At 57.1% G+C, this 115,343-nt stretch carries 99 protein-coding genes and 1 tRNA gene (2 of these 100 cut by a window edge); 43 read left to right on the top strand and 57 right to left on the bottom strand.

The features are described 5' to 3' along the window. The 9 genes from GTP23_RS13140 to GTP23_RS13100 all read right to left on the bottom strand — a co-directional run. On the bottom strand, positions 1 to 3,113 hold the 5' portion of the coding sequence (locus GTP23_RS13140) for a DEAD/DEAH box helicase (RefSeq protein ID WP_161035529.1). 10 nt of this gene lie to the left of the window's left edge; the window shows 3,113 of its 3,123 coding nt (coding positions 1-3,113); it begins with the start codon at positions 3,111 to 3,113; its stop codon lies beyond the left edge, outside the window. Beyond that, positions 3,103 to 3,921 (bottom strand): Hachiman antiphage defense system protein HamA, encoded by an 819-nt coding sequence (locus GTP23_RS13135; protein WP_161035528.1) that lies wholly within the window; start codon positions 3,919 to 3,921, stop codon positions 3,103 to 3,105. Before GTP23_RS13135 ends, GTP23_RS13140 begins: the two co-directional genes overlap by 11 nt. Before the next feature lie 604 nt (positions 3,922 to 4,525). After that, a complete protein-coding gene (locus GTP23_RS13130) occupies positions 4,526 to 5,077 on the bottom strand; it encodes an HAD domain-containing protein (RefSeq protein WP_161035527.1) in 552 nt (183 codons plus the stop codon). A 16-nt stretch (positions 5,078 to 5,093) separates the two neighbouring features. Continuing rightward, positions 5,094 to 5,540, bottom strand: coding sequence for an HAD domain-containing protein (locus GTP23_RS13125; RefSeq protein WP_161035526.1), 447 nt, complete (start codon positions 5,538 to 5,540; stop codon positions 5,094 to 5,096). 15 nt (positions 5,541 to 5,555) lie between these two features. Beyond that, a complete protein-coding gene (locus tag GTP23_RS13120; RefSeq protein WP_161035525.1) occupies positions 5,556 to 5,921 on the bottom strand; it encodes a hypothetical protein in 366 nt (121 codons plus the stop codon). 15 nt (positions 5,922 to 5,936) lie between these two features. Then, entirely contained in the window at positions 5,937 to 6,791 is an 855-nt protein-coding gene (locus GTP23_RS13115) for a flagellin N-terminal helical domain-containing protein (RefSeq protein ID WP_161035524.1), read from the bottom strand. A gap of 15 nt (positions 6,792 to 6,806) precedes the next feature. After that, positions 6,807 to 7,271 carry a hypothetical protein gene (locus GTP23_RS13110; RefSeq protein WP_161035523.1) on the bottom strand — a complete coding sequence of 155 codons (465 nt, stop codon included), beginning with the start codon at positions 7,269 to 7,271 and terminating at the stop codon, positions 6,807 to 6,809. 18 nt (positions 7,272 to 7,289) lie between these two features. After that, complete coding sequence (locus GTP23_RS13105; RefSeq protein ID WP_161035522.1) at positions 7,290 to 8,015, bottom strand: hypothetical protein; 726 nt, start codon at positions 8,013 to 8,015, stop codon at positions 7,290 to 7,292. Positions 8,016 to 8,063: 48 nt separating this feature from the next. After that, the gene (locus GTP23_RS13100; RefSeq protein WP_161035521.1) at positions 8,064 to 8,768 is read right to left on the bottom strand and encodes a hypothetical protein; all 705 of its coding nucleotides are present in this window, start codon (positions 8,766 to 8,768) and stop codon (positions 8,064 to 8,066) included. Positions 8,769 to 9,007: 239 nt separating this feature from the next. Between GTP23_RS13100 and GTP23_RS13095 the strand changes: the two genes are divergently transcribed. The 6 genes from GTP23_RS13095 to GTP23_RS13070 all read left to right on the top strand — a co-directional run bounded on the left by GTP23_RS13095 (position 9,008) and on the right by GTP23_RS13070 (position 14,306). Then, positions 9,008 to 9,421 (top strand): helix-turn-helix domain-containing protein, encoded by a 414-nt coding sequence (locus GTP23_RS13095; RefSeq protein ID WP_161035520.1) that lies wholly within the window; start codon positions 9,008 to 9,010, stop codon positions 9,419 to 9,421. Between the two features lie 405 nt (positions 9,422 to 9,826). Next, positions 9,827 to 11,548 carry a DNA internalization-related competence protein ComEC/Rec2 gene (locus GTP23_RS13090; RefSeq protein ID WP_229256064.1) on the top strand — a complete coding sequence of 574 codons (1,722 nt, stop codon included), beginning with the start codon at positions 9,827 to 9,829 and terminating at the stop codon, positions 11,546 to 11,548. Positions 11,549 to 11,663: 115 nt separating this feature from the next. After that, complete coding sequence (locus tag GTP23_RS13085) at positions 11,664 to 12,236, top strand: PEP-CTERM sorting domain-containing protein (RefSeq protein ID WP_229256063.1); 573 nt, start codon at positions 11,664 to 11,666, stop codon at positions 12,234 to 12,236. A 154-nt stretch (positions 12,237 to 12,390) separates the two neighbouring features. Next, positions 12,391 to 13,236 (top strand): alpha/beta hydrolase, encoded by an 846-nt coding sequence (locus tag GTP23_RS13080; protein WP_161035517.1) that lies wholly within the window; start codon positions 12,391 to 12,393, stop codon positions 13,234 to 13,236. Between the two features lie 55 nt (positions 13,237 to 13,291). Continuing rightward, the gene (dcd, locus tag GTP23_RS13075) at positions 13,292 to 13,858 is read left to right on the top strand and encodes a dCTP deaminase (RefSeq protein ID WP_155434009.1); all 567 of its coding nucleotides are present in this window, start codon (positions 13,292 to 13,294) and stop codon (positions 13,856 to 13,858) included. Positions 13,859 to 13,952: 94 nt separating this feature from the next. After that, a complete protein-coding gene (locus GTP23_RS13070) occupies positions 13,953 to 14,306 on the top strand; it encodes a FlxA-like family protein (protein ID WP_161035516.1) in 354 nt (117 codons plus the stop codon). Positions 14,307 to 14,345: 39 nt separating this feature from the next. On the opposite strand, the gene GTP23_RS13065 is transcribed toward GTP23_RS13070, so the two are convergent. Further along, positions 14,346 to 15,842 (bottom strand): sensor histidine kinase, encoded by a 1,497-nt coding sequence (locus GTP23_RS13065; protein WP_161035515.1) that lies wholly within the window; start codon positions 15,840 to 15,842, stop codon positions 14,346 to 14,348. Positions 15,843 to 15,846: 4 nt separating this feature from the next. Continuing rightward, complete coding sequence (locus GTP23_RS13060) at positions 15,847 to 16,539, bottom strand: response regulator transcription factor (RefSeq protein ID WP_155434011.1); 693 nt, start codon at positions 16,537 to 16,539, stop codon at positions 15,847 to 15,849. 195 nt (positions 16,540 to 16,734) lie between these two features. Between GTP23_RS13060 and GTP23_RS13055 the strand changes: the two genes are divergently transcribed. The 3 genes from GTP23_RS13055 to GTP23_RS13045 are packed head-to-tail and all read left to right on the top strand — an operon-like array spanning position 16,735 to position 18,987. Then, entirely contained in the window at positions 16,735 to 17,355 is a 621-nt protein-coding gene (locus GTP23_RS13055; RefSeq protein WP_161035514.1) for a Spy/CpxP family protein refolding chaperone, read from the top strand. Between the two features lie 28 nt (positions 17,356 to 17,383). Then, the gene (locus GTP23_RS13050; RefSeq protein ID WP_161035513.1) at positions 17,384 to 18,100 is read left to right on the top strand and encodes a hypothetical protein; all 717 of its coding nucleotides are present in this window, start codon (positions 17,384 to 17,386) and stop codon (positions 18,098 to 18,100) included. A gap of 11 nt (positions 18,101 to 18,111) precedes the next feature. Further along, positions 18,112 to 18,987: an intradiol ring-cleavage dioxygenase gene (locus GTP23_RS13045; protein ID WP_161035512.1), complete on the top strand. Its 876-nt coding sequence runs from the start codon at positions 18,112 to 18,114 to the stop codon at positions 18,985 to 18,987. A gap of 61 nt (positions 18,988 to 19,048) precedes the next feature. Here GTP23_RS13045 and GTP23_RS13040 read toward each other — a convergent pair whose 3' ends face one another. From GTP23_RS13040 to wrbA, 15 genes are all read right to left on the bottom strand, one after another. After that, positions 19,049 to 19,870, bottom strand: coding sequence for a hypothetical protein (locus GTP23_RS13040; protein ID WP_161035511.1), 822 nt, complete (start codon positions 19,868 to 19,870; stop codon positions 19,049 to 19,051). Between the two features lie 179 nt (positions 19,871 to 20,049). Further along, positions 20,050 to 22,302: an arginine/lysine/ornithine decarboxylase gene (locus GTP23_RS13035; RefSeq protein WP_155434016.1), complete on the bottom strand. Its 2,253-nt coding sequence runs from the start codon at positions 22,300 to 22,302 to the stop codon at positions 20,050 to 20,052. Positions 22,303 to 22,515: 213 nt separating this feature from the next. After that, positions 22,516 to 23,136 (bottom strand): DUF4337 domain-containing protein, encoded by a 621-nt coding sequence (locus GTP23_RS13030; RefSeq protein ID WP_161035510.1) that lies wholly within the window; start codon positions 23,134 to 23,136, stop codon positions 22,516 to 22,518. 17 nt (positions 23,137 to 23,153) lie between these two features. Continuing rightward, complete coding sequence (locus GTP23_RS13025) at positions 23,154 to 23,657, bottom strand: dihydrofolate reductase (RefSeq protein WP_161035509.1); 504 nt, start codon at positions 23,655 to 23,657, stop codon at positions 23,154 to 23,156. A gap of 41 nt (positions 23,658 to 23,698) precedes the next feature. Then, a complete protein-coding gene (locus tag GTP23_RS13020; RefSeq protein WP_161035508.1) occupies positions 23,699 to 24,418 on the bottom strand; it encodes an alpha/beta fold hydrolase in 720 nt (239 codons plus the stop codon). Then, positions 24,415 to 25,386 (bottom strand): thymidylate synthase, encoded by a 972-nt coding sequence (locus GTP23_RS13015; RefSeq protein ID WP_161035507.1) that lies wholly within the window; start codon positions 25,384 to 25,386, stop codon positions 24,415 to 24,417. Before GTP23_RS13015 ends, GTP23_RS13020 begins: the two co-directional genes overlap by 4 nt. Positions 25,387 to 25,464: 78 nt before the next feature. Then, positions 25,465 to 26,982 carry a DEAD/DEAH box helicase gene (locus GTP23_RS13010; RefSeq protein WP_161035506.1) on the bottom strand — a complete coding sequence of 506 codons (1,518 nt, stop codon included), beginning with the start codon at positions 26,980 to 26,982 and terminating at the stop codon, positions 25,465 to 25,467. A 59-nt stretch (positions 26,983 to 27,041) separates the two neighbouring features. Continuing rightward, positions 27,042 to 28,145 (bottom strand): threonine aldolase family protein, encoded by a 1,104-nt coding sequence (locus GTP23_RS13005; RefSeq protein ID WP_161035505.1) that lies wholly within the window; start codon positions 28,143 to 28,145, stop codon positions 27,042 to 27,044. A 34-nt stretch (positions 28,146 to 28,179) separates the two neighbouring features. Beyond that, positions 28,180 to 30,018, bottom strand: a complete 1,839-nt coding sequence (locus GTP23_RS13000; RefSeq protein WP_161035504.1) for an ABC transporter transmembrane domain-containing protein — start codon at positions 30,016 to 30,018, stop codon at positions 28,180 to 28,182. 142 nt (positions 30,019 to 30,160) lie between these two features. Beyond that, on the bottom strand, positions 30,161 to 31,282 hold the full coding sequence (locus GTP23_RS12995) for a lipocalin-like domain-containing protein (protein ID WP_161035503.1): 1,122 nt from the start codon (positions 31,280 to 31,282) through the stop codon (positions 30,161 to 30,163). After that, a complete protein-coding gene (locus GTP23_RS12990) occupies positions 31,282 to 33,891 on the bottom strand; it encodes an FtsX-like permease family protein (RefSeq protein WP_371866910.1) in 2,610 nt (869 codons plus the stop codon). The genes GTP23_RS12995 and GTP23_RS12990 overlap by 1 nt, the downstream gene beginning before the upstream one ends. Next, positions 33,891 to 34,355: a DUF4124 domain-containing protein gene (locus GTP23_RS12985; protein WP_161035502.1), complete on the bottom strand. Its 465-nt coding sequence runs from the start codon at positions 34,353 to 34,355 to the stop codon at positions 33,891 to 33,893. The genes GTP23_RS12990 and GTP23_RS12985 overlap by 1 nt, the downstream gene beginning before the upstream one ends. Continuing rightward, a complete protein-coding gene (locus GTP23_RS12980) occupies positions 34,352 to 35,758 on the bottom strand; it encodes an FAD-binding oxidoreductase (RefSeq protein ID WP_161035501.1) in 1,407 nt (468 codons plus the stop codon). Before GTP23_RS12980 ends, GTP23_RS12985 begins: the two co-directional genes overlap by 4 nt. After that, a complete protein-coding gene (locus tag GTP23_RS12975) occupies positions 35,755 to 36,162 on the bottom strand; it encodes a DUF2069 domain-containing protein (protein WP_161035500.1) in 408 nt (135 codons plus the stop codon). Before GTP23_RS12975 ends, GTP23_RS12980 begins: the two co-directional genes overlap by 4 nt. Before the next feature lie 11 nt (positions 36,163 to 36,173). Further along, positions 36,174 to 36,785: an NAD(P)H:quinone oxidoreductase gene (gene wrbA / locus GTP23_RS12970; protein ID WP_155434025.1), complete on the bottom strand. Its 612-nt coding sequence runs from the start codon at positions 36,783 to 36,785 to the stop codon at positions 36,174 to 36,176. A 66-nt stretch (positions 36,786 to 36,851) separates the two neighbouring features. On the opposite strand from wrbA, the gene GTP23_RS12965 reads away from it, so the two are divergent. Beyond that, positions 36,852 to 38,216, top strand: coding sequence for a YihY family inner membrane protein (locus GTP23_RS12965; protein ID WP_161035499.1), 1,365 nt, complete (start codon positions 36,852 to 36,854; stop codon positions 38,214 to 38,216). Positions 38,217 to 38,476: 260 nt separating this feature from the next. Next, complete coding sequence (locus tag GTP23_RS12960; protein WP_161035498.1) at positions 38,477 to 39,214, top strand: hypothetical protein; 738 nt, start codon at positions 38,477 to 38,479, stop codon at positions 39,212 to 39,214. On the opposite strand, the gene GTP23_RS12955 is transcribed toward GTP23_RS12960, so the two are convergent. Both GTP23_RS12955 and GTP23_RS12950 read right to left on the bottom strand, forming a co-directional pair. Next, the gene (locus GTP23_RS12955; protein ID WP_161035497.1) at positions 39,179 to 40,000 is read right to left on the bottom strand and encodes an alpha/beta fold hydrolase; all 822 of its coding nucleotides are present in this window, start codon (positions 39,998 to 40,000) and stop codon (positions 39,179 to 39,181) included. The two genes, GTP23_RS12960 and GTP23_RS12955, sit on opposite strands and share 36 nt — an antisense overlap. Position 40,001: 1 nt before the next feature. Continuing rightward, complete coding sequence (locus GTP23_RS12950; protein WP_161035496.1) at positions 40,002 to 41,312, bottom strand: O-acetylhomoserine aminocarboxypropyltransferase; 1,311 nt, start codon at positions 41,310 to 41,312, stop codon at positions 40,002 to 40,004. Between the two features lie 189 nt (positions 41,313 to 41,501). Between GTP23_RS12950 and GTP23_RS12945 the strand changes: the two genes are divergently transcribed. After that, entirely contained in the window at positions 41,502 to 41,960 is a 459-nt protein-coding gene (locus tag GTP23_RS12945) for a CBS domain-containing protein (RefSeq protein ID WP_161035495.1), read from the top strand. Between the two features lie 106 nt (positions 41,961 to 42,066). Here the strand turns inward: GTP23_RS12945 and GTP23_RS12940 are convergent, their stop codons facing one another. Next, on the bottom strand, positions 42,067 to 44,328 hold the full coding sequence (locus tag GTP23_RS12940) for a GGDEF/EAL domain-containing response regulator (protein ID WP_161035494.1): 2,262 nt from the start codon (positions 44,326 to 44,328) through the stop codon (positions 42,067 to 42,069). A gap of 251 nt (positions 44,329 to 44,579) precedes the next feature. On the opposite strand from GTP23_RS12940, the gene aroC reads away from it, so the two are divergent. Continuing rightward, positions 44,580 to 45,677 (top strand): chorismate synthase, encoded by a 1,098-nt coding sequence (aroC, locus tag GTP23_RS12935; RefSeq protein ID WP_161035493.1) that lies wholly within the window; start codon positions 44,580 to 44,582, stop codon positions 45,675 to 45,677. Positions 45,678 to 45,680: 3 nt separating this feature from the next. After that, positions 45,681 to 46,832 carry an MFS transporter gene (locus GTP23_RS12930; RefSeq protein WP_161035492.1) on the top strand — a complete coding sequence of 384 codons (1,152 nt, stop codon included), beginning with the start codon at positions 45,681 to 45,683 and terminating at the stop codon, positions 46,830 to 46,832. Positions 46,833 to 46,870: 38 nt separating this feature from the next. On the opposite strand, the gene GTP23_RS12925 is transcribed toward GTP23_RS12930, so the two are convergent. The 4 genes from GTP23_RS12925 to GTP23_RS12910 form a co-directional block, all read right to left on the bottom strand. Further along, positions 46,871 to 48,358, bottom strand: coding sequence for an HDOD domain-containing protein (locus tag GTP23_RS12925; RefSeq protein ID WP_161035491.1), 1,488 nt, complete (start codon positions 48,356 to 48,358; stop codon positions 46,871 to 46,873). Next, positions 48,355 to 50,028, bottom strand: coding sequence for a sensor domain-containing protein (locus GTP23_RS12920; RefSeq protein ID WP_161035490.1), 1,674 nt, complete (start codon positions 50,026 to 50,028; stop codon positions 48,355 to 48,357). Before GTP23_RS12920 ends, GTP23_RS12925 begins: the two co-directional genes overlap by 4 nt. Positions 50,029 to 50,353: 325 nt before the next feature. Next, positions 50,354 to 51,193, bottom strand: a complete 840-nt coding sequence (locus GTP23_RS12915) for an enoyl-CoA hydratase/isomerase family protein (protein WP_161035489.1) — start codon at positions 51,191 to 51,193, stop codon at positions 50,354 to 50,356. Between the two features lie 11 nt (positions 51,194 to 51,204). Beyond that, positions 51,205 to 52,407, bottom strand: coding sequence for an acetyl-CoA C-acetyltransferase (locus tag GTP23_RS12910; RefSeq protein WP_161035488.1), 1,203 nt, complete (start codon positions 52,405 to 52,407; stop codon positions 51,205 to 51,207). A gap of 173 nt (positions 52,408 to 52,580) precedes the next feature. Between GTP23_RS12910 and GTP23_RS12905 the strand changes: the two genes are divergently transcribed. The 5 genes from GTP23_RS12905 to GTP23_RS12885 all read left to right on the top strand — a co-directional run bounded on the left by GTP23_RS12905 (position 52,581) and on the right by GTP23_RS12885 (position 56,362). Continuing rightward, the gene (locus tag GTP23_RS12905) at positions 52,581 to 54,257 is read left to right on the top strand and encodes an isovaleryl-CoA dehydrogenase (RefSeq protein ID WP_161035487.1); all 1,677 of its coding nucleotides are present in this window, start codon (positions 52,581 to 52,583) and stop codon (positions 54,255 to 54,257) included. Between the two features lie 12 nt (positions 54,258 to 54,269). Then, positions 54,270 to 54,851: a TetR/AcrR family transcriptional regulator gene (locus GTP23_RS12900; RefSeq protein ID WP_161035486.1), complete on the top strand. Its 582-nt coding sequence runs from the start codon at positions 54,270 to 54,272 to the stop codon at positions 54,849 to 54,851. A 33-nt stretch (positions 54,852 to 54,884) separates the two neighbouring features. Further along, positions 54,885 to 55,535 (top strand): uracil phosphoribosyltransferase, encoded by a 651-nt coding sequence (gene upp / locus GTP23_RS12895; protein WP_161035485.1) that lies wholly within the window; start codon positions 54,885 to 54,887, stop codon positions 55,533 to 55,535. After that, entirely contained in the window at positions 55,535 to 55,894 is a 360-nt protein-coding gene (locus GTP23_RS12890; RefSeq protein WP_161035484.1) for an Hpt domain-containing protein, read from the top strand. The genes upp and GTP23_RS12890 overlap by 1 nt, the downstream gene beginning before the upstream one ends. A gap of 264 nt (positions 55,895 to 56,158) precedes the next feature. Continuing rightward, the gene (locus tag GTP23_RS12885) at positions 56,159 to 56,362 is read left to right on the top strand and encodes a cold-shock protein (RefSeq protein ID WP_093555047.1); all 204 of its coding nucleotides are present in this window, start codon (positions 56,159 to 56,161) and stop codon (positions 56,360 to 56,362) included. Positions 56,363 to 56,440: 78 nt separating this feature from the next. Here GTP23_RS12885 and GTP23_RS12880 read toward each other — a convergent pair whose 3' ends face one another. Continuing rightward, positions 56,441 to 57,352: a LysR family transcriptional regulator gene (locus GTP23_RS12880; RefSeq protein WP_161035483.1), complete on the bottom strand. Its 912-nt coding sequence runs from the start codon at positions 57,350 to 57,352 to the stop codon at positions 56,441 to 56,443. A gap of 200 nt (positions 57,353 to 57,552) precedes the next feature. On the opposite strand from GTP23_RS12880, the gene aceB reads away from it, so the two are divergent. Then, positions 57,553 to 59,151: a malate synthase A gene (gene aceB, locus GTP23_RS12875; protein WP_161035482.1), complete on the top strand. Its 1,599-nt coding sequence runs from the start codon at positions 57,553 to 57,555 to the stop codon at positions 59,149 to 59,151. A 64-nt stretch (positions 59,152 to 59,215) separates the two neighbouring features. Here aceB and gloB read toward each other — a convergent pair whose 3' ends face one another. Next, the gene (gene gloB, locus GTP23_RS12870) at positions 59,216 to 60,022 is read right to left on the bottom strand and encodes a hydroxyacylglutathione hydrolase (RefSeq protein ID WP_161035481.1); all 807 of its coding nucleotides are present in this window, start codon (positions 60,020 to 60,022) and stop codon (positions 59,216 to 59,218) included. Between the two features lie 19 nt (positions 60,023 to 60,041). On the opposite strand from gloB, the gene GTP23_RS12865 reads away from it, so the two are divergent. The 4 genes from GTP23_RS12865 (at position 60,042) to GTP23_RS12850 (ending at position 62,160) form a co-directional block, all read left to right on the top strand. After that, positions 60,042 to 60,806: a class I SAM-dependent methyltransferase gene (locus GTP23_RS12865; RefSeq protein ID WP_161035480.1), complete on the top strand. Its 765-nt coding sequence runs from the start codon at positions 60,042 to 60,044 to the stop codon at positions 60,804 to 60,806. Positions 60,807 to 60,821: 15 nt separating this feature from the next. Next, the gene (rnhA, locus tag GTP23_RS12860) at positions 60,822 to 61,262 is read left to right on the top strand and encodes a ribonuclease HI (RefSeq protein WP_155436135.1); all 441 of its coding nucleotides are present in this window, start codon (positions 60,822 to 60,824) and stop codon (positions 61,260 to 61,262) included. A gap of 47 nt (positions 61,263 to 61,309) precedes the next feature. Continuing rightward, positions 61,310 to 62,029 carry a DNA polymerase III subunit epsilon gene (gene dnaQ, locus GTP23_RS12855; RefSeq protein WP_161035479.1) on the top strand — a complete coding sequence of 240 codons (720 nt, stop codon included), beginning with the start codon at positions 61,310 to 61,312 and terminating at the stop codon, positions 62,027 to 62,029. Positions 62,030 to 62,085: 56 nt separating this feature from the next. Beyond that, a tRNA-Val gene (locus tag GTP23_RS12850) sits at positions 62,086 to 62,160 on the top strand. 178 nt (positions 62,161 to 62,338) lie between these two features. Here GTP23_RS12850 and GTP23_RS12845 read toward each other — a convergent pair. Then, complete coding sequence (locus GTP23_RS12845) at positions 62,339 to 62,905, bottom strand: recombinase family protein (protein ID WP_161035478.1); 567 nt, start codon at positions 62,903 to 62,905, stop codon at positions 62,339 to 62,341. An 855-nt stretch (positions 62,906 to 63,760) separates the two neighbouring features. On the opposite strand from GTP23_RS12845, the gene GTP23_RS12840 reads away from it, so the two are divergent. Further along, entirely contained in the window at positions 63,761 to 65,290 is a 1,530-nt protein-coding gene (locus GTP23_RS12840; protein ID WP_161035477.1) for a recombinase family protein, read from the top strand. Between the two features lie 1,052 nt (positions 65,291 to 66,342). Here the strand turns inward: GTP23_RS12840 and GTP23_RS12835 are convergent. The 5 genes from GTP23_RS12835 to GTP23_RS12815 form a co-directional block, all read right to left on the bottom strand. Further along, on the bottom strand, positions 66,343 to 66,531 hold the full coding sequence (locus tag GTP23_RS12835) for a hypothetical protein (RefSeq protein ID WP_161035476.1): 189 nt from the start codon (positions 66,529 to 66,531) through the stop codon (positions 66,343 to 66,345). Next, on the bottom strand, positions 66,524 to 66,760 hold the full coding sequence (locus GTP23_RS12830; protein ID WP_161035475.1) for a hypothetical protein: 237 nt from the start codon (positions 66,758 to 66,760) through the stop codon (positions 66,524 to 66,526). The genes GTP23_RS12835 and GTP23_RS12830 overlap by 8 nt, the downstream gene beginning before the upstream one ends. A 175-nt stretch (positions 66,761 to 66,935) precedes the next feature. Next, complete coding sequence (locus GTP23_RS12825; protein ID WP_161035474.1) at positions 66,936 to 67,118, bottom strand: hypothetical protein; 183 nt, start codon at positions 67,116 to 67,118, stop codon at positions 66,936 to 66,938. Next, complete coding sequence (locus GTP23_RS12820) at positions 67,115 to 67,522, bottom strand: hypothetical protein (protein WP_161035473.1); 408 nt, start codon at positions 67,520 to 67,522, stop codon at positions 67,115 to 67,117. Before GTP23_RS12820 ends, GTP23_RS12825 begins: the two co-directional genes overlap by 4 nt. Next, positions 67,519 to 67,722 (bottom strand): hypothetical protein, encoded by a 204-nt coding sequence (locus tag GTP23_RS12815; protein WP_161035472.1) that lies wholly within the window; start codon positions 67,720 to 67,722, stop codon positions 67,519 to 67,521. The genes GTP23_RS12820 and GTP23_RS12815 overlap by 4 nt, the downstream gene beginning before the upstream one ends. Positions 67,723 to 68,081: 359 nt before the next feature. On the opposite strand from GTP23_RS12815, the gene GTP23_RS12810 reads away from it, so the two are divergent. Then, a complete protein-coding gene (locus GTP23_RS12810; RefSeq protein ID WP_161035471.1) occupies positions 68,082 to 69,284 on the top strand; it encodes a hypothetical protein in 1,203 nt (400 codons plus the stop codon). Positions 69,285 to 70,208: 924 nt separating this feature from the next. Here the strand turns inward: GTP23_RS12810 and GTP23_RS12805 are convergent. From GTP23_RS12805 to GTP23_RS12755, 11 genes are all read right to left on the bottom strand, one after another. Beyond that, entirely contained in the window at positions 70,209 to 70,427 is a 219-nt protein-coding gene (locus tag GTP23_RS12805) for a hypothetical protein (RefSeq protein WP_161035470.1), read from the bottom strand. A gap of 450 nt (positions 70,428 to 70,877) precedes the next feature. Next, positions 70,878 to 72,995, bottom strand: coding sequence for a hypothetical protein (locus tag GTP23_RS12800; RefSeq protein WP_161035469.1), 2,118 nt, complete (start codon positions 72,993 to 72,995; stop codon positions 70,878 to 70,880). Then, complete coding sequence (locus GTP23_RS12795; RefSeq protein WP_161035468.1) at positions 72,992 to 74,572, bottom strand: hypothetical protein; 1,581 nt, start codon at positions 74,570 to 74,572, stop codon at positions 72,992 to 72,994. The genes GTP23_RS12800 and GTP23_RS12795 overlap by 4 nt, the downstream gene beginning before the upstream one ends. 1 nt (position 74,573) lies before the next feature. Continuing rightward, positions 74,574 to 74,954 (bottom strand): hypothetical protein, encoded by a 381-nt coding sequence (locus GTP23_RS12790; RefSeq protein WP_161035467.1) that lies wholly within the window; start codon positions 74,952 to 74,954, stop codon positions 74,574 to 74,576. Between the two features lie 335 nt (positions 74,955 to 75,289). Continuing rightward, positions 75,290 to 75,613 carry a hypothetical protein gene (locus tag GTP23_RS12785; RefSeq protein ID WP_161035466.1) on the bottom strand — a complete coding sequence of 108 codons (324 nt, stop codon included), beginning with the start codon at positions 75,611 to 75,613 and terminating at the stop codon, positions 75,290 to 75,292. Positions 75,614 to 75,626: 13 nt separating this feature from the next. Next, complete coding sequence (locus tag GTP23_RS12780; RefSeq protein WP_229256062.1) at positions 75,627 to 76,535, bottom strand: AAA family ATPase; 909 nt, start codon at positions 76,533 to 76,535, stop codon at positions 75,627 to 75,629. After that, positions 76,526 to 76,921, bottom strand: coding sequence for a hypothetical protein (locus tag GTP23_RS12775; RefSeq protein ID WP_161035465.1), 396 nt, complete (start codon positions 76,919 to 76,921; stop codon positions 76,526 to 76,528). Before GTP23_RS12775 ends, GTP23_RS12780 begins: the two co-directional genes overlap by 10 nt. Continuing rightward, entirely contained in the window at positions 76,918 to 77,658 is a 741-nt protein-coding gene (locus GTP23_RS12770) for a conserved phage C-terminal domain-containing protein (protein ID WP_161035464.1), read from the bottom strand. The genes GTP23_RS12775 and GTP23_RS12770 overlap by 4 nt, the downstream gene beginning before the upstream one ends. Positions 77,659 to 77,851: 193 nt before the next feature. Continuing rightward, entirely contained in the window at positions 77,852 to 78,298 is a 447-nt protein-coding gene (locus GTP23_RS12765; RefSeq protein WP_161035463.1) for a helix-turn-helix domain-containing protein, read from the bottom strand. Between the two features lie 428 nt (positions 78,299 to 78,726). Then, on the bottom strand, positions 78,727 to 79,737 hold the full coding sequence (locus tag GTP23_RS12760; protein ID WP_161035462.1) for a hypothetical protein: 1,011 nt from the start codon (positions 79,735 to 79,737) through the stop codon (positions 78,727 to 78,729). A gap of 105 nt (positions 79,738 to 79,842) precedes the next feature. Next, positions 79,843 to 81,009, bottom strand: coding sequence for a tyrosine-type recombinase/integrase (locus GTP23_RS12755; RefSeq protein ID WP_161035461.1), 1,167 nt, complete (start codon positions 81,007 to 81,009; stop codon positions 79,843 to 79,845). A gap of 960 nt (positions 81,010 to 81,969) precedes the next feature. Here GTP23_RS12755 and GTP23_RS12750 point away from each other — a divergent pair. From GTP23_RS12750 to GTP23_RS12725, 6 genes are all read left to right on the top strand, one after another. Continuing rightward, positions 81,970 to 82,596 (top strand): hypothetical protein, encoded by a 627-nt coding sequence (locus GTP23_RS12750; protein WP_161035460.1) that lies wholly within the window; start codon positions 81,970 to 81,972, stop codon positions 82,594 to 82,596. A 648-nt stretch (positions 82,597 to 83,244) separates the two neighbouring features. Beyond that, on the top strand, positions 83,245 to 84,921 hold the full coding sequence (locus tag GTP23_RS12745; RefSeq protein WP_161035459.1) for a DEAD/DEAH box helicase: 1,677 nt from the start codon (positions 83,245 to 83,247) through the stop codon (positions 84,919 to 84,921). Between the two features lie 5 nt (positions 84,922 to 84,926). Continuing rightward, complete coding sequence (locus GTP23_RS12740) at positions 84,927 to 86,561, top strand: ATP-binding protein (protein ID WP_161035458.1); 1,635 nt, start codon at positions 84,927 to 84,929, stop codon at positions 86,559 to 86,561. 36 nt (positions 86,562 to 86,597) lie between these two features. After that, the gene (locus tag GTP23_RS12735) at positions 86,598 to 87,524 is read left to right on the top strand and encodes a hypothetical protein (protein ID WP_161035457.1); all 927 of its coding nucleotides are present in this window, start codon (positions 86,598 to 86,600) and stop codon (positions 87,522 to 87,524) included. Positions 87,525 to 87,565: 41 nt separating this feature from the next. Continuing rightward, positions 87,566 to 89,212 (top strand): AAA family ATPase, encoded by a 1,647-nt coding sequence (locus tag GTP23_RS12730; protein WP_161035456.1) that lies wholly within the window; start codon positions 87,566 to 87,568, stop codon positions 89,210 to 89,212. Continuing rightward, on the top strand, positions 89,202 to 90,521 hold the full coding sequence (locus tag GTP23_RS12725) for an LlaJI family restriction endonuclease (RefSeq protein WP_161035455.1): 1,320 nt from the start codon (positions 89,202 to 89,204) through the stop codon (positions 90,519 to 90,521). Before GTP23_RS12730 ends, GTP23_RS12725 begins: the two co-directional genes overlap by 11 nt. A gap of 118 nt (positions 90,522 to 90,639) precedes the next feature. Here the strand turns inward: GTP23_RS12725 and GTP23_RS12720 are convergent, their stop codons facing one another. Continuing rightward, positions 90,640 to 91,902 carry a DNA cytosine methyltransferase gene (locus tag GTP23_RS12720; protein ID WP_202412165.1) on the bottom strand — a complete coding sequence of 421 codons (1,263 nt, stop codon included), beginning with the start codon at positions 91,900 to 91,902 and terminating at the stop codon, positions 90,640 to 90,642. A gap of 65 nt (positions 91,903 to 91,967) precedes the next feature. Beyond that, positions 91,968 to 92,435, bottom strand: a complete 468-nt coding sequence (locus tag GTP23_RS12715) for a very short patch repair endonuclease (protein ID WP_161035454.1) — start codon at positions 92,433 to 92,435, stop codon at positions 91,968 to 91,970. A gap of 334 nt (positions 92,436 to 92,769) precedes the next feature. Here GTP23_RS12715 and GTP23_RS12710 point away from each other — a divergent pair, with 334 nt between their 5' ends. Further along, complete coding sequence (locus GTP23_RS12710) at positions 92,770 to 93,660, top strand: HNH endonuclease (RefSeq protein ID WP_161035453.1); 891 nt, start codon at positions 92,770 to 92,772, stop codon at positions 93,658 to 93,660. Between the two features lie 415 nt (positions 93,661 to 94,075). Here GTP23_RS12710 and GTP23_RS12705 read toward each other — a convergent pair whose 3' ends face one another. Both GTP23_RS12705 and GTP23_RS12700 read right to left on the bottom strand, forming a co-directional pair. Then, positions 94,076 to 95,449, bottom strand: a complete 1,374-nt coding sequence (locus GTP23_RS12705; protein WP_161035452.1) for a PD-(D/E)XK nuclease family protein — start codon at positions 95,447 to 95,449, stop codon at positions 94,076 to 94,078. Positions 95,450 to 95,791: 342 nt separating this feature from the next. Then, positions 95,792 to 97,876 (bottom strand): ATP-binding protein, encoded by a 2,085-nt coding sequence (locus GTP23_RS12700; RefSeq protein ID WP_229256061.1) that lies wholly within the window; start codon positions 97,874 to 97,876, stop codon positions 95,792 to 95,794. A gap of 135 nt (positions 97,877 to 98,011) precedes the next feature. On the opposite strand from GTP23_RS12700, the gene GTP23_RS12695 reads away from it, so the two are divergent. Further along, positions 98,012 to 98,497 carry a putative molybdenum carrier protein gene (locus GTP23_RS12695; RefSeq protein WP_161035451.1) on the top strand — a complete coding sequence of 162 codons (486 nt, stop codon included), beginning with the start codon at positions 98,012 to 98,014 and terminating at the stop codon, positions 98,495 to 98,497. A 223-nt stretch (positions 98,498 to 98,720) separates the two neighbouring features. Continuing rightward, positions 98,721 to 99,728: a helix-turn-helix transcriptional regulator gene (locus GTP23_RS12690; RefSeq protein WP_161035450.1), complete on the top strand. Its 1,008-nt coding sequence runs from the start codon at positions 98,721 to 98,723 to the stop codon at positions 99,726 to 99,728. Between the two features lie 88 nt (positions 99,729 to 99,816). Here GTP23_RS12690 and GTP23_RS12685 read toward each other — a convergent pair whose 3' ends face one another. After that, positions 99,817 to 100,071, bottom strand: coding sequence for a hypothetical protein (locus GTP23_RS12685; protein ID WP_161035449.1), 255 nt, complete (start codon positions 100,069 to 100,071; stop codon positions 99,817 to 99,819). 427 nt (positions 100,072 to 100,498) lie between these two features. Between GTP23_RS12685 and GTP23_RS12680 the strand changes: the two genes are divergently transcribed. The 8 genes from GTP23_RS12680 to mzaB form a co-directional block, all read left to right on the top strand. Further along, positions 100,499 to 100,768 carry a hypothetical protein gene (locus tag GTP23_RS12680; protein ID WP_161035448.1) on the top strand — a complete coding sequence of 90 codons (270 nt, stop codon included), beginning with the start codon at positions 100,499 to 100,501 and terminating at the stop codon, positions 100,766 to 100,768. A 710-nt stretch (positions 100,769 to 101,478) separates the two neighbouring features. Continuing rightward, positions 101,479 to 102,051: a hypothetical protein gene (locus GTP23_RS12675; protein WP_161035447.1), complete on the top strand. Its 573-nt coding sequence runs from the start codon at positions 101,479 to 101,481 to the stop codon at positions 102,049 to 102,051. Between the two features lie 196 nt (positions 102,052 to 102,247). Then, the gene (locus tag GTP23_RS12670) at positions 102,248 to 104,704 is read left to right on the top strand and encodes a PD-(D/E)XK nuclease family protein (RefSeq protein WP_161035446.1); all 2,457 of its coding nucleotides are present in this window, start codon (positions 102,248 to 102,250) and stop codon (positions 104,702 to 104,704) included. Continuing rightward, positions 104,704 to 107,991 (top strand): UvrD-helicase domain-containing protein, encoded by a 3,288-nt coding sequence (locus tag GTP23_RS12665; RefSeq protein ID WP_161035445.1) that lies wholly within the window; start codon positions 104,704 to 104,706, stop codon positions 107,989 to 107,991. The genes GTP23_RS12670 and GTP23_RS12665 overlap by 1 nt, the downstream gene beginning before the upstream one ends. Positions 107,992 to 108,338: 347 nt before the next feature. Then, complete coding sequence (locus GTP23_RS12660; protein ID WP_161035444.1) at positions 108,339 to 108,887, top strand: hypothetical protein; 549 nt, start codon at positions 108,339 to 108,341, stop codon at positions 108,885 to 108,887. A 1,318-nt stretch (positions 108,888 to 110,205) separates the two neighbouring features. Further along, on the top strand, positions 110,206 to 111,171 hold the full coding sequence (locus GTP23_RS12655; protein ID WP_161035443.1) for a helix-turn-helix transcriptional regulator: 966 nt from the start codon (positions 110,206 to 110,208) through the stop codon (positions 111,169 to 111,171). Between the two features lie 281 nt (positions 111,172 to 111,452). Next, positions 111,453 to 113,831 carry an MZA anti-phage system associated sigma-70 family RNA polymerase sigma factor MzaA gene (gene mzaA, locus GTP23_RS12650; RefSeq protein ID WP_161035442.1) on the top strand — a complete coding sequence of 793 codons (2,379 nt, stop codon included), beginning with the start codon at positions 111,453 to 111,455 and terminating at the stop codon, positions 113,829 to 113,831. A 65-nt stretch (positions 113,832 to 113,896) separates the two neighbouring features. After that, on the top strand, positions 113,897 to 115,343 hold the 5' portion of the coding sequence (gene mzaB / locus GTP23_RS12645; RefSeq protein WP_161035441.1) for an MZA anti-phage system associated ATPase MzaB. The gene runs 2 nt beyond the window's last position; the window shows 1,447 of its 1,449 coding nt (coding positions 1-1,447); its start codon is at positions 113,897 to 113,899; only part of the stop codon is in view: it crosses the right edge, with 1 base visible at position 115,343.

Here is a 115,343-nt window from a genome sequence, read left to right as displayed (position 1 = left end):
TTTTCCAGGATACTTTTAAAATAGGCAGGATACTGCGCAATGGATGCAGCAATGACGGGGCGATGCGTTTTAAAAGCGGTTGACGCATATTGTTCGCTGTAACCAGACCCACGTAATGCTTCGGCTACATCAATTGCAATTACCCTATCTGCTAATCCTGCATCGAAAACAGATATCGACAGGCGGTCTTTAAGGCCATACTTAAGTGACTTTTGGAAAAACTGCAAAACAGTGGCTTCTTCGCTTGCTAGATTACTTCCAAAAAGAAATTGTGAAACAGCGGATACAATCAAGGAGCACTCAAAGCATAACTGCTTTTCTAAAAACTCCATAACATCTTGTTCGGTCAGCTTTCTCGTTCCCTCACCCCATGGACGAGTACCTCCCATTAGCTTGGCATTCTCTAGAATTGCGGAATATGGTGAAGAATTAATCCATAACTTTGCGAGTAAATAGGGAACATCAGGAGGAAGAACAGAATGGAAAAACATACTGTCCAAGATTGCCTGGAAGAGAGGCCAGATAGCCTTCAGCCATTCGTCGTTAGTCTGGATGCCAAGCAAAGACTCCCTATTCAGTTCAACCCATTCTTCAACAGTGCGCGCGTCAGCCACGCCTAGCAAGGTCTTTGCATAGATGTGCTGCTTGTCCTGTCGTGGTGCTACCCCATCAACGTAAATTGCTACAGTTCGGAACAATATTTGTAACTGCTCCTTCTGTTCGTCCGTCGCTATTGAGAAGGCCAATGTGGATTCTGCCAAGGATGCAGCGTGGCTCTGAAACTCATCCTGAGTGTCAAACCCGCGATTTGACATCAAATAACTTTCGAGAGCTTTCTGAAGTTGACGTTTTCTCTTAATCTGTTTAATTAACCACTCCGCCGTAAATCCTCGAACCTCACGTACCTTTTGATGGGCCCAATGACTAATTTGCTCATCCGTAGCAACAAGTAACTGCGCCAAATCAGAGAACGACATCGGAAGGATAAGCTTCTTAGTCTCATCGGGAATCGGGGCGATTATGCTCAGTAAAGAGCTTGATGTGTCCTCAGACTTCTCCGGAGCTAGAAGATTGGCTGACATATCAAATTGCCATTTTTTGGATGTCGTATCATCAATGACCGACGAATCCGCAAAAATTACCAAGCCCTCGGTATGCATCCCTGCGCGGCCTGCGCGACCGATAAGATTGAGAAAATCTCGAGTTTTAATTTGTTCTCCCGCCTGATAAATACTTGAGACAATTAAGTATCTAATCGGCAAGTTGACTCCTTGAGCAAGGGTGGAGGTGCAAATCACGAATTTCAGCAAGCTCTTCTGCATGCCATATTCAACTGCTAAACGAACTCCATGTGGCGTATTGCCATGATGAACGAAGCAGCCCAATTCTGCGGCCTTAAACAGGTAAGACGTTTCGCCAAAATGCTTGCCAAGCAATGATGTCATGGCCAAAATTTCATTTTGGTCAGAAAAGGTATTTGGGGCGGCCTTCTGGTACTGTCGCGAGTAAACCTCAACTATTCGTTTGGCCATGCCTTCCGCAGTATCTTTTTTTCCGCAAAAAACTGCTACAGCACCCTGCGGGACTAGTGAGATTCCCAAGTACAAGGAGACATCCTTAGCTGCGTCTTTCCCCTTTTCAGGAAATTTCCGCTCTTTTTCTCTCGGTTTTTTAAGCAAGACCTGCTGCTCAATGACCCTCGGCACAAAATAGTCATACTTGTCTCGGCGTACTGGCCTTTCATCAAAGAAGCGGAGCTGGCCTGCACTTTCTAACCAGGACGCGAATGCTATAGACCTGGCCGTTGGGAAAAGCGTAGTGCCATCCACCACCACAGCACCATCCCCAATCAGCCAATTTGCCACAGGAGCAGCATTTTTAATCACGGCAGAGATGAGAATGGTTTGCACATTGCTTGGAAGGATAGCTTTAAGTTCAGTCAGCAGTAGTTCATACACGATGCCGCGAGAGCCAGAGTCAAACTGGTGGCCCTCGTCGTAGGCCACCAAGCCAATTTGCTGGGAAAGAGCAGGCTGCTGCCTCAGCACGTATAGCAATTTTTCCGGCGTGAGAACCAGGATGTATTTTGTGGAAGGTGCCGTACCCCCAAATATTTCAGCTATCTCCGCCATGAAGTCCATTTGCAGGGCATCGCTAAGTTCATCGACTTTCACGTCATCAGATGCAAATGATTCGCGCAACGAGCCGCCTACTTCATGGCATAAAGCTCGAAAGGGGACGACAACAACCGCCAGCTTTGCACGACCAGACAGAAAGGCACTCCGCAAAATGATTTCCAGAGAGCGGGTTTTGCCTGCGCTGGTCGGCATTTGTACCAAGCCTGAGACACCGTTATAGATGCCGTTTATGCCTAGCAAAACCTGAGACGGCCAAAGCTCTTTTGGAAAGTGCGGATGTTGCAATGCCGTGGCCCATAGCGGCGCGGGTAAGCCCGTGTAACGAGGAAGCAATTCCCAGGAAGAGGCCTCTACGCGCATTGCCGCGACAGCCACGACCAGGTCAGTGAACAGTAGATTTCTTGGTGTTCCCCATTGGTAGACGGTTTTCCGAAGCGATGAGAACGACTTGTGCAAAGTACGAGCGTCTGGAAGTCCAAAAATAAAATGATTCGAAATCTCCGAAGCAAGGGCGTTAATCTTCTCAGAAAATGCACCGACGCCTGTTAAGGGCTCCGTCCACTTCGCATTCAACAACCAGCGCAGAAAATTTTCAACGCTATCATCTTCCGCAGTACTCACAAGTCTTTTTGCAAGAACAAAACTGCTGCCGGGGCGCTCCGCAAGATAGTAGGCAGCGGAGGCAAGTAAAAGAACATCCTGTGAAGGAGCGTCATCAAACCTAGACGCGAGATAGGCGTCAAAGAATTTTGCGGAGAACTGAAGCTCCTCGCCTGGAGAAATCTCGGCGTCAGGGGAATTTGCTATCTCGGCTGCGTAGTCGCCAAGGATGCCCACAGTCAGCAAAAATAACGAAGCCGGTTCGACTCCATCGGGGATTGCGATATGGTGAGATTCGTCAATCCCAAACTCATACATCTTCCCCTTTGAGCGCGTTATCTTCAAAACATTTTGGCTTCGATACTCAGGCTTCATCAGCAGCTCGCTTGTAAATAGCGTTAGCCAAGGCCATCAGGCCCGAGCCTTTAATGACAATCAACTGAAGGTCTTTTCGGTTTATGTGATTTGCCACAGTTGAAGACTTTAATTTTTTCTCGTCGAACGCAGTGGTTGAAAGCATTGCTGCTGCTCCGGATTTATATATAAACGGCCGGTCATCCTTGTTTTGAAAGCGAGCAATTAAATCAATTTTCTCGTCGTCGTTACCTTTGATGAATCGACGTTTCGCGGCATTTAATGAAATGGCTGTGCGCAAATAGTCCTTATGGGAATGGTCAATTGCTTCTTGAAGCTTTGAGTTATATGCAGTTTCCGATAGCTGAGCTTTTACCTCAAAAGTTAATAACTCATCATTTTTGTCTGCTTCGCCTGGATTTAAAACTTTAAACCCAAGAATATCCACTCCTTTTGCTGACTCGTTTCGGCTTTCTTTTTCGCTGTACTTACCACGAGGAACCCAATAACCAAGTACGTACTCGACGTAGTCGGAGATGAGTAGTTCCGCGAAATCGCCTGCGCGAATAGAGGGGCCAGGCTTGACCTTCTCATCTGGAAAGGCAAAGTCTAAAAGGTACTGGGAACGACTAAGCCCTGTGCCATCTCTTAAAGCATCTATATCGGAATCAAGGCAGTAGTTTTGCCGAAACTGCGCGGCCCACTCTTTGAGACACGGGTCGTCACTAGGAGGAACCGTAAGCTCCCAGATTGGGACAGACTGCCCTTCATCGGTTTGGACAACTTTGCCCGTATTTGTAAGAAGTTTTAAGTACGTTGGGGGGCTCATCTTTGAACGCGCTATAGGCGGGCTGACATATCTACCGTGCTATTCTACAAGTGTCGTTACCAAAACGGAAAAATTTGTTTACTTGCAAAATGATATTAAATTTGTTTAGACCGTGGAGTTGAGGAATTTACAAATTGGAATATTTGACTGAGAAACTAGACGTCAATAGTTCAGTCCGTTGGAAGGGAAACCAACATCACAAAAAGTTTTTTGCTTGTTCTTGGGGAGCCCGAGACCGCAGGTTCATAAATACGACCAGCGTAAACGTAGGGCAGCCATAGTTGGCGGCATAGCTTGCCTTCCTATAGGCTATCTTGAGCGTAAGTCACTAGCGCGGTCGAATTCCGCGATGTCAGAAAATCTGCCAGGCGTTGTGGGCAATGTCCCATCGTCGTCTCGGCCGATACGACGACGGTCGTACCTGATGTTCAAGGATGTTAGGTACACCTCGAGCTCATCGCTGTCTGCAATAAACGCATCAAGGAGCCAGGAAAAGCGGCGCGGCCAAACAAGTACGGGGCGCTGGAAAATCCAGCACAAGAGCGCATAGCCGAGAGCGTAATCGTAGAGGGAATCGATGAGTCGCTTCATGTATCAATATCCACTATGAGATGGCAAGCTGCTTCTTCAGTACCTCCCGAGCATGGCGCAGTTGGACTAACAAAAATCCTGCCCCGGCTTCGCAGAGAACCGTATTTTCCTCAAGATGCGAGTCGCGCAAAGACTGGCCGCTCACCAAATCGTCGATGACCAAAAACGGTACTGGCGACAGCAGCGCATGGGTATCGAGCCACGCGTCAATTTCGACCAGGCGGTAGCTGTCATCGTCACGCGGCGTACACCAATGTTCGTGCAATGCGTCCGCCAAAAAGCTGAGCCCTGTATGTCGGAACACCTCGCAAAGCTGCGCCTGGGTCAAATCCTGCGTCCAGCTTGAACTAATCACGTAGGCTGGTTCGAATTCTTGGTGCAGCTGGCGCAGGCTTTCGACAGCTGTAGAGTGAAAAATCTGCTGCCACACCTGGTTTGCCTCGACGGTAGAGTCGCCCGCTAGTGCCGCCGACACTTCACGGGTGTTGAAAGTTCGATGCACGCACAGCACATCGTCTATGTCGAGAAATACCACTGGCTGTTGATGGTTTAAGGAGTTGAGCATTTCATTTCTCCAGGGCTTATGGGGCTCCAAGTCGCAACTCCAGAACCTTGGCATCGGCTTCCGTCAGTCCTGTAGCCGGATTAATGGCGAGCAGGTTTTTGCAGAACGGACGGAACAGATGAGGCTGGTCGTCAATCGCAACCCACGACTCCCATACGCGGCCTGTAGTCCGGAGCCAAGACTCAATTTCAGCTTGTCGCACGTAAGCCCCGAAGTCTTCATCGCTTTGCACTTCGCGCCATGCGGGCGTCAAATCGATAATGCGCGGCGCGATGTCTGCACTGAAGAGCGACTGGAGCTCGAGTAACGAGCGCTTTTCGCGCCAGGTTGAACTGACCACAACCTGCACGGCCGGTCTGCGGCGGAGCACGTCTTCGAGAACAGGTAGCTTGCAAAGCAGCGCGCTATCACCGTACGTAATGTCCGGATGGAGAACGCCATCAAAATCGAGAAATAAAATCATCGACTCACTTTTCCGCTATAAGTTACAGAGGTTACGCAGCCGGTTCATAATCCATGCTTGCTCCGCTGGCGTGAAGGGCCAATGTCCACTCTCAGCTTTGCTGGCCAGGCCCTGGCGAATGCGTTCCAGGTTCTGCTCAGCCGTCCAGTCGGGATTTTCAACTTGCTTACGAAGGAAGTAGGCCCGGAGCTGGCCAACAATGTCATCTGCCGCTTCAAACCGTGCCTGCAACTCTTCTTCACTGACCCTGAGTGGTCCGTAAGTACCGTCGGCACTTTTTTTCAGTAGGAGTTTGGGCTGTGTACCGCCAATAGAACCCAGCACTTCTTCGCGTGGGAAATCGGCTGGAATTTCATTGCGACGCAGCGAATCAGTCTGCATGGTCACTCCTTTGGGTTAGGGGCTAACTAGCGGAAGCGTTAAGCTGGCTGTACTGTTCGACTGCTTCAGCATTGCAGTAGACGCTTGCTCAAGCATCTGCGCGGAGGTCGCGCTAGCAGTTTCACTGGCGTAGTCAGTGTCCAAAATTCGCCCCGTCGCGTTCTGGGTATTCGCGGATTCGTTGGCAAGGTTGGCGTACACGTGCTCAAGACGATTCGAGATGGCACCTAACGCGCTCCCCACAGCGCTCCAAATGTCTATAGCTTGCGCGGTGTCGTCGATAGTTTGACTCGCGTTTTGCGTTAAGACGGTCTGGAGTTCGGTGGTTCCCCATTTAAGACCCAGAGGGGTTTGCCCCACGACAGGGCGCAAGTCCACCGTCATCGTATCGCTCGACGATTCACCAATCTGAAGGTTGAACGGAGACCAAAGCTTCGCGTTGTACTGAGGAGCCCTTGTAATGAACAAGTCCTCTCCAGCCCATTGAAGTCCCAGCTGGTTCCAGACCTCATCGTACTGCGCGGCGAACTCGCTTTGTAACGCCGCTTTATCTTCCTGGGTTGAGGAACCATCGGCGGCTTGAATCGCGAGGTCATGCATTCTACTGTACAGCGAGATGATATTCTGAACAGTCCCCTCGACCGTCTGCATCATCGAAATGCCGTTCTGCGTGTTTCGCATCGCGACTGCTATACCACTGGATTGGGCCTTAAGCCGCGTGGCGATTTGAAGGCCTGCCGCGTCATCCATCGCCGAATTGACGCGATAGCCGGTGGAAAGCCGAGCCTGCGCCAAAGCAGCTGCACGACCGGCGCGGTCAGCAGCGCTAATAGCAGACATCGCAGCAGAGTTTGTGCGCAAGCTCAGCATACGTAGTCTCCTGCGTCAGATTGCTTTCACCGGCACGCCATCAACGACACTCGGCAGACGGCCAGGGCCTGGGTACGTGCAGTTGACGATGGTGTTATCGCCATCATCGACGGGCGTGTTGACGACAGGCTTAGATAGGTCACAGACGAGCGCAATAAGATGGGCATTGAAGCTGGGCGAGGCACGGCGGAGCGTCATGGGGCTGCCGACAGCGCATGTGTAATACTGATTCGAATTGTTGTGGCCAGCGGTGACGAGCAATGCGTCACGCGATGGTGACAGCTCAGTGCGGCACTGGTTGAGCGTACCCGCAGATGCCAACGAAACAGGCGGGGCTGCCGGGACACTTGGTTTTGGCGTTACCTGTGGTGTCGCAGGTGCGTTGGTCTGCATTGCGCGAGCGAATTGTCCGACTTGCTCCGTTGTGCATGCCGTCAATGCCGCCGACGCGATAGCGATGCTGAGAATTGCTTTTTTCATGTGAGTGTTCCTGTGTGCTTAGATTTTCGGAACGGCCTTGAAGGTCGTTACATCGATGCGATTGCCATCGACTTTCTGCGACAGGTCGTTTTCGAGCTCTACACCAGTGTTCGCATCGAAGTTCCCGCGAGTGAACTGCTCCGAGCACGCTTTGTAATCAGTGGCGCTCTCCTTGCAAAGCACACTGGTGACGAAAAACAAACCGTCAGGATTCGAGCGGGCAGCAACGAGGTCGCCGGTCGTGCCCCAGAAGCTTGCGGAAAACTTTCCGGGGAAGTCGATGAGTGGCACATCCGTTTTCAGCACAACAGCGGTCGTACGCCGCGCAATAAATCCGGGAATATTCCAGGTAGTGATGCCGGTGTAGCCCGCGATGGAACTCGTGAACTCCGATTCGGACATTGCGGGTGCGGCTCCCAGGTGCCATTTTTCCGCACTTGCTAAATATGATTTCTTGTAGAAGTCAGACATAGCAGCTGGGTCTACTTCACGCAGGCTTCCGACGTGGCCGATAGTGATGACTCCCGGCTTTACATCGCTTGCCACTGCTTTTTCAGCAGTGGCCTTGGCAGTTGACGAACGAGCGTTTTGCTCGAGATGCCCCTTCATTTTTTCAAACTCTTCATTCGATGCGGGGCCAGCGCCAGGCAGCCTGTAGCCATCTTCGCCAGGTCCCCTGGTGGTAGAGCAAGCCGAGAGAGCCAGCGCGGCAGTAGCGATTACGACAGCAGTAGTGATACGCACAAAAAAGACCTTTCTGTTGTTAGGAAAATTGGAGAGCTGGCTCGGCGGTCAGGCAGCGACGAATTGTTCCCAGTCGCGGGCATGGACAAGCGCTTTGCTTTTAATTGAGCCGCACGACGCCAGACGGAAGCGGCGGCTAAATGCGTCAAAGGCTTCTAGGGCATATGATGGAATTTGCTCGCGAAGTACGTAGCGAATGCCTGATGTGTCAATAACTACATCGACAGGCTGGGTGGCGGGCATGGTCCGCATGTCGATGTTGACAGGTTGAATTGCACGAACTGCTTTAAATGCTGCGGCAAGGGCGTTCCCATTAAAGAAATCCAAATCGAAGCGCGTGGCGGAAAGGGTGGGGGTGTACTGCCTCAGCACAAATCGGTTCCACTGGTCCCGTCGGATAAGGTCGAGGGATACAAGCTCGACCCCCGTTTCTCCTCGGGCGTCGAAGCCCGCGACGGACAATTTGATTTGCTGGACGGACCCTTTGAGCAGCGCGCAGGGCATCTTTGAAGCTTGTTCGACCTGGAGCACGTGCATGGCGCGTAATAACAAGGCTTCGGGACTCTCACTCCACGGCTTGTAGCCCTCCAGCCACGCTACGCACACGGGCGATAGGCTGTTGTCCTTGTCACCGACGCGGTAGGTCACGCGCATGCGACCGGCATTGCCCACGGCGAGTGCTTCAACTTCAAGACGTACCGACTGCTGTAGCAATACTTCTGGAAATGAAAATAAGAAATCTGCAATAAACATAGCCAAATGTCCCAGTCGAAATAAGTACTCGTAACGTAATGAACGGGCAAAGCGGGGCCCTGAGGTGCAAAATCCTCAATCAACAATGTTCGGTGTCGTTCATGCGCCAGATGCAAGGCGTTTCGCCTTGGAAATGGATTGTAATTATTAGTCTATGAAATGTAAACAATGGAGTCGCAAAACGTGGAGCTTTATATCGTCTGGAAAATGCATTAAGGTTGCGGCACCCTCAACGGGACATGAGACCGTTGCCACAAAACCTGAGAATCGAATTTTCTGCCTACATTCGGTCAGCGCGTCAGGCTCAAGGTCTAACTATTCAAGAAATGGCGGCTCAAATGGGGATTCACCGGGCCCGGTTGGGGCAGCTAGAGCGCGCTGTGCACAACGTGACTTTTGAGACAATGGATGTCTTGGTCGCGCACTCGGTTTTTTCGGCGGGGCCGTTGCCGCCTTATTCACAGACCATTGCAGAGCGAGTCAGTCAAGCAAGAGCTGGTCGCTTCAGCCAAGAGCGCCTTTCTGAGCGTGCGGGTTTGTCGGTGAATTTCGTGAACACCCTGGAGAGAGGTCAGGCAAACTCATCCATCGACCAAATAGAAGCCCTTGCCGTGGCGCTTGGAATTGACGGACTGGACCTTATCGCTGTTTAAGTGATGGGACGCCCGTCCTGATACGCTTCGGTTTAGGGAAGGCTGAGCTTCCAAAATCGATGAATTGGCTTATTTTTGCTGCCAATGTCTCCAGGGCAGGACTTTAATGTCGAGGCCCACCCCCAGGGCAGAACTATGTGTTCAAGGCAGGCCTTTTTGTATCCCTTTCGGGCTTTCGACCTATCTTCTTAAAGCTTTGCTATTCAACGGGGCGAAGGTGCTTCGCTTCCTCCGCTCGTAAAGACACAATTGTCGTGGTGGTGTCGATGCTTGAAAAATCAAACACTTAACGTCCCAGGCGTATCGGTTTTTGGGTTGAGTGCAGGTGGGAACGTAGTTCTTAGGGCAGAACTATGTGTTCTAAAAGAGCCAGGGCAGAACTATATGTCCGAGGGCAGAACTTTAATGTACACCACCACCCGGTCGGACTGGCAGACTTATGCACGTAGCGGCATCAGTCACCTGATTTCCATCTCGGGCTTGCATATCACCATGGTGGCAGGCCTGTGTGCCACGCTGGCCCAGCTTCTGTGGCGCCGTTCCTGCTACACGACAGCACAGCTGCCGTTGTGCTGCCCTGCGCAGAAGGTGGGGGCGCTAGCGGGAGCACTGGCGGCTCTGTGCTATGTGCTGTTGGCCGGCTGGGGCGTGCCGGCTCAGCGCACATTGTATATGTTGCTGGTCGTGGCACTGGCGCGCTGGTGCGGCCGGCTGGCCAGCGCCAGCCATATTCTGGCCTGCGCCCTGCTGGTGGTAGTGGTGCTCGATCCATGGGCCGTGTTGTGGCCGGGTTTCTGGCTGTCTTTCGGCGCCGTTGCACTGCTGCTGTATGGCGGTAGCGGCACTGTTGGGCAGCGGTGCGACGACACCACGGCGGGCGTGGCGGGCTGGAGCAAGCTTGTCGCACGCCTGCGCCCAGTAATCGGTGCGGCGATGCACAGCCAGTATGTGATCACGCTGGGATTGCTGCCACTGAGCGTACTGCTGTTTGCCCAGGTGTCACTTTTGAGTCCACTCGCCAATGCGCTGGCGATCCCGTTGATCAGCCTGGTGGTGACGCCACTCGCCCTGCTGGGCAGTGTTTGTCCGCAACCTGTGTGCAGTGCCTTGCTGCTGGTGGCGCACACCGTCGTCGCGGCGCTCAGCCGTGGCCTGGACGGGGCTGCAGCCCTGCCGGTGGCAGTCTGGCATGCGCCGGTGGCGCCGTCGTGGTTGGTTGCCTGGGGCGTGCTGGGAACGGCCTGGCTGCTGGCGCCGCGCGGCTGGCCGATGCGCTGGCTGGGCCTGGCAAGCTGGATACCTTTGCTCGCGGCCCAGCCGGCCTCGCCCCGTCCCGGCCATTTGCAGCTGATTGCCTTCGATGTAGGGCAGGGCATGGCGGTGCTGATCGAAACGGCACAGCATCGCCTGCTCTACGATACAGGCGGCGTGTTTTCCGGTAGCAGTAATGCGGGTGAGCGGATCATTCTGCCTTATCTGCAGGCGCGCGCCATAGGCCGTCTCGATAGTCTGGTGCTCAGCCATGGGGATTACGACCATATCGGCGGCGCAGCTGCCATCGTGCGCGGGCTGGAGGTGGCTGAGTTGCGCTCGTCGCTGCCTGAACAGCACGTGCTGCGCCGGATGCTGCGGCCTGACTTTTCCTGTGCGGCAGGTCAAAACTGGCGCTGGGATGGCGTGCTGTTCGAAATCCTGCACCCGCCTGCGGCTGCAGCTGGCAGGGCGGATGCACGCCCCAATGCGCGCAGCTGCGTGCTGAAGATTTCGGTGGGTGCTAGCGCCATCTTGCTGACCGGGGATATCGAGGCAGCCCAGGAACGGGCGCTGGTGCAGCAATACGGCGTACGTTTGCAGGCACAGGTGTTGCTGGTGCCACATCATGGCAGCGGCACTTCTTCGACCGAGCAATTCCTGCAGATGGTCCAGCCCGAGCTGGCCATCTTTCAGGTGGGCTATCGCAACCGCTACCACCACCCCAAGCCGGAAATCTTTGCACGCTACCTGGCACGTGGTATCGGCTGCTTTAGGACAGATGATGCCGGCGCTGTTACTGTGTATTTCGACGGTCAGCACATACACACGAGTAGCTATCGCCGCCGCCATGCGCGCTACTGGCACACTTCCTGAGTAGACGGTTGGCGACCGGTAGTGGTATGAATGATTACTTTTTTTGTCATCAAGTATCATTATTTTAATATTTTACGTTATGATGGGTACACAGATTAGAACTGGAGAAATTCTGATGAAACTGCTTCGTCATGCATTGGTTTGGGTTGCGCTCACTGTTCCCGCAGCAGCAACGTTTGCGACCACGATAAACTTTGATGATCTGAAAACTGATAGCAACGGTTCGGTGATCGACAATGGCTATTCCGGATTTAGCTGGGATAACTATTACGTGATCAAAGGCGAACAGACTAGTTTTGACCCCGGTTACGGCGGTACGGTGATCAGCTCGCCCAATAGCGCATTCAATGGCCATGGCGGGCCGGCGACGTTTTCCAACGCTGCAAAATTTAGTCTGGCTTCCCTGTATCTGACTAAAGTCTGGCAGGACGGCGGCACCCTGTTCGAAGGTTACCGGGGCAATCAGCTGGTCTTTTCCAAGACCGTGTATTCCTACTCGGGTTTGCCGGTGCTGGTCAGTTTTAACGGCTGGACGGATCTGACCAGTGTGGTCATGTCGGATGATAACTTTTCGGGACAGTCGGCGATCGATAACTTGAGCGTACAGGTCGTGCCGGAACCGGCGACCTATGCCATGCTGCTGGGTGGCCTGGTCCTGCTCGCAGCCGTCGCACGCCGCCGCACCTGAGCGCCAGTGTGCGCCTTGTATTGCCTGAATTAAAGGACGCCGGGGCCTCTGATTAGAGTCTCCTCTCCACGAACGGTCGCCTGAGTGCCGGTACAATAGTTGTAAAACAACGTTGGAACACAACGGTTGAAAAACAACGATAGGGAGACCGCTTGTGAGTAAGCCCAAGCTGCATTTTGCGCATGCCAATAGCTATCCGGCGGGCGTGTACCGCCAGTTCTTTGCTGCGCTGGAACAGGATTTCGACATCCAGGCGCTGGATATGCATGGCCACAGCACCCACTACCCCGTCAGCGACGGCTGGCCCAAACTGGTGGAAGAATATATCAGCGAGCTGAGCGCCCGTTACAGCGAACCGGTGATACTGGTGGGGCATTCGCTGGGCGGCATGCTGAGCCTGATGGTAGCGCGTGCGCGGCCCGATCTGGTGCGCTGCGTGGTCATGCTAGATGCCCCTGTGGTGGCTGGCTGGCGGGCGCTGTTCTGGCGCCTGATCAAGCTGAGCGGCAATGCCTTCCGTGTGCCCCCGGCCAAGAACTCTATCCGCCGCCGCAATGTGTGGCCGGATGCCGAGGCGGCCTACCAGCATTTTGCCGGCAAGGATATCTTCGCTGCGTGGGCGCCCGGCGTGTTGCACGACTACATCAGCAGCGGCCTCAAACCCCATCCCGAAGGCGTGCAGCTGCGTTTTACGCGCGAAGTCGAAACCAGCATCTATGCCAGCCTGCCGCACCATCTGTCGCGTCTGGTGAAGCGGCCTTTCCCCACGCCGATAGGCTTTATCGGCGGCACCGATTCGTGGGAAACCAGTCAGTCCGGCCACACCCACACGCAGGCGCTGGTGGGGCCGCATTTCCGCATCATACCGGGTGGCCATTTGTTCCCTATGGAGTCGCCCGAGCTGGCGGCGCAGGAAACCCGTGCCATGATCGTCAATCTGCTGGCCGAGGCGGGGAAAGAAAGCGGGAAAAAGCTGCCTCAGCGCAGGTCTTTCGCGTAAAATCTCGGGCATCCGGCGCGCCTGCGCCGCCCTTGAACTTAAGGATAGCCTTGCGATGACGATTAAAAGCGATAAATGGATACGCCGGATGGCGGAGCAGCACGGGATGATCGAGCCTTTCTTCCCCGATCAGGTACGTCAGGAAGAGGGCCGCAAGGTGATTTCCTACGGCACTTCGTCGTATGGCTACGATATCCGCTGCGCCGATGAATTCAAGGTCTTCACCAACATCAACAGCACCATCGTCGACCCGAAGAACTTCGATTCGAATTCTTTCGTGGACGTGAAAAGCGATGTCTGCATCATTCCGCCGAACTCGTTCGCCCTGGCCCGCACCATGGAGTACTTCCGTATTCCGCGCGGCGTGCTGACCGTCTGCCTGGGCAAATCGACCTATGCCCGCTGCGGCATCATCGTCAACGTGACACCGTTCGAACCCGAGTGGGAAGGCTATGTCACGCTGGAGTTTTCGAATACCACCCCGCTGCCTGCCAAGATCTATGCCGGCGAAGGCTGTGCCCAGGTGCTGTTCTTCGAGAGCGACGAGATCTGCGAAGTGTCCTACAAAGACCGCAACGGCAAGTATCAGGGCCAGCACGGCGTGACGCTGCCCAAGGCTTAAGGACAGGCTTTACCCATCTTTACACTGTGCAGGCTATGTCCTGCACAGACGTGACCGTTAACTACATTAATGGTAACGTTTTAGGGAGGTAAAGATGGTTAGCGCAGTAGGTTCCAGTACATCGGCAAGTGCCGCCAGCAGCAGTTCGGATAGCAGCAGCGCGATCGCTGCGCTGCAGAAGCAACTGCAGAGCTTGCAGAAAGATCTGGTCGAGGCCAACAAGGACACGTCCGAATCCGGCAAGCAGAAAGCCCAGCTGATCGAAGCGCAGGTGCAGGCCATACAGGCCCAGATCGCCGCGCTGCAGGCCGCAGCAGCGCAGAAAGCTGCCCAGCAGGCGTCACAGCAGAGCAGCTCGCAGCAGACTTCATCGAGCAGCAGCACGGCTGCCAGCAGCAGCGACAAGCGCTATGACACGGTCGGTAGTATGATCGATACCTCGGCCTGATTAGGCGCGCAGGGCAGGGGCTGATTCAGCCCCGGTCCCTCAGCGCTTGAGCGGCAAACGCAGTTCCACACATAAGCCACCCCCTTCGCGGTTGGTGGCTTTTATTTTGCCGCCATGGGCTTCCACCACATGGCGGGCAATCGCCAGCCCCAGCCCATGACCTTCCACCCCAGCGTTACTGGAGCGGAAGAAGGGCTGGAAGATGGTATCGAGGTCCTGTTCTGCCACCCCGGGGCCGCGGTCCAGTACGCGCAAGGTCAGCCAGCGTCCGCCCTGCGTGGTTTCGGCCTGCAGCTCGACCAGACCATGTTCGGGGCTGTGCTTGATGGCATTGCGCACCACGTTTTCGATCGCGCGCGCCAGCAGTTCGGCCTGGCCCGTCACCACCACGTCGGTCTCGCCCTGCAGCTGCACTTCGCGCTGCAGGCTGCGCGCCTCGAACGCCGCATCGTCGGTAATCTGTTCCAGCAGTTCGGCCATGCCGACTTCTTCCTGACTGGTGCGGATGGCGCCGGCTTCTAGCCGCGACAGGGTCAGCAGCTCGCCCACCAGTTTATCCATGCGTACGCTTTCCAGTTCGATGCGCTGCATCGACGCGGCCATCTTTTCCGGCTGCTGGTGGGCCAGTCCGATGGCGGCCTGCAGCCGCGCCAGCGGCGAGCGCAGCTCATGCGACACATCATGCAGCAGACGGGTCTGGCCATCGATCAGGGTGCGCAAACGCTCCGTCATGCGGTCGAAGTCGCGCCCCAGATCGTTGAGTTCGGCGCTACCCGTGCCGCGGCCGAAACGCGGTGCCAGATCGCCCTCGGCGGCCGCATCGAAGGCCTGACGCAGCGCGCGGATAGGGCGCGAGAAATACCACGCAAGGATGACCGAGAACAGCAGGCTGGCCAGTGTGGCAGCGGCTAGCGGTATCCATGGTGTCATGGGCCCGCGGTGCATGCCGCCCCGGCCGTCGAAGCCTTCGCGTGGTGGCGGCGGGCGCGAATGGTCAGGCTGCGCGGCACCTGCTGCGTCCATTTCGCGTGGTGCACCACCCATGCTGCGCGGATCCGGCCCGTGGCGCTGGCCCGGCAGCTCGAGCAGTTTGGGCTCGGTCAGGCTTTTGAGGAGAGGGCGGTCCAGATTGAAGCCATGGGCCGGCAGATACAGCAGGTAGAGTTTGCCATCGACACCGCGCTGCTGGCGCAGGCCGCGCTGGCGCTCATCCCGCTTGAGCATGGCACGGGCTTCGCTGACGGTGGCAGCGTTGAATTCGCGTCCCAGCAGCTCGTGGTTCTGTTCATCGATGGCATACACCTGATAACGCCCGCCCGCTTCCAGCATGCGGTGCAGGGCGGCACTACCGCCGAATTCCAGCGTGCTGGCGGCTGCATTGATGGCCATTTCGGCTGGCGGGCTGGTGTCGACACTGCGCAGCTGGTTTTCCGATTGGGCACGGCTGCGCAGCCAGACTGCGCCGCCGATGCCTATGGTGGCTGTCAGCTGGGCCAGCAAGATGCAGACAAAGAATTTCCAGAACAGGCGGCCCACAGGCTTATTCCTTGATCAGCTGATAGCCGAGCCGGTACACCGTCTGCAGACAGGAACGGCCATCGGCGATGGTGCCCAGTTTGTGGCGCAGGCTGCTCAGATGCACGTCGATATTGCGGTCGAAGCGGGCCAGCGGGCGGCCCAGTCCCTGTTCCGATAAGGTGTTCTTGCTGACCGGCTTGCCGGCATTGCGTGCCAGCACTTCCAGCAGATTGAATTCGGTGCTGGTCAGTTCCAGCTTGTTGCCAGCCCAGGCAGCGCGGCGCTGTTCCGGCCACATGGTCAGCTGGCCTACGGTCAGGGTGGCCGGCATGCCGTTGTCGAGCGGGGCGCTCTGGGCGCGGCGCAGTATCGCGCGTATGCGTGCTGTCAGCTCGCGCGGGGTGCAGGGCTTGGTCACATAATCGTCGGCGCCCAGCTCCAGCCCCACGATGCGGTCGGTATCGTCGCCGCGCGCCGTCAGCATCAGGATGGGCAACTGGCTGTGGGTGCGGATGCGGCGCAGCGTCTCCAGCCCGTTCATACGCGGCATCATCACGTCGAGCACGGCAATGGCATAGCTGCCGGTGCCTGCCTCGGCCGTTCCCGCTTCGCCATCGTGCACCGTTTTCACTTCGAAGCCTTCCTGTTCCAGATATTCCTGAAACATGCTTACCAGTTCGACGTCGTCGTCGATCAGCAGAACCTTGCTCTTCATTGCAACCCAACATGATGTGTGAATAGACCGATGATAGCAGTACGCGTGGGCGTAGCGGCGGGCTTTTACCCGCTTTTACAAAGTGTTTCCACAAATCAATTGATTGGCTTTACACCGATTTACCTATGGCTAACGTTGCTTAACAAACAGCGCGCCGACAATGGCAATTCTTACTACCAGACGAGGATTGCAACGATGAAAATGAAGAATGCCAGCGCAACTCAACTCCTGCTGGCGGGACTGCTGGCCTTGCCGCTACTGCCCGGCCATGGTCTGGCCAGCGCCACGGAACTGGACGTGGATGGCGCACCCGGCCATCCGCCTATGCTGCAAGGTGGCCCCGGTGCGAAGCCGGCACCGGCCCGTGCCGAAGGCGGCGAAGCGCGTCAGGGCGGGGCGCCGCATGGCGGTGACTGCCATGCCGAAGGTCCGGGACCGCAAGGCGGCATGGGGCCTGAACATGGCCATCCGCCTATGGGCGAAATGGGCCCGGGCCACCGCCCCCCCTTCCTGCATGGCATAGATTTGACGGAAGCACAGCAGGACAAGGTGTTCGCGATTCTGCATGCGCAAGCACCCTATCTGCGCGAGCAGGGCAAGCTTGCTGCCAAGGCCAGCGAAGCGCTGCGTGCGCTGGGCCGTGCCGAGCAGTACGACGATGCCAAAGCAGTGGCACTGGCCAGGGAGGCCGCGACGGCCATGAGCAATCTCGCCTTGCAGCAGGTGCGTACCGAACAGAAATTGCTGGCGGTCCTCAGCGCAGAACAGCGTAAGAAGCTGGCCGAACGCGCAATGCCACCTCAATCGCGTCCTTGAATCGCTGTCCCAACATTAGGAGTGAACCATGTCCATCAGTGCCCTGAGTAGCAGCACCAGCCAGTTAAGTTTCCTCAGCCGTGTAGGCAGCAGTGCCAGCAGCAGCACCGAAGCCAGCCGTGGCGCACCGCCGCCGAAGCCGCCAGAAGGGGGCGGCTTTGCTTCCGCTATTGCCGATGCCCTGAAGTCTATCGGCATCGACGATTCGAGTTTTTCCGGTAGCAGCAGTAGCACTAGCGGCACCAGCAGTACCAGCAGTACCAGCAGTGATAGCACCACCAGCAGCAGTAGCGACAGCGTGTCCGATGCACTGGGCAGCTTCCTGCAAAGTCTGATGGGGGCGCTGCATGCGCAGAGCAGCGGCAGCAGCGGTAGTGGCGAAGCACCGCCCTATGGTGGCGAAGGCCAGGGCGGTGGTCCCGGCGCTGGTGGTCCCGGCCGCATGGAATCGGACCTGCAAAGCCTGCTTACCAAACTAAGCTCCGGCTCGAGCGACAGCAGCGCGCGCAGTGACAGCAGCGATGCGGTGAGCGAGCTCGAAAGCAGCTTCGCCAATCTGCTCGACAAGCTGGGCGTCAGCGCCAGCACCACCAGCGTCAGCAGCGATAGCAGCGACGGTACCGACAGCACCAGCAGCACCAGCAGCTCGGATACCAGCAGCAAGCTGACCGCCTTCCTGCAGGCGCTGGCGAGCAAAGTGGAGAACCGCGGCAGCAGCGGTAATCTCGTCAATACAACGGTTTGAACAGGATGCCCATGAAGCATAACGACAATGCCCATGGCCATAGTCTGGCCGAAGACCTAGGCACCATGCTGCAGCTAGGCAGCGACCGGCGCCAGACCTTGCGCTGGCTGCTGGCCGGCGCCACCGCGCTACCGCTGACGGGCTGCGGTGGTGGCAGTAGTACGACGACCACCAGCGCTATTTCACCCACCGGCACCAGCACGACCACGCCGGGCACCAGCACCACGCCGACCAACGGCGCCTGCAGCGTGATACCGGAAGAGACGGGTGGCCCTTATCCCGGCGATGGCACCAACAGCAATAGCAGCGGCGTGGTAAATGTACTGACCCAGCTGGGTGTCGTGCGTAGCGACATCCGCAGCAGCTTCAATGGCATGACGGGGACGGCAGCAGGCGTACCGCTGACGATCAGGCTACAGGTGGTCAATGCCAACGGCAGTTGCGCCGCGCTGGCCGACTGCGCCGTCTATCTGTGGCACTGCGATCGCGACGGCAACTATTCGCTGTATTCGAGCGGTGTGACCTCGCAGAACTATCTGCGCGGCGTACAGGCGGCCGATAGCAATGGCAGCCTGACTTTCCAGACTATCTTCCCCGGTTGTTATTCGGGCCGCATGCCGCACGTACATTTCGAGGTCTATCCCTCGCTAGCCAAGAGCACCAGTGCGGCCAATCGTCTGAAGACGTCGCAATTCACCTTCCCGATGGCGACCCTGAACGAGGTCTATGCAACGACGGGCTACAGCACCAGCGTGCGCAATCTGGCCCAGATCAGCTACGCGACCGACAACATCTTCAGCGATGGCTATTCCCTGCAGATGGCCACGGTGACGGGCAATCCCACCGATGGCTATGTGGCGACGCTGACGCTGGCAGTGGCGGGGTAAATAGAGCGGGGCAGGCGGCCGGCGGATGCCGGCGGCCTGCCCCGTTGGGAACGCTGCGACCTTACAGCAAGCCGTCGATGGTGGCGTTCAGCTGTGCCTTGAGGCCGACCAGATCAACCGTGCTGCCGCTGCCATGGGCCACTTCCGTGTAGACGCCATCGCCATTGCCATCGTGGTAGAGCTCGTAGCTGGTGTGGCTACCGCGCGTCTGCACTTCCAGCACATAGCCTGCTTCCAGCTGCTTGTAGGTGGTGTTGCTGCCTACCGTCAGCGTGCTGGTGCTGCCATCGAAGCGCACCTGCTGCACCTGCGTTACCGCGCCGCTGGCATCGATGGTGAATTTGGCGCGGTCGCAGCCTTCCACATCGAGCAGGGTGGTGGCGCTGCCGGCCTGCACAAACGTTTTCGCATCCGATGCAATCACATACTGGCCAGCCGTGCTGCCGGCCACATAAGTAATGGTCTCGACCACGTTGTCATGCACGCTGGTTTCGACGATCTTGCCGTCAGCAGTCAGCGCATATTTGCTGGTTGGTGCCATAGGTTCGGCGTGCGTGCTGCTGCCATGCACGTGCTGTACCCCCGTCACAGCACCGTTGGCGATGGTGAAGGTGTAGGCGCCACCATTGTTGCTGGCCGTAGTGTTGAAGACAGTCAGATCGGACGCCACATGGTACAGGCTGCTGTCGCTGGCATCCTGCACGAACTGTATGGTTTCGGTGGCTTTGGTGGCGGTGCGGGTTTCGGTGATGCTGCCGCTGGCGATGGTAAAGGTGGCGTCGGTCGGCAGGCGCATGGTGGCAGTGTGCGTGCCGTCAACGCGTGACATGCCGGTGACTGCGCCATTGGTGATGACGAATTTGAAACCTTCGGGTGTGCTCATGGCGTAACTCCTCTTGTGGTGGACAAAACACTAGGCTAGAGGAGGGGCGCTCGGCTGTCTATTCGGGGGGATGTAAAGGTTGGGGGTGAAATTATTTCAAACTGTAACGGCCAGTTTTCGGCCCGCAAAAATAAGCATGCCGCCCGGCTTGCGCGGGGCGGCATGGCCTAGACGTGTGACTACTGTTTGACGCAGTCGACGAAGTAGCCGCGTTTGCCGTCCACTTCGCGCTTGACCAGACCGTGCACGTCCGTCTCGAAGCCGGGGAAGCGCTCGTTGAAGTCACGTGCAAAGCGCAGGTAGTCGACGATGGTCTTGTTGAAACGCTCGCCTGGAATCAGCAGCGGAATGCCCGGCGGGTAAGGCGTCAGCAGGATGGACGTGATACGGCCTTCCAGTTCGTCGATGGCCACGCGTTCGATTTCGCGGTGCGCCATCTTGGCGAAGGCTTCCGAAGGCTTCATGGCCGGAATCATGTCCGACAGATACATCTCGGTGGTCAGACGGGCCACATCGTAGGCCTTGTAGAAATCGTGGATCTGCTGGCACAGGTCGCGCAGGCCCATTTTTTCGTAGGTCGGATTGGCCGCCGCGAATTCCGGCAGGATGCGCCACATCGGCTGGTTCTTGTCGTAATCGTCCTTGAACTGCTGCAGAGCGGTCAGCAGGGTGTTCCAGCGGCCTTTGGTAATACCGATGGTGAACATGATGAAGAACGAGTACAGGCCGCACTTCTCGATGATCACGCCGTGCTCGGCCAGATACTTGGTGACGATGGACGCAGGGATGCCCGTTTCGTCGAACTGGCCGTCCAGCGACAGGCCAGGATTGACGATGGTGGCCTTGATCGGGTCCAGCATATTGAAGCCCGGTGCCAGCTTGCCGAAACCGTGCCAGTCGTCCTCGGCGCGGATGATCCAGTCTTCGCGCGAGCCGATGCCGTCTTCCGAGAATTCGTCCGGACCCCAGACCTTGAACCACCAGTCCTTGCCCCATTCCTGATCGATCTTCTTCATGGCGCGGCGGAAGTCCAGCGCTTCGAGGATGGATTCTTCCACCAGCGAAGTGCCGCCCGGCGCTTCCATCATGGCCGCTGCCACGTCGCACGAAGCAATAATCGAATATTGCGGCGAGGTGGAGGTGTGCATCAGATAGGCTTCGTTGAAGGCGTCACGATCGAGTTTGACGGATTCCGACTCGCGCACCAGCACCTGCGAAGCCTGCGACAGGCCGGCCAGCAGTTTGTGGGTGGACTGGGTCGAGAAGATCATCGATTCCTTGGCGCGCGGACGGTCTTTGCCGATGGCGTGCATGTCTTTGTAGAAATCGTGGAAGGTGGCGTGCGGCAGCCAGGCTTCGTCGAAGTGCAGGGTGTCGATCTTGCCGTCCAGCAGTTCGCGCAGGGTTTCCACGTTGTACAGCACGCCGTCGTAGGTGGACTGGGTGATGGTCAGGATGCGCGGCTTCTTGTTCAGCGCTTCGCGGGCGAACGGATTGGCTTCGATCTTGCGCTGGATGCTCTCCATCGAGAACTCTTCCAGCGGGATAGGACCGATGATGCCCAGATGGTTACGGGTAGGCATCAGGAACACAGGAATCGCGCCGCACATAATGATCGAGTGCAGGATGGATTTGTGGCAGTTACGGTCTACCACGACGATGTCGCCCGGCGCTACCGTCGAGTGCCATACCATCTTGTTCGAGGTGGAGGTACCGTTGGTGACGAAATAGCAGTGGTCGGCGTTGAAGATGCGCGCCGCATTGCGTTCGGACTTGGCGACCGGACCCGTGTGGTCGAGCAGCTGGCCCAGTTCTTCCACGGCGTTGCAGACGTCGGCGCGCAGCATGTTCTCGCCAAAGAACTGATGGAACATCTGGCCGATAGGCGATTTCAGGAACGCCACGCCGCCCGAGTGGCCGGGGCAGTGCCACGAGTAGGAACCGTCGTTGGCGTAGTCCACCAGCGCGCTGAAGAACGGTGGTGCCAGACCGTCCAGATAGGACTTGGCTTCACGGATGATGTGGCGCGCGACGAATTCCGGCGTATCTTCGAACATGTGGATAAAGCCATGCAGTTCGCGCAGGATATCGTTAGGGATGTGGCGCGAGGTGCGGGTTTCACCGTACAGGTAGATAGGGATGTCGGCGTTCTTGTAGCGGATCTCTTCGACGAAGGCGCGCAGCGATTTCAGTGCGTGATCGGTCTCTTCGGCCGAGCCGGACCCGAATTCTTCATCGTCGATGGACAGCACGAAGGCCGAGGCGCGCGACTGCTGCTGGGCGAACTGGGACAGATCGCCATAGCTGGTAACGCCCACCACTTCCATGCCTTCTTTTTCCATCGCATCGGCGAGGGCGCGTATGCCTAGGCCGGACGTGTTCTCGGAACGGAAATCCTCGTCAATGATGACGATGGGGAAACGAAATTTCATACATGTCTCCAAAAAAGCAAGCCGCCCCTGACGCAAAAGTTGAGGGGCGGACTAGGGTGCGACAGCGGGTGGGCGGTCGCGCAAAAAAAGAAGAACGGGATTCTCGCAGAAATGGGGCCGCTGCGGGAAAAAACATCACGTAAATCCGCAAAAAATAGCGGGACTGCTCTAAAACCGGTGGCCAGCAGCCACCGTCCAGCGTTCTGATCAGACTTAGTGGCCTGCAGCAGCGCCACCGAGCTTGGCCAGCAGCTGGCCGATCGGGTCCACATGCAGCCATGCGAAGGCGCCCAGCGCAATGCCCACGCCCGCCACGCCGTAGGCCAGACCCATCATCCACTTCTTGCGGGTCAGCAGGGTGATCGCAGCCAGCGAAATGGCGATCTGCTCGGCCGTCGTGGCCAGCGCCCACTGGTGGTGCTGGTGCATGGATTCATCCGACTTGTGGTTCCACTCTTTCGACGACTCTTCCCACTTTTCCGCTTCCTTCTTGATGTCTTCCTTCTCGTGCTTGTAGCGCGCTACTTCGGCTTCGTATTTTTTCGGGTCGACGCCGGGCAGGGTCATGGCCAGTTCGGCCAGATTCTGCTTGCTCGACTTGGCCTGATAGTAGTTCCAGCTATTGGCCGCCTGGGTCTTGTCGATGGCCGCATTGTTCTTGAACAGGGCTGCATCGTTCTGGGTGGCGCCGCCGAGGTAGCCGAACAGCGCGCCCACCGTGGCCAGTATCGCCGTCATGACGGCAATGTTGTTAGAAAAGTCATCGCTGCCGTGGGCAGCGTGTTCTACCGCGTGGTCGTGCGGGCCGTGAACGTGAAAACCGTGACCGGACATATCGTGTTGCCTTTAGATTAATTTGAGTTGGTAATGTCTGCCTTGCGGCGCAGTGTAACAAAAGCGTATGACAGTTTCGTGTTTTCGGAAACGTGATTTTCCCGTTCCGTCTCTTGCCACACATTGGCGTCCGGTTCGGGGAAGAAAGCGTCGCAATCGAAGGTGGCGGCGATTTCCGTGATAATCAAGCGGCTGGCTAGTGGCAGGGTCTGGCGATAGATTTCTGCACCGCCGATCACAAAGCCTTCCGCACCGTCCAGCAGGGCGATAGCCTGTTCCACCGAAGTCACCACCTCCACGCCTTCATGCCGCCACGCGCTATTGCGCGTGATGACGATGTTGCGGCGGTTGGGCAGAGGGCGGCCGATGGAATCGAAGGTCTTGCGGCCCATGATGATGGGGTGGCCGCTGGTGGTGCGCTTGAAGTGCGCCAGATCTTCCGGCAGCTTCCACGGCAGGGTGTTGTTGATGCCGATGCCGCGCTGGGCGTCGGTGGCGACGATGATGGTTAATTTGCTCATGGTGTGCAGTGCAAAGGTGAGGCGATATTATCGTCGAAATTTCAGGCTGCGGACATGGTTGTTGCGGCCAGTCCCATGTGAAATTGATGCAGATCGTGGCTGACGGCGTGTGCCAGTTCCAGCGGCAGCATGTGGCCCGAACCTTCATGCAGCGACAGCTGCGCGGCAGGGAGATTTCTCTGCATTTCGATCAGATCGGCAGGGTTGACCAGCTGATCCTGCATGGCGCCTATCAGCAGCACAGGGCAGCGGATTTCGGCCAGCCGCTCCATCAGGTCGGGCCGTTCCATCGAAGCGGTGAACTGGGCCAGCAGCACATCCTTGCCCAGATCGAGCGCCATCTGCTGGATGATGGCCACCGTATCGGCATCATCGAGATGATCGGGATGCAGAATCTCGCGCAGGCGGATGCGGCTGATGCCCATGTAGGGCGTACGCTCCAGCATGGGGATGATGCGCTGGCGGGTCTGGATTTCACCGGCACTCAGGCCGCGCGCGGAATTGGCGATCAGTACCAGCGACTGTACGCGCTCCGGATTCTGTAGCGCATACTCCATGGCCAGATAGGCGCCTAGTGAAAAGCCGACCAGATGGGCGCACGCTGCGCTGTGCCGGGCGATCAGCGCATGCATCTGCTGGCGTGTGCTGGCCTCGTATAGCGGTATATGGTGACAGTCGTACTGCCCATCCAGTTGTGGCAGTACGCGGGACCACATTCTGGCATCGCATAGCGTGCCGGGAATGAAGTCCAGTCGCGTCATACCGCCATCGGCGCCGTGATCGGCGCGTGGTGCTGGTAGCCTTCCAGTGTGAAGTCGCCGGGTTCCACCAGTTCCAGCCACTCGGGCTGGTACTTGCCGGTGACGGCGAAGTCGGGCACGCGGTCGCTGATGCGCAGTTGCGGCGCAGGGTAAGGCGTACGGGTGAGCTGTTCCGTCACCATTTCCATGTGGTTTTCGTAAATGTGGGCGTCGCCAATGAAGTAGCTGAACCAGCGCGGCGTGTAGCCCGTCAGACGGCCGACCAGATGCATCAGCGCTGCGCCTTCGGCCAGATTGAAGGGCGTGCCTAGGCCGAGGTCATTGCTGCGCACGTACAAACACATATTCAGTTCGCGCGTGGTGGGATTCGGGATGAACTGGTACAGCAGGTGGCAGGCCGGCAGCGCAACAGAGTCCAGCACGGCCGGATTCCAGCCGTGGAACAGGATGCGGCGGCTGGACGGATTGTTGACGATGGTGTCCAGGCATTCGCGCAACTGGTCGATGGATTTATGCAGCAGCACTTTGGTCACGCCGCCATCATCGAACTGGGAAATCAGGCGGAAGCCCTTGTTCTGGGCGTCGGCGATCTGCGCTGGCTGGTCCAGAGCTATCAGCTTGAAGCCGGGCCACTGGCGCCACTGCACGCCGTAGACGGGGCCGAGATCGTCCTCGCCCAGACGGTAGGGATTGGCCAGCCACTGCCGGTTTTCATTGGCATTCTGATCCCATACTTTGCAGCCCAGCGCGCGGAAATCCGCCGCACTGCGCGAAGCGCGCATGAAGGCGCACAGTTCGCCCACTACGGACTTGAAGGCCAGCTTTTTGGTGGTCACGGCGGGGAAGCCCTGCTGCAGGTCGAAGCGCATCATGGCGCCCGGTACGCTCAGGGTACGGATGCCGGTGCGGTTGTCTTGCCAGCTCCCCGTGTCGATCACGGTCTGGATCAGTTCCTGATATTGCTGCATACAATGCTCCAAAAAAACACGCGGCTTGCCCGAGCCGGAAAACCTGCTATTTTAGCAGCGCTGGTAGCGCGCTGCTGGTCAGCGAGCGCCACCTTTGGCGCGGCGCGGATTGCCTTGCGCCTGTGCCTTGCCGGCAGAACGCGCCAGCGACTTGGCGCCGCGGCCACCCGTGACGATGATGGTGCCGGCACTGGCGGCACGGCCTGCGGTGGATCTAGCAGCGGATTTGGCAACGGCAGCTGCGCCGGTCTTCGCGCCAGCTACGCCTTTCGCGCCCACACCGGCGCCGGCTTTACCGGCGCTGCCGGGTTTAGCCGCCGCGGTGGCGCCAGCTTGCGCCTGCTTGGCCGCTGCGCGTCCGCCCGGTGGCCCCGTGAACGGTCGTTTCTTGCGTGGCGCTTCGGCAGCGGCCTTTTTGGCTGCGGCGAGGGCCGCGCCTTTAGACCCCGTTTCCGGCACGCGGTGGTCGGCTTCGAAACCGGCTTCCTCAACTCGATGCAGCACCTGACCGATCAGGCCCTCGATATCTTTGAGCAGCTCCACTTCATCGGCACAGACCAGCGAAACGGCTTCGCCTTCCATGCCCGCGCGGCCAGTACGGCCGATACGGTGCACGTAGTCTTCCGCCACGGTGGGCAGATCAAAATTCACCACCTGCGGCAGCGCTTCGATATCGAGGCCGCGTGCCGCCACATCGGTGGCTACCAGCAGCTGGACTTCGCGCTGCTTGAAGCGGTCGAGTGCGCGCAGGCGCATGGGCTGGGTCTTGTCGCCATGGATGGCATCGGCCGTGTAGCCATGCTCCTGCAGGGTTTTGATCAGCGCTTCCACGCCTTTGCGCGTCTTCACGAAGATCAGCACCTGTCCCCAGCGGTGTTTCTTCAGCAGGTGCAGCAGCAGTTCCGGCTTGCTGCGCTTGTCCGTCGGGATCAGCCACTGGCGCACCGTCTTGGTGGTGGTGTTACTGGCGCTGACCTGTATCGTCACCGGGTCGCGCAGCATGCCGCTGGCCAGCTGGCGGATCGCGTCGGAGAAAGTGGCCGAGAACAGCAGCGTCTGGCGCTGCTTGGGCATGGCGGCCAGCAGGATGTCGAGATCACGTTCGAAACCCAGATCGAGCATGCGGTCGGCTTCATCCAGCACCAGTGTGGTCAGCAGCTCGAAGCTGATGGCTGCCTGATCGTGCAGGTCCAGCAAACGGCCCGGTGTGGCCACCAGCACGTCCAGCCCCTTGCGCAGCTTGCTGATCTGGCCTTCGATGGGCACGCCACCATAGGCCACGGCGCACTTGAGCGGCAGATTGCCGCCATAGCTGCGGAAGCTCTGGTACACCTGTTCGGCCAGTTCGCGCGTAGGCACCAGTACCAGCGTGCGCACGGCTTTGGGCGCCGTCACGCCTTCCAGCAGCAGTTTCTGCAACTGGGGCAGGGCGAAGGCGGCCGTCTTGCCGGTGCCGGTCTGCGCTGCTGCCATCAGGTCGCGCCCAGCCAGCACGGCCGGTATGGCCTGTTTCTGCACGGGCGTGGGCTGGCGGTAGCCCAGTGATTCCAGTGTGCGCTGCAAGGGTTCGATCAGGCCTAGGGCTTGGAAGGTCATGGTGGTGTCGTTCAATCAGAAAGGCGGGCAGTGTAACAGCACTGCGCCGGAGCGGCCGATTATTCTGCGCGGGCGGTGGCCAGCGTCAGCTCGGCGGACCATAACGCGAGGATATCGCGCACGCGCTGGTCCGGCAGTGCCAGCAGATTATCGCCGATATACAGTTCGACGTAGCTGTGCTCAGGTAGCGGTGCATGGTTGGCCGCATTGAACAGCCAGATGCCATGCTCGCTGGCGATGCGGTTGCGGATCTCGGTAGCCTGCTCGCGGCTGACGGGCAGGTGCAGATGCAGCATGCTGGCCTGCGGCCAGGCGGGATTCGGCACCAGCAGCGGGAAGTCGCGCAAGGTCTCGTACAGCCATACGGTGCGGGCGTAATAGTCCGGCATGGCAGCCAGCCGCCGATCGAACTGCATGGCAGCAGCAACCACATAAGGCGTGCGCTGATAGACGTTGCCACCCTGACGGCGGAACCATTCCTGCGCCTTGGCGACGAAGCCGGCCTTGCCCAGCAGGACTGCGCCACCCATGCCGCCTATGCCCTTGTACAGCGATACATACACGGAATCGAAGCCCTGCGCGATTTCTGCAGCGCTGCGGCCATAGGCACTCGCACATTCCCACAGGCGCGCACCATCCAGATGCAGGTGGATATTGTGTGCGTGGCAGTGGTCCTTGATGGCTTGCAGCTCTTCCCAGCTCTGGCACTGGCCGCCGATTTCGCGCATCGGCAATTCCAGTGTGGCGGCGCCCAGCCGGTCCGGTATGGCCTGCAGTTCGCCCACGCTCCACGGACGGTGCGGGTCACCTACCTGTAGCGCCTTGAAGTGGTCAAACAGGCTATGGTTGCTACGCTCATGGCGCAGGATGTGGGAGGTGGGATGCAGGGCCACCAGCGGGCTGCCCCGTTCCTCGCAGGCGATGCGCAGTGCAGTGGCCTGCGTCATGGTGCCGGTAATGCAGAACAGGGCTGCTTCGAAACCCAGCAGGGTCGCCAGTTTCTGTTCCAGTTCCTGTATCAGCGTGCCGCTGCCATACACATCATGGGCCACGCCGTTGGCGGCGCTCCACTCGGCCATGGCGGCAAACAGTTGTGCCGGCGTAGGCTGGCGGTGACCGGGCAGGTGAGTGGTGCAGCTGGCACGCAGTTCGGCATCGGTCACGGCTATCCCCTTTGGTCTGGTGGCTGCCGGCCGGTCAGTGGCCAGCGTGTACGTGGTGGAACTGCAGCGCTGCCAGATTGGCGTAGATGCCGCCCAGTTCTACCAGCGATTTGTGGGTGCCCGTTTCGACGATGCGGCCGTCTTCCATCACGATGATGCGGTCGGCCCGCTGCACCGTGGCCAGACGGTGCGCGATGATGACGGTGGTCCGGCCTACCATGGCCGCTTCCAGCGCTGATTGCACCAGACGTTCGGATTCGGCGTCCAGCGCGCTGGTGGCTTCGTCCAGCAGCAGCAACGGCGGGTTCTTGAGCAGAGCCCGGGCGATGGCGATGCGCTGACGCTGGCCACCGGACAGGCGCACACCGCGCTCGCCGAGGAAGGACTGGTAGCCCTGTGGCAGACGTTCGATGAATTCGTGCGCTGCGGCCAGCTTGGCCACGGCGATTACTTCTTCATCAGTGGCATCGGCACGGCCGTAACGGATATTTTCCATCGCGTCGGCCGAGAAGATCACCGTATCCTGCGGCACGATACCGATGGCGCCGCGCAGTGTGTGCAGATCGAGACGGGTGATGTCGACGCCATCGAGCTTGATGCTGCCCGACTGCGGATCGTAGAAACGCAGGAACAGCTGGAACAGGGTGGTCTTGCCGGCGCCGGAAGGGCCGACTACAGCTACCGTTTCCCCCGGCTTGATATCGAGCGTCAGATGCTGCAGCGCCGCCGTATCGGGGCGCGAGGGATAGCTGAAGCCGACATCCTGCAGGCTCAGGGCAGCGCCGGAAGCGGCACGCGGCGGCAGTGCCAGCGGCTGGGCCGGCGATTCGATCTTGGACTTCACGGATATCAGTTCCAGCAGGCGCTCGGTAGCGCCGGCGGCACGCTGGGCTTCGCCCATCACTTCGGACAGCGCGCCGATGGCACCGGCCACGATGGAAGCGTACAGAATGAACTGGCCCAGATCACCGCCCGTCATGCTACCGGCCAGCACGGCGTGTGCGCCCAGCCACAGCACGAACACGATGGTGCCGAATACCAGCACGATGGCCAGCATGGTCAGGAAAGCACGTGCGCGGATGCGGCGCATGGCTGTACCGAACGCGCTTTCTACCGATGCGCCGAAGCGGCCCGATTCGATTTTTTCGTGGGTGAAGGCTTGCACGGTGGGCATGGCATTCAGGATTTCACCGGCCATGGCGGAAGCGTCGGCGATGCGGTCCTGCGAATCGCGCGACAGTTTGCGCACGCGCCGGCCAAAGATCACGATAGGCAGCACGGTCAGTACCAGCAGGCCGATGATGATGGCCGACAGTTTGACGCTGGTGACGAACAGCATGATCAGACCGCCGATGAACAGCAGCACATTACGCAGCGCCATCGAGATGCTGGTGCCTACCACGGCCTGTATCAGCGTGGTGTCGGTGGTGATACGCGACAGGACTTCGCCAGTCTGGGTGGTTTCGAAGAATTCGGGACTTTGCGTCACCACATGCTGGTAGACGGCGCTGCGGATATCGGCCGTGACGCGTTCGCCCAGCCACGAAACCGTGTAGAAACGCGCTGCCGTGGCCAGCGCCAGCAGGGTGGCAAGGCCGAACAGCGCGAGGAACACCAGATCGACGTGCTGGATGCTCTTGGCACCGGCGCCGCCGAAACCCAGATCGATCATCTGCTTGAAGGCGGCGGGTATGGCCAGCGTGGAACCGGCGGCAACGACCAGCGCGACCCCGGCCATGGCGAACTGGCGCTTGTAGGGGGCCAGAAACGGGGCCAGACCACGCAGGGTGGCGAGGCTGCCTTTCCTGGCTTCGCGGGCGGTGGAGGGTGCGGCGGCGGGGGCGGTGCTGGCTGCGGTGGTGCTAGTGGTCATCGTTTGCTAGTTCTTGATAGTGTTACGGTGTAGACGTTGCTACGGTCTCGATATTGTTACGATTTGGTGTTGCCTGCATTTGTTGCCAGTAATTGCTCGGCCAGTGTCGCTTATTTGTGACACCGGTCTATTCCTGATCTTGTCAGAATTTTATCGCCTGTGTATAGCCCGTCATCTCCAGATAGGCATGTCCGGCCGGTTTGCCGTCGCGTTCCAGCGTCACGGCACCCTCCCAGTAGACTGCGCCCGTCGAGCGGCGCGAATCCAGTTCCTGATCGTCCATCAGTGGCGTAATCTGCCACACGCTGCTGCCGGTGGTGAGGCGCGTCGCGACCGGATAGCTCGCTCCCGTCCGGGGCGAACGCCAGTGCCGCAGGGGCGCAAAACTGACCTGCTCAGGCAAAAACTGTGTGATCTTACCGGATGCGTCGCGCCATGTCGCGTGCGACCATAGTTTAGCACCGGCCTTGTTGCGAATCTGGAAAGCCATCAGGGCCCCGCCATCGGCCAGATTGGCGCCTATCCAGTCCCAGCCCGCTGCATCGGCACTGAGCACCTGACTGGACCACTCGTGGTCTAGCCAGCTGGCGCCGCTGACGGCCACGCGCTGGCCGGCGCGGGTGAGGTAGCCGGTGGTGCGCAATTGCGGCTCGCTGTAGTAGTAGCTGGCCGCCAGCGGCTCCTTGCCCTTGCGCGAGTAGCCCGCCTCGCCCTGCAGCAGGCGTGGCTGGGTGGGCGCCAGCGTCAGATCGAGCTGGAAGCTGGCGGCGTTGAGCAGCACGCGGTAACTGCCGTCGGACTGGCGCTGCATGCTCCAGTCATCCAGTTTGATATCCGTATTGCCCGCTTTGACGTAGGACAGCCCGAAACCTTCGCGGCCGTTGCGCTGGTCGTGCAGGAGCTGGCCGCGCGCGGGATCGGCAATCGCGGCATGGCCGATGATGATCTGTTTGGGCGCGAACTGGCTAGGGTTGGCGCGATCGTGGCTGGTGGCGCTGCGGAAGAAAGTCACCTGAAAGCCTAGCGGCTTGCCATCTGGCGTCTTGAGCCAGCCGGTGGCGTACCACCATTCCGTCTTGTAGTCGGGGTGAGCGCCGGTATCGGCGGGGAAGCTCAGGGCCCTGCCTGCGGTGAGGGGCAGCACGGGCAGGAATTCCGGTGCGGCTGCCGTCGCCGTGGTGCAGAGGCTGGCACCGATCAGCAGCGCGCAGTATGCGAGCGTGCGTGTCAGTCGGGCCGCCAGTAGGTTAAGCAAGCTGGCCATCACCAGTCCTCTCTTACGGCGCGTATCGGCCCGCCGGACAGGGCTTGCCGGCCTGCGAACAGGGCAGTCAGCGCGGCGGCAGTCAGCAGCAGGCCGGCGACGCTGGCTATCAGCGGCCATGGCAGGTGCAGCTGCATGGTCCAGTGGAACGATTGCGGATTGACGACGAACACCAGTATCAGGCTGATGAACCAGCCCAGCACGAAACCGGTCAGTATGCCCAGCGCCGTCAGCGATCCGCCTTCGATGGCGAGTATGGCCAGTATCTGGCGCCGGGTCAGGCCCACATGGCGCAGCATGCCGAATTCACGCGCGCGTGCCAGCGTCTGGGCGGAGAAGGTGGCTGCCACGCCGAACAGGCCGATGACGATGGCAATGGCTTCCAGCAGATAGGTGATGGCAAAGCTGCGATCGAAGACGGTCATGCTCATGGCGCGGATGTCCGAAGGCAGGCTGACGTCGAGGGCGGCCGCAAACGGCAGGCGCTTCAGCGCCGCTTCCGTGTCGGCAGTTCTGGCGCCCGCGTGCAGCCAGATGGCGGCATTGCTGGCGTCCTGATCGCCGGTCAGCTTGCGGTAGTCGGATAAACGCATCTGGATCGTGCCGGTAGGGTGGGCATAGTCGCGCCAGATGCCGCCCACAGTGAAGGGGTGGCGCTGGCCATTCAGCGGCAGTTCGATGCGCTGGCCCAGCTGCATGCCATACAAGTCCACCATGGCTTCGGAGATCCACACGGGCGGCGGTGCATCCGCAGCCGGAACGACGGTGCTGCCGATGATGGCCAGCGAGCGCTCCGGCTGTGCCGCATCCACATGGCGCGCCATCAGCGCCACGGCTGGGCGGGCCGGATCTAGCGAGACGGCGGTCACACGCAGGAAGTCCACGGTTTCCACGCCGGGCAGGGCCGTCAGGGCCGCCTGTTCCGGCGGCCGCAAGCCGGCCGTATTGCCGGCGCTGGTGCTGCTGATGTACAGGTCTGCCGGCAGTACATGGCGTAGCCAGTCATCGAGCGATACACGGAAGCTGGCTACCATGATGGCCATGGCGACCATCAGACTGAAGCTCGATAGCACGCCGCCCAGTGCGATACCGGCCTGGCTGGATGCGTTGGCCAGTCTTGCCAGCGTCAGCGTGAGGATGGCCGGTGCGCCTGCGCGGCCGGCTATGGAGCGTTCCCAGCGCTGATGGGCGTAGCGGAAAGTCAGGGCGGCCAATCGGGGCATCAGGGCGATGGTGCCTATCAGTAGCAGGGCAATCGACAAGTAGCCGAACAGTGGCAGCTCGAACACGGGCGGCGCCTGCGACAGAGCGGCCGCCAGCGCGATGCAGGCTAGTGCCGGCCAAGGCCGCGATAGCTGGGCCAGAGCCGCTTCTTCCGTTCCCGCCTTGAGGGCAACGGCAGGCTTGGCGCGGGCCGCATCGAAAGCAGGGGCCGCACAGCCCAGGATCGCAACGGCGACACCGAGCGCGAAGTAGATGGTGGCGGCCAGCGGGGCAAAGTGTATCTGAGGCTGTACGCCCGAGAAGAGTCCGGCCCCGAGGTCGCCGCCCATGAAATGCAGGGCAGCGGCAGCCAGACCGTAGCCGCCGGCCACGCCGCAGGCAGCACCGATTACACCGAGGCTTAACCCTTCCAGCAGTATCTGGGCGATCAGATGGCGCCGCTCCATACCCAGTACGCGCAGCAGGGCAAACTGGCTGCGCCGCCGGATGACGGCCAGCGCCTGGGTGGAAAACACCAGAAACGCGCCAGTGAACAGGGCCACCAGTGCCAGCACCGTCAGGTTGACCCGATAGGCGCGGCTCATGCCTTCGTTGCGGCTGTTCTGGTCGGCGTCGTTAGGCTGGCTGACGCGGAAGCGGCCCGGCTGGCTGTGTTCCAGTTCCTGCTGTAGTTGCGCCTTGAAGGCAGCGCTATCGACACCCGAGCGTAGCTTCAGGTCTATGCGCGATAGCTTGCCCAGCCGGTTGAAGCGCCACTGCGCTGCACCGATATCCATCACGCCGATGCGCTGGCCGGCCCGTGCTTGTGGCAGGCTGCCCGCGACCCGCAGGGAGAGCTGGTCCACGCCGAGTTGCAGAGTCAGTGGCTGGCCCACGGTCGACTTCAGCCACATTTCGGCGGCCGGAGATAGAAAAATCGCATCGTCGGCCAGCGCTTCTGTCATGCCGCCATCGGCCGCTATGCCGATCAGGTCGGGCGTGAGAAAGCCGGCCCGCAGCGCATCGTTGGCGATGATTTTCAGCGCGCTGTGGTGGCCGGGAACGGAGGCTTCGATTTCCAGTATCGGTGAAGCGATCGCCACACCCTCGTGCTGGGCGATGTGCGGATAAATGGCTTCGTCGAACAGGGGTTCGGTAGCCCGCACCTGTATGTCGGCGACGCCGGACAGGCCTTTGATGGCGGACGAGAACTCGTTAAAGGCCGCCGCATTCATCAGGTGAATGGCGAAGCCGAGCGCGATGCCGACCGCGATGGCCGCTACGGCCACCAGTGCGCGCAGCGGGTGGGCGCGCCACTCGCCCAGCAGCAGGGCAAACGACAGGCGCCAGCGCATGCCGCTGTCCGCCTCCGCTCTGGTCGTATGTGGCGTGGCGTGCGCAGACATTAACGGGAACACTCCTGTGCCAGCGCCTGCGCGGCACGCTTAGCCTTGAGCTGGGCCGCCTCGCGCTGCGCTACCGGGGCATGGCTGGCATACTCCGCTGCCCAGCGCTGGGCTCTTTGCAGGCGCGCGCACTTTTCCCTGTACTGGCGGGCGGCATGGCTGGCGCGCTGGTCTTCGCGCTCTTCCCGTGCTGCGCGCTTTTCACGCTGCTGGCGTAGCTGTTCGGCCAGTGCTGCCTGCCGTGCCAGATCTGCGGCGCTGGCCGGGTCCGCAGGCGGTGCTGGCGGAACGGCCAGCGTGGTAGTTTGCGCCCCTTGCGGGCAGGGCTGGTCGGTGTAGCTGATTTTGCCATCCTGTGCGCAGCGGTGCACGGCTGGTGATTCCGTTTGAGCGTAGGCCGCACAGGCCGACAGGCAGCCTAGCAAAGCCACTAGATGGGGCAGATACATGATGATCCCGTTCACAGAATTTTTCCGGGATTCATAATGCCCTGTGGGTCCAGGGCTGCTTTGATGGAGCGCATCAGGGCCAGTTCCACCGGCGATTTGTAGTGGGCCAGATCGTCTCTTTTGAGTGCGCCTATGCCATGTTCGGCCGAGATGGAGCCACCGAAACGCTGCACGCTATCGTGCACCAGACGGTTGACGGCAGCCTGATTGGCCAGAAACGCGTCATGGCCCACGCCTTCGGGCGGCGCCACATTGAAGTGCAGATTACCGTCACCCAGATGGCCGAAGCAGACCAGCTGGCAGGCGGGGAAAGCCTGCTCCAGCAGGGGCGCCGTAGTAGCGATAAATTCCGGGATGCGCGAAACGGGCAGGGAAATATCGTGCTTGATGTTCTTGCCAGCCTTGGCTTGCGCCAGCGGTATGTGTTCGCGCAGCTGCCACAGCGACTGCGACTGTGCCACGGAAGTAGCCACCACGGCATCGCTGATGATGGCACCATCGAGTGCGGCGCCGATGGCCCGTTCCAGCAGGGCCACTGCATGCTGTTCCGATTCGTTGCTGGACAGTTCCAGCAGCACATACTGGCCATGGCCAGCGGCGAACGGTTGCGGCAAGGCAGGGAACTGCTGCGCGACCAGCGCCAGGCAGATGCGCGACATCAGCTCGAAGCCGGTCAGGCTGGCGCCGCAATAGTCCTGCATCAGCTTGAGCAGCTTGAGTGCCTGTTCGGGCGAGTCCATGGCCGCCAGCGCCGTGATGCTGGCCTGCGGCTGCGGATATAGCTTGAGTACGGCGCCCGTGATGATGCCCAGCGTGCCTTCCGCGCCGATGTAGAGATCGCGCAGATCGTAGCCCGTGTTATCTTTGCGCAGACCGCGCAGGCCATCCCAGATGTCGCCCTGTGGCGTCACCACTTCCAGCCCCAGACACAGTTCGCGTGTGTTGCCATAGCGTAGAACGGCCGTGCCGCCTGCATTGCTGGACAGGTTGCCGCCTATGGTGCAACTGCCTTCCGACGCTAGCGAAAGGGGAAACAAACAGCCTTCGGCCGCAGCGGCCTGCTGTATCTCTGCCAGTATGCAGCCCGCATCCACGGTCATGGTGCGGTTGGCGACATCGATCTTGCGGATGCGCTTGAGCCGCCCCAGCGACAGCACCACAGCCCGTCCCGAACTATCGGGCACGCTGCCCAGTACCAGCCCCGTGTTGCCACCCTGTGGCACGATGGGTACCGCATGTTCTGCGCAGGCCCGCACCAGTGCTGCTACCTGTTCCACGCTGGCCGGTCGCAGCACTGCCAGTGCACTGCCCGTATGCCGGCCACGCCAGTCGTTCAGGTAGGGCGCCATATCCTGCGCCGTTTCCAGCACATGGTCCGAACCTAGCAGGTGACGGCACTGCTGCAGAAAAGCGCTCATGGAACGGTGTTTTCCTTGACCTTGTCCAGCAGTTCCCTGGCCATCTTCTTGGCCGCCTTTTTGTAAGGGCGCACATACATGATGGCGCAGACGAAGTAGATCACCACGATGATGGCTTCGCCCCAGCCCAGCCATGCGGAGAGCAGGCCGCGATCGCTCCAGCCGCGCACCACGCCCTCGGTGAAATACAGCAGGATCATCATCGAAGTCCACTGCAACGTGTACACGTCACGCTTCCATACGCCGACCAGTGGCAGCAGCAGCGGTGCCGCCTTCAGGGCCAGCCAGGAGCCGCCCGGTTTGAGGGGCGCCAGTGCTAACTCCCACGCCAGACACCAGATGATCAGCGTGATCAGGCTGCCGATGGCACCCAGATGGAAGAATTTCTGCAGTCGGCTTTCCATGATCGGCTTCCTTATTGCGGCGCGCGCAGCTTGACGGCGGTTTCTGCCAGCCGCCGCCCCAGCGCTATCGCCAGTTTCTTTTCGTCGTCGGTAAAGGACTTCTTGCCATCGAGACCGGCCCAGTGGCTGGCACCGTACGGCGTACCGCCGCTGGCAGTGGTCATCAGTTCCGGATTCGTATAGGGCAGGCCCAGTACCATCAGACCGTGATGGAACAGCGGGATCATCATCGACAGCAGGGTGGATTCCTGTCCGCCGTGCAGGCTGCCCGTGGAAGTGAACACGCAGGCCGGTTTGCCGGCCAGCGCGCCGGACAGCCACTGGGTGGCCGTGCCATCCCAGAAATACTTCATGGCCGCGGCCATATTGCCGAAGCGGGTAGGCGAGCCGACGGCGATGCCGGCGCATTCCTGCAGGTCTTCCTGTTCTACATAGGGCGCGCCCTCGGCCGGTACGTCGGCCTCGGTGGCTTCGGCCACGGTGGAAACGGCAGGAACCGTGCGCAGGCGGGCATCGCAGCCCGGCACACTTTCGATTCCCTGCGCGATCAGTTCGGCCAGTTTGCGGGTTGCACCGTGGCGTGAGTAAAACAATACGAGAATAATCAGATTAGCTTGGTTCATCGGCGGTATTATAGGGCGCTTTAGCAGATAGGAACGCGTGTTCCCCGTGGATTTTGGTTTTTATACATGTCAGAAAAAATAATACGTCCGGTTTTCCAGTATTTGTCGCGTAGTTGCCAATCCGGCATAGAGACGGTGCGCTCGCTGTCGTGGGCGGAAGTACGCGATCTGGTGATGTTCGCGCGTCGCCGCCTGCGCGAAGAAAGCGTGCCGCAGGTGGCCGGCAGCCTGACGTTCACCACCGTGTTTGCGCTGGTGCCGCTGCTGACCATCGCGCTGGCGATCTTCACTACTTTCCCGATGTTCAATACCTTCCGCGCCTCGCTGGAAGCGTATTTCGTCCAGAGCGTGATGCCGAAGACGATATCGAGCACCATCCTCAACTACCTGACCATGTTCGCCTCCAAGGCCACGCGCCTGTCGGCCGTGGGTGCGGTGGCGCTGATTCTGACTTCGGTAGCCATGATGGGCCAGATCGAACGGGTGTTCAACCGCATCTGGCGCGTGCGTGCCGAGCGGCGCTGGGCCAAGCGCATACTGGTGTACTGGGCGCTGATTACGCTGGGGCCTTTGCTGATCGGCGTGTCGCTGACGCTGTCGTCCCATGTGTTCATGGCCACCAGTGACCTGATCGGCGACATCCCCGTGATCGGTGCGCTGATCTATGCCTTGCTGTCGCTGGCGCTGACCACCGTCACCTTCACGCTGCTGTACGTGGCCGTGCCGAATCGCGACGTGGACTGGCAGGACGCCGCCTGGGGCGGACTGGTGGCCGGTGTGGCGTTCGAGGTGGCCAAGCGCGGCTTTGCCATCTTCATTACCCAGTTTCCGGCTTACTCCAAGATCTACGGCGCGCTGGCGGCCATGCCGCTGTTCCTGCTGTGGGTCTATGTATCGTGGATGATTACCCTGTTCGGAGCGCTGCTGGTGGCCGCGCTGCCTGTGGTGAAATACGAGCGCTGGTGGCACGAAGCCCAGCCGGGCGGCGAGTTTGTCGATGCCATGGCCATCCTGCGCGTGCTGTTCGTCGCTTCCGTGTGCGGTGACACGGCGCTGGTCAGTGCCGGCGCGATCCGCGCGCGTACGCGCCTCGGCTTCGATGAAGTCGACAACCTGCTGGAGAAAATGGTGGGTGAAGGCTGGGTAGGCCGCGTCAAGGTCGACGCGCCGGCCCGTGTACAGTGGGGCAAGCGGGTGACGGATGGCGGCGACCACTGGGTGCTGCTGGCCAACGTCAACAAGCTCACGCTGGCCGAGGTCTACCGCCTGTTCGTATTTGCCGGCATGTCCATCAATGCCGGCGTGGTCAGCGATAGCGAGGACGAGCGCGACATCCAGGCCGCGCGCGATGCCGCCGCGCTGGCGCGCGAAGTGGAAACGGCCGTCGAGGCTGGGCTCGGGATGTCGCTTGCACAACACTTCGGCAAATAGTTGAGCCTCTAACGGCCATCAGGAATATACTCGAACGGACTTGTCTTCTTAATATTCTTTTGCGCGGAGGAATGATGCAGATAGCTCGTGGAGTGATATTGCTGGTCTTGAGTGCTAGCGGAGCCCTGGCTCAGGCTACTGACATATCGAACGGGGCATATTCCGGGGTATTTGTACGTGATTGTCGCTCCGCCAGCGTGAAGCAGGCCGGCGGTACGACGCCCGATATGTGCGAAGTTGGCAGTGATTTCAGCGATACTATGCAGCATCAGGTATGGCAGAATACCCTGGGCGGACTCAGTGCGACGGCGCTGGCTAGTTCGGCGCTGGCCCGTGACGGCGATCATCATTCCAGTGCCCAGACCATTGTAGCGGCCGACCTGGGGAATCTGACCATCAAGCTGGGGGCGTTCACGGGCACCTCGTACGCGCGCGTTTCCGCGCAAAGTTATGCGTTGCAAAGCTATAGCTGGGATGGCAGCGGTTCGGCTTCGCGCACTCTGAGTGGCAGTCTGGACTTCGATATCGTCAGCGTCGTGCCATTTTCCAGCACCTCCGTCTCGGCCTCTGCCGAAGTGGAGGGCGCGGTCACCGTGTTTTCTCTGGCAAGTAATAGCTTTAACTTCGATGTCAGTCAGGCCAGACTGGGCAATTTTGAAGCGTTCGCGCAGAACCGTGCCGATTACCGTAGCGAAGCGCAATCGAGTGTGCATAGTGTGGACGGTTCACCTTATCAGTTTAATGTCAGCTTCAGCATGGAAGCGGGACGAACATATTTTCTGCAAAGCTGGCTGGGCGCTTACGCGCGCTTTGGCGGCGCGCTCGATGCTACCCATACCTTCATTGTCCACCTCGATGATGTGCAGGGTCTGAGCGCGTCTGAGGCGCTGGCGGATCCGCAGGTGATAACTTCCGTCCCCGAGCCGGAAGGTATCTGGTTATGGTCGGCCGGGCTGGCCATGTTAGGCCTGCTGCGTCGGCGCTACCGTTCGGTCTAGCCAGTCGCGCAGCGCGTCCAGCACGGCGGCAGGTTGTTCGTTCATGAGCGAGTGGCCACTGTCGATCATCGTGGTCTGCGCATGGGGAATGCGCGCTACAAGCGGACGGGCCGACCTGATGGGCGTCATCATGTCGCGGGTGCCGCAGACAAACAGGGTCGGGCATTGCACGGCGCCCGCAGCTTGCTCGCCGTTGGCGTATTCGTTACAGGCGGTGAAGTCCGTGTAGAAAAGCTGGGCAGGATTACCTTGTGATAGACGCTGCATCAGCTTTTGCGCCACCCCGGGTGTGTACATGCCGGGTATGGCGGACCGCCCCGTCAGACTGGCGTGCGAGTAGATGTTGACCATGTCGATGGCGCTGGCTTCATCCTTGCGTGCCATGTCCAGCAGCGCTGGCGAAACCTTCATCGGATAGGTGCTGCCCAGCAGGGCCAGACGGCTGACCCGGGCCGGCGCCTGATGGCTGGCTTCCAGCGCGATCAGCGATCCCATGCTGTGGCCGCACAGGGCGGCCTGCTGTATGCCTGCGGCATCGAGCAGGGCCAGCAGCCATTGCGCCATGGCGGGCACGGAAGCCAGCGCCGGCCCGCTGCTGCGGCCATGGCCGGGCAGATCGACTGCCAGCACGGCATAGCCATGGTGGGCAAAATAGCGGCTCTGCAGCGCCCATACACTGTGATCGTTCTGGGCCCCGTGGATGAATACGATGGCCGGCAGGCTGGTATCGAGCAGCTTGCCGCCCGTGTAGCAGTAGGCGCTCTGGCCTTGTACGTCGAACAGCATCTCAGCCTCCTTTCTGCGACAGTTTGAGAGCGCGGCCCAGATCTTCCAGCAGATCGTCGGCGTCTTCCAGCCCCACCGACAGGCGCATGCTGCCTTCGCTGATACCGGCTGACGCCAGTTGCCCGGCCGGCACGCGGAAATGCGTGGTCGAGGCGGGATGGATGGCCAGCGATTTGGCATCGCCCACATTGGCCAGATGGGAGAACAGTTGCAGGCTATCGATGAAGCGCTTGCCTGCAGCCCGCCCGCCCTTGAGATCGAAGGTCAGCACGGCGCCGCAGCCCTTGGGTAGCAGGCGCTGCGCCAGCGCGTAGTCGGGATGATGGGGCAGCTCGGGATACACCACTTGTTCCACCGCGTCGTGCGTCAGCAGGAAGTCGGCTACCTTGCGGGTATTTGCCACATGCCGGTCCATGCGCAGGCCCAGCGTTTCTATGCCCTGCAGGATGGCGAAAGCATTGTGCGGGCTCATCGCCGCGCCGAAGTCGCGCAAGCCTTCGCGCCGCGCACGCAGGGAAAACGCTGCCACCGTGGACTCCTCGGCAAATACCATGCCGTGGAAGCCTTCGTACGGTTCGCACAGTTCGGGGAAGCGGCCGCTGGCCTGATGGGCGGCATGCCAGTCGAAGCTGCCACCATCGACCAGCAGGCCACCGATGGCCGTGCCGTGGCCGCAGAGGAATTTGGTGGCGGAATGGAAGACCAGATCGGCGCCGTGATCGAATGGTCTGAGCAGATACGGCGTGGTGAACGTGGCGTCCACCATTAGCGGCAGATGGTGCTCGTGGGCCAGTTCCGCGATGGCGGGAAGGTTGAGTACATCAAGTCCGGGATTGCCCAGCGTTTCGCCGAACAGCACGCGGGTGTTGGGGCGGATGGCGGCGCGCCAGGCGTCGAGGTCGCGCGGATCGACGAAGCTGGTTTCTATGCCGAAGCGTTTCAGCGTATAGGCCAGCAGGTTGTGCGAGCCGCCATACAGGGCGCGCGAAGCGACAATGTGCGAGCCCGCGCCGGCGATGGTGGCCAGCCCCAGATGCATGGCGGCCTGACCGCTGGCCGTGGCGATGCCGGCCACGCCGCCTTCCAGCGCGGCGATGCGCTCTTCCAGTACCGCATTGGTGGGGTTGGAAATACGGCTGTACACATGGCCGGCCCGTTCCATATTGAACAGCGCGGCTGCATGGTCGGCATCCTTGAAGGCGAAGGAAGATGTGAAGTACAGCGGAGTGGCGCGGGCGCCGGTGGCGGGGTCGGGTGCTGCGCCGGCATGCAGGGCCAGCGTGTCAAAGCCGGGGTAGTGAGGGCCGCTCATAATGTCTCGTGTGAGTTGTTAGTATGGACGGCATGCTACCGCGAATTCCGCTATGGCGACAGCACTGCAACAATGTTGGGAATTGATTATCGAGAGCGCTGGATTTTTTGCTGGGCATAGGCTACATTCCCAATACGGCGCTCATAACCATAACGCTTAACTTAGCCCACAGTCGATAGGACGGCCCCCATGAAAGTCTCGGAAATTCTTCAGGTTAAAGGCAGTATTCTCTACACCATCAACCCTGACCAGCAACTGTCCGAAGCAGCCAGCATCATGGCGGAGAAAGACATCGGTTCGCTGGTGGTTATGGAGTTTGGCGATCTGGCCGGCATGCTGACCTTCCGCGAGGTGCTGCGTGCCCTGCACGACAATGGCGGCACTGTCGGTGGCGGCACCGTGCGCAAGCATATGGATGACCACCCGATCACCGTCACGCCCGATACGGAAGTCAATGAAGTGCGCCGTATCATGCTGGAAAAACACGCGCGCTATCTGCCCGTGATGAACGCCAAGACCATCCTCGGCGTGATCTCCTTCTACGACGTGGCGCGTGCCGTGCTGGAAGCGCAGAGCTTCGAAAACCGCATGCTGAAAGCCTATATCCGCGACTGGCCCGGTGAAACTGCCGAGCAGGCTGCCGAGTAAGGGCCCTTCACCGGCAGTACGCCGGCACCGGTCGCAGGATCGGTGAGCAAATGAAAAAGCCATGCATCGCATGGCTTTTTTGCTGTCTGGCGCCTGCTGATCTGCGTCAGGCTGCGCCCTGCAGGGCTTCGTTGCTGAGCCAGCCATTCAGCGCATCGGCCGTCATCGGACGGGCAAACAGGAAGCCTTGCGCCAGCGGGCAGCCCAGCGCGTGCAGTATCTGCGCCTGGCGTTCGTCTTCCACCCCTTCGGCGATCACCGACAGGCCCAGATTGCGGCCCAGTTGCACCACCATTTCGGCAATGCTGCTGCCACGGGCGGAGCCGGTGATTTCCGTGACGAAGGCGCGGTCGATCTTGAGCCGGTCGATCTGCAGACGCTGCAGATAGGACAGCGAGGAGAAGCCCGTGCCGAAGTCGTCGATGGCGATGCTGACGCCCGTCTGCTTGATCTGCGCCAGCATCTTGATGAGCAGGTCAGGCTCTTCCATGGCCATCGATTCGGTAATCTCCAGCTCGACGAATTCCGGCGGCGCTCCCGTATCTTCCAGCGCCTTGCGCAGCATTTCGAGGAAGTAGGGGTGGCGGAACTGCACTTGCGACACGTTGATCGACATCATGAAGTCGCTGTGGCCCGCTTTATGCAGCGTTACCAGTTCGCGGCAGGCCGTGCGCAGCACCCATTCGCCCAGATCGATGATCAGGCCCGAGTATTCGGCAATGGGGATGAAACGGTCAGGCGAGACAAACTTGCCGTCCGGGGTCTGCCAGCGCAGCAGCGCTTCGGCCCCCTTGGGGCGGCGCGTCTCCAGATCGATCTGCGGCTGGTACACCACGAACAGCTCGTTCTGGCCGAAGGCCTTGCGCAGCGCGTGCATCATGCGCACACGTTCGCGGATTTCTACCCCCATCGAGCGGGAGAAGTAGTAGTGGCCGGAGCGCTGCTGGGTTTTGGCGCGTTTCAGTGCGATGTCGGCGTCTTTCAGCACATCGACACCGCTGCCTTCGTGTTCGGCCAGCCGCACCAGTCCCAGCGTGGCCGACAGTTGCACGTCCTGGCCGTCGATGCTGAAGGGGCGCTGGAATAGCGTCAGGATATTGGCCGGATTCACTTGCGAGGAGTCGCCCAGCACGCAGAAGATGTCGCCGCCCAGGCGTGCCACGGTGAGCGCATCGCCCAGCTCCGTCTGCAACCGGCCTGCTACGGCCAGCAGCAGGGCGTCGCCGAAGCGGTGGCCCAGCGCATCGTTGGTTTCGGCGAAGTGATCGAGGTCAACTAGCGACAGGGTGGTTTCGTCGCGGATGGGGCTGGTCAGCGTGGCGTCGAGGATTTCGATCAGGCGGGTACGGTTGGGCAGTTTGGAGAGCTGGTCGTAGAAAGCCGCCGTGTGCAGGTGGCTGACCAGTTCCACGTTGTCCAGACCGACGGCAACGTTGGCGCAGAACACTTCCAGCAGGCGTTCGTCGATTTCCGTCGGCGCGGTCTTGACGTCGAGGAAGGCGACGAAATCACGGCTGGCTTTGCCGGCAAAATACAGCGTGATGTAATCGGGTCCATATACATTGCGCCCCTGCGCCAGCGTCAGCTCCATGGCATCGTGGATGCGCTGGTCACTGCGCACGGTCAGGGTGGTGTTGCCGAACGTGTGGTAAGGGCCTATGGTGGCCATCACCATCAGCTCGCGGCAACCGTCTTCCGGGCATTCCAGCACGCACAGGATGCCGCTGCCGTCCTGTCCCAGCAGCTCGGCGATCTGGCTGAGTACGCCGGCAGCAAAATTGTGTACGCCATGCAGCGACATTAGCTGGGTGCTGGCGTGCACGATTTGGCTCAGGCCACGACGGCTGTCGTTGATTTTGCGGATCTGCTCGTAGGAGCGGATGGCCGAGGTCACGGTCGTGAATAACTTGATCCTCGTCAATTCCGACTTGGTCTTGTAGTCGTTGATGTCGAAGTCGCGGATGGCATCAATTTCCGGAGCGTAACCCGGCTGTCCTGTGCGCAAGATAATCCGTACGTCGCTCAGGCCCAGAGTCTCGCGGATGTAGCGCACCAGATGCAGGCCGGCATCGTCCTGTTCCATCACCACGTCCAGCAGGATGACGGCGATTTCCTTTTCCGTTTTGAGTAATTCACGTGCCTGCGCAGCGGAGTAGGCGTGGACGAACTCCAGCTGCCGGTGCTGCATGTCGAGATTGCCCAGCGCAAAAGTGGTGGTCGAATGGACGTCTTCGTCGTCATCGATAATCATGACCCGCCATACATTACGCGCACCCGTGGTAACGGGTGTAGCCGGATGCTCTTCTAAGAATACCAGATCGTCTTGATCGTCCTTGAGTGGATCAAGTGGTGTGACCGGTGGGGGCATGTGTCGCTTCTCCAGGATTGCTCGGTGTTCTTCGGTTCAGTATATAGTGAATTGTCAAAAAGAATGCAGTTTTCCTATGCATTTGCACGTCACCTGTGGGGCAGTGTGCAACGCTGTTGAATTTTCTTGCATCATCAGGAATTCTACCAAGGAAAAATTGCTTTGTGGAAATTAATTTCTAAGCACGGCATAGGAGGGCGCGGGCTGGTAGAATACGGAATTCTCCACCTTTTTCCAAAGATTCTCTTCCTATGTCCGGTAATACTTTTGGTAAATTGTTTTCCGTTACAACCTTTGGTGAGTCGCACGGCCCGGCTATCGGCTGCGTGATCGATGGCTGCCCACCGGGACTGCCACTGACGGAAGCCGATATCCAGCCGGAACTGGACCGCCGCAAGCCCGGCACCTCGCGCCACGTGACGCAGCGGCAGGAATCGGATACGGTGGAAATTCTGTCTGGCGTGTATCAGGGCGTGACCACGGGGACGCCGATTGCGCTGCTGATCCGCAACGAAGACCAGCGCAGCAAGGATTACGGCAATATCGCCGAGAGCTTCCGTCCCGGCCACGCCGACTACACCTACTGGCACAAGTATGGCGTGCGCGACCCGCGCGGCGGCGGCCGCTCCTCGGCCCGCCTGACGGCGCCGGTGGTGGGGGCAGCCGCCATCGCCAAGAAGTGGCTGCAGCAGCAGTACGGCACCGTCTTCAAAGGCTGCATGAGCCAGCTGGGCGACATCGTGGTGCCGTTCCAGGACTGGGCCCATGTGCCCAACAATCCCTTCTTCGCCGCCAGCGGCGATGCCGAACTGATCGCGCGCATGGAAGCGGCCATGGATGCGCTGCGCAAGGATGGCGATTCCATCGGTGCCAAAATCGATGTGATCGCACAGAATATTCCCGTCGGTCTGGGCCAGCCTATTTACGACAAGCTCGATGCCGACATTGCCTATGCCATGATGGGCATCAATGCCGTGAAGGGCGTGGAGATCGGCGCCGGTTTCCAGTCGGTGGTGCAGAAGGGCAGCGAGCATGGCGACCAGCTGACGCCGCAAGGCTTTATCGGCAATAACGCCGGTGGCGTACTGGGTGGCATTTCGACGGGGCAGGATATCACCGTCTCGATCGCCATCAAGCCCACGTCGTCCATCCGCACGCCGCGCCAGTCCATCGACAAGGATGGCAATCCCGTCATGGTGGAGACTTTTGGCCGCCACGACCCCTGCGTGGGCATACGCGCGACGCCTATCGCCGAAGCCATGCTGGCACTGGTCCTGATGGATCACGCGCTGATGCACCGCGCCCAGTGTGGCGACGTCAAGGTGCACACGCCTAACATCGCGCCGTAAGCGGTGCCGGCCCAGGCCTTCAGCTTCGCCTTATTCCTCTTCTGCTACTACGCCCACGCAGGAACCTGGTCCACTTACGCTACGCTGTTCTTTGCCGAGCACGGTATGACGGTGGCGCAGATCGGTGTGCTGATGTCGATGATACAGGTGCTGCGCATCATCGGCCCCAACGTCTGGGGCTATGTCGCTGACCATTACGACCGCCGCGTCACCGTGCTGCGCGTGGCCGGCTTCGCCGCGCTGATCGGTTTCTCCGGCTTCTTTATCGGCTCCACGTTCGGCCACTTCATGCTGGCCATGGTGGTGCTGAATCTGTTCACCAGCGGCCAGGCGCCCATCTGCGAAGCGCTGATGCTGTCGGAAATGCGCGGCGATCTGACCCATTACGGCCGCATCCGCATGTGGGGTTCGATAGGCTTCATCGTGGCGGTCTCCGCGTCGGCCTACGCGCTAGACCACTACGGCATCGTGGCCCTGCCTACCATTGCGGCGGGCTTGCTGGTGCTGACCATCGTGGCAGCGTTCCGCCTGCATGATGTGCCGCGCCACCGCCACCAGGAAGCGCCGCTGCCGCTGCTGACACTGCTGCGACGGCGTGAAGTGATCGCCTTCTTCGCCTCGACGGCACTGATGGTGGCGGCCCATACGTCGCTCTACACCTTCTATTCGCTGTATCTGGAGCGTAACGGCTATAGCAAGACGGTGATAGGTGCCATGTGGTCGCTGGGTGTGCTGGCCGAAGTGGCGCTGTTCTATTTCCAGGCGCCTCTGTTCCGGCGCTGGCGTCCCATGCAGCTGATGTATCTGACCCTGCTGCTGGCGGTGGCGCGCTTTGTCATGATAGGCATGGCGGCTCATCTGCTGTGGCTGCTGATCGTGGCGCAACTGATGCACGCGGCCACCTTTGCGCTGCATCATTCCTCGTCCGTGATGACGCTGCAGCGCTGGTTTTCCGGTCCCTTGCAGGCTAGGGGGCAGGCGCTGTACATGAGCTTGTCCTATGGTATAGGCGGATCGCTGGGCGGGCTGTTCCTGGCCCAGTGGTGGCAGGCAGCCGGGCCTTCCTCGGTGTATTACGTGGCAGCGCTGCTGTGTCTGCTATCGCTGGGCGCGGCCATGCTGTCGGCCCGCTGGCAGCAGCACGACGGCCACTAGCCGCGGGGCGGAACGACTGGGGCCGCTGAGTGGCGGTCTTATTTGCTGACCACTTCCTGTAGATGGCGCTTGAGCACAGCCCGTACCACCAGCGCACGCATATCGTTGAGCAGGCCGAATTCGGTCTGGCTCAGTTCGATAGGCGGGAAGCTGTCATCCCAGTCGCCGTACAGGAAACCGGCCGACTGGCCATTGGCGGACAGGGGCAGAATCACGAAGCTGTGCGCGGCCGACAGGGTGTCGCGCCACCAGTCCGGCAGCTTGGCAGCGAACTTGGCATCACGCGCATTCTCGATGAAGATCACGCGGTCGCTGTTCAAGGCGGCGTGGAACACATTCGGCTGATAGGCGTCCTCGAACACCAGCTTGGGCAGGATTTCTCGGATGTCGTTGCCGAAGCCGATCTTGGCCGCATACTGGTTATCCTTGCGGTTGCGTACAAAAGCCAGCGCGCGCGAGAACTCCAGTCCCTTGAACACGGTCTCCAGCGCGATCTGCACCATCTGGCCCGGATTGGCGGTATGCATCATGTCGCGCATATCGGCCAGACCGCTGAGCAGTATCTTGTTGCCGGCATCGCGCTGACGGGTGCGGGCCAGCGCCTTGGCGCGCCGTTCGGCCGGCTTAGACAGGGGGGCTATGGTCAGGTCGTTGGCCGCCACTACTTTGGCCTGTTCGATGGCGCCCATCAGTTTTTCCGGCAGCACGCCCAGCATGGCCGAATAGGCGTCGGCCAGCTGTGCCACAGCGGCAGCGCCAGCCTCGTCATCATTCCACAGCGATTCGGCACAGGCGGCCGACATGGTGGACAGGCCGGCGATCCAGTCCGAAGTGCTGATTTCGCTGCCCGCTTCGGGCGGCGTCAGCTTGCGCATGCCGTTGATCAGGCCGGCCGGCAGGCCCCAGTGCAGGGCGGCGGCATGGCCGATTTCATCGAGGCCCAGCCCCAGCAGCTTGGGTGCGATGGCTTCCACATCGCAGTTTTCCTGCGCCGCACTGCGCTGGATTTCATGCCAGCGTTCCGGCATGTAATAGGTCAGCATCATGCGGCCCAGCGTGTGCAGCATGGAGCACACCACGGCTTCTTCGCCATGGCGGCTCTGCGCCGTATTGGCGATCTGCTGGGCGACGATGCCGGCCAGCACCGCCTTTTCCATTTCCACATGCGAGGCCGTGGCATCGGAGGAGCCGCCGGACAGTTCTTCGATCAGCTTCAGGCCCAGCGCCAGATGGCCGATGGCATCGGTGCCCAGCACTTGCACGGCTTTGGAGACGGTGCTGATATGCTGGCCGAAGGCAGCATACATGCCGCTATTGGCCAGGCGCAGGACTTTCTGGGTCAGCACTGGGTCGGACAGCACCGTGCGCGTCATATTGAATTCCTGCTCGTCCTCGCCGCGCATGGCGCCGAGGATGGAGCTGATGGCCTTGGCAAAGCCCGGCATATCGCCGCGCCGGCGCGTGCTTTCCCACAGCGTGGCCAGGGTGGCGTCGCCCAGCGCGTTACCTGTACTGCGCACGCTCATTTGTTCACCTGTCGCAAATCAGGCTGGATGATTTTCAGGTGCATGCTTTCGCGCAGCGCTGCCATGGCGATATTCGCCGCCATCGGTTTGCCGGTCAGATAACCCTGGATGTACTGGCAGCCGCGCTGTTGCAGATAGGCCAGCTGGTCTTCCGTCTCTACCCCTTCCGCCACCACGGACAGGTCCAGGTGCTTGGCCAGATCGAGTACCGCATTGCAGATCGCCGCATCTTTTTCGGAAGTCGGCAGGTCGCGGATAAAGGTGCGGTCTATCTTCAGCACCGAAATGGGGAAACGCTTGAGATAGGCCAGCGAGGAATAGCCGGTGCCGAAATCGTCAATCGCGATGCGCGCCTTGCGTTCGGCCATTTTGGACAGGATGGACTCGGCATGCACCGGATCGACCATCAGCGTGCCCTCTGTAATTTCTAGAACCAATTGCTCACCTTGTAAGCCGGAGAAGGCGATTGCATCGTCCAGCACGTCCAGAAATTTGTCATTGCGGAACTGCCGCGGGCTGATATTCACCGAAATGTAGAGGGGGCGCTTGGCCACTTCCTCGAACTGTTTCAGCTGTACGCAGGCAGCTTTGAGTGCCCAGGCGCCCAGCAGGTTGATCAGGCCGTTGGTTTCGGCAATCGGAATAAAGCGGGCCGGGGGCACCATGCCCAGGGTCGGATGCTTCCAGCGCATCAGCGTTTCGAAACCCTGGATCTCGCGCGTGCGCGCGTCCACGATGGGCTGGTAGAACAGCAGGAACTCGCCTTCGCGCACAGCCTGGAACATGGCCGCTTCCAGCGAAATATCATGTTCGGGCGGCTCGGACTCGCTCGGGCTGTAGACCACGCAACGGGCTTTGCCGGTTTCCTTGGCGCGCGACATGGCCACGTCGGCCAGTGCCAGCAGGCGGGCTTCTTCTTCCGCATGCTGGGGATATACGGCCACGCCGACCGAGGCGCCCACATAGATGGTGTGGCTGTCGATTTCGAACGGCGACTGCAGGGTGGCAATCAAACGTCCCGTTACCAGTTTGATCTGGGCTTCTGTGGCCGTGCCGGGCAAAATGGCGACGAATTCGTCGCCGCCCACACGGGCCAGGGTGTCGCTGTCGCGCAAGGTCTTGCGCAGGCGGGCGGCGGCCGTCCGCAGCACCGCGTCGCCTATCGGGTGGCCCAGGCCATCGTTGACTTTCTTGAAGCCGTCCAGCCCTATGCAGGCGACGGAAAAGCTCTGGCCCGAGCGGCGCGCATTGGCGATTACCATGCGGATGCGGTCCGACAGCAGCAGCCGGTTAGGCAGTTCGGTCAGGGCATCGTGGGTGGCCATGTGGCGCAGCCGTTCTTCGGTGGCGCGCTGCTGCTCCATATTCCGGCCTATCACCAGCAGCTCTTTTAAACCTTGCTGGTTGGCGTAGCAGGACAGGCGCAATTCGAACGGGGTTTCGCACTGCGCACACTTGAGGCGGCTTTCGAACAGGCGCCCCGGCTCGCCGGCCAGCACGTCGTTGAGGGCCGACTGCAGGGCCGGGCGGTCATCTTCGGTAAGCAGTTGCAGCAGTGCCGTGCCGGCCAGCGGCGCTTGCGCGGCGATCAGCTGGACGGCGCGGTGGCTGGCAAACAGTATCTGTCCTTCGGGACTGACGCGGAATACAACGTCGCCAGCCTCCTCCATGAGGTTATCCAATTCATGTCGCGGAGACGGGACGGGAATACTGGAGTACATCGCGTGATTTTAATCTTTCAGTTTTTATGCCGGTAGGGCGCCAGCACAAGTATGGCTACACCAGAGCGCAATGTATCACTGATAGCGGTGAAATTACATGAAAAATGACAATATCTTTAAGACTTTTTTTGTTTTCATACATTCGTGCTGAAAAAAACATCGTCCAGAGTGAAAAAACGCCTTTTCTCGGCACTGAAACGGGGTTTTTGCACTGAAAATTGCGATTTTTCTATTGATTGAAAGTTAAATGTAATTGTTCTGGACAAACATGGGCCTAAGCCTGATAGGCGATGGCGGACTGGCAGAAATAGCGACTTTCGATCAGCACGGCAGTGTCGAAATCTACCAGCATGCCCTCGGCCAGCGCGCACAGTATGGCCTGTTCGGCCGGCGCTGGCGCCGCATGGCGGGCCCGCAGGCGTGCCGGTGCCAGCTGTAAGAAGGCCAGATTGGCCGGGCTGCCGATGGCGCCGCCGGGCAGAGCGGGGAGGGCTACATCCCAAGGCTGGCGTAGCGCGCCTGCCTGCCGGCAGTGCTGCAGCTGTCCGGCCAGTGCGGCAGCATCGGCCGCTATTCCATGTAGCAAGCCCAGCTGAAGGGCAGTGGCGCTATCGCACTCGCGCCCATCGAGCAGCAGAGGCAGGGCGGCTTGCAGCCCTAGCAGACGCCCTGTGCGTACCAGTGCGCCGCCGCAGGGGGCAACGCCCAAGGTGGCTTGCGGCAGGCTGTAGCTGCCGCTACCGAGCGCGTAGCGGCGCTGACAGGCCAGCGCCAGGCCCCAGGCATGGCCGCACACCGCGCCTTCAAGAACAGCGACGACGGGCATCGGCAGCCGCTCCAGCCGGCGCAATAAAGCATGGTAGCTGGCCAGCAGCTGCATGCAGTCGGGCGCCTGCTGGCGCGTCAGCGCGGCCAGATGGGCAAGCTGGTAGTCCACCTTGCTGGCGTCGAAGCTGATCTGGACCAGAAGGCTGTGTGCGCCCTGGCTGGCCTGCAGCTCGAGCGAGTCGAGCAGGCCCTGTAGCGCTTGTTGCCAGCTGCGGCTGAGGGGATTGATGCTGTTGCTGCTCAGCGTTACCAGTAATTGTTGCGCCTGTTGTTCGATCTTGATCATGCTGACTCCGTTCACACCCGTTCGATGATGGTGGCGATGCCCATGCCGCCGCCCACGCACAGCGTGACCATGCCGCGCCGCAGCTGGCGCGCTTCCAGCTCGTCGAGCAGGGTGGCGAGCAGCATGCAGCCGGTGGCGCCCAGCGGATGCCCGAGGGCGATGGCGCCGCCATTGACGTTGACTTTGTGCTCGGGCACGCCCAGTTCGTTCATGAAGCGCAGTACCACCGAAGCAAACGCTTCGTTCACTTCGAACAGGTCGATATCGGCAATGTCCAGCCCCGCTTTTTGCAAGGCTTTGCGGGCCGCCGGCGCTGGTCCCGTCAGCATGATGGCAGGGTCGCTGCCGGTGACGGCCGCGGCGACGATGCGGGCGCGCGGCTGCAAGCCCAGCCGCTGGCCGGCACTGCGGCTGCCGATCAGGGCCAGTGCGGCACCGTCCACAATGCCGGAGGAATTGCCGGCCGTGTGCACATGTTCTACCTGCTGCAGCTGCGGGTAGCGCTGCAGGGCGAGGACGTCGAAACCCAGCGCGCCCAGCTGGGCGAACGATGGCTTCAGGCCGGCCAGGGTGTCGAGCGTGGTGCCGGGCTTGATGAATTCGTCATGGTCCAGCACCAGCACACCGTTCTGATCGCACACGGGCACGATGGAGGGGAAGCGTCCGGCTGCCTGCGCCGCCGTAGCCTTCTGCTGGGAGCGCACGGCGTAGGCATCCAGCTGGGTCCGGCTATAGCCATCGAGGCTGGCGATCAGATCGGCGCCTATGCCTTGCGGCAGGAAATCCGTGCGCAGGCTGGTGGCCGGATCGTTGGACCAGGCGCCGCCGTCACTGCCCATGGCCACCCGCGACATGGACTCTACGCCGCCAGCCACCACCAGATCTTCCCAGCCGGAGCGCACTTTCTGGGCCGCCAGATTGACCGCTTCCAGTCCGGAGGCGCAGAAACGGTTGAGTTGCACGCCCGCCACTTTCCAGTCCCAGCCGGCCGCCAGTGCGGCGATTTTGGCAATATCCGCGCCCTGTTCCCCGACCGGCGTGACGCAGCCCAGTACGACATCGTCGATCTGTGCCGTGTCGAGATGATGACGCTGCTGCAGGGCCTGCATCAAGCCTGCGACCAGATCGATGGCCTTGATGCTGTGCAGGCTGCCGTCTTTCTTGCCCTTGCCCCGCGGCGTGCGGATGGCGTCAAACACATAAGCGTGTTCCATGTGGTCTCCTGTGGTGGTCCACCATCATAGATGTGCGGTCGCAACAAAGCAAGCGCTTGCTTTGATGTTCCTGTTGGGCTAGTCTGGCCATTCTATCCGGCGCACAGGCGTGCCAATCTGGCGTAAGGTTGGCCGTGCGGCCCTGATCATCTAGCGCGACTACGGGAGACACCATGCAGGCCTACGACACACATGAAGTACACAATACCGCGGCCCCGCTGGCCAATGTGAATCTATATCAGATCGATACTGCGCTGCGTGAAGCGCTGGTGCGCGAGGGCGGCGGCTACGACGAGGCGGCGCTGTATGCGCTGGGCGCCCAGCTGGGGCAGGCCGAAGTGCTGGAGCTGGGCCGGCTGGCCAACCAGTACCCGCCCGTGCTGCAACAGTATGATGCGGGTGGCCGGCGCATCGACGAGCTGGAGTTCCATCCGGCCTGGCATAGCCTGATGCGGCTGCTGATCGAGAGTGGTGCCCATGCCTCGCCCTGGCTGGAAGGCAATGGCGCGCAGGTGGCGCGCGCAGCCCGCTACCTGATGTTCGGCCAGGTGGAAAATGGTTCCCAGTGTCCGGTGACGATGACTTATGCCTGCGTGCCGGCGCTGCGGCAGGCGCCGCAGCTGGCGGCCAGATGGCTGCCCAAGATCCTCTCCAGAACCTATGACCCCCGTTCCCTGCCTATCGAGCACAAGCATGGTGCCCTGATCGGCATGGGCATGACGGAAAAGCAGGGTGGTTCCGATGTGCGTAGCAACACCACTACGGCGCAGGCGCTGGCGCCGGCCGAAGCGCAGGCCCTGTTCGGTGCCGACGGCGAGGGGGTGTACCGTGTGGTCGGCCATAAATGGTTTTTTTCGGCGCCCCAGAGCGACGCCCATCTGATCCTCGCGCAGACGGAAACTGCGGACGGGCATGGGCTGTCCTGTCTGCTGCTGCCGCGCTATCTGCCGAATGGCGAACGCAATGCCATCCGCGTGCAGCGCCTGAAGAACAAGGTCGGCAACCGCTCGAATGCATCCTCGGAAGTGGAGTTCAACGGCGCCTACGGCTGGCTGGTCGGCGCAGCAGGACGGGGCGTGCCCACCATACTGGAAATGGGCAGCCATACCCGGCTCGATTGCATACTGGGCAGCGCCGGGGCGATGCGCGCGGCACTGACCCATGCGCTGCATCATGCGCGCCAGCGCAAAGCCTTTGGCCGCTACCTGAGCGAACAGCCGCTGATGCAGAATGTGCTGGCCGATCTGGCGCTGGAATCGGAAGCGGCCACGGTGTTTGCCATGCGGCTGGCGCGCTGCTTCGACGAAGCCGGCGATCCGGCCCAGGCCCTGCTGGCAAGGCTGCTGACGCCGGCCGGCAAATACTGGATCTGCAAGCGCGGCCCTGCTTTCGGTGCCGAAGCCATGGAAGTCATAGGTGGTAGCGGCTATGTGGAAGACAGTCCGCTGGCACGGCTGTACCGCGAACTGCCCGTCAATTCCATCTGGGAAGGCTCGGGCAATGTGATGTGCCTTGACTTGCTGCGGGCGTTGGGCAAAACTCCTGCCGCGCGCGCCGCGCGCGCCGCGCTCGCGGCCGAGCTGGACTTGGCCGGCGACGCTGACGCCGATTTCAGTGCCTACCGCGCCGCCTTGCTGGCCGATATGCAGTGCAGCGAAGCGGGCGCGCGGCTGCTGGCCGAACGCATCGTGCTGGCCGTGCAGGCGGGTTTGCTGTTGCGCCATGCGCCAGCTTATGTATCATCGGCATTTATTGCCTCGCGCATACGCTGCGCGCCCGGCGGTGCCTACGGGCGCCTGCCGGAAAATGTGGCATACGGCCAGATACTGGCCCGTGCCTTGCTCGAATAAGTGGAAAAGTGGATGAATCAAACGGTAGCAGTAGATAATCGGCGTGCCGATCTGGTGCGGGTGGCAGCGCGGCTGTTCCGCGAACGGGGCTTTGACGGCACCACCACGCGCGACATCGCCGAGGCTGTGGGCATGCGTTCCGGTAGCCCGTTCTACCATTTCAAAAGCAAGCAGGAAATACTCGCGGCCGTGATGGAGGAAGGTTTGACGGCCGGCCTGCCGGCGGCGGAAGCGATTGCGGAAAGCGCCATGGCGCCACGCGAAAAGTTTCAGGCGCTGGTACGCGCCCATCTGGAAATCGTGCTGGGCGAGGGCCATGATTTCATACCCGTGCTGCTGTATGACTGGCGCCGCCTGACGCCCGAGCTGCGCGTACGGGTACAGGTTTTGCGCGACCGTTATGATCAGCTGTGGCAGGATGTGGTGAGTGAACTGCTGGCGGCCGGCTTGCTGCGCAGCGATAGTGCGGTGGCGCGCTTACTGCTCATGGGCGCTATCAATTACAGCGTGCTCTGGTACAAACCGGGGCAGGGCCTGAATCTGGACCAGATTGCAGAGGAAGCCGTGAGCATGTTTTTAGGCCCGCAGCCCTAGTATAATGAGCGGTACTTCAAGAAAGAATCCACAATGAAACAAGATCCGCGCTTCCCTAATCTGTTTATCACTGACCACCCGCTGATCCAGCACAAGCTGAGCCACATGCGGGAAAAAGATACCTCGACCCGTACTTTCCGCGAACTGCTGAAAGAAATCACCCTGCTGATGGGCTACGAGATCACCCGCGATCTGCCATTGACCACCCGCACCATCGAAACCCCGCTGATGACCATCGATGCACCTGTCATCGCCGGTAAAAAGCTGGCGATTGTGCCTATCCTGCGCGCCGGCATAGGCATGAGCGATGGCCTGCTGAATCTGGTGCCATCGGCCCGTGTCGGTCACATCGGCGTGTTCCGCGACCCGGAAACCCACCAGCCGGTGGAATATCTGGTGCGTCTGCCCGATCTGGCCGAGCGTACTTTCATCCTGTGCGACCCGATGGTGGCGACCGGTAATTCGGCCGTGCACGCGGTGGACGTGCTGAAATCGCGCGGCGTCAAGGACGACCAGATCATTTTCCTCGCGCTGGTCGCTGCGCCGGAAGGCATTACCGTGTTCCAGAAATCCCATCCGGGCGTGAAGATCTATTGCGCTTCGCTGGATTCCCACCTCAACGATCACGCCTATATCGTGCCCGGTCTGGGCGACGCGGGCGACCGTATCTTCGGCACCAAGTAATGGCGGACCCGGTGTCGGCAGAAGCGGAGTTCCGTGCGCGGCTGGAGGCATTGAATGCGCGCTTCGTCGCGCAGCTGCCCGGCATGCTGGAAAAGATCGAGTCCGCGCTGGCGGCCTGTGTGGCAAGCGGCGCCACGCCCACAGCCGAGCAGCTGACGGCGCTGCATGAGTCGCTGCACAGCGTGGCCGGCTCGGCGGCGACTTTTGGTTATGCCATGCTGGGCCAGCAGGCGCGCCGCATCGAGCAGCAATTGCGCATGACGATGCAGGATGGCAGCGGCTGGCCGGCGATACCGCCTCAGGTGGAGCAGTATCTGCGCTGGGCTGCGCGTGATCCCAAGGCGAACGTTTACGGGTGACATGAGAGTGAGACTAGCGATTGATCTAGCTCAAATCACCAAGTAAATTCTTGTCTATAGTTGTACTCACACCCTGAGTTACGCGGGTTTTCTACCAAAAAAGACGCGAGTTGGCATTTATTTTGGCGAAAACGTGCTTTTCTCGAGTAAATGGGTATAATGCGGCATCGTTTAGATTCAAGAGTAGTGCAGTTTCGCTGTTTTTCTTCTTGCCTCAAACGATATCACGGGCGCAAGCCCAACTTAACTGAAATAGGAATTGTAATGGCAACTGGTATCGTAAAATGGTTCAATGACTCGAAGGGCTTCGGCTTTATCACCCCTGACGAAGGCGGCGAAGATCTGTTCGCTCACTTCTCGGCGATTCAGACCGCAGGCTTCAAGTCGCTGCAAGAGAACCAACGCGTTTCTTTTGAGGTGACCGCTGGTCCTAAGGGCAAGCAAGCTTCGAACATTCAGCCACTGTAATACGCTGAATCAAACGAAATAAGAAATCCTCGGTTCCCGAGGATTTTTTTTTTGCCCGCGCGCCTGGCGCGGTACAGTCTATTTGCCGGTCTTGCGCCAGTATTCCGGCTGGGCATATGTGTGGCGCAGAAAATCCACGAAAGCCCGTATGCGCAGCGGCAGGTGGCGGCGCTGGGCAAACACGGCGTAGATATCGTTGCCCGGCGCCGAATGCTGGTCCAGCACCGTCTGCAGCTTGCCCTCGGCAATTTCATTGCCCACTTCCCACATCGAGCGCCAGGCCAGCCCCTTGCCGGCCAGCGCCCAGTCGTGCAGTACCTGGCCATCATTGCTGCCCATATTGCCCGCCACTTTCAGCACCACATTCTTGCCGTTTTCGCGGAAGGTCCAGCCGCGCTGGCTGCCTTCGCTGCTGATGGCCAGGCAGTTGTGTTTAGAAAGATCGGCCAGCGTCTGCGGTACCCCGTGCCGTTTCAGATACGAGGGTGCGCCCACTACCACGCGCTCGTTGTCGGCCAGCTTGACGCTGACCAGACTGGAATCGGACAGGCTGGCGATGCGGATCGCCACGTCGATGCCTTCGCCCACGATGTCGACCACGCGGTCGCTCATATTCAGCGTGATGCTGACATCGCGGTGCTCGGCCAGGAACGAGGGGATCAGGGGCGCCACGTGCTGGCGGCCGAAACCGGCGGGCGCGGAAATCATCAGGTGGCCCGTGGCGTGCGCGCTACGCTCGGCCACGGCGGATTCCGCCTCTTCCAGTTCCGTCAGTATGCGCTGGCAGTCTTCCAGAAAGGCGGCGCCCTCATTGGTGAGGGCAAGTTTGCGGGTGGTGCGTTGCAATAACTTCACACCGAGGCGGCTTTCCAGCGCATCGAGGCGGCGGCCTATCATGGCCGGCGCTATGCCCTCGGCGCGGGCGGCTGCCGAGAGACTGCCCTTGGAAACCACCTCGACGAAGGTGGAAATCTGTCTGAATTGACCCATGGATACATCAACCTGTTATTTGTGAGAAAAACGCATAGATGAAGTGATTATTAGTCTTGTTTGCATAACTTATTAGTGAATATACTGTAAAACATATCGGGGCGTAACTGAGTCTGCACACTAAAAACAAAGCCGTGCAACACTGGGGCGCATGCATATAATTAGTCTGGTTGTTAATATTTTCTTTCGGAGAGAAGCACATGACGCAGTCCACCCTCACTCTGCCAGCAGGCATGGAAATCACCGGCAAAATCAAGCCGGGCTACGAAAACATCCTGACCAGCGAAGCTCTGGCACTGGTGGCCAAGCTGTCGCGCGAATTCGAATCCCGTCGTCAGCAACTGCTGGCCGTGCGCGTAGAGCGCGCCAAGCGTCTGGATGCCGGCGAGCGTCCTGACTTCCTGCCAGAAACCGCGCACATCCGCGCTGGCGACTGGAAAGTAGCTCCGATTCCTAAAGCACTGGAATGCCGCCGTGTAGAAATCACCGGCCCGGTCGATCGCAAGATGGTCATCAACGCCCTGAACTCGGGCGCCGACAGCTACATGACCGACTTCGAAGATTCCAACACCCCGAACTGGGAAAACCAGATCGACGGTCAGATCAATATGTTCGATGCCGTGCGTGGCACCATCGCCATGGAACAGAATGGCAAATCGTACAAACTGAACGACAAAGTGGCGACGCTGGTTGTGCGTCCACGCGGCTGGCACCTGGACGAAAAGCATGTGCTGGTAGACGGCAAACGCATCTCGGGCGGCATCTTCGACTTCGCCCTGTTCATGTTCCACAACGCCAAAGAGCAGCTGGCCCGTGGCGCCGGTCCTTATTTCTACCTGCCGAAGATGGAATCGCATCTGGAAGCCCGCCTGTGGAATGACATCTTCGTCATGACCCAGAACGAACTGGGCCTGTCACAGGGTACCGTCAAGGCGACCGTGCTGATCGAGACCATTCTGGCCGCCTTCGAAATGGACGAAATCCTGTACGAACTGCGCGAGCACAGCTCGGGCCTGAATGCTGGCCGCTGGGACTACATCTTCTCCTGCATCAAGAAGTTCAAGCTGGACAAGGAATTCTGCCTGGCCGACCGCGCCAAAGTCACCATGACGGCACCGTTCATGCGCGCTTACGCTCTGCTGCTGCTGAAAACCTGCCACAAGCGCAATGCGCCTGCGATCGGCGGCATGGCCGCGCTGATCCCGATCAAAAACGACCCAGAGAAAAACGAAGTGGCCATGGGCGGCGTGCGCAACGACAAGGCGCGCGATGCCACCGACGGCTACGACGGCGGCTGGGTGGCTCACCCGGGCCTGGTCGAGCTGGCCATGACCGAGTTCAAGAAAGTACTGGGCGACAAGCCTAACCAGATCGACAAACAGCGTCCTGACGTGGAAGTGACGGCGGCCGAACTGCTGGACTTCAAACCGGAAGCGCCGATCACGGAAGCCGGCCTGCGCTACAACATCAACGTCGGCATCCACTATCTCGGTAGCTGGCTGGCAGGCAATGGTTGCGTGCCTATCCACAACCTGATGGAAGATGCTGCGACTGCCGAAATCAGCCGCTCGCAAGTATGGCAGTGGATACGCTCCAGCAAAGGCACGCTGGAAGATGGCCGCAAAGTGACCGCAGACATGGTACGCGCCATGATCCCTGAAGAACTGGCCAAAGTGCAGCGTGATGCGCCAGGCGGCGACGGCCCGACCTATGTACGTGCTGCGGAGATCTTCGAAGAAATGTCGACTTCCGACCAGTTCGCCGAGTTCCTGACTCTGCCGCTGTACGAAGAGATCTAAGTCCCAATAAAAACGGCCCTGCGGGGCCGTTTTTCATTGCTGCGTAAGGTGATGCGGGGGCTGGCTAGAATTCGTTCTTCCACAGCCGCAAGGCCGTGAAGGTGGCCAGCGCCGTATCGCTGCCTTCCAGCTTGCCGGCGCGCTGCAACTGTTCGGCGATACTCTTTTCCCGATAGCGCAGGAAAGGATTGGTCGCTTTCTCCAGAGCGATGGTGCTAGGCACCGTGGGCAGATCGTGCTCGCGTTTATCGGTTTCTTCCTTGATGCGCTGCTGCAGCGCCAGATTATCGGGCTCCACCACGCGGGCAAAGCGCAGATTGGACAAGGTGTATTCGTGCGCGCAGTAGACCAGCGTATCGTCCGGCAGTGCGGCCAGCTTTCCGAGTGAGCTGATCATCTGCGCCGGTGTGCCTTCGAACAGTCGTCCGCAGCCACCGGCAAACAGCGTGTCGCCGCAGAATAACCAGCCTGCCGCGCCACCTTCGCCCTGGCGTACATACGCGATGTGGCCCATGGTGTGGCCCGGCACATCCAGCACGTTCAGCCGCAAATCCAGCCCCGGCACTTCGATCTGCTTGCCTTCGCTCACGGGCAGGCTGACGCAGTCTATGCTTTCATTGGTAGGGCCGTACACGGGCACGGGATAATGCTGTAATAATTCGCCCACGCCACCGATATGGTCAGCATGATGATGGGTGAGTAGAATGGCGGTCAGCTTCAGGCCATGGGCCTGCAAGGCTGAAAGTATGGGCTGGGCATCACCGGGGTCGACAGCAGCTGCATGTACGCCATCGTGGATCAGCCACAGGTAGTTGTCGCGAAAGGCTGGGATCGTCAGAACATCAAGTACGGGCTTGGTAGAATGGGTCATTGGATCGTAGAGGCTAGGCATGGACAAAGCAGGTTCGGAGAAATCCATTATAGCGCTGGAAGGCTGGCTGCAGACGCCCGCCGGTGTCTACCTGCGCGCATGGGAACAGCAGACGCTTGACCACTTGACAGCTGATATATTTGGTTTCAATGCCGTGCAGATCGGCATGCCGCAACTCGATGCATTGGCCGCCAATCGCATGCCCTACAAGTTTCTGGCCGACCGTAAAGTGCGCACGCTGGCCGAAGCGCCGCGCCGCGCCGTGGCGCTCACTTGCGACCCGGTAGAACTGCCGTTTGCGACCCAGTCTATGGATCTGGTGGTGCTACCCCATGTGCTGGAATTTTCGCCCGATCCCCATCAGGTGCTGCGTGAAGTGGAACGCGTGCTGATACCGGAAGGGCAGGTGATTATCTGCGGCTTCAATCCGGCCAGTTTGTGGGGCGCGCGCCAGGTGCTGCGACGGGTCGGCGGTACCGGCTTTCTGCCCCGCACGGAGGAGCTGATTTCTATGCCGCGTCTGAAGGACTGGTTAAAATTACTGAATATGACGGCCAGTCACAGCCACTTCGGCTGTTATGCACCGGCCTGCCGCACGCAGAAGTGGCTGGAACGCTACGCCTTCATGGATAATGCGGGGCCGCGCTGGTGGCCTTATCTGGGCGGCGTATATATCGTGCAGGCGATCAAGCGTGTCAAAGGCATGCACCTGATTGGTCCGGCATGGAGCAGAAAAACAGCGGCAGCACCATCGGTGGTGCCGGCGACGAATAAGAGGCGGTAAAGCAGTATGGAAAATATGGACAAAGTGGAGATCTACACGGATGGCGCCTGCAAGGGCAATCCCGGCATCGGTGGCTGGGGTGCTTTGCTGGTCGCGGGTGAGGCCGAAAAGGAGATCTGCGGTGGTGCACATGACACCACCAATAACCGCATGGAGTTGCAGGCCGTGATCGAAGCGCTGCAGGCGCTCAAACGCCCTTGTCTGGTGACGCTGCATACGGATAGCCAGTATGTGCAGAAGGGCATCAGCGAATGGATACACGGCTGGAAGGCGCGCGGCTGGAAGACGGCAGCCAAGGAACCGGTCAAGAATGCCGATCTGTGGAAGGCCCTCGATGCGGCGCAGGCGCTGCATACGGTGGAATGGCGCTGGGTGCGCGGCCACAACGGCCACCCCGGTAACGAACGCGCCGACATGCTGGCCAACCGCGGCGTCGAACTGGCGCGTGCCGGCTAGGCTGCCTGTTATACTTCCTGTTCAAGCAGTCGTCATCACGGATCACTATGCGTCAAATCGTACTCGATACTGAAACTACCGGTATCAATCCCAAGCTAGGCAACCGCATCATCGAGATCGGTTGCGTGGAGTTGGTCAACCGTATGCTGACGGGGAATAACTTCCACGTCTATATTAATCCGGAGCGCGATTCGGAAGAGGGCGCGCTGAACGTCCACGGCCTGACCACCGAGTTCCTCAGTGATAAGCCCAAGTTCGCCCAGATCGTGGATGATCTGCGCGAATACATACAGGGTGCCGAAGTCATCATCCATAACGCACCGTTCGATCTGGGCTTTTTGAATCACGAATTCCAGTTACTGGGATTGCCGGATTTCTCCACTCATATCCACGGGGTGATCGATACGCTGGTGCATGCCAAGGAGCTGCATCCGGGTAAGCGCAATTCGCTCGATGCCCTGTGCGACCGCTATGGCATTTCGAATGCCCACCGTAAGCTGCACGGCGCGCTGCTGGACTCGGAATTGCTGGCCGACGTGTATCTGGCCATGACGCGTGGCCAGAACAGCCTGGGCATGGACGTTGAGGAAGAAGTGGCCGTGGCCGGCGAAGAACTGGCTGTGGTGCCGCTGGCGCAGGTGATATTCCAGCCTGCATCGGAAGAGGAACTGGCCGCCCATCAGGAAACGCTGGCAGGGTTGGACAAGGCGGTGAAAGGGCAGTGCATCTGGACGGCACTGACCACGCCACCGGCACCGGCAGCCTGATTGGCGAAATCTGTCTTCCATGGAAGACGAATGTGTGGCATAATACGCCCCGCTTCGGGAGGTTAGCTCAGGGGTAGAGCACTGCATTCACACTGCAGGGGTCGCAAGTTCGAAACTTGCACTTCCCACCAAGAATACCAGTAAAAACAAAGGCTTACACTGATTAGGTGTAGGCCTTTTTTGTTTTGTACGGAAAAAGTACGGAAATCGTATGCTCGGATATGCTGGTTTATCTGCTGTTGATGCATTACCACCCGTACCAATAAAAACCCAACGCGTAGTTGGGTTTAAGAGACAACATCCTTAGCGTTACGCTGGCTTGACGACGCCAAGGATGTTGGCGCGCGATACGTTGTAAAACCGAGATAGGGCGCTGACACTTTCTCCTGCAGCATACTTCGCGACAATTTCGGCCCGTTGTGCCGCCGTGGTTTTCGATGGGCGTCCCAACGTTTTGCCCTCGTTCTTCGCACGAGCTAGCCCTGCTTGCGTCCGCTCTACCAGTAAATCTCGTTCCATTTCCGCGACGGCTGCAAGCATGGTAAGCATCAACTTGCCAGCGGGGGAGGTTAGATCCAGTTTGCCGAGCTGCAGCACTATTACAGCGATCTTACGAGCAGCCAGCAGCTTTACTGTCGCGCCCACGTCCTGGGCATCTCGGCCTAGTCGATCTAACTTTGCCACCACCAGTGTTTCCCCATTCCGGATCTGGCTGAGCATTGCCGCGAACTGAGGACGCTGGCTGGCGCTGGTCTTTCCGCTCAAGGTGTCATGGAACCAGTAATCTACCTTGTGACCGGCATTCTCGATCTCAAGGCGTTGATTGTCTGCGGTCTGGTCTGCTGTGCTTACACGTCCGTATGCGAAGGTTGCCATGCTGAGTCCCGCTAAGGTGTTAGAAAACACTGTTAGAATATACCTGTATGTTAGAAAATGCAAACCCTAATTTACTGGCATGAATATAGGTATACCTGCATGGATGTTAGAAATCGTTCGTTTTCTAACACAATGCCCCATCCATGGACTGCTTGAGTTTTCAGCATTTATCGATCGGCGCCTACCGGCAAAAGGATTGCACAAAACTTTCGGTAAACTAAGGTATGTACTTTATGTAATTACGTGTAGGATCAAGAGTTGTTGAAAATGGCAAATTGGAAGGCAGCAAAATGAGTGTGTCTAAGACAAGCCATTATCGTGGCTATGAAATCACAATTGCTGTGCATTCCGCCCATCCGTCAAATAGCGGTTTCGTTGGGCTAATAACCGTTGCTTTGAACGGTGAACGCATCGAGAGTGAGACTACTTCGAATTACTCTCATTTTTCTTTCGCCGAACATGCAGCTGAGAGTCTCGGGAAATCCATAGTTGACCATCTCCTGATTGGGGCTGGCGGCTAGCAAACCTAGATGCCATTTTTTTAGGCAAATGAACTTCAGGCATTCTTTTTTGTTTGAGTAGGCAACTTTATTACCCCAGCCTATGATCGTTTCAGGTGTATTGAGAAGCATCAATACAGAATAACGACGAAAAAGCATGATGCTTGCATGAACACACCACTACTAAACCTATGTTGGGCCGCACGTGAGCTTGCCCGGACGCATGGAGTATCGTTTGCCGCCATCTTGCTCAATGAGCAGACTGTGCCGATCGATCTAGCTCTACATTTTTTGACATTGCCCGAAAAGACACTAGTCTGTCTGTACTATTCAGAACGACATGTGGAGGGGCAACATGAGTGGAGGCACCTTTAAGTCATCCATTGCTGCAGCGCCAGTTACGCGCGCGGTTGCCTACGTGAGAATGTCAACTGAGCGGCAGGAATACTCCACTAGGAACCAGCTAGACATCATTGAGAAGTACGCTGCAGACCGTTCTCTGACGCTGGTCAAAGTTTACGAAGACGCGGGCAAGAGTGGGCTAACAAAAAAAGGGCGCCCCGGCCTGTGTCGATTGATCGAAGACGTTCAGCAAGCGCATGACTTTGCATTCATTCTCGTCTATGACGTGACCAGATGGGGCCGCTTCCAAGATATCGATGAGAGTGCTTATTACGAATACCTTTGCCGGATAAACGGCGTGAGCGTCGCATACTGCGCAGAGGTATTTGAAAACGACGGATCTCCATATGCTTCAATCATCAAGGCTCTTAAAAGGATAGCTGCTGCTGACTACAGTCGGGAGTTGTCAGTAAAGGTATTCAAAGGACAGTGTAGAGTCATCAGCATGGGCTTTAAAGTTGGTGGCCAAGCTGGCTATGGACTTCGGAGAGTGTTGCTTGATGAAGCTGGCGGCGTGCTGCAAGTGCTGCGCCCCGGAGAGAGAAAAGCGATTCAGAATTACAGGGTAGTTCTAGCGCCCGGCCCAGAGTTTGAGATCGCAGTAGTTAACCAGATATTCCAGTGGTACGTGGACGGTATCGGTGACAGACGAATCGCGGCAGTTCTAAATCAGCAGGAGATCGCTACTGAAAGAGGTGGGCCATGGACTCCAGATATGATCAGGTACCTACTGAAGAGCGAAAAGTACATTGGGAATCTTGTTTACAATAGATCGTCATATAAGCTGCATCGTAAGTATGTGCGCAACCCACCCAGTGAGTGGGTGCGGTGCGTTAAAGCTTTCGCCCCAATAGTCCCTGAAGAGCTATTTAATGCAGCGAAAGAACAGCGGGCGTATCGCTATCGTCGCTATTCGAGAGAAGCGATTCTTGACTGCATCCGGAGGGTCTATACGAAGCACGGCAGGGTAACGTGTACTCTCATTGATATCGAGCCAGACGCCCCCAACGCACGACTAATTGGCTATCATTTCGGCACTATGCGCGCCGCTTTTTCTGAGGCGGGACTTCCAAGAATGAACAATGATTCATTTCTTGAAACGCGAACCCACCTATACGGAGTTAGGCGTGGAATGCTTAGCGAGATTCAAACTTTGATTTCGCAGGCTGGAGGTTGCTCAACAGTTGATACAAGGCCTTTCACGCTTGTTATCAATGACAGCATACGGCTATCGGTGCGGGCAATTCGTTGTGATCATGACTTGAAATATGACTACTTTCGCTGGCGTATACCAAAGCGGATGTCAGAAGGCGTGGATTTTGTCCTGTTCGCGCAGATGGATCATAGTAATCAAACCATTCTTCGTTACTTCCTATTTGAGAAGGCTATCTTCACAAAAGACATAGCTTTCACTTATAGGAGTATCCACCGCTATCTGCCATACAGCAGAGACGCAGTCCAAGACTTTTTTCTGAGCAATTGACTCGTTGGTGGTATTTCGCAGGAAATGAAGCCGAATCAACCCGTATTTTTCGGGTCGTTATTGCGAGCACATCCGCGCACGGCTAGCAGACTTTCGTAGTCCCGCAGTTGGCGAATGGCACAGCAAGTTTTAGATGCAGCCATGCCCTCCCTCCACTACGTCCACGGCGCGATTCTAAATACGGGATTTCACCGTATTTGTTGTATTGGCTAACTACGGGAATTTCCGTAGTTGCATCAATGTAACTACCGGATTTCCGGTAGTTAGACCAGACATGAGTACGCTACCTTCGCTTAACTGAGCCCCGATCACTTCTCGCTTGGCATTACTCTCAGATTTACCTTCTTGCAGCTTTCCACAAATTCTCTCTGCACTTCAGAAAAAGACTTGCTTGGAGAAACGCTTATTGCGCGCGTCATTGCGCTTGGGGGATTTGCCCTTAGCCAAGCTTTGCACTCGTCCAAGTCGTACCGCTTAGAGCGCTTACCGACTGGCGTGTAGGGGAGGCCGGATTGCTCAAGCCTGCGCACTGTAGACTCGCTGATGGACAGCGCTACGCATAACTGCTGGCGGTTTAAGGAGATCACGTTATTGCCTCTTCAATGAAATGAATCAGACACATCTTAGCTAGGCGCAGGTACATATTTATGTGCCTACCGATTCCTCAAATCTGAGGAGACGGTAAAGCAACCGTATGCCGACTTTTTGGCAGACGGTATGTGTACCGTCGGCTCAAAATTGAGCGCACGGTATATGAGCCGTCTGCTCAATTTTGCGCACACGGTATAGGGGGCTCCTTAAAATTCAGGAGGCCTCGCAACTGAACAGATAGCAGGCAGACCGTCTCACCAGAACTGGACGGACGGTATTGACGGTCTCCGCAAAACTTCCGAGACGGTATTTAAACGTCTCGGAAAAATATCCGAGACGTTCCGGAATGCCAGTGACAAACTGGGCACGATGTTCCTAGAGTCTGTCTCTGATTGCCGTCTTGAGCTTAGACTAGCTCGCTTGTGAAATTTGACGTTTATCTATGCAAGATTTTTTTGGACTCATTCCGCGCCTCCTTTCACCAACTTCAGCGATGGCTTACTGTGCCGTGGGAAGTCTTTGCTAAACCCGGCGGCAATGGTCTGCATTTGAATTTGCGCACGGTCAGTTGCAGCCCGATAGCACTGCAGCAACCGTATTTCTTCCTCGGTAAGAAAATGCTCGACAGGTGCGTTCTCCCCGTTACCCATAAAACACTCCTTCAGGCGCTTGGATTTCCATCCAGTGAGAGACTGCACCGTTCTCAATTGGTAGGCCATCCAGTTTGCAAAACCACATGCGTTCTTCGCTATCGAAGAATGCAGCGTGCGGCTGGAACTCCAGAGTATTCCAAACGAGTACATCGCGGTTTGAATTTGGTTCCGCGCCCGGACCGAGTTTCGTCCATCCCAAGCCATCAACTCCTTGGCGATTGCTCATGCTGCACCCCCGGCTATGAGGCGCAGACTTGGCTTCTCACGCCGAGGGTGCTGCGACGCCATCCGAGTGAACTTCACGATAGCTTCTTGCTGGCGGCGATCATCCATGGCCGCGAACAGTTGCGCAATACGGACCTGTTCAGCCGAAAGGTCTAGATTTTGAAGATCTGTCGGCGTCATTTTGCGCCTCCTGCAATCAGACGGAAGGTTGGTTTCTTGCGGCGAGGGTGATCTAGAACGGTGAGGATGGCGAATGTCATCAATTCCGCTTGTCGCCGGTCATCCATAGCTCCGAATAATTCCGCGATGCGAATCTGACTGGCTGTCAGGTTTGCGCTTGGTGGTTGGAGTGGTTTCATGCGTCACCTCGCCCATCTGCCATGTTATGCAAGGTTCCGGACAACTCGTCACAAATCTGCTGAGCAAGCCACATCATGTTGCTTAACTCTCTTTGTGTAACATCAAGCAGGAAGGCCATTACCTCGTCCGCAAACATGGCAGCGGCACGCAGGACTTCTTTAGTGTTTGCCACCAAAGCGCCCTTGGCCTTCTCGAGCATCTCGTCAGAAAGTTGCTTGGCAAGGCGCAACATCGTATGTTGTTTCTCGTTCTCACTCATCAGCGTGAGCAACTCGCTGAGTTGTTCAGCTCTCATGCTGGCGTGGTCGCTATCATCAAAACGATTTACATGCATTTTGCCGTACGGTGCATCAAGGATAATCGGCGCTACAACAGTCATTGGCATTGCTGGGTTAACGCTCATGCAGCACCTCGCACCAATGCACTCAGATCGCCAGCGAGCTCATCAGCAAGGCGCGAGGTCGTTTCCATGGTTGCTTGCTGGTCATCAGCAGGTAATAGGTGTATTGCAGAAAGTAGGTTAGCAACAGCTTTTGCTTGCCAACGGAGATGATTGATTGAGTCGCGCCGTTTTTCAGCGGGTGTAGGGGTGCTATTGACCATGATGGCCTCCGTGTGTGGTAGTGGACCGCACACCCGCTGTCAAACGGGTGAGCGGCAAATGATGGGGTTGACAGACCGGTACACACGGAAACCGGCAGGCCGAAGCCTCCCCACCATCGCCGCTCATAGAGACGTAATGGTACGGACGAAAAAAAGCCGCCGAAGGGCGGTTGTCCGCCATGTGTTATTCGAGCTGTCAAACCCGGTCCCCTATTTATCAGGGACAGGCTTAGGATATTCCAGTGATCGGTAAACCGTCAAGAAAATAATCATCTGATGCGGATCTATTTTTTGCGGAGACTCGCAATCCGGGCGTAGTATGAAGTGTTGCCTACCGTGGCCTTACTTTGAGGTTAGACATGGAATTTGAAAGGGAGCGCCTTTTTGAAGAAGTCTGGTCAATGCCGATGACCACGCTAGCCAAGAAATACGGCATATCGGACAACGGATTAAGGAAGATATGTATCGCACTCGCAATTCCATTGCCGCAACGAGGCCATTGGGCGCGGGTCGCCGCTGGGAAGTCAGTGCCTTCGCCCCAACTAAAACCGCACACTGGCGCAAATCAATATACCTTTTATCGGGCTGAGTCTGCTCCTGTAAAGTCGCCCAATGACGACCACTGGCTTGCTGAGCGTTTAGCATTTGAAGAAGATCCAGCGAACAAAATAGTAGTCGCAGACGAACTTCTTAACCCCGACAAAATAGTGGTGGGCGCCTCTAAGGTACTGCGAGAGTTGCTTGCTTTGATTGGGCGATCTAAGAAGTATGAGGATGCGCGATTTGAGCGAGAGAAGCTTCCTTGGACCGGAGTACATCATGAGTATTTTGGCGACAACTCATGGTCTAACTATCTCTCACGCGGAGGAATAATCGAGTTACCACATGATGCGCTTCCTACACGTGTCTCCATTGAGTCTGTAGATAGAGCGCTTCGTCTATGGGACGCAATTATCAAAGCGGCAAAAAACAGAGGAATCAAGGTAAATCTTGTTGAGCGCCGGCTGAGGCTCACCATAAGAGAGGAATCTGTGGACTTACGCATGTCTGAGCAGGTTAAGCCCGTTGTTGGAAAGGGGGCCTTGTTTCCTGATTGCGCCTTTCCTCCTGAAGATCATAAGAAAAAACTAGCAACTGGGGCACTTCGTATTTTCATTTGTCACATGGGGGAGCAGAAATTCGAAGATAAAGAAGGCGTCGTGCTTGAGGATCAAATAAACATCCTGTTTCGCGCCATTTATAAATCAATTTGGTCTGGTAGATTACGAACGCTTGCAAGGATAGAGGATCAGCGAGTCAAGCAGCTAGAAGATGAAGCGGCAAATCAGAGGAAACTTGAGGCCGCAGCTAGGGAGGCTGTTATTGCGGATAACAAGCGGCGCATAGATGACTTAATCGTAGAAGCAGATAACTGGCATCGAGCGAATCGAGTCCGTGCGTATGTTTCCTACCTCAAGGACGAGTCATCCAAGATAGATATCAGCCAAGACATGCAACGGTGGCTTCAATGGGCGGAAGAGGTTGTCGAAATCCTAGACCCAAGTCGATCTAGACTGAAATGACTTCCATTGAGATAGTACTGAGCGAAAAATTTCGTTGAGATTATTGCGCCCCCCGTTTCCCCTACCCGTTATCTCCCCGTAAGCATCCTCACATCATCAAAAACGCAAAATGACCTCGTTACCACATCGTTGTAGAGTCATTAATGTAATGTAGGGGTTTGGGGCGGGGCAAAGTGATCCGAAACGGTCGCGTCAGCCTGTGTTTTCCCCTTTTTTATGGACTCGGAAAACTCCAATGTATGGCGACCCTCGCCGTAATCTCGCCGTATTTACCCTTGATGTTTTGTTGGCGTTATTTGTGTCCCTCGCGTGCGCGCGCGTATTGGTCGCTTTACTACCCCACAAATAGATGCGTCCAAATTTGGACACATCCTCACCTAGCTGTTGGAATCTTTGCAGTCCACTGGCGCCTGATTCCGAATACAGTTCCGGTTAGATGCCTTAGTCTCTCGCTCTGGCAGGTAAAGGTACTTGAGAGTGCAGCTGTCTTTGTAATCACCTAAAAATTTAGGAGATTGAATACCAGGGGGACTTTCGATCTTTGTGATGAAATTGTCGTGGTGACGTCCTGCGCGGCCCTTGCCGTAACGTTGCCGTCTGTACGATTGCAGTTTTGATGTGCCTCGCGCGCGTGCGCGTATTGGTCCGCGACCCATTTGCCGCGAAGCATGCGGCGCAATCTACTTTCCCCGGCATAAAATCTGGCGGCGCTATCTTTGTACTGACCTAGAAATTTAGGTGAGTCGATTCGGATGCATCCACATTTGGATACATCGGCACTGTTTGTGTCTCGCGGACAGTATCCCTATAATCGCCACATGCCCGCCATCGTTTCGGACGTTGGGAGGAACACCGTTGAGAATACCAGCGGCATTGCTCGTGGCGGGATACCTGCTCATCTCTTGGCTAGGCCAAGCTCTTACATTATTCAAAGACTACCCGAATCAAGCTTGGAGGATAGCAGCCATGCTGCTCGATGTAATCCCTCGTGGCCTTGGCTTCTATGCCATCATCCGCACGATCAAACACCGCAACGCATAGCGAGGCATCAGTTGGTGGCGTCGCCAGCTTCTCTAGCTCTGCGAGCTCGTGCGGCGTCAAGTATTGCATTAACTCGTTCAATTCGTTCTTCGGGTGTGACATTCGTTACCTCCAATTCAGCTTTGATTTCTTGTGGGAGCAGCTTTGCCCATATTTGGTAAAACGAGGTAGGGTTCCCCTTTCCCCACTCGATCAGGGAGGGAACCCCGCCAAGGCCATCAAAAGCCGCTAGGAGCGCCTCTTTTACCGCGACAGTGGTCTTGTTGGCACTGCCGGGCTTTCGCCCCTTACCGGCCGCTGGTGGCTTCCTCTTGTCACTAGGCGCCACTACTTTAGTGTCTGTTTCCATTCGTTCAGCCTTTCTCGCTATAATGCAAATATGCTAATTGTCTGGGGAATGCTATGAAACTGCCGCAATTCGACAATCGACCACCAAGCACGCCCCTCTATTCCTCAAAAGAGACGCCACCGTTTGAAGGGATTAAGTTCCTCTTACTGGGCATCGGGCTTCCAGCCGGGATAGTCCTTTGCGCAGTGGTGGTCGTCGTTAGCCTATTTCAGTCCTTCTCCCACTGAGTTCAGGTAGTCCTGTACGTCCTGCTGGAACTGCTTGTCATTGGTCAGCTTGGCATTTGCAATCAGACGCTGCGTATATGCCTGCGCTTCCTCTGGACGTACAGTCGGGGCCTTTGCCAGCCAATGAACAAACTTAGGATTGAGCAGTAGGCGCTGTGAAGCCTGATTCGCCAGTCCTAGGCCGGTGGCAGTGCTAGCCGCAATCACCGGTTGGAAGAAGGCGCCAGCAGTCAGAGCGTAGACCGTGCCGCGAGCGGTCAATGCCGGCGCCGTTCCAGAAGGATTTGCCCACACCTTAGAGCTATCACCCAGCATTTCAGCAGTCTTGGCAATGTCTGCGAGGTTGTCTGCCATCCCCGCGCCTCCCGGTATCCGCGTAAAAAGCGCCTTGCGGGAATTTGCATCCAACTTGTTGTAGTTCGTTAGGAACGTTTTTGGGGACCAAGCGTCACCGGTTGCGTTTTGCTGCCCCGGTGTTGCTGTACCCATCTCGTCAATTACAGTGGCAACCACCTTTTGGCGTGTTGCAGGTGCAATTACGCCTCTCAGTCGTTCATAGACTGTTGGGCCGGCGCCTAAAGACCCCGCAACGCTGCTATACGCGCCTTCAGGCGTATTTCGGTTGGCTAGGCTACCCAAATCATCAGCGCGGCCCATTGCGCGCCCGTAGTAGGCATTTGCGCGGTTTAGTGCAGTGGTTGCGCTTCCGCCAGACGCTGGCATAGTCCCGTTACGAAGATCTGCCAACGCCACCGCGTTTTTCATGTCCTGAGACATTGCGCCATAAAGCTGCTTGAAGTCGGCTTGTTCTGGCGTTCCCATAATCGCGTTTGACGCAGCCTCTTTGCCAATCTTGGTTCGCAGCTCCTTAAGGGCAGAGAAGGGCACCCCCTGTGCCGGCACAGCAGGGATAACTGTTTGCCCTGCCGGCTGGCCGTTAGGTAGCAATATGGGGCTATTGATGACCTGCGCTGGACGACCGCCACTGTCGCGACTAAGATCCGAATTGATCTTGGCGATCCGTGGGTTTAGGAAGTTAGACGACGTTGCCTCGGCGCCTGGCACTGGCGTCGTTAGCTGGCCAGAGCGCAAGATAGATTCATCCACCGGCACAGGCATATCTGCGCCAACAGCGCGCTCAACTCGATCATTAAGGCGGTCATAGGTGCTGCTGACGCGATTCTTAAACAGTCCCTTAATGTCCGATTGGATGGCGCTACCAGCCTCCACCGGGCCATATATTGGCGAAATGCTGTCGCGTAGCTCGGATGCTTTCGCCTGCATCCCTGCGAGGTTTCTAGCCCGAGCGGCGTCATAGAGACCTGCAGAGCCCGGTGTCTGCGATAGCAGGTTTTCCACGCCTTGAATGGTGCGGTTGCCGGTCGCAAGGCCTACCGATGGCGAATCAACGCCGCCGTTCTGTAGATCCTGCAGCCGCTGTTGCATGGCTAGGCGGCCAGCCTCATTGCCACGTATGGCACGCTTAAATGCCGCAGCACCGGCTGCAGTTGCCATTTGTGGTGACAAGCTAGCAACGCCGGCCCATTCTGGCGCAACTTCTCCTACAGCACCACCGATAGCGCCGCTAATCGCTCCTTTGGTCATATTGCCGAGATTCTGCGTAAGGCTTACTGCAGCTCGTGGACTTGGGACGATAGACTGGCCTGCAACTTGGCCGCCGGCGTAAAGCACACGAGATACGGGGTCCTTCGGGTTTGGATTATTGATTGCGCTCCCAAGTCCAACTTGATTTAACTTGTGAGCGATCCAGTCGGAAGAACCCACCACTTGCTCTCGATCAGATGGGGCAGTCCAGTCTGGTGGCGGTGTTCCGGTCAGTTTGCTAGCGGTGTAGCCAATTCCCGCCTTACCCAGATCGAGTACATTTGCCACCGTATCCACCGGTAACCCCAGCAGCTTGGTGAATACACCGCTGTTCACCCCTGCTGGGAGCGCGGCTACCCGGCTAGCAATAGACGGTTCATTGCTCGCGGCTCCGTATAAATCACCGGATAAGTCACGCCCTACACCACCTGCAGAGATAGGTGCAGCAGTCCCATACAACTCTTTCGAAAGATCACGTCCAGCCATCATTTACCCCCAATCTTGTAACCTTGTGCTTTCAGGTCGGCGGTCACTTGAGCCGTTGTTTTTCCCGAAGCACGTGCCGTTGCGACGATGTCAGCTAGCGTCGCCACCTTTTGATTTGCTTGAGCCGTGGAGGGCTGCAGGCTTGGGTTTTGGCGGCTTGGGCGGTTATTGAATGCCTCGATCCCATCAGCGTAAGCCTTGGGATTTTCCCTTTGCATATACGCACGCTGTTCTGGAGTTAGCTTTGATGGGTCAAAACCTGCCGTTTCGCGTGACTGTTCATAGGCCTTGTCGGCGCCGTCCAAGTGGCCGTTGTCGATCAGGTACTGCTCTTTGAAGCGAAGTTCACTTTCTTTATCTTTCAGCTTCTTCTCAAATTGCACACGGATGGCTTTATTTACATCACCCGGCTTATCAGTTCCCGGCAGCGCCGACAGAAACAGCGCCATATCCTTGTCCGAACTAGACCCTGAGCCAGCAGGGCGCGCAGATGGGGCAAGCCGCGCCTGTATTGCATCCATTTCGCGCTTATCACTGTCCACAGTTGGAAGGAAGCCAATACGATCTACGAGGCCGCCAGTGCCCGTATTTTGGTTAAGAGCTCCGAAACGGTTAAGGTCAGTCATCACTTCGCGCCCTTTAGATACCTCAGCCCGCAGGTCATCAAGTGCCTTGCGAGACGCGTCATAGGTTCTTGCTCGGACTTGATCGCGCTCTGCCGGTGAAACGACTCGATCCCATGGCGCCGCAGGTTTAGCTACCGGCTGATAGGTATCAGGAGTCGATGCTGGCGCTGCAGGTCCTTTTAGCTGGTTGAGCAGGTTTAATCTGCTGATGCTGCCATTTACAGGAACTCCGCCGATGCTTGGGTAGCTGCTTGGATTTACCAAGTCATACTTAGCCTTCGATTCCTCTTGTGCTGCAGTTTCAGCCCCTTTGATCTGCGCGTTACTTTTGTCGTACCCGGGCATTACAGCCGCCACACCGTCAGGCCCGACAGTGATGCCGTTGTCTAGCTTAGGCATGTAACGCTCTACGCCGGTTAAGCGGTCACGGTAAGTCGATCCAGACTCCAATTTCTGTGGCTCATTCTCATATTTGTATATCTCAAAGAGTTCCTTGGCACCCGGCACGTCAGCAATTGCTGCAGCGCGTAGGGCGTTCAGGGACGGGGCAGAGCCGCCGACTGGTGAGCCGTTCGAAATGAGTGGTTGTCCGGGGCGGGATTGCATCGGGACGCTACCCAGCTGAATATTGGCTACGCTTGGCTGTGGCTGGGCTTCCGTACCTTTGCCCATAAGTTGACCGTAGGCGTCACGTCGAATTTCGAATTGCTGTTGTGCGCGTTGTTCTTGCAACTTGAGCATTTGCATGCGCTCGTTCAGCATGTCGCGCTCCTGCTTCTTATCAATTGCAGCGTCGTATGCATTCTGGAAGCCGAGAATGCTATTACCAAACGCTTGCCCAAAACTCGTCGGCTTTAATGATGGGCCGCCAGCTTGAAGCATTGATGCCGAAAAGCCGAGCAGCCCCTGTGTTTGTTCTGGCGTCAGATTTCCCAGAGTATCTAGTAGACCCATGCTAGACCTCCAACTTCTTGTCTAGAATCTGGATCGAAGCCCAATCGCATGATTCAACCGCTTCTCGCAGTTCGGTGAGCTTCCCCACAGCCACATTCGGTGCGTCTTGATCAAACAGGGTGTTTAGCTTTTCACCTAGCATCATGCCGATTTCAAAGAGTGCAACGTATGCCTCTGCTCGTTTGATCTCCGTTTCCGTTGCGGGACGGATATTTACGTTTTCTCGGCGAACAATCGCTGCGATTAACTCTTGAATAGATAAAAACTCTCCACTTGGCTCAATGCAGAGCGACGAGAATATGTCGGGAGCGCGCTCCGCTATCTCGTCAGGAAAATAGACTACGTTCATTTTTTGCCTTTCTGCGCCATAGGCGCGGTACATTCGATATTGGTCATCTTCGCTTTTCCTAGTCCCCAAATCTCGCGGTTTCTGCGCGAGTTACGAGTGCTTCTGCTATGTCTCGGTAGGCTTGCGATTCGCCTATGCCAAACTTGGAAATCAGTCGATCCTTTACGACAGACCGTGATAGCCCTTTGTTTAGAAGATCGCCTGCCGCACGGGTACGCTCGTATCGCATAACCTTGGCCGCACCGTTAGCGGCCCCTACTGCATAGATCATTTTTCGAAACTCAGCAGCGGCTGCCGGTTCAACACTCAAGCTGTCCAACATACTTAGAAGATCTACTAGCGCCTCTGTACGCATAACGATCCTCCTACTAACGGCGTGGCAGGCCGGCACGCCCAAAGATCTCGCGAAGAGCTGGCACCCCAACGGCGTCACATGCGTCCTTTACCATTGCACCTAGACGCTCGTCAGGATTGCCCCGCCAGAGTAACGTTTCAAGGATTTCGCCCTGCGTATAGCCTCCGACGTAAGCGGCATGCAAAAATTCCTCTACTGCGGTCTTGCTCATCTGCTTCTGCTCTTCGGTGGCTCCAGTTTTAATATTTCCGGACGCCTCAGCAGCAAAAATAATCAACACTGCCTCAGCTCCATAGAAAGATTGCTTGGAGATGTTGTGTTTGGTCTTCTTCGTCATTTCGATTCCTTTCTTACTTTCGACTAGCGCTATTGGCGCTGAGGTCGTATCTAACGGGTGCTGCATTCACGCTCTCTAGATACTGCTGCGACTCAATGTCGAACCAGAAGCCGAACTTGCCTTCATACTCGCCATTACGCTGCTTTTCGCAGGCCAAGAAGCATGTTGGATCTCCCTTTTTGTCTTGCTCGGCCTTCTTATTGCGCCAGACGATAAAGACGTTATCTACTTGGTCAGTGATGGCGCCGGCGCCTTTGATATCGAACTTGCCCGGCACGTGGTGTTCGCTTTCGCCCTTGCGAACGTGGTGGACGAGATGGATGTGCACGTTATGTGCCTGTGCGAATGCGCAGAGCTCATTTACGAAGTCCTTCTGTGCGTCGAAATCTGTCTCCCCTTTAACGCACTTCATAAGGCTGTCTATAACGAACTGAGTTATGCCGTGGGTTTTGATGGCATAGCGCATGACGGCAATTAGCTTTCGCCATTCAACCGCACCAACATGGTCGTATATCCAGAGCCTGCCGTCCGTCCAAGAGTGGAGCGATTGCAGAAACTGAACCGTTGGTTCCCGTCCAGCGTATGCCTGCCGGCTCATACGCTTCATTTGCTGCACAGGCTTCATTTCGAATGAAGCCACCATCACCCGTTCTTGCTGGTGGCAGAGATCAAGCGTCACCTGAGAAAGGAACATGCTTTTTCCGTGGCCGTTTACTCCCGCCCAGACTGATATCTCTCCCTTGCGGAATGCCACCTTAGAGCGCGTCTTTTCCCAAAGCATAGTTGGTATAGGAGTAGAGTCTGCGGGGGCGTAGAAGGCGTCTATGGTGTCTTGTAGCCAGTCTGATGCAGGGCGGACGTTATGCCGCTCTGGTTCGTCCATGAAGGCCGCAAAATCTATAGTGTCTAGGATCAGTTCCAATTGAAAAACTCCTTATTCTGAAAATCCATCCACGGGAGGAAATCAAGCTCATAGCCCCACTGATGAATTGGTCTGGCAATGTCTTCGGCGGTCGGAATTAGGTAGACCTTCGCGCCCCATTTTTCGGGGACGTTCCAAACGCTCAGATGCTCCGGGCGATTAAGTGCAATTTCCTTTAAGAGGGGTGCCCAGTCGTTCTTTAGGCCTATGCAGAGGCAGATATCCAACCCGCGCACCCAGCGCCAGTCGTAGGCGGTGTCCGTTCTGGCATGAACAACGTGGTTACCCATGCCAGGCGAGCCAACGAGCGATATAACGATCATCTCTGACGGCTTCAGACCCTGCATACGCGCCTTGATGATCGGTTCAGCGTTAAGAGCTATCATTCCCAATCCTTCACGGCTGCACTGCTGGTGTTGCCTAGCTGTCCCACATAGCCGGCGAACTTTGCAGCACCGAACAGCGTCTGTGGGCGTAGATACTCGCGCATCTTTTCATCGCCAGCCCAAGAGGCGACCTTGGCATCTATCACTGCTTTGCAGTCTTCAACCGTAGCTCCTTCCTTCAAACGAGCGCCGATCAGAGATAGGTTGGACTTTACGGTTCTATATGCCTTGCCTGCCTTGTCGTTCAGATAGTTGAGAACATCTATCTCGTCCGGATTTCCGGACATAGAGTTAACTCCTTTAGACTCCATTCCATTCCGTAGCCGAGGTGGTGCCGACTTATCGGCGAATATTCGGGGAGTAGTCGGCGAATTTGCACCTTTAACCTTAAACAAAGGGCTTAAATGGTCGGTTGGCAAAGGGTGGCGATATGTCGGCTTCTCGATCTTCTGATGCCTCGCCCAGCCTGTAACCAGCCAATACTGCTTTCCTTCGATTTCATAAACTTGAATAAGCCCTGCAGCTTCAAGTTCGCTTACCATCGACTGAATATCTGCGTCTGCAATTGGGTCTGATGGGAAAACCTCCATCTTCAGACGCTTGATAGAGGCAGGGTGTATGCCGTGGTCGTCGCAGAAGTTCCATATTCCAATGAACAGCAGGCGACTAGTCGGCGAACACTCGGCGATTTGCTCAGACGTCCAAAACTCAGGCTTGATTGTGCGGATGCGTGCCATGGCTACACCCCGCAGTCTTTTGCGATGCGGCGCATTGCAGCTTCATAATCTGAGTGCGAGGCGTTTGGATGCGAGCTTGCCCACGCGGCCTTTAATGACTCGTAACGAGCGTACCTGCCGCAGATATTGCGAGTCCTAGCAATGGCCCTTAGCCCGGAGAACTTGGCGCGGTTGGCGCTGATTTGACGCGCCATCATGGCTGCACCAGATCTAAAGGGATTTGCACAGGCTGCTGGGTAACAGACCCTACAAGCACATAGCGCGCGACACGTGGATGATAAAGACCGTCTGGGCCTATCAGATCCTCACTTCTGGACTCAATGACTAAGCCATTGCACTTGAGTTCCTTTATGCGGGTAGCTAGGCGTGCATAGCCGGCTGCCGTACCTTCATAGGTGTTCAGACCGCGATCACCGAGGTACTTTAGTACCCGGCTCAGAGTGATGCATTGGCTGTCGGTGTTAGTGCTAGCAAGTGCCAAGCCGTTGTTATGTAGCTCGCTGACAAGATTCCTGATAGACTTCGAGCTGCAGTTAAATACCTGTGTTTTTTTTCCTTTCCCGCCGCCCGCCAGCCTTGGGATTGGATAGCCGGTCTTAGTGCCGGCGTCTTCCTTTTCGGAATTGAGGGGAGTGATCATTACTTCCCTCCATTCGCTTGACTAGTGATGGCTTCCATCTTGGCGCGCCATTCTGCGTTCGCGCCAGGCGCAATCATAGTTCGTCGGCCTGCCTTGATGAGGCGAGGACCATTCCCAGACTTAACCAGTTTGTGAAAGAAACTCTTAGAAAGCTTACCGTTGCGCTCGCAGAACTCGGCGATGGTTAGGCAAGGAGCGTTGTCAAACTCATTTGAACTATTGGATGTAGGTTGCATTTCAATCCCTTCTCGGACGGTTGTGTGGACACGTCGCTACTTGTGTGTAGCTTGAGAAGGATTAAAAATTACCGGACTATTGCAGTAGTCTAGTCCGGTAACCTAGGTGAGTATTTATGCGGTTTTGCTGGGTGCGCACCGGTAAGTTACCGGTAGCCTATGCAGGTAAGTCGTGGAAATACTGGAGGATATTTAGGGGAAGTCCGCCAATTCCATCCTATCGTGCCATTCCTGCCGCCAATCCTTTAGGCTCGCATCAGCAAAGCACTTTGTAAGCTTACTTGACGTTGCGTAACCTTTAGTTATTAAATCTAGGGCCAAATCAACCGGCTTCCACTCTGTAAGATGCTTGCCACCTCGTGTGCCCTTGGATAGCTTTGATTGAATTACCCATTTGGCTGAATCGTCCATCGCGCTCTTGACTGTCTTTTGCGTCTTTTCATCAAGCGCTAGAGAAAAGGCATTTAAGATTTGGCGGGTTGTTAACCCTTTAGCTGGCCGCGTACTTGCCTCCGGGCGCGCGTCCTGTGATGATGTGCATAGAAATGAGCTGGAAGATGCGCCCCATGTGGAAACCCATGAATGGATCTTTATGTTCCGTACGGACGCATAATCTATCCATTCTTTAAAGGTTCTCCTGATAGCAGGATCTGCTCCGTCGAAGATATTTATAAGTCGCTTGAGATCGGCTGGTCCCATCTCATCATTGGTGGCGTCGATGACGCTATCTAACTTTTCTTTGTTAGGGTTCCAGCGAGCCAATAGCATTGCCGCATTCGTCGGCGTGATTGATTCTGCAGCCCACCATACGGAGGCATCCATGGTGATGTCCCACCATGCGGCAATTTGCTCAGTGGTTTTGATTTCGGGTTGAGGAAGTAAACTTATCGACAAAAGTGCCTTGCCGATTTCACTCCAATTGCGCCAGCTCTCCGCGAGGACTCTCAGTCTGTCGCGCTTGATAGTCCATTGGCCGGATCTGATTTCAGGTTGATAGTGGGATGGCATGGATTGGGCGGGGAACTCATCAGCGCCTGCCATGAAGTGGGAAAGTGCCAACTCTGGAACTCGGCAAGCGCCAATCTCCGGGACAATGACAAGAAAAATTATCTCTCCTGAGATTCCGAGGTCGAAGATCGTCTCCTCCGGATAGCCACTCTCTGCCATGACCTCTGCCATGCTGAGCATGCTTGGAACTAACATCTACGCTCCTTCAAGCGCCTTCATAAAATTGGGTGCCAGCCAGGCGGGTGAAGGGTTCCCGCTTTTCGGTTCGCGGGCCTAGGCTGCCACTTTTAACTTTTACTCTTATAGGGCTAATTTGGCTAGCGCCGAGGCAGCTACTTCACCCCTTAGATGCCCGTAGTGTTTCTCTATCATCGCTACCGACGTTCCACTGATTTGTGCGACAGTGAGCAGGTCGAGGCCTCCATGCACCAGGTCGCTGATAACAGAGTGGCGCAGCGTATAGGCGGTTGCGCCAGCTGGTAGCGTCGCGGCAGTTGCAGCCTTCTTGATTGGCCATTTCCAGCCGTCCTTATTCCATGCGCTTCCATCAGCCCGCGAGAACAGTGGGGCGGTCGGGAGCTTGTTTTTGGCGCTGGCCTTGAGTATCACCGCAGTCGCCTCCGGCAGCTTAATCTTCCGGTCCATCCCGTGCTTGTCTTGCCCAATTTTTAGCACGCTTAGCCGTGCGTCGAAGTCACCGGCCTTCAGCGCAGCCAAGGCACCAGGACGCAGGGGGAGCATTGACAGCCCCCGGAGGAAAGTGGCTAGATCATCTGGTGCATGCTCTATAAAGCTGCGCCGCTGCCCACGGTCGAGGTAAAGTTCGCGCCTCTTGGAGACGTTTTTATATGCCTTGAGTCCTTCGCTCCATGCGAAATCGTTGGTTACCTTACCCTCAGCCTTGGCATAGTTCAGCGCGGCCCTCACTGTCGCCATGTCGCGATTTACGCTGTCCTTCGAACGTTCCCTCATTTTCCCCGCCTTGTTGATCTTAACTGGCGCGGCCGTCAGCCTGCGCTTAAAGGCTTTGATATGTTCGCGTGTAAGCTTCATCAACTCAACTTTGTGTATCGAGTCTTTCTCCACCCAGCGACGGTAGCGTGCCATTAGGTCGTCGGCTGGTTTGTCGCCTTTTTTTTCGCGAACCATAGACGCGTAGTCAATGCATGCGTCTAGGACGGTTACCGCTTTGGTGGCGCCTCCCATGCCGACGTGCTCGAACCATTCGCGGGATATATTTATGGCCTTGTCGAAGCGCTCATGTGCAGGCAGGTCATCAAGTACTCCGATGCTTTTTGTAACCTTGCGTCCATCTTCTTGGCTAAATCGAGCTTGCCAGACACCGGCAGAATCGGCGGCCATCTTCCGGTAACCGAGATAGCAGCCTTTGTACACACGATGCCAGTATGGCTCGCGGCGTGGTTTCAGCTTATCGCGTGACGACACCGTGTCGATCTTTGTAGCCATGGCAAACTTTCAAAGTACGGAAAAAGTACGGAAAAGTTTAGCGCATTTCTATGGAGCTTAGCGCTCTGAAGATAGCGTTTCTCCTATGAGACTCTGTGCATAGATATATTTGGAGGTATCTGGACTCGTCATTCACACTGCAGGGGTCGCAAGTTCGAAACTTGCACTTCCCACCAAAAATATCGTTCTAAATCAAAGACTTAGAGATTTACTGCTCAGTTTTTGCAAAATTTGGGGCAAATTTGGGGCAATGCGCTGTCCCGAATAACTAGAAACCGGCTTAGGCCGGTTTTTGTATTTTGTGGCCATTTAAGTTACGGTAAATCAACCTGTTCCCTTGGGAGTGCTTTGCCAATATTGTTTCAGCGTGCATTTATTCCAGTAGACGCCCTTGTCCTAGCTAATTAGGTTGCAACGCTATCCAAGCTTACCGATTACTGGGGCCAGAAGCGCTTCCATTGGTAGCCAATAGTCCCGTTATCTGACCAACGGATTGACTGGGATAACACGCCCATGCTCAACTGTAGTGGTCAACCCATCCCGGACATATCGTTTTCCTTGTGCGTTGTCGATCTTCGCTAATGGATAGCAATTCTCGGTACTATGCGTCTGAAGTCTGGAAGGCAGAATCTTGTGCGTCAGCACTAGCCTCGAAAATCTGCGCCCGGAGCCAGATGTTAAAAGCCACTGGAGACCACGGCGCATCTAATACCGTGTTCGCGGTTGTCTCGCCCGCCAGGTGGCGCTAGTGCATTCGGCAATACCGAACAGGCGGGATTTACAGATACTTATGGCCGGGATCGAAATTCCGTCCGCAGCATATTGGGAGTTCTCGCGATCGCCCGCCCGCGTCTCTGCGTGGTCTGCGGGGGGGGGGGGGGGGGCGAATTTGGTCATTCAGTCTCCTGTGACGCTACACTACCGGATTCTTTCAAGAAAATTCCATTAGATGAACCGGATATGATTGATATCACCACTTTGCTGAATGACCTTATGTGCAGGCTTGCTGCAGACCGGCCTATCTTTCATTCCGAAGCAGACTTTCAGCACGCTGTTGCGTGGACGTTTCAGACTTTAATGCCGCACGCTTCGGTCCGGATCGAGCGTCCGCTTCGAGGAGCCGGTAGAGTTCTGCATCTCGATCTACTGGTTAAAGACGCTGACCAGGCATTAGCGATCGAACTTAAATACAAGACCCGTAAATGGGCTGGGGAAATAATCTGTGAACGTTTCGAACTTGCAGGCCACGGTGCTCAGGATGTAGGAGGTTACGACTACATCAAGGACGTTTTCTGGCTCGAGGAAATATGCAGGAATATCGATAACTGTCGCGGTGTGGCGATCATGCTGAGTAATGATTCTGCCTACTGGCGTCCGCCAGTGACTTCTGCGTATGCCAGCTTTCGCCTGACCGAAGGACGCGTACTCCAAGACGTGATCGCCTGGCCAGCAAGCACCAATCTGGGAACGATGCGGAATCGTGAACGGCCCTTGTCTCTGCAGGGGAGCTATCAGTTGAAATGGCATGACTATGGTTCCAGCATAGAAAATCTCGGGTTCCGCTATCTTGCCTTGCAGATAGATTAATCGCCCGACTAGCACTGGGCGAATTATCGTCGCCAGATATTTATGCCGCCGGACCTCGGTGATGTCTAACGTTCACCCAGCGCTGTTCGCGGGAAATATCGGAGCGTTATAGCAATTGTCTGATCGAAAGCCACTTTTCGATGGACCCGTAGCAGGTAATCGTGTGCACTTTGGTTTGGCCGCACGATTTTTTTTGATATTTCTATACTTTAATATTGTCATTTCTTTCAACATGAGGTTAGTATCTTGCTACCAAGAGTCGACAATGATTCGGTTGGGAGGAGCATTTAGAAGTTTGTGGTCGCCTATCTGTTCTCTTCCCGGACGTCTGCTCCAGCTGATTTCGGACGGGGCGGCATGTTTTCCGGATGCGGCTAGCTAGTTATTCCGGTCTGAACTCCGGAACATGATAGTTTCAAGAGGGATTTCGGGGTGTGTTCGGATACGGCAAATGAGCAATACCTCATTCAGAACGGGGTGGTGCTAGTCATAGATGGCGTAGTGGCGCGCGCCCTTACAGGGCGCGAACTGCACGCACTGTATTCTGGTGGCGGTTCCGGTTCCTCTATTCCAGCGGTCCTTCGAAATCTGCAGCCTTCCAGACGTCCTGCTACTCTGTCTTACAAGGCATTTGCCGAAGGCGATAGCGTGCGTTTCGTGCCATTCTTCCGCGGTAGCGCGCTCGGTCCGGCCGAAGCCGGAAGTGCCGCGAGTCAAGGGTACTTTATCCTCGATGGCAGCGTCTATTTCCTCGGTGACGAGATGCGCTCCGAGCTTGCCGGAATCTATCCGTCCTGCAGTCTGCGTAATGCGATCCTGTCCGTGCGCCGGCTCGGAAAGTCCGGGCGTCTTCAGGATCCCGCCGGCGATCTGCTGGAGAAGCTGGCGAGCGCGCGGGAGCAGGGCACAGGTACTGCGGCGAAATTCGTTCGCGAGCTGTATCCCTATCAGAAGATAGGCGTGGACTGGCTGAATTTCTGTATCCGTCACGGTATCGGCACCATACTTGCCGATGATATGGGACTGGGCAAGACAGCGCAGCTGATTGCGGCGATCTGTGCGACTATCGGGCGTTCTCCGGATGCGCGGATACTGGTGGTCGCACCTAATCCTTTACTGGAAAACTGGCGACGCGAATTCGCCTTTTTTGCACCGGACGTCGTACCGTACCTGCATTTCGGCTTTCCGCGTAGCGGACTGTCGGCGGAGCTAGCCGCGCATCAGGTCGTTCTGACCGCCTATACCACGCTTGTGTCCGATATCCGGATGCTGTCGGAGATCGGATTCAGTCTGGCCATCTTCGACGAGGCCAGTGTGCTCAAGAACCCAGAGTCATCGCGCTCGGTCGCCGCTTCGGAGATTCTGTCCGAGGTCAAGATCGCGGTCACTGGCACACCTGTCGAGAACAGCCTGACGGATGCCTGGACTCTGGTCAACCTGGTGTTTCCCAGCTATCTCGGTCCGCTCGACCAGTTCCGTCGCGAATATGTAGGAAGCGGCGTCGCGCACTCTCTGTCGCTGGATCTGAGCGGTCTCGAATCCAGCCTGCGCCAGATAACTCTCAGGCGCATGAAAAAAGATGTTCTGGCCCAGTTACCCCCGAGGAGGGATATCCATCTGCCGGTGAACATGGGTGAAGCGGAAAGAATTAGCTACGACGGCATCATCTGCGCACTGAAGGACGATGTCAGCGGTGGCGGCGCTAACGTTCTTTCGCTTATCAACCGCCTGCAGCAGTTCACGTCGCATCCGTTTCTGATTGGTAATGGTGGCAGTGACGATTGCGCCTCGCTGGCTGCAGCAAGCGCCAAATTCGAACTTCTGCTTCTCCTGCTGGACAGAATCGCTGCTGCGGGCGAGAAGGTTCTGATCTTCGCTACGTTCCAGAAGATGATCGATCTGCTGGCCTCGGCTGTCCGGCAGCGCTATGGCGTGACAGCGGGAATTATCGATGGCCGGATTGCCAACGAAGCAAGACAGCCGCTGATCGACGAGTTTGGCGGAGCAGGAGGTTTTGCCGTGATGATTCTGCATCCGCGTACCGCAGGTATGGGCTTCAATATCACGGCCGCATCGCATGTGATCCACTACAGCAGGCAATGGAATCCGGCACTCGAAATGCAGGCAACGGCACGGGCGTGGCGTAACGGCCAGACCGCTACTGTGACTGCCTATTACTTGTTCTATGCGGTGAGTATCGAGGAGCGCATCGATGAACGGCTCCGCCAGAAACAGGAGCTCAGTGACTCGGTGGTTTCGCTCGCAGATGAAAAGGAATCCGACAAGCAGTTGATGCTTGAATATCTGGGGAGTTATGGAAGGTGAATGAAATGAACGATGTGTCGCGATATCACGGCGAGGATGAAGACGATTTCCGTCCCTCGGCCGCCCGTCTTGTAGATAGTCTGCGGGATACCGGCTATCTGCCGGAAGCGGCTTTTGCGGATGTGATCGATAATTCGATCGCAGCCAATGCCACACGGGTACGTGTCGAGCTCAGTGCGCTATACGGAGAAGTCCGCGTCGTGTTTCTGGATAACGGCGACGGCATGGACGAAGCAGGTTTGCGCTCTGCCATGCGCTATGGCTCGCCAAAACGACCGGATCCGAAATCGCTCGGGAAATTCGGCATGGGGCTCAAGACTGCCTCGACTGCATTCTGCGAACGGCTTACCGTTATTTCGCTGAAAGATGGCGTCCCGTCGATCCGCGCCTGGGATATGGACACTATACGGCAGCTGGACAAGTGGGTCCTGGAGACTCCATCGTGGAGCACCTATGCCGAGGACCGCGACGCTCTTGTGGAATTTGCCGGTGCCGGTCGTAGCGGAACCATGGTCATCTGGGAAAAGGTAGACCGTCTTGTGACGCCTGGGACGGAGCAGAAGGTTCTGGGCCAGCTCGAGATTCTTGGCGACGAGCTGTGCGAGGAACTGAGTGCCATGTTTGCCCGGTTCCTTGATCGCAACAATAAAGCCCATCCGGATGTAGCGATTTCCGTTGTCGGTTGTGACGGTTCGGAGCGACATCTGCAGGGATGGGATCCGCTCTGTCTCGAACTCAACAGCGAAGGGGTGAAGCGCGTAAAGCCTCTGCCGCTGAAGACGGTAACTGTCACGAGACATGACGGTTCGACCTCGGCATTTACAGTTGCCGGCGGCATACTGCCACCCCAGAATTCGCTCTCTGCGGCAGAGCAGAAGCAGGTGCGCTACTCGCTTGATAACCAGGGGATCTATATTTATCGCGAAGGGCGGCTGATCTGGCACGAGGGCTGGCCGCCGCGGATGTACAAAAAGGAAGGCAAGATGACCCGCCTTCGTGTGGTACTGGATTTCGGCCACGAGCTGGACGATGTTTTCAGTATCGATTTCAGAAAGAGCCGGATCATCATTTCTCAAACTGTCCGTCAGGAATTGCAAAAAATTGTTGCGCCATGGCGCAACCATGTACTGAAAGAAGCAACAGCTTCTGGCGGACATGATGACGGCGGGGACTCGGCTGCAGCGCGACATCTTCGCGCGAATAATGCAATCGGTAAGCATAGCGAGAGCACGAAGCTGGCCAGCGTCAAGGTCGAAGGCGGGGAGGCAACACTACAGAACAAATATAACCGTCAGCCGGTGAGAGTGGATGGCGTACATATCTACAGCGAAACCGGAGTGCGCGTCCGGGAGGAGGATTCTCTCGAGGGCAATGTCCTGTGGGCAGGTGCACTGGATGACGATGGCGAGGTGTGTGTCCAGCTCGGAAGAAGTCATCCCTATTTCGCTCGCATGTATGCCGCCTGCAAGGACAAACCGGAAGCTCTGATGGCCATCGATATGCTTCTATGGACATGTGCCAATGCCGAGATCGGTATCTGGTCGGAGCAGAACAAGGGAATCATCCGTGATTTCCGTATGAGCATCAGTAGCGGCCTGAATATCCTCTGTCAGGAGCTTCCTGATCCGTCGGATGACTGATTGTCGGGTTCCGATTTTTTTTCATAAGGAATAGATGTGTACCAGTATGATCTTTCGGACTTCAAGAAGTTTTTGAACGATACAAACAGGAGCAACAGAGTCGACGGCCTGATCTTCTGGCAGAACCGTATTCCTCTGCCTATCGATCTTTTCAACCGGATGTTCGCCGAAGCGGATAGCTTGCTGGAGATGTATGTTGACCATCTGATCGGTGCGCTTCTCGCCCTGAAGCATTTCTCCGACGTTGCTGGTACACGCCTGTCATTTACCGATTTACCGAGCAAGGATCTGATGCCAGGGAAGCATGGTATGGCCGACGTAATCTCGCGACTGCTGGCAACTAAGTCCGGCTATCGGCAGGCTGCGCTGCGGATCGCCGGCGCACTCGGCCTCGATGGATACGTACCCTCGGGGCAGCGAATTGCCGATGCACTCTGCCACCAGGGGAAGAAATATGCACGGCTGCAGATACCGTTGGTGCTCAGGCGCGAGTTCGGTGTGTTCGAAGCCGAGGTGGCTAGCAACATCGGGTTCGACAATACCGATATGTTCGGCAACGTGGTTGCAGATCGTTACGACATATACCGCTCGGGATTTGGCGATGCGCTGGCGAATATCTTTAACCAGCTGCTGGAATTCAGGCTGCTTTGTGGCGGCAGGGTGTCATCGTCGCGGCACATAAGTATAGACACCGCCGGAAATAGTGATAGATTCCATGTATTACTCGAGCGCACGAGGGATGGGTCTCTCTGGGAGCCACATTTTTCTGACGACCTCGGCCTGCGTATCAATCCGGAACACCCGTTCTGCAAGGCGATGGGCGACCGGATAGGCGAGGTCAAGTATCTGCTGTATTCGCTGGCGGAGTTCGAATATAACCAGTTTTCCGACGTACAGAAAAAGCTGATCGAAAACATGCGGCAGGAAGTTTCACGGGATCTGTGGATCCGTTTCGATAAATAGCAATCGCCAATCCAAAGAATACAGGAAGAGCAACCCGACCGATGACTGTTCTGCATAATCTGAGTGAGGTTCGTGCCCGCTGTCAGGCAACGTTTTCAGAGTTCCCCTCCGACTTTTTTCCGGAAGTTCCGGATGAAATCTGGACTCGCTTCCGGAAACAATACGAAACGGTCTCTAGCGACACTATCGTTTCGACGCATCCCTACGGCTTCGTGCTCACCAACAGGAAGGAATCATCATCCATTTCTTCACGCTGGCTGCTTTATGCATATGCCTTCGGTGACTTTTATAGGGAACTGACAGCCTACCGGAATGTTACACAGCACATAGCTTCTTTCGTGCTTGTAAAGCCTATCTTTGGCGGGAAAAGGGACGCCATTCTTAATCTCCTGCCGAACGAAGCCTGGGAGAGCGAAGTTGAAAAGCTGGCACCTGGCGGCGCAGCCAAGATTGTCGAGGCTATCAGGCAGTACTTCGACGGCCGGCCGGACGAGGCTGAATACTATCTCCGCTTTCTTTCTGACCGCATGTGGTCTGGTGTCGGAAAGGCGCTGGACCGGGCGGACAACGACTGGATGGGGTCTTCGGTCCGCAAGGCAGCCAGTGTCATCCAGGCGAACTCCGACCGGTTGCCTTTAGTCATACGTGCTGTGGCGGACGATGCCGACCTCGATCTGGCGATCCGGAACCTGGTTGATCTCCAGCTGGTTCGGTTCCTAGGTCTAACGTCTGCTGTTTCTACCGGCACCAGAGTTACCGGTGCTTCGAATGTGATCTTCTACGGTGCCCCGGGCACCGGCAAGAGCCACAGGATAAAAGACCGTATCAGGAAGTCTCCCGACGACTGCACTATCCGTACGGTATTCCATGCGGATACTCAGTCCGGAGATTTTATCGGTACATATCGGCCTGCAATGGCCGAGGGGAGACTGACCTACGCATTCCAGCCCGGACCGTTCGCGCTTGCTCTGGTTGCTGCGTTTAACGATCCAGTGCGCCACTACTTCCTCGTGATCGAAGAAATAAACAGGGCGCCTGCCGCTGCAGTATTCGGCGAGGTATTCCAGCTGCTCGACCGCGATGCAGATGGGACCAGCGAGTATTCCGTGATGCCCAGTGATATCGCATTCGCGGACTATCTCAAGCAGAAGATACCTCACTGGATTGGGGACATCCGCCTGCCATCCAATCTTTCACTGCTGGCGTCGATGAATGGTGGAGACCAGGCTGTCATGCCGCTCGATACCGCTTTCAAACGTCGCTGGTTGTACGAATACGTTCCGGTCGATTTCGGTATCTGTGCTTCTGGCAATCTGCAGATCGCCGACAGAAGCGGAGCGCGAACGGATATCGCGTGGAAGCCTTTTGCCATGGCGGTGAATGCCGTTCTTGAAGACCTCGGTGTTCCGGAGGATCGCCTGCTTGGACCGTTCTTTCTGTCGGAGAAAGAACTTGCCACGGGCTCCGGAGCGGGAGTGCCTACGGCGTTGGGCAAGCTGTTCCTCTATCTCTGGGATGATGTGCTTCGCCATGGTCATCGCGGCAGAGTTTTCGCACCGGGGCTCAAGAGTTATGGAAACCTGATTGCGGCATATTCGGCGAACAGGCCGGTCTTCAGTGATGCGCTGATGCGCACGCTATTCCCCGAGACGGATGCCGGGGAGCAGGGCGGCGATCTTGCAGAGTAGCGGATCCGCCCGATCAGGAGTAAAGATCCGTCTCGTCGAGGATAGGTGTGCGCTAGGCGTTCTTGGCGGAGATGGCTATCCCGTCTGGCTGAAAGAAGAGATCGTCCGGCGCGGGCTGGTAGCAGACGGAGAGCAGACTATTTCGTTCTGCGGTCTGATAGCGCAGGATAGCGAAGTTTTCGTTTTTATTCCCCGCGGTTCTGCGTTGCCTGTAACCATTGCTGAAAAGGATAGTCTTGCCGCGCTCACGACAAGCTGTCTGGAACTCTACGGACGGCGCAGGCCGGCGAATACGATTCCGGAAGAGTCAGGTCTCGTCGAGTTCGAGCAGGATGCACAACTTGCGCTGGTGCGCGAATTGCTGGATGACTATCGCCTGAATGGCCTGTACGCTACAGTTTCGCGCCAGCAGACGAGCAACAATGGCAGGACAGACTGGAGGCGCACTATCCGGATGGTCGCGGTACTGCCGGATGCGGACGGGATGCCAATCTATCCCGAGCTGATAGGTACTCGACGCTGCTCGACCCTCGACAGCATCGTTACGCGTATCCACGGTGCTGTCATATCGAAGCTGGACGAGATGTTCGGCTGGTGGGTGACAGGAGAGGCGGGAGGGCGTCTTGCGTCCGATCTGGATGCGGATCCGGATCTACTGGACAGGGCCGAGTACTGTATCGCCATGCTGAAGCACGAGATGGTGCTGGTTTATTCGGATCGTCATATGCGGCTTATCCGTAATCTGCTCCGCTATTTCCGGCACCACAAGCTGGCAGGCGGAAGTCCTGTTGTGATCGGCCTGCGCGATTTCCACTGGGTCTGGGAATACATGCTTGCCGAGATTACGGCCTGGCGGAAAGATGTTTCTAGAGAACTGCCAGTTCCGGTCTATTACGCACAGAACGGAGAGAGACAGCCGGCACCCGGAAAGGGTATGCGGCCTGATCTTGTGCTCGGAGTTGCTGCGCGCCGGCATATGGCGGTTGTCGACGCCAAGTACTATCAGGCCAGGGATGTGAGTACTGCACCGGGCTGGCACGATCTGGTCAAGCAGTTTTTTTATGCAAAGGCTCTTCAGGAGGCATACCCCGGCTGGACTGTTGATAACATATTTGTCTTCCCGGGGTGCGGAAAACTGTCGTATGCCGCGGTCGAATCACGTGACAGATCCAGGCGGTTCGACGAATTGTTCCCGCCGGTGCGCTGCGTCTACATCGATCCTGTGCAGGTGATGCAGCATTTCATTGCGGGGACCCTGTCAACGGAAATAACCGAGTCTTTTCTGATGGCAGGTAGGCGGGACGCCTGATTCCCGGATATTTGCCGGCTATCCCTGCGTGTTACAGGTGCTGTGGCTTCCCTAGAGGTTTTGTCCGGATATCCCCCTGCACGTACGTGACTGCTCTGGCTGGCAGATTTCCCCGCTACTATCTTTGCCGCGCGCGTTCGCCGGCGACCATCGCTGCACGCAGTTCTTCTGCAATGGCGCGGATTACAGGGACCGTTACCGAATTTCCGAACTGTTTGTAGGCCTGGCTTTCCGAGACTGCATCAACGATAAACTTCTCGTCGAAGCCCTGTAGCCTTGCGCATTCTCGCGGCGTGAGCTTGCGCGGATTTTTTCCCAGTTCTTTCTGGCAGATCAGTATCTCGCTGCCGTCTTTGTAATAACGTGCGCTCAGGGTGCTGGTGTAAGGGCTTTCCTTTGTGAACAGCGAATAACCGAATCCGTTACCTTTCTCGGTATGTTCGCGCTTACGCCGTTCATGACCGTTCCAGAGCTTATCTGAAATCGTGTAGTGGGGTGCGAGCTGAGCAGAGTTCTCCAGAATGTCTCCCAGGCGGGTCGGGACGCCGGTGGGTTCGGGCCATGAGAATATGGTGCTGAAGTCAGTTCCGGCACCGTAGTAATCGCGGTCGAAGCCGACAATAAACACACGCTCGCGGTTCTGCGGGCGGCCAAAATCGCGGGCACGGAGCACTCTGGTGAATACCTGGTAATTTAACCTATTGCCCAGTGCCTCCCTTGCTTCCGCACTCAGGGGGACCTCGTCAGGGATCTCATTTTCGTGCTTTCCTTCGAGAATTTCGAGAATCTGGGCGAGTGTACGTCCGCCATTATGGCCCCGTAGCTGTTTGACATTTTCCAGCAGGAAGGCTTTTGGCCGATGGTGGGCGAGAATTTTCTGAATCTCGAAGAACATGGTTCCCCGTGTATCGAGGAATCCTTTCTTCAGACCCGCTTGGGAAAAAGCCTGGCAGGGGAATCCGCCCAGCAGCACGTCGTGGGCGGGGATGGATTGGGCAGATATCTTTGTGATATCGCCCTCCGGCATTTCGCCGAAATTTGCCGCATAGGTTTTCTTGGCAAACTTGTCCCACTCCGACGTGAAGACGCATTTGCCACGCAATTCCTGGAACGGGATTCGGATACCGCCAATCCCTGCGAACAGGTCGATAAAGCGGAATTCGGGATCGTTTTCCACCGCTCTGTACGGAGCGCCTTCCGGAAGTGCCTGTATATCTTCCCATTTCCTGGGAGACGGCTGGTGCTCGCCACGCTCCCATCCGCCAACCGTGCGCTCTCCGTTCTCCTTCAGCAGTAGCAGCGTTGCGAACTGCTGCTGGGTGAGTCCCATGCGCTCTCTTTTAGACCTGATGTAGTCTGCCTTGCTCAGATTCATATTCATTATTGCTAATTCTACCTATCCTGTACTTTGCCCGGTATTATGGTCAGTATTCCCGATTCCTGCAACTACAGAGCAGAATCATCTGTTCCCAGTGGTCCAGGTGGCCATTCGATGCTGCCGGCATCCCCACGCAACCAGTGCGGCAGCCAGTCGAGTCCTGCCGGACCGTACTTACGCAAGCCGCACTCCCATACAATTACAACTCTCCATCCGTCTTCCTCAAGGAGTCTTCTGTTTAACTTATCCCGGCGTACATTTGCTCCGAATTTCTCTCGCCAGAAGTCCTGCCTGCTTTTCGGATTGCTTGCGAGTTTGCAGCCATCGTGCCGGTGCCAGAAGCAGCCATGTACGAATATGCATGTGCGGTAGCGGGGGAGCACGATGTCAGGGTTTCCTGGCAGGTCCCTTCTGTGGAGGCGGAAGCGGAAACCGTTTTTATGGAGAAAATGCCGGACCCGTATCTCTGGTCCGGTATTTTTTGCCTTGATACCGGCCATCATTTCTGAGCGTTTCTGAGTGGGCACAATATCCATGAATATCGAAATATGCTGGTTGAGCAGTTGCTATGGTGAGAATCAGACTTGGCTAGTGTAATTGGCTAACTGGCTTAGTAGGTATTGTTCGCACTGTGCGGGCAAGTTCGCTAGTAAGGCCGAGTCAATATGGGATTTCAGTTCCGTGTGCTCTGGCGTCCTCTTATTACAGGCTGGGGATGTTTGCGAGGCGGGTTGCGACCCATATCTTTCCAATAAAGTTGCTTTTCGTGCAGGGTTCTGATAACTTCAATTGCAAATTTGCAAATCAGATGTTGTGCCCTTTCTTGGATATTCCTTCAAACAGAGTTAGGTAGTGATATAGATGCCCAGAATGTCAGATGATCAGCTTAAAACTCTTGGCGCCGAACATGGTGCATATTCTGTTGTGACTGAAAGGGAGGCGGAGAGAGACAGATCAATCACTATTGATGCCAACGAGAAAGAAGTCGTTGGTCACTGTTACCCGCTAGATAGTTTTACACGCAGGGGGGGCGCCGTGCCGGACGGAAAGCCCGAAAGATTTGAATTTCTGATCCATAATCGCGGATCTCTTAGCGAATGGGCTGCACGCAACCTTGCTATTCGTTATCCTAAGTCGGAGGGGAACGAACTACGTCTTTACATGTCAGCTTCTGATGGATTTTATGCTAAAACGAACGATATATTCTATATTTATACTGTGGCAGGGTCCGATCGGCCGCATATAGGGTTTATCGCGCGCCCAACTTGGGATGGTTTTTGGGAATCCCCTTTGTTACCTGAAGCTACGGATTCGTCCAATCCCTCCGATGATATATTCGATGAAGTGTTTCAGCGTGAAATTGGCGGAGTTGCCAGAGGCTCTGTTTTCAAGACATCGCGTATGCAGTACCCCAGGAACCCGCAAATTGCGCTTGATGCTCTGAAGCGTGCTGGGTTCCGTTGCGAGATAGATCCTTCCCATGCCACTTTTAGGTCTGCTGCTTCTGGTAATCAATTTGTTGAGGCACACCATCTCATTCCGATGGCAGTGCAGAATCAATTTGAGAGCAGTCTTGATGTGACCGAGAATATAATTTCTCTTTGCCCTACCTGTCATAAACATATCCATTTCGGCACTGATGAAACCCGCGTCCCCTATTTAGAAATGTTATACGCTAGACGCATGAGGGACCTTGCGATTAGGGATATTGGGGTGGCCCTTGATGTTCTTCTGAGAGCGTATGGTACACGGTTGGCGTAACGGGCAATATTAGCAAGGGCCAATGTATGTCCTGGCTAACTCTGGCAGGTTATTGGTAAAGGAACGGCTGCTGAGTAAATACCATCAAAAATTTGACGCAGATTTGGGATAATGGAAGCGCATTTCAGCGCACTTTCCCTGCTGGGCTCTGCAACACCGTCCCTATACTGATGGTTGCTGAGCTAATCTGACGTCGCTAAAAAAAAACAGATTCCGGATTGTACGAGCTTCAGGTAAACGGGCATGGATCCCCTGCCAAGAGCAGGCGGGCTTTTGGTCTCTAGCCAAGGCGACTGATCTGGTCGCTTTACCCGAGTCGCTGGTGCGGAACCCGAGGGAGACGGATCCATTAAGAGTGGAATCGGGGGCATTGCTAAGAGAGAGAGTGGCTATTTCGAATCGCAGCAAGGCTGTGTCAGCCTCCGCTGGTAAATATTGAAGTGTCATTTAGTATGCGTTGAAAGGCTTGATGACCATTTTCGTTGAAATCACCCATCAGCGCTTTAGCGATAATTTTGCTGATCTGGCTGAGATTCGCCCCTGGCTTTAGCTTGAGGCGGTAGTCGGCATGTCCAAAGTTACTGCTATTATCGTAGCCAGTGAGTCGGAAGCCCTTTCTATCCTTGGGTACACTGAGAATCGGTTTTCCCCCTTCGAGCATGAGTACCTCGCTATGCGTATCCCAGAAGTCTGATACGTTTCGATCCACCACGGCGGCCGACTCCGCATGGTGAAGCATGTATAACGTGTGCAATCGCTGGTAGAGCCCGTTACTTAAGGCTTGCTCGAGCAGAACTTGCTCGACGATACGTCGCGCGCTTGTTCCTCGGTGCGTGATATTGAGAGCATTGAGCATAAAGCGCAGAGTATCCCCCTCAATCTGTACGCCGACTTTGACGATTATATCTTTCGGGGTTGGCGTACCCGCGTCCGTCGCGACGTTGGTTGTGCGTTTGCTCCACAAGAAGTCCGCGTTCCATTTGCCATTCGAAAACCCTGGGACGGGCTCTAATTGAATATTGTCCGGAACCGGAAAGTCGCGGATTTCTTTTTTGACCAGTTCGCACAAATAAGCGGCGCATAGCTTTGACCAAATCGGATGCATCCGGCGATAGGAGGGATGCTTGGAAACTATCTCATCAAGACTGATCTCAGGGCTTAATTGTTGCACCCAGAAAAGACTGAGCCGGTGCAGTGATTCGCAGCATCGTACGTATTCCTTGATCGCTGCTGCAAGCGTGCCACTGGATGGAATAAGTTCGCGCATCCCGTTAGCGAGCTGCTCAAAATTCATTATTTTGAGGTTGGCTAACGTACTGAATGTATCCAGCGGGGCAAGAAGCGACAGGAGCACAAGCTTGGGCTCGCTAAACTCGTTTCCATTGTGGGACTCCAGAACTTTGATATACCGCTGTAACTGCTCACGCGTCGGATAAGACTTGATTTTTAATTCAACGCCGAACAGGACTATTTCTTTTGGTTTTTTTTTGTTACCTGTAACATGCACGACCACGGCCAAGTCGAGGTTTTGCCACTCTCGTCGCAGGAAAACCTGGTGGTTCTTGAATTTATTCTTTATCCGGTCAACCCAGGCAGGATCCAGATCTGCCCAGCGGGCAAAGTCGCATACGCGCTTCCAGGAAGTGACGCTTGATTTATCGCCCTCGATCTCGCACGTGAAGTCTCCCAGCGCTGTTTGCAAAAAATTAGAATGGAAAAGTTCGTTGGATGAGAGGCTGATGCGGAATATCCAGTTCTGCCAGAGTTCATCAAGAATTGAGTCTTGCATGCGGACTTTCTAGTGTGTTAAATGGCTTCTAGCGTGGTAAATACGATCGATGTTTATGTGAGCTCAATAACTCGAGAATTGTACGTATAAATAAATTTTCGTCATGACATAAGTCATATCACTGCTGCGGTCATGAAAGTCCTCGGCTCGGCGCCTTTCTTCAAATACAAAATGCGTGCCTCGCTCCCAGCAAATGTATTCGTGGCGATGTAATATCGAAAATTTTTATAATTCATTAAAAGAAATCAGTTAGAAGTATAAAGCCGGTAATTAAAGGAATGTACCGGCGTTCTGATGATGTTGCAGAATGGCAACGAAAATATGTGGTGACATCCGCAAGACCTAAGACAGGAAGCCCATAGAGTGCGGGCGATTGGGCTTTAGTGCACATTCCATACGTAATGCAGAAATTAGTGCACTGTTGGAGCTGAACGGACTAACCCGGTGTCGTCTCGTTACGCTTGCAAAGTCACCGGGCGTGAGGCATCCGATACTGCCAAGCTGAAGGCAGTCATGTTGTGTGGGATCTCCGAGATTCAGTGCATGGCAGGTTCTCAGCAAGAGCTGTGTTGCCTGTTCTGGGCGTAGATAGCCGAGTTCAATCTTTAAGTCGAAGCGGCGCAGTGCTGCGGGATCTAAGCTATCCATCAGGTTGGTCGATGCAATAAATATCCCTTCAAAGGATTCCATGCGGGTCAGCATTTCATTGACTTGTGTGACTTCCCAGACTTCCCTCGCACCAGCGCGATTGCGGAGAAAACTATCCACTTCGTCGAGCATCAATATGGCTTTCTCCCTCTCTGCTTGACGGAATGCGGCCGCAATAGCTTTCTCGCTATCCCCGACCCACTTTGAACTTAGCTCTGAGACGCTGCGTAGGACGAGCGGCTTGTCAAGTTGAAGCGCAAGCCAGCGCCCAAAGCCGCTCTTGCCCGTTCCTGGTGGGCCGTATAGACAGATACGTGCACTCGCATGTTTCATCAAGCTAGCTTTGATAGTTTCGAGGTCTACGTCCGTATTGAGTAGGCCTGTGTCATATTGTTCGGGCGCGCTGGGTGCGTCGGACAAGTCTATTCCGCGGTGGCCTTGTGCCTCGAGGGAGCGATTGGTCAGCCACATCAGTGCCTCTGCCAGATGGCCATCAGCGATATCGGTACGAATCGTGCGCACTACATTGGCGGCCCGCTCGACCACAGCTGGGGCGAGGTTTTCGACGCCGGCCATCATGGCCAAGGTGCGGGTATCTGCGAGATCGCTGCAGACGCTGTGCAGTATGCGTTCCCTTTGCTGCCGGGGCGGGATCGGCAACTCGATTTGCAGGTCAAAGCGACGCATGAATGCGGGATCTATCCCCTGGATGGAGTTCGAGATCCATATGGTGGGAACGCGATTGTTTTCCAGCGTGCGGTTCAGCCATGCCTTGCAACGGACTGCGGTACTACGGTTGCCGAACTGGATGATGCCATTGCTGAAGATGTCTTCGACTTCATCGAACACTAACAGTGCATGGCGTTGGTCAAAGAAGCATTGTGCTGCGCGATAGGCGCGCAGACGTCGTTCACCAGTGACGGCATCGCCATCATCATCTTCGCTAGCAATTTCCAATAGCTCGCAGTGGAGTTCTGCGGCAAGCGTACGTGCCAGTTCGCTCTTGCCAGTACCGGGTGGACCGTAAATAAATATATTGACGCCCGTTCGACCCTCTTGGATGACGCGCGTCAGATACGGGCGCAGTAAGGTTAGCGCCTCGTGGATGTGGCTGAAATCATCCAAGGTTAAGCGTGCGGGTGGGCTTGGCGCGACGGTATCGCGCAGCAAATTCAATGGGTCAGTTTCTGTTCCCAGTATCGCATCGGCAAACTGGTTCGATAGTAGGTCCAGTTTTGAGCGCAATGGCGCAGCGCCTGAACGGTCAACACTTAATAGTCCAGAGCGCGCCAGTACGCCCTGGTTGGCCAGCGCGGTACGTACATCTGAAGTGGGTAGATCCAGTATCTTGGCAAGCACACTTGCTATGTCAGACGTCGCGATGACGCTGAGTGTGTCGGCGCCTTTGTCCAAGGTGTCTTCGTGATGCAACATGGCGGCGAAGGCCAGTATGTGGCACTCGACTTGATTCATGCCGACGCGTATTGCTAGCCGCTCGATATTTGCCTTGAGTATTGGAGGCAGGGGAGGGGCGGGGGACTTGCTGGCAAGGCGGAGTTGATCCGTCAGTATTTTTTTCACCTCAGTAGCGTCAAACTCCTGTTCGTCGGTATCTAGCCACTTGCCAAGACCGAGGATGTCCGCCAATTCGTCATCGGAAAAGTCGCGAGAACGTATGAAGTTACGATGTCCTCCCAGCGACATGAGCATGCGCAACACCCAAAGATGGATGATGGGGGAGCTGACGTAGTGGCGGTGTGAGATGTAGTGACGAGCCATGAAACTTCTCCTGAGTTGAATAGGGTCAGTTCCAGATTTTCTATTGGGGTGCGACGTTTTGTGTCGCGTCATTGACGCGACATGGCTTGTCGTATAGCGCTGTTAATGTCATCCTCTTTCGTACGGAGGTAAAACATGTCGGAGATCTTTGTGGTTGATCCATCGTTTATGGTGGTCTCAGGTGGCCAGACGGGAGCAGACCGGGCGGGGTTGGACTGGGCGATTGCCGCGGGGATACCCTATGGCGGTTGGTGCCCTAAAGGGCGCAGGTCGGAGGACGGTGAAATTCCGTCGACATACGCGCTGAAGGAAACGCCGGGTTCGGGCTATCTCAAACGTACCGAGTGGAATGTGCGCGATAGCGATGCGACGTTGATATTTACCCTAGATGATGCGTTGTCGGGCGGATCGGCTCGCACAGCACAATTCGCTGATGCACATGGCAAACCGTGGTTGCATGTGCGTCCATCGGTTCACCCCCAGTATGTGGCCCGTTTTTTGGCGCGTCATCGGGTCCGGGTGTTGAATATTGCGGGGAAGCGGGGATCTGCCGCGCCCGGCATAGCCGATCTTGTTCATATAGTTCTTTCTGCATCCATTCGGTTCGATAACGTTTCCTAAATTCAATCTCTTTGCTAAGATAAGCCGATGAAGGAGCTGCGGGCGAACTTGTCTCCGCTTGCAGGAATTTAAAGGATGACATGGGCGCTCTAATGGATCTGGTCTCCGTCTTGAGACAGACTCGCATGCCACGATGGCAGATAGTTCGGGGAATGCAGAATATGTGGGGAACTTTGTTGGCTGCGTATGGGACAGCTTCCTGGATGACAGCGGAGCAGGGCTGATGGCGACCAATCAGCAGTCCTTGTTACGCCAGTGGCATATGCTTCGGATGGTGCCACGGGCACCCGCGAAGATCTCGGCGCGCGAATTGTGCGAACAGTTGAGTGCTGCCGAGTTCCCGGTGACGAAACGAACCGTCGAGCGTGATTTGCAGGAACTCGCTACTGTTTTTCCCATTGTCGTCGACAGCAGGGATAAACCATATGGTTGGAGCTGGTTGCGCGAAGCGACCAGTTTTGATCTGCCTGCGCTGACACTACCGGAAGCATTGACGCTTGCGATGGTCGAACAGCACCTTCGCCATCAGCTACCACCAAGCACATTCGAAGCATTGGGGCCGCATTTTCGCTCGGCTGCACGAACCTTGTCGTCGGTGGATATCAGTGCGCCTTCGCGCAGTTGGCTGGGCAAAGTGCGTAGCGCGGCGCCACAGCAGCCTTTGCTGCCTCCCAAGGTCAACGACGAGTGTCAGCGCGCGATCTATCTGGCTTTGATGCAGGATCAGCAGATCAAGTTGCATTACCGAAAGCGCGATGCCACGGTCGCGACCGTGTATGAAGTGGTCCACCCGCTGGCGGTTGTGCAGCGCGGCGGAATCATTTATCTGGTCTGTATGTTTGGTGAGTTCACCGATGTGCGCACGCTGGCGCTGCACCGTGTCCAGCAGGTGGCACTACGCTATGAAGCGGCCCGACGTTTGCCTAATTTTGACATCGATGAGTATATAGCGTCGGGACAATTTGGCTTTGTGGCGGGTGGTCCCATTCGACTGAAAGCTATCTTCAGCCGTGCGGCAGGGGAGCATTTGTTTGAGACGCCGCTGAGTGCTGATCAGCAGCTATCGGTAGCTGAGACCGGTCATCTGCATCTGGCTGCCACCGTGCCAAACACCCGGGCACTGGTTTGGTGGTTGCTCGGCTTCGGCGATGGTGTGGTGGTCCAGGGGCCAGAGAGTCTGCGCAAGGAAATGTCTGCAATCGCAGCGCGGATGGCGGAATCTTATGCGTAAGCCGAAGTTAATATAATTCTGCACTGCAGGCATACGTCTGTTACCATACAACTGGTGATCGCACCTAATTGCACCAGTGGTTTCTATTTCACGTTTTGTTTTTGATGGGGGCCAGTATGGCGATGTGCGTCCCATCTAAGTCGATCGTTCTTCGCCAATAGCCTTCTGTATCGAGAAGCCTTGCGAGTAGACAAGCGGACCGGTAGCCAAGTCGGAACTCACGCTGTAACCGCGACACTGGATTGTACACACGCAACGTCCCCATTTCATACAGGCGTGTGATCAACGCGACGGCTTCCGAAAACATCAGGAATGCCATGCCCTTCTTCAAGCCCAGTTTCATGCACACGGCTCTGCAGGTGTGATGTCTACACTGGGAGCTTATGCCAATTAAAAGTTTGTATAGTAGCCAATTCAAGGCGGGAAGTCCCATGTCTATCTGCTCATTTAAGGTTGTCTGGCGGTGCAAGGAAATCTCTCAGCGTAGCGAACAGTGAGGTTCGCCGACGCTGAATTCCGGCGAACGGGACTAGCCCATCACTGAGGGTTATCAATTCAATTCAGTTGGTCGCGTGTGTCGAACCCCGCTTATTCTCCGAGTCTGCGCGACAAATGCCGTCGCAGTGGTAGGGCTTGTCTATCCAGCGCAATTAGCAGAGTACGGCCACCGACTTTGGGTATAGGGTGCTTTCAGGCTAATGCATTCCTAGCGACATAAACTGTCGCAGTACTTCGTAAGCTAGCGATGTCGTCTAGCTGCTGAGGAATACATGAATAGTGATGAAGCAGGCATACCATCGGATGCAGTCGGCCAAAATACGTTTTCTGACGCTTTGCTGGCGCAGGCGATGTCGTTTGTCCGCTTGCTCGAGCATGCTGAGGGAGGTCTGATTAGTTCCCCTGAAACCGTGTTACAGATCAGATTCGGCTTTTCGTTGGCTCGCTCGCTGGCACTGGCAAAGCGACTCGAGAGGCTAGGCTGCTGGTCGATTTATATTGACAAGGACGGTCTGAGGCAGGCACAGGTACTTTGTCCCTAGGAGAATTCAGACGGCCAGCGCAAAGTGGTAACGCTGGCCGATACCCTGGCTGTTATGCGGTAATGAGAGAAACCAGCAAATTGCCGTAGCCAACGACACGGTATTGTGCATCGACCGTTCTGTTGGTGCGTGGGTCGTAGTGGCCTACGGTCCGGAATTGCGCATTGTGTCCGGTCTGTTTTCCGTCTGATGCAGTGTCGATATAGCCTATGGTGCGATAGGTGCGGTCAGTCAGTCGCTGTCGGTTCATGATCAGGTGCTCTCAAGTGGTTGGGATGAGTGATCATCCTAGTAGTGCTGACGACAGCCTATGTCGCGACGAAGGGGAGAGTTTTATTGCTGACGACATTGCTAGGCCCTGTGGTTCGCCCGGCTTTAGCCTCTTTCGGGTAGCCTCGGGTTACGGATCACATCACTTAAATTCGCTGCCGTCGCCATGCATGCTGGCCTGAGTCTTTTCCTGTAGTGTGACAAATTGTGAGAATTGCCTACTGGGAATACTTTAGAATAGGTAAAGATTGTCCGGCCAGTCGCTCTGCGACCTCCATTGTCGCGGTTGCTGTCAGGATCACACCTGCGACCTATGAAGACGGTGGCAGGAGTGAACGCGACATCTGCTGTTTCTATCGCGGTTTCGTCGCGGTAGAAAACGCAATTTCAAACACAGATCCGCCGCTATCGGTTGGCTCGCACTTATGGGTGTATATCGGATGGATTTATATCGCGCAGTGCCTAGTCGTCAGTTTCAAGCAGAGCTTATTCTGCGCCGAATCCCTACCGCCCGATTGCCAAGCAATGTCCCATATCTGGTCGATAATCTGTGGGAGTACGCCCGTCCGTTGCACTTGCCGTCGCGGCGCAACGCCGTCTACGCCAGTCCTTCGCCTGAATTGGCGTTGAAGAATGCTTCTGCGGCGATTGATGCAGATGATCGCTACATGGCCTGCCGCATCGAATTTGGTTTCGATCCGCCGGTAATACAGCTCTCTGTTCCTGATGCACGCGATCATCCCGATCTGAAAAACTTGCAGCGGCTCGTGACTCAGCGTCTACAGCAAAAGGGCATATCCGGTTTGACGGCAATGATGCCCTGTGCGGCGTTGTTCCTTCCTGGTGTGACGAAAGCGGAGCTCCAGGCCAGTATGGCGGCGAGTTCCTTGCTGGCAGATCTCGTCAACGAGGCCGTTTCTATCGTTCGCTTGTGGGATTCTGCTCCTGCGCCGGATGGCGAACTGTTTTTCGAAATAGCTGACGATAATCACTACGTGCTCCGGCCGGTCTAGATAAATCAGCGTCTATATGCCCTCCGTCTCCGTCATCACTGCGCGCCGTACTATCGTTGCGGCAAATCCCCACGCTGCTCGCCAATTGCGGTTACAGATGGCGCGTTCTGGTCAGCAGGGCACGCAAGTACTGCTATTCGAACAGCTAGCAGCGCGTCTCGCTGGAGGTTTTACGCAGCCTGCGGATCAGGATACCTTGCAACAGACCATGCGCAGCTGTCTGCCTTCGTTGGCAATCGGCGAGCTGGAAGCCATTCGCAATTTGCCCGGTACGCCGCGCGCATTACTTGCCACCCTGGGGAAATGCTGGCGAGCGGGATACGATTTACAGGCAAATGCGCATGCAAACCCGCGCATTGAATCATTGGCGGTAGTGGATACTGCACTGCGTGCCGGTCTGCCACGTTCGATGCTGGTGCCGCCGGATCTGGCGGCGGCGGCCCTTGCGCGCATAGCGCTGGCGCCGGTGCTACTGGGGCGCGTTACACTGATGGGTCTGGCTGAGCTTGATGCTTGCTGGCAGCCGCTTCTTCTGGCATTGGCGCAAGTGACTCCCGTGATGTGGTGCGCGCGCCAGAATGCCGTGCCTGACTGGCTGACAGGCAGTGCAGTAGAGGTAACGCAGGAGGTCGCGCGAACACCACATCGTCGCATTATCAGTGCGGCGCGCGCTGCGCATGAAGCGCTGGAAGCGATGCGCTGGGTCCGCGGGTTGTTGGCTAGCGGGCAGGTACAGGCTAGTGAGATTGCGCTGGTCAGTGTCAATACCGCCGAGTATGACGATGCACTGCTGGGATTGAGTCAGGAAACTGGCATTGCCTTGCATTTTGCGCACGGCCGTCCCGTTGCTGCTACCCGCGAAGGGCAGTGTGCGGCGGCGCTGGCCGATGTGTTGCTGCATGGTCCAACCCGACGGCGCCTGAGGCGCTGTCAGCTGCAGGCCCTGCCGGACGGTTGGGTAAGGGCCCTACCACCTAGACTCACCTTGCATAGCCCCCATTCATGGAGGCGTGCGTTGGCCAGGGTGACCGCGGCCGACTGGCCAGTGGGCGCCGATGGAACGGCCGCGCTCAAAGCGGTGATTGACTTGCTGCTGGAGGGGCCGGCGGCGGCCGAAAAGGTGGGAGAGACGTTGCTTAGCGGTCGAGCACTGGCGATCTGGCGACGCGCATTGCTGGCCGGGCCAGCAGAGGCGCTCATGGAAACCATTGCAAACCTGCGCCAGGATGACGGGCTCGATAGCTGTGTCAACGTGAGCTGGATGCCGGCTGCTATGCTGGCGACGGCGCCACGCGCGTATGTCTGGCTACTCGGGATGAATGCTGGTTCGTGGCCACGCCAGAGCCGGGAAGATGTGCTGTTGCCTGCCCATATAGTCCCCGCCCGGGTACTCGAGCCATGCTCGCTGGCGGATGCCGACCGACAGGCCTATGCGTCCCTCAGTACAGCATGCTCCGAGTTAATCTGTTCGTATTCCCGCTGTGATGGCGCCGGCCGACATGCGTCTGCCAGTGTGTTGTTGCGAGGGGCGGATACTTGTGAACATCGGGCCTGGAATGCGCCCGCGCAGCATGCTGCGAGCGAAGCGGATCGCCTGTTTGGGCGAATACAGGAGTTTGCTGCAACCTCGCATGCCGTCTCAGCGAGAGCGGTCTGGCGAGATTGGCATGCTGCCGCAATCACCCCACATGACGGGTTGATCCGATCGGGACATCCGGCCATGCACGGCTTGATCGGGCGGGTCCATTCTGCCAGTTCCTTGAGGACACTGCTGCGTAATCCCATTGCCTATCTCTGGCGCTATGGGCTGAAGTGGAGCGCGCCCGAGGCCGAAGATGAGTTGCTGGAACTGGATGCGGTGCAGTTTGGCAGACTAGTCCATGCCATATCGCAGGAGGCGCTGGAACATCTTGAGGCCAGTGTGACGTATTTCCGCTCCAGCGGCGAACAGCGTAAGTCTGCATTGCAGCAAGCGATTGCGACGGTGGCGCAACGCTGGGAGGAAGCTGAATCGGTGCCGCCGGCAGCCCTCTGGCAGCGGACATTGACGATGGCGGGTGTCGCTGCATCGGCTGCGCTGGAATTTGGACATGGCAGCCTGCCGGATGGCAAAGCCTACGCAGAAGTGGGATTTGGTGGCGCGCAGAACGGCGGCGCCCGCTTACCGTGGGATGTCAATGCACCGGTGATAGTACCAGGCACCGGCCTGGCCATTAAAGGTGTGATTGACCGCCTCGACATTTCTGCGGACGGTCGCTTAGCAGCGGTGCGTGATTACAAGACCGGTAGCCGTGGCGTTTCTGCCGATGCCACTTTGGACGGTGGAGCTGAACTTCAACGCAGTCTCTACGCATTGGCGGTGCGCACACTTTTGAGCCAGGTGGAAGAGGTGAGAGCAAGCCTGTTTTACACGCGTGACTTGCGCGATGTCCCGCTGCAGACGCCAGAAGAGGCGATGGACAAGCTTTGCACGGCACTGCTGGCGGCGAGCCAGAGTTTCAGTGCAGGGAATGCGCTTGCCGGGCCGGATGCAGGGGACGACTATGACGATTTTGCATTGCTGCTGCCCGCTAATCGGCAATACCTGTCGCGCAAGCAGGAGGCGGTCCGCGCCATATTGGGCGATGCGGCAATGATCTGGGAGGTCAAGTAATGTCCGCCGTATTGCCGCTCGACGATGCCTACGCCAGACGTCAGGCGCTGCTCGACCATGATAGCTCCCTCATTGTTGAGGCGGGCGCTGGTTCGGGCAAAACTGCGCTGATGGCCGGTCGTGTTGTTATGCTATTGGCGGCGGGGCAAGCGCCGTCGTCGATTGCTGCGGTCACCTTTACCGAACTGGCTGCGAGCGAGTTGGTGCAGCGGGTACGTGATTTTGTCCAGCTATTGTGTGAAGGATCTGTTCCATCCGAGCTAAGGCTGGCCTTGCCGGATGGGCCGGATGCCGAACAGGCAACGCGGTTGGGGGCGGCATTGGCCCGCATCGACGAGATTACCTGTTCCACTATCCACGGCTTCTGTCAACGGCTGATCATGCCCTATCCCGTGGAGGCTGGGATCGATCCGGGTGCCAGCGTCATGTCGGCCGTTCAGGCAGACATGCTGTATGGGGATCTGCTGGAGCAGTGGCTACGCGAGGAGCTGGATCAGGCGCAAGGGGGGAGTCTCGCCGAATTCCTTGATTGCGGCATCAGGCCCATGTTAGCCCTGGTGCGTACGCTGGCAGCGCGGTTGCGCCATTATCGCCAAGACGTCGTGCTGCCGGAAGCCGATACTGCAGTGCCGCTACAGACATGGCGCACGTCGTTTGCCTCACTGGCCGGCTTTATTGAGCGCTGCGGCATCATAGAGGATAAGAGTCAGGCCGTGCTTCAGGAAGGTCGTCAATTTGATCTGGCGGTGAGTGCTGTTCCGGCGGCCATCCTGACGCTGCAGTTACCGAATGCGATGTTCACTAAGCAGGGGACGGCACGTGCCCTGCGCAATAAAGGCGTGTGGACTAAAGCGGCCAGGGAAGTGGGGATCGCCACATCGGAAGCCGAGGCTTTGCTACTGGAGTTGGAGGGTTATGTCGCGGCGAGTGCGGAGGCGTTGCTGCAACTACGCGCGGCGGCCTCGGCGGCTATCCTGGCGGGGCTGGCGCGGGCAATCCAACCAGTGTTGGCGCGCTATCAGCAAGCCAAGCGCAACGCGGCTTTACTTGATTTCGATGATCTGATCTTTGCCGCCCGTGCTCTGGTACGCGATCATGAACCGGTGCGTCAGGCGCTGGCCCAGCGTTATCGCCATGTTCTGGTGGACGAGTTTCAGGATACGGATGCCTTACAGGCCGAGATTTTCTGGACACTGTGTGGCGAACTGGCCGCGACGGGTGCGCAGGACTGGCGTTTGCGCGACATTCGCCCTGGTGCATTGTTCCTGGTGGGGGATCCTAAGCAGGCGATCTATCGCTTCCGAGGCGCGGATATCGCGGTCTACATGGCTGCCCGCGAAGCGTTCTATCGTCGCGATCCGAAAAGTGTGCTCGCTATCACGACCAATTTCCGCTCTGTTCAGCCGATCCTGACCTTCGTCAACCAATGTTTTGCTGCTGCGCTCTCAGCCGACGGCCAACCGGGATTTGTCGCCCTTAACGCCTTCAGAGGCGATTGCCAGGAGTCCGCCGTGGTCGGGCTGGATATCCAGATTGGGGATGGCAACGTCGCGCAGATCCGGCAGGCCGAAGCTGACGCCGTGGCTGATTTTTGCCAGCGCCTGATAGGTCAGTACCGATTGCGCGACAAGCAAGGTGAGGAGTACCCTTGCCGAGCCGCTGACATCGCCTTGCTCGCTCCTAGCAGTGCCGAGTTGTGGCGTTACGAGGCTGCGCTTGAAGCGCGCGGAATCGCCGTTGTCTCACAAGCAGGGAAGGGCTTCTATCGTCAGCAAGAAGTCCAGGATCTGGTAGCGCTGGTGCGTGTGCTGGCGGATGCGCGGGATACTCTGGCATTGGGTGCACTGCTGCGTGGCCCTCTGGTGGGCCTTACTGAGGAGGCTTTGCTGGACATCGTTTGGCATTTGCAGCAGACGACGCCCGGCGCAGCACTCAGTTTGTGGACGGACACAGCGCTGATTGACAATGAATTAGCGCGGCAGGTGCTGGGTGACTTAAAGCAGTTGTACTTGCTGTCGTCATCGACAACCCCAGCGTTGCTGTTGGCTGAGGCGATTGAGCGATTGCGCGTGCGCCATATTTTAGTTTTGCGGCATGCTGGCCGCGCTGAACGTGCGTTGGCGAATGTTCAGCAGTTTCTGGAAAAGGCGAACGAGTATGCCGTGCTTGGCCTGGCTGCGTTTGCGGACGACGTTAGTCGTGACTGGGCGGATGAGGTCTCTGTAAGAGAAGGAGTACGCGACAAGCAGGAGGATGCGGTAACCCTTTTCACCATGCATGCCTCCAAAGGACTTGAATGGCCGATCGTCATTCCGGTCAATGGCTGTACGCAATGGATGGCGAGTGACGCCGATTTCGTTCAGCGCAATGGCGGGAAATTGCGCTGCAAGGTTCTCGGTGTTGCACCGCCGGGGTATGAAGAGGCGATACAGAACGAGAATGCTGATCTCGCTTGCGAACGTGTTCGTCTTTGGTACGTCGCGATGACGCGTGCACGGCAATTACTGGTTTTGCCCCGTGGCTTTGATCGCCCAGCAGAAACCTGGGCCGGCGTGCTTGCTCTGGATCTGGAGAGTTTGCCAACGCTTGCGTTAAGTGATCAGGACGAGCCTGCACTCATTACAAGCGATACACCCGTCACGCAGTGTGCGGAACAATTCTCGCAAGAGTGTGTGGTCATCGAAACGGTGCAGCGCGAGATTCGTTGGGGTAGTCCAAGCCGGGGCGAAGGTGCTGGGGAGCTCATCCCGGTTGAGGATGGGGACGCACGAATTGATGCTGGTTACGCTTCTGTTGCTGGGGTCCGAGGCAGCCGTGAGCGCGGCAGAGTCATTCATAAGCTGCTGGAAGAAGTAATTAATGGGGAAACGGTGAATGATGAGGGGACGCTTGTCGCGAGGGCCACCGAATTGATTGAAGCACTGGGTTTGTTTCCTTGCTTGGATCCGTCTGAAGGGATGTCGCCGGAGGAAATTGCTCGATGCGTCGCCGCTACGTTAACGCTGCCCGAGGTGTCGCCGCTGCTTTCCACTTTACAGGCAGAGTATCCGTTATGGTCATGCACGCCAGATAAGCAAACGGAGCATGTTATGACTGGTGTGGCAGATGCGGTAAGTATTGATTCTAATGGGCGTGTGCACACCATCATCGACTGGAAAAGCGATGTGATCCCTGGCCCGTCTTTGCTGGAACAGTATCGTGCGCAAGTTGCCGCATACGTCAAAATGGCGGGCGCTGTTCGCGGGCTGCTGGTGATGGTCAGTTCCGGACAGGTGATCGAGGTTTAAGCTCTGTCGGAAGATGTTTTGAATGCTAAATCGTTTTGTGCGATTTATCTATTTTCCAGAGTAAAGGAAAAATGCAGCGGTTTTATGACTTCGGACACTGATATAGGCGAGAATGTTAGCCATCGAGAAATGTGTGTTGAGCAAACAAAGTGGTATGTTTGGAAGCTGTTGCCAAGCTCATGGCTTTTATCCGGAAGTGCGGTATTTAAGAGATCGCGTGCTTCATTGGGAGGACCAAATTTCGTGACGTCGATGCAGGAGGCTTTGTGAGTTCCTTATCAGCATGATGGGTGGCTTACACGGTCCGTAGATAACTTTTATTAAAATTATTGAAAATAAAAATAGACATGACACTGATTGAAATAAAGGACGCACTTTCGAGAGCTCAAAAAGGGATTTTGCAATACACTGAACTGATGCGTCTTTTTGCAATGGTCGATGTGTCCGACGATGCAAAATTTCAGCGAGCATACAATGCTTTCTATCGTGTTCAACGTCGTCAGGAGAGTTGGTATCGAGGCTACTATAGTCTTATGCAAAGTCTCAAAGGGAAAAACTCTACCTTCAGCGACATTCTTGATGAGATTTATCGGTTGACAGGGAGATATGAGCCTTCTTTTGCGAGCAAACTTCTTGCCACCATAGATCCATCAAAACCCGTCTGGGATCGCTTTGTCTTAGAAAACAGCGGACACAAAGCACCAAGCTACTCCCATAAAGAAAAGTTTGAACTTGCCAAGAAGGTATATGCCTCCCTTGAGAAGTGGTATTCGGAGTTTGTCGACTCCGCAGACGGTCAGAATTGTATTGCGGAATTTGATCGCACGGTTGTCTCTGACTTTTGCTTTACCGATGTTAAGAAAGTTGACTTTATTCTTTGGCAAACAAGGAAATAGCGTATTGCAAAGCATATGTCGACGATTCAGCCATTCGCTGAGGCGTTGTATTGGTGTCTTAACTTGAACAGAATTCGTTGGAGCACTGCAGGCCTTTGAATTGTAGAGCAAATCCAATCAGGAAATTAAAGGCAAATTTGTGGCACTGGAAGCGTGTTTTAGCGCATTCCAGCGCACCCAATCAATCAGACTCTGCAACACCTTCCCTTTACTTTCGGATGCTTGGCTAATCTGAAGTCGCTAAAAAGAACAGATTCGAAAAACGCAGTGCCTGAAGGCTGAGTTTAACCGTGTCAATGAGGTGCTCGATAATCAGCGAATGGCACCGGCCAACTTTGTCACGTCGACCAAGTGAGCTAAGCCTTCATCCGCGATCACCGCGATATTTATTCAATCCGGCGCCTTTGCAAGATGGGCGGGAGCATCCCTGCGGCAATTATGCGTAATGCAACGGCTCGCGAAACGCGCGCACAAAGGAAAGCAGGCACGGCTAGAAAGTGAAGCTGTCTATGGCTACCACAAAATATTCGATTTATTGCAAGAACCTTTATTACGGTGCGGAATTAGCTGGCTACGCCACCTGATGTGTGCCCAAAGGGATTCGTTCTAGGACGGGCTATGCCAAGCGAAAGGAAAAGCGCGGCGGTTTGCCGTCAGTGATAGCCCGCGATACTCTGCAGCGGGAATTCGATATGGCTAGGTCGAACGAAATGTGGGCCACTTACATCACTTATTACGTACGTATGAGGGGGCGGCTATTACGATTCCCAAGGGCTAAAGCCTGCAGGGATGATAACGGATTAAATCCAGAGGAACGGCCACAGCCTGGCACTTCTACAATATCAGTCGGTCATCCTCTACATGTAATTTTCGCGGATATATGACTACGGGCCATTCGGGCCGGAATGGCTGCTACAGGCTGGTATGTCCGTTGAATTTTATTCCCTGTATTCAGTGTGACATTTGGATAGTTTTTCTTTATGGAAAAAATGCCATAATAAAAACTTAAATAATCCGAAGCAAATTAATATACATATATCTCTGCTCTGGAATATTCGGATTCTCGGGATCGGTGTGGCGCCGTAATTCTGCTATGTGGCCTGCGGATTGTCGGGAACTCAGATGGGAGATTTCAAAGCCGTCGGTTTGTATCTCCGGTTTTTCTATCGAATCCCGGGCGTTACCGGGAGCGAGGAATATGTTGTTTATCAATTCTTTTAATTCTGGGCATAGATAGCGGCTATCGGATACCGCTTTTCGTGGCTATTTTTTCACTTTAATTCCTGTTCAGATTACGGGAGTTCTGCGTGTTCACAGTATGAATCAGACCGAGCGTCTTTACCGAATCGACCAGTTACTACATGAGCGTGCTGTCGTCCCACTTGGAACGTTTTTGCGCGAACTGGAAGTCTCCCATGCGACGTTCAAGCGTGATCTTGACTACTTGCGGGGACGGCTGAACGCGCCCATCGAATGGGATCGCGATGCCGGTGGCTACAGGTTCGGCGTTGCTGGTGCAGGGGGGCAGTACGAGCTGCCCGGGTTATGGTTCAATCCCGCAGAAATCTATGCACTTCTCACCATGCGCCAGTTACTGAGCAGCCTGGGCCCAGGTCTGCTGACCGCACAGGTCGAGCCCCTGCTGGCGCGAATGCGGCTGCTGATGGGAGAAGAGGGAGTCTCGATCGATGTGTTCGAGCAACGTATCCGCATCCTGCGTCTGAATGCCAGAACCTGCGAACCGGAGCATTTCATGCCGGTTGCGACGGCGGTGATGAATCGCAAGCGCCTGCTGATCTCGCACCATAACCGCTTTCGCGACGAGACACTGCAAAGGGAGATTTCGCCCCAGCGGCTTACGCATTATCGGGAGAATTGGTATGTCGATGCATGGTGTCACCTACGAAACGAGATACGCAGCTTCGGACTGAGTGCCATGTGCAGCGTAACTATTACCGAGGATTCTGCCGTTGAAGTGTCCGCTGCCGAACTGGGTGCGGTTCTGGATTCCGGGTACGGAATTTTCGGCGGGAGAGAAATCCAGTGGGCCGAACTAGTCTTTTCCCGAGAGCGGGCCCGCTGGGTCAGTCAGGAGACCTGGCACGACAGGCAGGAATCGTGGTTCGATGACGAGGACTGCTACCACCTGCGTTTCCCCTACAGCGATCCCCGGGAAGTTTCGATGGATATCTTGCGTCACGTTCCCGAGGTCAGCGTTGTATCGCCTAGCAGTCTACGTGAGACCGTGACTGACCTGCTGCATGCAGCACTGAAAAGAATCTGACGCTGGCTCATCCTGTGAGCTAGCCGTGTTCCAGAATGAGTGCTTCGCTAGATAACCGGTGCGCCTGAAGCAGTTCCAAATTACGTGGATCTTTTTTTGTACTCTCCTAATTACATCTCTGTTCTGCCTGCATACCGGTTACCCGGTGCGCAGCACCCGCGTCCGTATGAATCGCCGTCCGATGTCTGCATCCTGCAAGCATATCCTCCGCAGGCTCCTGCAGCATCGCATCTTAGTGCCAGTGCAGTAGATGCCTTTGGCCCGATGCAGGTGGACATCTGATGCAGGTTCAGAAACGTCTCAGCCCTCTATTCTGTCTGGCACTTAAGGTGGGCGCAGTTGCAGCGGTTCTATCGCACATCCGGAAAGGTGAGCCGGTCGACGGGAGGAGTCCCGCGGGACTTACGCCGCTGATGATTGCAGCGACGAATGGCCAGCTTGATGTCTGTGCCGCTCTGCTCGGCGCCGGAGCTGATCCTTCTGCTATCGGTGCCGGCAATAGGACGGCCGCCGAAATGGCGGCCGATCTCGGGTTCGACGCGATCGGAAAGCTGCTCCGGACAGGCGGCGATCACGAAGTTGCTCGGGGGCATCGGGAGAGCGCATTTACAGAAGGGAGTGATTCGGTTGCGCATCGGACAGCGACGCCGGCACAAACTGCCGTGTGCTCAGGTGAAGACGGGCAGGGTTTCCTTCCGCAAGGGTTAGCGGTATTGGCTTTTGACGGGGAGGTTTCAGCGGAAGATACTTCGGTCGAGCCAAGTGTAGCTCACATTATGGCCGATCAGGGATGGTGCGCTGTTTTGCCAGATGCAGCTTCCGTTGCCATTTCCGCCCCCGTCTCGCCGACCATATCCGATACATATCTGCGGAGATATGCCGATTCTCCTGAATGCGAGAATCCGGTATTTTCGGAGATAGTAGGCGGGTTGGAGTGCGTTGCGGCGGAAGCTGATTCTGTATCGGACCCAGAGCCGCAGTCTGCTGCGCTTATCGCGGATGCCGACCCTGATTACGAACCAATCGAGTACGATAACTGGCTCCCGTCCGAAGAGATATTGCGCCCGGCAAATGATCTTACGTGCGTCATTTCTGCGGATATTGCGCAGAATCTTATTTCGAAGCATCGCCGTGTCAATACGGATGCAGCTTGGTCCGAGGCCGAATTCGATCTTCCCGCACTGTTCTGGCGCGCAGCAAGGCTTGACGACGATACCTATCCGGCAATTGCGGATCTGTTTCGTGCAGGAATCGCGGATGGATTTGTTACATGGGAACATTTTTCCCGAGCGCTCAATGAAGATTTCGGAGATGACCTGTCACATGCCGGAGAGCTCGTCCGGCGACTGCTGGGTGACCTCGGTGTCGTCGTGGAAGATGGCAGCCTCTACTGTTTCAGCCTTCACCAGAAGCCGGTAGACGAAGACGCGGTGAGGGAAGCGCTTGATTATTTCGATGCGGACCTCTCGCGGCATGCTGATATCCATTACACGTATATGGCGGAGGCTCAGCGTTTCGGTATTATTGACAAGGATGCCGAAATCAGACTTGGGCAGCGTATGGATGGCGCGCTTGCTATTCTTGCCGATGCGCTGGTGCAGCTTCCTGGCGAAATGTGGGCGCAAGTCTGTGGCGGAAGCAACTCTCACCTTACCTCTTCTGATTCGGGGGAAACCGACGAGCTATCGCCAGTGGTGTCCGCAGTTCCTGCCGAAGAAGAAACCGCGAATGCCGACGACGAGATAGCCGGTGTTGGTTTTCTCGAATATGTTGATGCGCTCAGAGCAGGAGTCCCGCCACGTAGCAGAGAGATTGCGATGCCGCGGCCGGCAGCATCCGAAATCGCTTGCTTTCTAGCTGTCCTGAATCATTCCGATATCACGGTCCGTCAGGCGGCTATCCATGCCATCCGTGATTATGAGCGCGCAAGAGATCAGCTTGTACACGCAAATCTGAGGCTTGTGATGCATCAGGCACGCAAATATCGCGGCCAGGGCCTGGAGGTAGAGGATCTGATACAGGAGGGCAATCTGGGACTCTTCAAGGCTGTCGAACGCTACGACTTCCGGCGCGGATTCAAATTTTCGACGTATGCGACCTGGTGGATCAAGCAGGGGATCTCTAGGGCAGTTGCTGACCAGGGGCGTCTTGTCAGGATTCCGGTTCACATGTGCGACAGAATAAGAGCCGTTAACAGGGTTAAAGCCGAACTTGAGTCACATGTGCCCGGAACTGCCAGAGCCGCGGAAATTGCAGTAAGAATAGGTCTTCCGCTCGACGAGGTACGGCGCGCGATGAAGGCCGACTCCGAAATCGTTTCTTTCGAAGATCTTGCGGCCGGTAGGGATTCCGATGCCGGATGGTACACCTATGACCGGGGAATTACTCCGGACCCGCTGCAGACCTTATCGGTCCGTAACCTGTCCGCATTGATTATGGGGATGCTGGATGCTCTTTCGAAGCGGGAGCGCGATGTGATCATTTTGCGATTCGGTCTTTCGGCGCTGGATCCGATGACACTGGAAGAGGTCGGACAGTATTTCAGTGTTACACGTGAACGGATAAGGCAGATCGAAGCAAAGGTTCTTTCCAGGCTCCGCCAGGAGTCTCGGGCGAAGCTGCTGCGCCCGTTCCTGCCGTCTGCCAGTGATTCCGACTAACAGATTTCTATCCCGTTTATATGACAACAACAAAATTCCGGAATGCACCACCTCGTGCCGGTGCAATGATCGAGGCTCTGCGTGGTCTGGGCTACAACACGGCGACTGCACTAGCCGACATTATTGATAACAGTATCGCAGCCCGCGCGCGCGCAGTTGAGCTTAACTTTGTCTGGGCGGGAGCACATAGCCGGATCGAGATCCGCGATGACGGCACGGGGATGAATGCAGCGGAGCTGGATCGGGCAATGCGGCTGGGGGAAAAGAATCCTCTAGACGTCCGTTCCGATTCCGATCTGGGACGGTTCGGTCTCGGGCTTAAAACCGCATCATTCTCGCAGTGCCGCCGGCTTACCGTTGCCACGGTCGGCGCGGATGGCCTGCAGTGCCTGCGCTGGGATCTTGATGTTCTTGCAGCCAGTGCGGATGATGGCTGGCATCTGCTGGAAGGTCCTGACGAAAGTTCCGCCAGTCTGGTCGAGTCGTTCGGCGCATCCGGATGCGGGACGCTGGTATTGCTGGAGGTTCTTGATCGCGTTGTGACGACCGGTTTCGGTGAGCAGGATTTCCTAGATCTTATCGACAGGGTAGAGGGGCACCTTGCGATGGTTTTTCATCGCTTTCTCGAGGGCACAAAACCGCGGCTACGGATCCGGATTAATGGCAGGGGGGTCTCGCCGTGGGACCCGTTCCTCAGCGGTCATCCCGCGAAGCCATGGCATTCTCCCGTGTCGACATTCGGCGCAACCTCCGGGGTCGAAGTCGAGTGCCATGTACTGCCTCACAAGGACCGGCTGACAGAGAAGGAATACGAGAGTGCGCAGGGACCCGACGGCTGGACTGCCCAGCAGGGGTTCTATGTGTACCGTAACCAGCGCCTCCTTGTGGCTGGAAGCTGGCTCGGTCTCGGGCAGCGCCGTGGGTGGACAAAAGACGAAGCGCACCGGCTTGCGCGGATCCGTCTCGATATTCCGAATTCGGCAGATGCTGACTGGAAGATCGACATCAGGAAGTCGACGGCGAGGCCGCCGGTGGCAGTCCGGGCCTGGCTGATCCGGCTTGCCGAGGAGACGCGGACTCGGGCGCGCAGAGCTTTTGCCCAGCGTGGCCAGGCACCGCGTGCACCGGGCGGCAAGGAGGTGTCGCAGGCATGGCGTGCTGACCATTTCTCCGGCGGTATGCGTTACCGGATCGACACGGATCATCCCGCCGTACGGGCAGTGCTAGATGAGGCTAACGGACTCCTGCCGCAGATCCGGGCCATGCTCCGTATTATCGAAGAGACGGTCCCAGTCCAGCGGATCTGGCTCGACACGGCAGAGAATCGAGAAACGCCCCGTACGGGATTTGCTGGTGAGCCGCCGGCGGCGGTTACCGAAATTCTGCATGTACTTTACCGCAACATGGTACGGATCAAGGGGATGTCGCCGGAGATGGCACGAAGCCGGATTCTGCTGAGCGAACCATTCCAGAATTACCCCGATCTCGTCGCTGCGCTTACGGACGACGAAT

It is taken from the genome of Duganella fentianensis (assembly GCF_009857835.1).
GTDB lineage: Bacteria > Pseudomonadota > Gammaproteobacteria > Burkholderiales > Burkholderiaceae_D > Rugamonas > Rugamonas fentianensis.
Note: the sequence above shows the minus strand (reverse complement) of the source record. Positions and strands in the feature narration are given on the sequence as shown.

Coding starts and splice junctions, on each gene's coding strand:
- GTP23_RS13135 (WP_161035528.1), bottom strand. CDS start 3,921: ATGAGCCCCCCAACGTACTTAAAACTTCTTACAAATACGGGCAAAGTT.
- GTP23_RS13130 (WP_161035527.1), bottom strand. CDS start 5,077: ATGCTCAACTCCTTAAACCATCAACAGCCAGTGGTATTTCTCGACATA.
- GTP23_RS13125 (WP_161035526.1), bottom strand. CDS start 5,540: ATGATTTTATTTCTCGATTTTGATGGCGTTCTCCATCCGGACATTACG.
- GTP23_RS13120 (WP_161035525.1), bottom strand. CDS start 5,921: ATGCAGACTGATTCGCTGCGTCGCAATGAAATTCCAGCCGATTTCCCA.
- GTP23_RS13115 (WP_161035524.1), bottom strand. CDS start 6,791: ATGCTGAGCTTGCGCACAAACTCTGCTGCGATGTCTGCTATTAGCGCT.
- GTP23_RS13110 (WP_161035523.1), bottom strand. CDS start 7,271: ATGAAAAAAGCAATTCTCAGCATCGCTATCGCGTCGGCGGCATTGACG.
- GTP23_RS13100 (WP_161035521.1), bottom strand. CDS start 8,768: ATGTTTATTGCAGATTTCTTATTTTCATTTCCAGAAGTATTGCTACAG.
- GTP23_RS13095 (WP_161035520.1), top strand. CDS start 9,008: ATGAGACCGTTGCCACAAAACCTGAGAATCGAATTTTCTGCCTACATT.
- GTP23_RS13090 (WP_229256064.1), top strand. CDS start 9,827: ATGTACACCACCACCCGGTCGGACTGGCAGACTTATGCACGTAGCGGC.
- GTP23_RS13085 (WP_229256063.1), top strand. CDS start 11,664: ATGAAACTGCTTCGTCATGCATTGGTTTGGGTTGCGCTCACTGTTCCC.
- dcd (WP_155434009.1), top strand. CDS start 13,292: ATGACGATTAAAAGCGATAAATGGATACGCCGGATGGCGGAGCAGCAC.
- GTP23_RS13070 (WP_161035516.1), top strand. CDS start 13,953: ATGGTTAGCGCAGTAGGTTCCAGTACATCGGCAAGTGCCGCCAGCAGC.
- GTP23_RS13060 (WP_155434011.1), bottom strand. CDS start 16,539: ATGAAGAGCAAGGTTCTGCTGATCGACGACGACGTCGAACTGGTAAGC.
- GTP23_RS13055 (WP_161035514.1), top strand. CDS start 16,735: ATGAAAATGAAGAATGCCAGCGCAACTCAACTCCTGCTGGCGGGACTG.
- GTP23_RS13050 (WP_161035513.1), top strand. CDS start 17,384: ATGTCCATCAGTGCCCTGAGTAGCAGCACCAGCCAGTTAAGTTTCCTC.
- GTP23_RS13045 (WP_161035512.1), top strand. CDS start 18,112: ATGAAGCATAACGACAATGCCCATGGCCATAGTCTGGCCGAAGACCTA.
- GTP23_RS13040 (WP_161035511.1), bottom strand. CDS start 19,870: ATGAGCACACCCGAAGGTTTCAAATTCGTCATCACCAATGGCGCAGTC.
- GTP23_RS13035 (WP_155434016.1), bottom strand. CDS start 22,302: ATGAAATTTCGTTTCCCCATCGTCATCATTGACGAGGATTTCCGTTCC.
- GTP23_RS13030 (WP_161035510.1), bottom strand. CDS start 23,136: ATGTCCGGTCACGGTTTTCACGTTCACGGCCCGCACGACCACGCGGTA.
- GTP23_RS13025 (WP_161035509.1), bottom strand. CDS start 23,657: ATGAGCAAATTAACCATCATCGTCGCCACCGACGCCCAGCGCGGCATC.
- GTP23_RS13020 (WP_161035508.1), bottom strand. CDS start 24,418: ATGACGCGACTGGACTTCATTCCCGGCACGCTATGCGATGCCAGAATG.
- GTP23_RS13015 (WP_161035507.1), bottom strand. CDS start 25,386: ATGCAGCAATATCAGGAACTGATCCAGACCGTGATCGACACGGGGAGC.
- GTP23_RS13010 (WP_161035506.1), bottom strand. CDS start 26,982: ATGACCTTCCAAGCCCTAGGCCTGATCGAACCCTTGCAGCGCACACTG.
- GTP23_RS13000 (WP_161035504.1), bottom strand. CDS start 30,018: ATGACCACTAGCACCACCGCAGCCAGCACCGCCCCCGCCGCCGCACCC.
- GTP23_RS12995 (WP_161035503.1), bottom strand. CDS start 31,282: ATGGCCAGCTTGCTTAACCTACTGGCGGCCCGACTGACACGCACGCTC.
- GTP23_RS12990 (WP_371866910.1), bottom strand. CDS start 33,891: ATGTCTGCGCACGCCACGCCACATACGACCAGAGCGGAGGCGGACAGC.
- GTP23_RS12980 (WP_161035501.1), bottom strand. CDS start 35,758: ATGAGCGCTTTTCTGCAGCAGTGCCGTCACCTGCTAGGTTCGGACCAT.
- GTP23_RS12975 (WP_161035500.1), bottom strand. CDS start 36,162: ATGGAAAGCCGACTGCAGAAATTCTTCCATCTGGGTGCCATCGGCAGC.
- wrbA (WP_155434025.1), bottom strand. CDS start 36,785: ATGAACCAAGCTAATCTGATTATTCTCGTATTGTTTTACTCACGCCAC.
- GTP23_RS12965 (WP_161035499.1), top strand. CDS start 36,852: ATGTCAGAAAAAATAATACGTCCGGTTTTCCAGTATTTGTCGCGTAGT.
- GTP23_RS12960 (WP_161035498.1), top strand. CDS start 38,477: ATGCAGCATCAGGTATGGCAGAATACCCTGGGCGGACTCAGTGCGACG.
- GTP23_RS12955 (WP_161035497.1), bottom strand. CDS start 40,000: ATGCTGTTCGACGTACAAGGCCAGAGCGCCTACTGCTACACGGGCGGC.
- GTP23_RS12950 (WP_161035496.1), bottom strand. CDS start 41,312: ATGAGCGGCCCTCACTACCCCGGCTTTGACACGCTGGCCCTGCATGCC.
- GTP23_RS12945 (WP_161035495.1), top strand. CDS start 41,502: ATGAAAGTCTCGGAAATTCTTCAGGTTAAAGGCAGTATTCTCTACACC.
- GTP23_RS12940 (WP_161035494.1), bottom strand. CDS start 44,328: ATGCCCCCACCGGTCACACCACTTGATCCACTCAAGGACGATCAAGAC.
- aroC (WP_161035493.1), top strand. CDS start 44,580: ATGTCCGGTAATACTTTTGGTAAATTGTTTTCCGTTACAACCTTTGGT.
- GTP23_RS12925 (WP_161035491.1), bottom strand. CDS start 48,358: ATGAGCGTGCGCAGTACAGGTAACGCGCTGGGCGACGCCACCCTGGCC.
- GTP23_RS12920 (WP_161035490.1), bottom strand. CDS start 50,028: ATGGAGGAGGCTGGCGACGTTGTATTCCGCGTCAGTCCCGAAGGACAG.
- GTP23_RS12915 (WP_161035489.1), bottom strand. CDS start 51,193: ATGATCAAGATCGAACAACAGGCGCAACAATTACTGGTAACGCTGAGC.
- GTP23_RS12910 (WP_161035488.1), bottom strand. CDS start 52,407: ATGGAACACGCTTATGTGTTTGACGCCATCCGCACGCCGCGGGGCAAG.
- GTP23_RS12905 (WP_161035487.1), top strand. CDS start 52,581: ATGCAGGCCTACGACACACATGAAGTACACAATACCGCGGCCCCGCTG.
- GTP23_RS12900 (WP_161035486.1), top strand. CDS start 54,270: ATGAATCAAACGGTAGCAGTAGATAATCGGCGTGCCGATCTGGTGCGG.
- upp (WP_161035485.1), top strand. CDS start 54,885: ATGAAACAAGATCCGCGCTTCCCTAATCTGTTTATCACTGACCACCCG.
- GTP23_RS12890 (WP_161035484.1), top strand. CDS start 55,535: ATGGCGGACCCGGTGTCGGCAGAAGCGGAGTTCCGTGCGCGGCTGGAG.
- GTP23_RS12885 (WP_093555047.1), top strand. CDS start 56,159: ATGGCAACTGGTATCGTAAAATGGTTCAATGACTCGAAGGGCTTCGGC.
- GTP23_RS12880 (WP_161035483.1), bottom strand. CDS start 57,352: ATGGGTCAATTCAGACAGATTTCCACCTTCGTCGAGGTGGTTTCCAAG.
- aceB (WP_161035482.1), top strand. CDS start 57,553: ATGACGCAGTCCACCCTCACTCTGCCAGCAGGCATGGAAATCACCGGC.
- gloB (WP_161035481.1), bottom strand. CDS start 60,022: ATGACCCATTCTACCAAGCCCGTACTTGATGTTCTGACGATCCCAGCC.
- GTP23_RS12865 (WP_161035480.1), top strand. CDS start 60,042: ATGGACAAAGCAGGTTCGGAGAAATCCATTATAGCGCTGGAAGGCTGG.
- rnhA (WP_155436135.1), top strand. CDS start 60,822: ATGGACAAAGTGGAGATCTACACGGATGGCGCCTGCAAGGGCAATCCC.
- dnaQ (WP_161035479.1), top strand. CDS start 61,310: ATGCGTCAAATCGTACTCGATACTGAAACTACCGGTATCAATCCCAAG.
- GTP23_RS12845 (WP_161035478.1), bottom strand. CDS start 62,905: ATGGCAACCTTCGCATACGGACGTGTAAGCACAGCAGACCAGACCGCA.
- GTP23_RS12840 (WP_161035477.1), top strand. CDS start 63,761: ATGAGTGGAGGCACCTTTAAGTCATCCATTGCTGCAGCGCCAGTTACG.
- GTP23_RS12835 (WP_161035476.1), bottom strand. CDS start 66,531: ATGGGTAACGGGGAGAACGCACCTGTCGAGCATTTTCTTACCGAGGAA.
- GTP23_RS12830 (WP_161035475.1), bottom strand. CDS start 66,760: ATGAGCAATCGCCAAGGAGTTGATGGCTTGGGATGGACGAAACTCGGT.
- GTP23_RS12825 (WP_161035474.1), bottom strand. CDS start 67,118: ATGAAACCACTCCAACCACCAAGCGCAAACCTGACAGCCAGTCAGATT.
- GTP23_RS12820 (WP_161035473.1), bottom strand. CDS start 67,522: ATGAGCGTTAACCCAGCAATGCCAATGACTGTTGTAGCGCCGATTATC.
- GTP23_RS12815 (WP_161035472.1), bottom strand. CDS start 67,722: ATGGTCAATAGCACCCCTACACCCGCTGAAAAACGGCGCGACTCAATC.
- GTP23_RS12810 (WP_161035471.1), top strand. CDS start 68,082: ATGGAATTTGAAAGGGAGCGCCTTTTTGAAGAAGTCTGGTCAATGCCG.
- GTP23_RS12805 (WP_161035470.1), bottom strand. CDS start 70,427: ATGTCACACCCGAAGAACGAATTGAACGAGTTAATGCAATACTTGACG.
- GTP23_RS12800 (WP_161035469.1), bottom strand. CDS start 72,995: ATGATGGCTGGACGTGATCTTTCGAAAGAGTTGTATGGGACTGCTGCA.
- GTP23_RS12795 (WP_161035468.1), bottom strand. CDS start 74,572: ATGGGTCTACTAGATACTCTGGGAAATCTGACGCCAGAACAAACACAG.
- GTP23_RS12790 (WP_161035467.1), bottom strand. CDS start 74,954: ATGTACCGCGCCTATGGCGCAGAAAGGCAAAAAATGAACGTAGTCTAT.
- GTP23_RS12785 (WP_161035466.1), bottom strand. CDS start 75,613: ATGACGAAGAAGACCAAACACAACATCTCCAAGCAATCTTTCTATGGA.
- GTP23_RS12775 (WP_161035465.1), bottom strand. CDS start 76,921: ATGATAGCTCTTAACGCTGAACCGATCATCAAGGCGCGTATGCAGGGT.
- GTP23_RS12770 (WP_161035464.1), bottom strand. CDS start 77,658: ATGGCACGCATCCGCACAATCAAGCCTGAGTTTTGGACGTCTGAGCAA.
- GTP23_RS12765 (WP_161035463.1), bottom strand. CDS start 78,298: ATGATCACTCCCCTCAATTCCGAAAAGGAAGACGCCGGCACTAAGACC.
- GTP23_RS12760 (WP_161035462.1), bottom strand. CDS start 79,737: ATGTTAGTTCCAAGCATGCTCAGCATGGCAGAGGTCATGGCAGAGAGT.
- GTP23_RS12755 (WP_161035461.1), bottom strand. CDS start 81,009: ATGGCTACAAAGATCGACACGGTGTCGTCACGCGATAAGCTGAAACCA.
- GTP23_RS12750 (WP_161035460.1), top strand. CDS start 81,970: ATGATTGATATCACCACTTTGCTGAATGACCTTATGTGCAGGCTTGCT.
- GTP23_RS12740 (WP_161035458.1), top strand. CDS start 84,927: ATGAACGATGTGTCGCGATATCACGGCGAGGATGAAGACGATTTCCGT.
- GTP23_RS12730 (WP_161035456.1), top strand. CDS start 87,566: ATGACTGTTCTGCATAATCTGAGTGAGGTTCGTGCCCGCTGTCAGGCA.
- GTP23_RS12720 (WP_202412165.1), bottom strand. CDS start 91,902: ATGAATATGAATCTGAGCAAGGCAGACTACATCAGGTCTAAAAGAGAG.
- GTP23_RS12715 (WP_161035454.1), bottom strand. CDS start 92,435: ATGGATATTGTGCCCACTCAGAAACGCTCAGAAATGATGGCCGGTATC.
- GTP23_RS12710 (WP_161035453.1), top strand. CDS start 92,770: ATGTCAGATGATCAGCTTAAAACTCTTGGCGCCGAACATGGTGCATAT.
- GTP23_RS12705 (WP_161035452.1), bottom strand. CDS start 95,449: ATGCAAGACTCAATTCTTGATGAACTCTGGCAGAACTGGATATTCCGC.
- GTP23_RS12700 (WP_229256061.1), bottom strand. CDS start 97,876: ATGGCTCGTCACTACATCTCACACCGCCACTACGTCAGCTCCCCCATC.
- GTP23_RS12695 (WP_161035451.1), top strand. CDS start 98,012: ATGTCGGAGATCTTTGTGGTTGATCCATCGTTTATGGTGGTCTCAGGT.
- GTP23_RS12690 (WP_161035450.1), top strand. CDS start 98,721: ATGGCGACCAATCAGCAGTCCTTGTTACGCCAGTGGCATATGCTTCGG.
- GTP23_RS12685 (WP_161035449.1), bottom strand. CDS start 100,071: ATGAAACTGGGCTTGAAGAAGGGCATGGCATTCCTGATGTTTTCGGAA.
- GTP23_RS12680 (WP_161035448.1), top strand. CDS start 100,499: ATGAATAGTGATGAAGCAGGCATACCATCGGATGCAGTCGGCCAAAAT.
- GTP23_RS12675 (WP_161035447.1), top strand. CDS start 101,479: ATGGATTTATATCGCGCAGTGCCTAGTCGTCAGTTTCAAGCAGAGCTT.
- GTP23_RS12665 (WP_161035445.1), top strand. CDS start 104,704: ATGTCCGCCGTATTGCCGCTCGACGATGCCTACGCCAGACGTCAGGCG.
- GTP23_RS12660 (WP_161035444.1), top strand. CDS start 108,339: ATGACACTGATTGAAATAAAGGACGCACTTTCGAGAGCTCAAAAAGGG.
- GTP23_RS12655 (WP_161035443.1), top strand. CDS start 110,206: ATGAATCAGACCGAGCGTCTTTACCGAATCGACCAGTTACTACATGAG.
- mzaA (WP_161035442.1), top strand. CDS start 111,453: ATGCAGGTTCAGAAACGTCTCAGCCCTCTATTCTGTCTGGCACTTAAG.